The organism is Paraburkholderia sp. J41 (assembly GCF_905220235.1).
Taxonomy (GTDB): Bacteria; Pseudomonadota; Gammaproteobacteria; order Burkholderiales; family Burkholderiaceae; genus Paraburkholderia.
This window is the reverse complement of record NZ_CAJMZE010000015.1, coordinates 1-111675: the sequence shown is the minus strand read 5'-3', so window position 1 is coordinate 111675 and position 111675 is coordinate 1. Positions and strand designations below refer to the sequence as shown.

The 111675-nt window shown below is 65.5% G+C and carries 110 protein-coding genes, 3 tRNA genes, 1 other RNA gene and 1 pseudogene (1 of these 115 only partly in view); 67 read left to right on the top strand and 48 right to left on the bottom strand.

Going from position 1 to position 111675, the window contains the following annotated elements; translation table 11 throughout:
- Positions 1-95, bottom strand: the start of a protein-coding gene (locus U5805_RS17545; RefSeq protein WP_322104757.1) for an inositol monophosphatase family protein. The gene continues 706 nt to the left of window position 1, outside the view; the window shows 95 of its 801 coding nt (coding positions 1-95); it begins with the start codon at positions 93-95; its stop codon lies beyond the left edge, outside the window.
- Positions 96-538: 443 nt separating this feature from the next.
- On the opposite strand from U5805_RS17545, the gene U5805_RS17540 reads away from it, so the two are divergent.
- Both U5805_RS17540 and cysE read left to right on the top strand, forming a co-directional pair.
- Entirely contained in the window at positions 539-1414 is an 876-nt protein-coding gene (locus tag U5805_RS17540; protein WP_322104756.1) for an RNA methyltransferase, read from the top strand.
- Positions 1415-1644: 230 nt separating this feature from the next.
- Positions 1645-2592, top strand: coding sequence for a serine O-acetyltransferase (cysE, locus tag U5805_RS17535; RefSeq protein WP_322104755.1), 948 nt, complete (start codon positions 1645-1647; stop codon positions 2590-2592).
- Between the two features lie 21 nt (positions 2593-2613).
- On the opposite strand, the gene U5805_RS17530 is transcribed toward cysE, so the two are convergent.
- The 4 genes from U5805_RS17530 to U5805_RS17515 form a co-directional block, all read right to left on the bottom strand.
- Positions 2614-3411, bottom strand: a complete 798-nt coding sequence (locus U5805_RS17530) for a UDP-2,3-diacylglucosamine diphosphatase (RefSeq protein ID WP_322104754.1) — start codon at positions 3409-3411, stop codon at positions 2614-2616.
- Positions 3412-3452: 41 nt separating this feature from the next.
- A complete protein-coding gene (locus U5805_RS17525) occupies positions 3453-3947 on the bottom strand; it encodes a peptidylprolyl isomerase (protein ID WP_322104753.1) in 495 nt (164 codons plus the stop codon).
- Positions 3948-4122: 175 nt separating this feature from the next.
- Positions 4123-4704, bottom strand: coding sequence for a peptidylprolyl isomerase (locus U5805_RS17520; RefSeq protein WP_322104752.1), 582 nt, complete (start codon positions 4702-4704; stop codon positions 4123-4125).
- A 61-nt stretch (positions 4705-4765) separates the two neighbouring features.
- Positions 4766-5479, bottom strand: coding sequence for a tetratricopeptide repeat protein (locus U5805_RS17515; RefSeq protein ID WP_322104751.1), 714 nt, complete (start codon positions 5477-5479; stop codon positions 4766-4768).
- Positions 5480-5800: 321 nt separating this feature from the next.
- Between U5805_RS17515 and cysS the strand changes: the two genes are divergently transcribed.
- The 11 genes from cysS to U5805_RS17460 all read left to right on the top strand — a co-directional run bounded on the left by cysS (position 5801) and on the right by U5805_RS17460 (position 15665).
- Complete coding sequence (cysS, locus tag U5805_RS17510; RefSeq protein ID WP_322104750.1) at positions 5801-7198, top strand: cysteine--tRNA ligase; 1398 nt, start codon at positions 5801-5803, stop codon at positions 7196-7198.
- Positions 7199-7245: 47 nt separating this feature from the next.
- Complete coding sequence (locus U5805_RS17505; RefSeq protein ID WP_322104749.1) at positions 7246-8142, top strand: DNA repair protein; 897 nt, start codon at positions 7246-7248, stop codon at positions 8140-8142.
- 156 nt (positions 8143-8298) lie between these two features.
- Positions 8299-9270 (top strand): acetyl-CoA carboxylase carboxyltransferase subunit alpha, encoded by a 972-nt coding sequence (locus U5805_RS17500; protein ID WP_322104748.1) that lies wholly within the window; start codon positions 8299-8301, stop codon positions 9268-9270.
- A gap of 48 nt (positions 9271-9318) precedes the next feature.
- On the top strand, positions 9319-10746 hold the full coding sequence (gene tilS, locus U5805_RS17495) for a tRNA lysidine(34) synthetase TilS (protein ID WP_322104747.1): 1428 nt from the start codon (positions 9319-9321) through the stop codon (positions 10744-10746).
- 518 nt (positions 10747-11264) lie between these two features.
- Positions 11265-12515, top strand: a complete 1251-nt coding sequence (locus U5805_RS17490; RefSeq protein ID WP_322104746.1) for an aspartate kinase — start codon at positions 11265-11267, stop codon at positions 12513-12515.
- Between the two features lie 218 nt (positions 12516-12733).
- A tRNA-Ser gene (locus U5805_RS17485) sits at positions 12734-12827 on the top strand.
- Positions 12828-13143: 316 nt separating this feature from the next.
- Positions 13144-13617 (top strand): hypothetical protein, encoded by a 474-nt coding sequence (locus U5805_RS17480; protein ID WP_322104745.1) that lies wholly within the window; start codon positions 13144-13146, stop codon positions 13615-13617.
- On the top strand, positions 13604-13846 hold the full coding sequence (locus U5805_RS17475; protein ID WP_322104744.1) for a hypothetical protein: 243 nt from the start codon (positions 13604-13606) through the stop codon (positions 13844-13846). The genes U5805_RS17480 and U5805_RS17475 overlap by 14 nt, the downstream gene beginning before the upstream one ends.
- 23 nt (positions 13847-13869) lie before the next feature.
- Entirely contained in the window at positions 13870-14046 is a 177-nt protein-coding gene (locus U5805_RS17470; protein ID WP_322104743.1) for a hypothetical protein, read from the top strand.
- A complete protein-coding gene (locus tag U5805_RS17465) occupies positions 14039-15028 on the top strand; it encodes a PoNi-like cognate immunity protein (RefSeq protein ID WP_322104742.1) in 990 nt (329 codons plus the stop codon). The genes U5805_RS17470 and U5805_RS17465 overlap by 8 nt, the downstream gene beginning before the upstream one ends.
- Positions 15029-15032: 4 nt before the next feature.
- A complete protein-coding gene (locus U5805_RS17460; protein WP_322104741.1) occupies positions 15033-15665 on the top strand; it encodes a hypothetical protein in 633 nt (210 codons plus the stop codon).
- Positions 15666-16028: 363 nt separating this feature from the next.
- Here the strand turns inward: U5805_RS17460 and U5805_RS17455 are convergent.
- Positions 16029-16105 (bottom strand) — tRNA-Met (locus tag U5805_RS17455).
- 280 nt (positions 16106-16385) lie between these two features.
- On the opposite strand from U5805_RS17455, the gene U5805_RS17450 reads away from it, so the two are divergent.
- From U5805_RS17450 to U5805_RS17435, 4 genes are all read left to right on the top strand, one after another.
- A complete protein-coding gene (locus U5805_RS17450) occupies positions 16386-16883 on the top strand; it encodes a heme-degrading domain-containing protein (protein ID WP_322104740.1) in 498 nt (165 codons plus the stop codon).
- Positions 16884-16887: 4 nt separating this feature from the next.
- Positions 16888-17226, top strand: coding sequence for a multidrug efflux SMR transporter (locus tag U5805_RS17445; RefSeq protein ID WP_322104739.1), 339 nt, complete (start codon positions 16888-16890; stop codon positions 17224-17226).
- A 197-nt stretch (positions 17227-17423) separates the two neighbouring features.
- Entirely contained in the window at positions 17424-17708 is a 285-nt protein-coding gene (locus U5805_RS17440; RefSeq protein WP_322104738.1) for a DUF1488 domain-containing protein, read from the top strand.
- Between the two features lie 180 nt (positions 17709-17888).
- On the top strand, positions 17889-19046 hold the full coding sequence (locus U5805_RS17435; RefSeq protein ID WP_322104737.1) for an enoyl-CoA hydratase/isomerase family protein: 1158 nt from the start codon (positions 17889-17891) through the stop codon (positions 19044-19046).
- Between the two features lie 64 nt (positions 19047-19110).
- Here U5805_RS17435 and U5805_RS17430 read toward each other — a convergent pair whose 3' ends face one another.
- Positions 19111-19536 carry a hypothetical protein gene (locus U5805_RS17430; RefSeq protein ID WP_322104736.1) on the bottom strand — a complete coding sequence of 142 codons (426 nt, stop codon included), beginning with the start codon at positions 19534-19536 and terminating at the stop codon, positions 19111-19113.
- A 523-nt stretch (positions 19537-20059) separates the two neighbouring features.
- On the opposite strand from U5805_RS17430, the gene ssuD reads away from it, so the two are divergent.
- The 5 genes from ssuD to U5805_RS17405 all read left to right on the top strand — a co-directional run bounded on the left by ssuD (position 20060) and on the right by U5805_RS17405 (position 23537).
- Positions 20060-21217 carry an FMNH2-dependent alkanesulfonate monooxygenase gene (gene ssuD / locus U5805_RS17425; RefSeq protein ID WP_322104735.1) on the top strand — a complete coding sequence of 386 codons (1158 nt, stop codon included), beginning with the start codon at positions 20060-20062 and terminating at the stop codon, positions 21215-21217.
- A 19-nt stretch (positions 21218-21236) separates the two neighbouring features.
- On the top strand, positions 21237-22103 hold the full coding sequence (ssuC, locus tag U5805_RS17420) for an aliphatic sulfonate ABC transporter permease SsuC (RefSeq protein ID WP_322104734.1): 867 nt from the start codon (positions 21237-21239) through the stop codon (positions 22101-22103).
- Complete coding sequence (locus U5805_RS17415; RefSeq protein WP_322104733.1) at positions 22100-22945, top strand: ATP-binding cassette domain-containing protein; 846 nt, start codon at positions 22100-22102, stop codon at positions 22943-22945. The genes ssuC and U5805_RS17415 overlap by 4 nt, the downstream gene beginning before the upstream one ends.
- A gap of 59 nt (positions 22946-23004) precedes the next feature.
- Complete coding sequence (locus U5805_RS17410) at positions 23005-23220, top strand: TOBE domain-containing protein (protein WP_322104732.1); 216 nt, start codon at positions 23005-23007, stop codon at positions 23218-23220.
- Between the two features lie 74 nt (positions 23221-23294).
- Complete coding sequence (locus U5805_RS17405; protein WP_322104731.1) at positions 23295-23537, top strand: hypothetical protein; 243 nt, start codon at positions 23295-23297, stop codon at positions 23535-23537.
- 107 nt (positions 23538-23644) lie between these two features.
- Here the strand turns inward: U5805_RS17405 and U5805_RS17400 are convergent.
- Both U5805_RS17400 and dusA read right to left on the bottom strand, forming a co-directional pair.
- Positions 23645-23720 (bottom strand) — tRNA-His (locus U5805_RS17400).
- Between the two features lie 89 nt (positions 23721-23809).
- Positions 23810-24811 carry a tRNA dihydrouridine(20/20a) synthase DusA gene (dusA, locus tag U5805_RS17395; RefSeq protein ID WP_322104730.1) on the bottom strand — a complete coding sequence of 334 codons (1002 nt, stop codon included), beginning with the start codon at positions 24809-24811 and terminating at the stop codon, positions 23810-23812.
- A gap of 410 nt (positions 24812-25221) precedes the next feature.
- Between dusA and U5805_RS17390 the strand changes: the two genes are divergently transcribed.
- Complete coding sequence (locus U5805_RS17390) at positions 25222-25488, top strand: hypothetical protein (protein ID WP_322104729.1); 267 nt, start codon at positions 25222-25224, stop codon at positions 25486-25488.
- Between the two features lie 140 nt (positions 25489-25628).
- Here the strand turns inward: U5805_RS17390 and U5805_RS17385 are convergent, their stop codons facing one another.
- Positions 25629-25871: a hypothetical protein gene (locus U5805_RS17385; RefSeq protein ID WP_322104728.1), complete on the bottom strand. Its 243-nt coding sequence runs from the start codon at positions 25869-25871 to the stop codon at positions 25629-25631.
- Positions 25872-26074: 203 nt separating this feature from the next.
- Between U5805_RS17385 and U5805_RS17380 the strand changes: the two genes are divergently transcribed.
- The 4 genes from U5805_RS17380 (at position 26075) to U5805_RS17365 (ending at position 29874) form a co-directional block, all read left to right on the top strand.
- Positions 26075-26404: an RcnB family protein gene (locus U5805_RS17380; protein ID WP_322104727.1), complete on the top strand. Its 330-nt coding sequence runs from the start codon at positions 26075-26077 to the stop codon at positions 26402-26404.
- A 211-nt stretch (positions 26405-26615) separates the two neighbouring features.
- Positions 26616-27668 (top strand): NADP(H)-dependent aldo-keto reductase, encoded by a 1053-nt coding sequence (locus U5805_RS17375; protein WP_322104726.1) that lies wholly within the window; start codon positions 26616-26618, stop codon positions 27666-27668.
- 313 nt (positions 27669-27981) lie between these two features.
- A complete protein-coding gene (locus U5805_RS17370) occupies positions 27982-29043 on the top strand; it encodes a permease (RefSeq protein ID WP_322104725.1) in 1062 nt (353 codons plus the stop codon).
- 408 nt (positions 29044-29451) lie between these two features.
- Entirely contained in the window at positions 29452-29874 is a 423-nt protein-coding gene (locus U5805_RS17365) for a hypothetical protein (protein ID WP_322104724.1), read from the top strand.
- A gap of 63 nt (positions 29875-29937) precedes the next feature.
- Here the strand turns inward: U5805_RS17365 and U5805_RS17360 are convergent, their stop codons facing one another.
- Both U5805_RS17360 and nodI read right to left on the bottom strand, forming a co-directional pair.
- The gene (locus tag U5805_RS17360) at positions 29938-30810 is read right to left on the bottom strand and encodes an ABC transporter permease (RefSeq protein WP_322104723.1); all 873 of its coding nucleotides are present in this window, start codon (positions 30808-30810) and stop codon (positions 29938-29940) included.
- Positions 30811-30826: 16 nt separating this feature from the next.
- Positions 30827-31741, bottom strand: a complete 915-nt coding sequence (nodI, locus tag U5805_RS17355) for a nodulation factor ABC transporter ATP-binding protein NodI (RefSeq protein ID WP_322104722.1) — start codon at positions 31739-31741, stop codon at positions 30827-30829.
- A gap of 286 nt (positions 31742-32027) precedes the next feature.
- Here nodI and U5805_RS17350 point away from each other — a divergent pair, with 286 nt between their 5' ends.
- Complete coding sequence (locus U5805_RS17350) at positions 32028-32498, top strand: universal stress protein (RefSeq protein ID WP_322104721.1); 471 nt, start codon at positions 32028-32030, stop codon at positions 32496-32498.
- Between the two features lie 149 nt (positions 32499-32647).
- Here U5805_RS17350 and U5805_RS17345 read toward each other — a convergent pair whose 3' ends face one another.
- From U5805_RS17345 to lexA, 3 genes are all read right to left on the bottom strand, one after another.
- Positions 32648-33361 (bottom strand): DUF2939 domain-containing protein, encoded by a 714-nt coding sequence (locus U5805_RS17345; RefSeq protein ID WP_322104720.1) that lies wholly within the window; start codon positions 33359-33361, stop codon positions 32648-32650.
- Positions 33362-33471: 110 nt separating this feature from the next.
- Positions 33472-33858, bottom strand: a complete 387-nt coding sequence (locus tag U5805_RS17340) for a hypothetical protein (protein WP_322104719.1) — start codon at positions 33856-33858, stop codon at positions 33472-33474.
- A gap of 30 nt (positions 33859-33888) precedes the next feature.
- On the bottom strand, positions 33889-34539 hold the full coding sequence (gene lexA, locus U5805_RS17335; RefSeq protein WP_322104718.1) for a transcriptional repressor LexA: 651 nt from the start codon (positions 34537-34539) through the stop codon (positions 33889-33891).
- Positions 34540-34856: 317 nt separating this feature from the next.
- Here lexA and U5805_RS17330 point away from each other — a divergent pair, with 317 nt between their 5' ends.
- The 6 genes from U5805_RS17330 (at position 34857) to U5805_RS17305 (ending at position 41368) form a co-directional block, all read left to right on the top strand.
- A complete protein-coding gene (locus tag U5805_RS17330; protein WP_322104717.1) occupies positions 34857-35960 on the top strand; it encodes a sulfate ABC transporter substrate-binding protein in 1104 nt (367 codons plus the stop codon).
- 143 nt (positions 35961-36103) lie between these two features.
- Entirely contained in the window at positions 36104-37015 is a 912-nt protein-coding gene (gene cysT / locus U5805_RS17325; protein WP_322104716.1) for a sulfate ABC transporter permease subunit CysT, read from the top strand.
- A complete protein-coding gene (gene cysW, locus U5805_RS17320; protein ID WP_322104715.1) occupies positions 37012-38049 on the top strand; it encodes a sulfate ABC transporter permease subunit CysW in 1038 nt (345 codons plus the stop codon). Before cysT ends, cysW begins: the two co-directional genes overlap by 4 nt.
- A gap of 68 nt (positions 38050-38117) precedes the next feature.
- On the top strand, positions 38118-39191 hold the full coding sequence (locus U5805_RS17315) for a sulfate ABC transporter ATP-binding protein (RefSeq protein WP_322104714.1): 1074 nt from the start codon (positions 38118-38120) through the stop codon (positions 39189-39191).
- A gap of 92 nt (positions 39192-39283) precedes the next feature.
- The gene (locus U5805_RS17310; RefSeq protein WP_322104713.1) at positions 39284-40210 is read left to right on the top strand and encodes a CysB family HTH-type transcriptional regulator; all 927 of its coding nucleotides are present in this window, start codon (positions 39284-39286) and stop codon (positions 40208-40210) included.
- A gap of 135 nt (positions 40211-40345) precedes the next feature.
- Positions 40346-41368 carry an asparaginase gene (locus U5805_RS17305; RefSeq protein WP_322104712.1) on the top strand — a complete coding sequence of 341 codons (1023 nt, stop codon included), beginning with the start codon at positions 40346-40348 and terminating at the stop codon, positions 41366-41368.
- 249 nt (positions 41369-41617) lie between these two features.
- Here U5805_RS17305 and U5805_RS17300 read toward each other — a convergent pair whose 3' ends face one another.
- From U5805_RS17300 to gcl, 3 genes are all read right to left on the bottom strand, one after another.
- Positions 41618-42538 carry a 2-hydroxy-3-oxopropionate reductase gene (locus U5805_RS17300; protein WP_415914621.1) on the bottom strand — a complete coding sequence of 307 codons (921 nt, stop codon included), beginning with the start codon at positions 42536-42538 and terminating at the stop codon, positions 41618-41620.
- Positions 42539-42574: 36 nt separating this feature from the next.
- Positions 42575-43372: a hydroxypyruvate isomerase gene (gene hyi / locus U5805_RS17295; RefSeq protein WP_322104710.1), complete on the bottom strand. Its 798-nt coding sequence runs from the start codon at positions 43370-43372 to the stop codon at positions 42575-42577.
- 94 nt (positions 43373-43466) lie between these two features.
- Positions 43467-45242 carry a glyoxylate carboligase gene (gcl, locus tag U5805_RS17290; protein WP_322104709.1) on the bottom strand — a complete coding sequence of 592 codons (1776 nt, stop codon included), beginning with the start codon at positions 45240-45242 and terminating at the stop codon, positions 43467-43469.
- A gap of 155 nt (positions 45243-45397) precedes the next feature.
- Between gcl and U5805_RS17285 the strand changes: the two genes are divergently transcribed.
- Positions 45398-46306: a LysR family transcriptional regulator gene (locus U5805_RS17285; protein ID WP_322104708.1), complete on the top strand. Its 909-nt coding sequence runs from the start codon at positions 45398-45400 to the stop codon at positions 46304-46306.
- Positions 46307-46321: 15 nt separating this feature from the next.
- Here U5805_RS17285 and U5805_RS17280 read toward each other — a convergent pair whose 3' ends face one another.
- Positions 46322-46696 (bottom strand): cupredoxin domain-containing protein, encoded by a 375-nt coding sequence (locus U5805_RS17280; RefSeq protein ID WP_322104707.1) that lies wholly within the window; start codon positions 46694-46696, stop codon positions 46322-46324.
- Positions 46697-46709: 13 nt separating this feature from the next.
- Entirely contained in the window at positions 46710-47666 is a 957-nt protein-coding gene (locus U5805_RS17275; protein ID WP_322104706.1) for a metallophosphoesterase, read from the bottom strand.
- A gap of 178 nt (positions 47667-47844) precedes the next feature.
- Here U5805_RS17275 and U5805_RS17270 point away from each other — a divergent pair, with 178 nt between their 5' ends.
- From U5805_RS17270 to U5805_RS17230, 9 genes are all read left to right on the top strand, one after another.
- Complete coding sequence (locus U5805_RS17270; protein WP_322104705.1) at positions 47845-48798, top strand: RNA polymerase sigma factor; 954 nt, start codon at positions 47845-47847, stop codon at positions 48796-48798.
- Entirely contained in the window at positions 48788-49696 is a 909-nt protein-coding gene (locus tag U5805_RS17265; protein ID WP_322104704.1) for a zf-HC2 domain-containing protein, read from the top strand. Before U5805_RS17270 ends, U5805_RS17265 begins: the two co-directional genes overlap by 11 nt.
- 306 nt (positions 49697-50002) lie before the next feature.
- Positions 50003-50374 (top strand): 30S ribosomal protein S6, encoded by a 372-nt coding sequence (rpsF, locus tag U5805_RS17260; RefSeq protein WP_322104703.1) that lies wholly within the window; start codon positions 50003-50005, stop codon positions 50372-50374.
- A gap of 46 nt (positions 50375-50420) precedes the next feature.
- Positions 50421-50720 carry a primosomal replication protein N gene (gene priB, locus U5805_RS17255; protein ID WP_322104702.1) on the top strand — a complete coding sequence of 100 codons (300 nt, stop codon included), beginning with the start codon at positions 50421-50423 and terminating at the stop codon, positions 50718-50720.
- A gap of 2 nt (positions 50721-50722) precedes the next feature.
- Positions 50723-50998: a 30S ribosomal protein S18 gene (rpsR, locus tag U5805_RS17250; protein WP_110384466.1), complete on the top strand. Its 276-nt coding sequence runs from the start codon at positions 50723-50725 to the stop codon at positions 50996-50998.
- Positions 50999-51025: 27 nt separating this feature from the next.
- Entirely contained in the window at positions 51026-51478 is a 453-nt protein-coding gene (rplI, locus tag U5805_RS17245) for a 50S ribosomal protein L9 (protein WP_322104701.1), read from the top strand.
- A 195-nt stretch (positions 51479-51673) separates the two neighbouring features.
- The gene (locus U5805_RS17240; RefSeq protein WP_322104700.1) at positions 51674-53056 is read left to right on the top strand and encodes a replicative DNA helicase; all 1383 of its coding nucleotides are present in this window, start codon (positions 51674-51676) and stop codon (positions 53054-53056) included.
- A 171-nt stretch (positions 53057-53227) separates the two neighbouring features.
- Positions 53228-53854 (top strand): DUF47 domain-containing protein, encoded by a 627-nt coding sequence (locus U5805_RS17235; RefSeq protein WP_322104699.1) that lies wholly within the window; start codon positions 53228-53230, stop codon positions 53852-53854.
- Between the two features lie 9 nt (positions 53855-53863).
- On the top strand, positions 53864-54874 hold the full coding sequence (locus tag U5805_RS17230; RefSeq protein WP_322104698.1) for an inorganic phosphate transporter: 1011 nt from the start codon (positions 53864-53866) through the stop codon (positions 54872-54874).
- A gap of 64 nt (positions 54875-54938) precedes the next feature.
- Here U5805_RS17230 and U5805_RS17225 read toward each other — a convergent pair whose 3' ends face one another.
- From U5805_RS17225 to U5805_RS17170, 12 genes are all read right to left on the bottom strand, one after another.
- Positions 54939-55745 (bottom strand): SDR family oxidoreductase, encoded by an 807-nt coding sequence (locus U5805_RS17225; RefSeq protein WP_322104697.1) that lies wholly within the window; start codon positions 55743-55745, stop codon positions 54939-54941.
- 123 nt (positions 55746-55868) lie between these two features.
- Complete coding sequence (locus U5805_RS17220) at positions 55869-56990, bottom strand: NlpC/P60 family protein (protein ID WP_322104696.1); 1122 nt, start codon at positions 56988-56990, stop codon at positions 55869-55871.
- Positions 56991-57300: 310 nt separating this feature from the next.
- The gene (locus U5805_RS17215; protein WP_322104695.1) at positions 57301-59148 is read right to left on the bottom strand and encodes a PhoH family protein; all 1848 of its coding nucleotides are present in this window, start codon (positions 59146-59148) and stop codon (positions 57301-57303) included.
- A 388-nt stretch (positions 59149-59536) separates the two neighbouring features.
- A complete protein-coding gene (locus U5805_RS17210; RefSeq protein ID WP_322104798.1) occupies positions 59537-59998 on the bottom strand; it encodes a peroxiredoxin in 462 nt (153 codons plus the stop codon).
- Between the two features lie 172 nt (positions 59999-60170).
- Positions 60171-61067, bottom strand: coding sequence for a polysaccharide deacetylase family protein (locus U5805_RS17205; RefSeq protein WP_322104694.1), 897 nt, complete (start codon positions 61065-61067; stop codon positions 60171-60173).
- 18 nt (positions 61068-61085) lie between these two features.
- Positions 61086-62153 (bottom strand): bifunctional UDP-4-keto-pentose/UDP-xylose synthase, encoded by a 1068-nt coding sequence (locus tag U5805_RS17200; RefSeq protein ID WP_322104693.1) that lies wholly within the window; start codon positions 62151-62153, stop codon positions 61086-61088.
- The gene (locus U5805_RS17195; protein WP_322104692.1) at positions 62150-63106 is read right to left on the bottom strand and encodes a formyltransferase; all 957 of its coding nucleotides are present in this window, start codon (positions 63104-63106) and stop codon (positions 62150-62152) included. The genes U5805_RS17200 and U5805_RS17195 overlap by 4 nt, the downstream gene beginning before the upstream one ends.
- Positions 63103-64230, bottom strand: coding sequence for a glycosyltransferase (locus U5805_RS17190; RefSeq protein ID WP_322104691.1), 1128 nt, complete (start codon positions 64228-64230; stop codon positions 63103-63105). Before U5805_RS17190 ends, U5805_RS17195 begins: the two co-directional genes overlap by 4 nt.
- A 138-nt stretch (positions 64231-64368) precedes the next feature.
- Complete coding sequence (locus U5805_RS17185; protein WP_322104690.1) at positions 64369-65520, bottom strand: DegT/DnrJ/EryC1/StrS aminotransferase family protein; 1152 nt, start codon at positions 65518-65520, stop codon at positions 64369-64371.
- Positions 65521-65603: 83 nt separating this feature from the next.
- Positions 65604-65975: an SMR family transporter gene (locus U5805_RS17180; protein WP_322104689.1), complete on the bottom strand. Its 372-nt coding sequence runs from the start codon at positions 65973-65975 to the stop codon at positions 65604-65606.
- A 193-nt stretch (positions 65976-66168) separates the two neighbouring features.
- Positions 66169-67860 carry a glycosyltransferase family 39 protein gene (locus tag U5805_RS17175; RefSeq protein WP_322104688.1) on the bottom strand — a complete coding sequence of 564 codons (1692 nt, stop codon included), beginning with the start codon at positions 67858-67860 and terminating at the stop codon, positions 66169-66171.
- A 193-nt stretch (positions 67861-68053) separates the two neighbouring features.
- The gene (locus tag U5805_RS17170) at positions 68054-68428 is read right to left on the bottom strand and encodes an Mth938-like domain-containing protein (protein ID WP_322104687.1); all 375 of its coding nucleotides are present in this window, start codon (positions 68426-68428) and stop codon (positions 68054-68056) included.
- A 713-nt stretch (positions 68429-69141) separates the two neighbouring features.
- Between U5805_RS17170 and U5805_RS17165 the strand changes: the two genes are divergently transcribed.
- The 6 genes from U5805_RS17165 (at position 69142) to U5805_RS17140 (ending at position 75625) form a co-directional block, all read left to right on the top strand.
- Positions 69142-70380, top strand: a complete 1239-nt coding sequence (locus U5805_RS17165) for a pyridoxal phosphate-dependent aminotransferase (RefSeq protein ID WP_322104686.1) — start codon at positions 69142-69144, stop codon at positions 70378-70380.
- A gap of 68 nt (positions 70381-70448) precedes the next feature.
- The gene (locus tag U5805_RS17160; RefSeq protein WP_322104685.1) at positions 70449-71780 is read left to right on the top strand and encodes a homoserine dehydrogenase; all 1332 of its coding nucleotides are present in this window, start codon (positions 70449-70451) and stop codon (positions 71778-71780) included.
- Positions 71781-71790: 10 nt separating this feature from the next.
- A complete protein-coding gene (thrC, locus tag U5805_RS17155) occupies positions 71791-73242 on the top strand; it encodes a threonine synthase (protein WP_322104684.1) in 1452 nt (483 codons plus the stop codon).
- A 360-nt stretch (positions 73243-73602) separates the two neighbouring features.
- The gene (gene glp / locus U5805_RS17150) at positions 73603-74865 is read left to right on the top strand and encodes a gephyrin-like molybdotransferase Glp (protein WP_322104683.1); all 1263 of its coding nucleotides are present in this window, start codon (positions 73603-73605) and stop codon (positions 74863-74865) included.
- 10 nt (positions 74866-74875) lie between these two features.
- Entirely contained in the window at positions 74876-75133 is a 258-nt protein-coding gene (moaD, locus tag U5805_RS17145) for a molybdopterin converting factor subunit 1 (RefSeq protein WP_322104682.1), read from the top strand.
- Between the two features lie 15 nt (positions 75134-75148).
- Complete coding sequence (locus tag U5805_RS17140; RefSeq protein ID WP_322104681.1) at positions 75149-75625, top strand: molybdenum cofactor biosynthesis protein MoaE; 477 nt, start codon at positions 75149-75151, stop codon at positions 75623-75625.
- A gap of 113 nt (positions 75626-75738) precedes the next feature.
- Here the strand turns inward: U5805_RS17140 and U5805_RS17135 are convergent, their stop codons facing one another.
- Positions 75739-76281 carry a group III truncated hemoglobin gene (locus U5805_RS17135; protein WP_322104680.1) on the bottom strand — a complete coding sequence of 181 codons (543 nt, stop codon included), beginning with the start codon at positions 76279-76281 and terminating at the stop codon, positions 75739-75741.
- Positions 76282-76585: 304 nt separating this feature from the next.
- Here U5805_RS17135 and U5805_RS17130 point away from each other — a divergent pair, with 304 nt between their 5' ends.
- Both U5805_RS17130 and clpB read left to right on the top strand, forming a co-directional pair.
- On the top strand, positions 76586-77083 hold the full coding sequence (locus U5805_RS17130; RefSeq protein ID WP_322104679.1) for an Rrf2 family transcriptional regulator: 498 nt from the start codon (positions 76586-76588) through the stop codon (positions 77081-77083).
- A gap of 217 nt (positions 77084-77300) precedes the next feature.
- Entirely contained in the window at positions 77301-79898 is a 2598-nt protein-coding gene (gene clpB / locus U5805_RS17125; protein WP_322104678.1) for an ATP-dependent chaperone ClpB, read from the top strand.
- Positions 79899-80003: 105 nt separating this feature from the next.
- Here clpB and U5805_RS17120 read toward each other — a convergent pair whose 3' ends face one another.
- The 11 genes and pseudogenes from U5805_RS17120 to trxA all read right to left on the bottom strand — a co-directional run bounded on the left by U5805_RS17120 (position 80004) and on the right by trxA (position 90699).
- Complete coding sequence (locus U5805_RS17120) at positions 80004-80447, bottom strand: YidB family protein (RefSeq protein ID WP_415914625.1); 444 nt, start codon at positions 80445-80447, stop codon at positions 80004-80006.
- A 121-nt stretch (positions 80448-80568) separates the two neighbouring features.
- A complete protein-coding gene (locus tag U5805_RS17115) occupies positions 80569-81159 on the bottom strand; it encodes a ComEA family DNA-binding protein (RefSeq protein ID WP_322104676.1) in 591 nt (196 codons plus the stop codon).
- A gap of 214 nt (positions 81160-81373) precedes the next feature.
- Positions 81374-81804, bottom strand: a pseudogene (locus tag U5805_RS17110) (sigma-54-dependent Fis family transcriptional regulator); the annotation flags it as partial.
- Positions 81805-81883: 79 nt separating this feature from the next.
- Complete coding sequence (locus tag U5805_RS17105; protein ID WP_322104675.1) at positions 81884-83248, bottom strand: MATE family efflux transporter; 1365 nt, start codon at positions 83246-83248, stop codon at positions 81884-81886.
- A gap of 7 nt (positions 83249-83255) precedes the next feature.
- A complete protein-coding gene (locus tag U5805_RS17100) occupies positions 83256-85010 on the bottom strand; it encodes a glycosyltransferase family 39 protein (protein ID WP_322104674.1) in 1755 nt (584 codons plus the stop codon).
- 221 nt (positions 85011-85231) lie between these two features.
- Positions 85232-85495 carry a type B 50S ribosomal protein L31 gene (locus tag U5805_RS17095; RefSeq protein ID WP_028204933.1) on the bottom strand — a complete coding sequence of 88 codons (264 nt, stop codon included), beginning with the start codon at positions 85493-85495 and terminating at the stop codon, positions 85232-85234.
- 177 nt (positions 85496-85672) lie between these two features.
- Positions 85673-86509, bottom strand: a complete 837-nt coding sequence (locus U5805_RS17090; RefSeq protein ID WP_322104673.1) for a M90 family metallopeptidase — start codon at positions 86507-86509, stop codon at positions 85673-85675.
- A gap of 20 nt (positions 86510-86529) precedes the next feature.
- Complete coding sequence (locus U5805_RS17085) at positions 86530-88083, bottom strand: MFS transporter (protein WP_322104672.1); 1554 nt, start codon at positions 88081-88083, stop codon at positions 86530-86532.
- A complete protein-coding gene (locus tag U5805_RS17080) occupies positions 88080-88631 on the bottom strand; it encodes a MerR family transcriptional regulator (protein ID WP_322104671.1) in 552 nt (183 codons plus the stop codon). The genes U5805_RS17085 and U5805_RS17080 overlap by 4 nt, the downstream gene beginning before the upstream one ends.
- Before the next feature lie 161 nt (positions 88632-88792).
- Positions 88793-90055 (bottom strand): transcription termination factor Rho, encoded by a 1263-nt coding sequence (gene rho, locus U5805_RS17075; RefSeq protein ID WP_027818379.1) that lies wholly within the window; start codon positions 90053-90055, stop codon positions 88793-88795.
- A 317-nt stretch (positions 90056-90372) separates the two neighbouring features.
- A complete protein-coding gene (gene trxA, locus U5805_RS17070; RefSeq protein ID WP_027797264.1) occupies positions 90373-90699 on the bottom strand; it encodes a thioredoxin TrxA in 327 nt (108 codons plus the stop codon).
- A 552-nt stretch (positions 90700-91251) separates the two neighbouring features.
- Here trxA and ffs point away from each other — a divergent pair.
- The 8 genes from ffs to U5805_RS17030 all read left to right on the top strand — a co-directional run bounded on the left by ffs (position 91252) and on the right by U5805_RS17030 (position 99866).
- Positions 91252-91350: signal recognition particle sRNA small type (ffs, locus tag U5805_RS17065), an RNA gene on the top strand.
- A gap of 286 nt (positions 91351-91636) precedes the next feature.
- Entirely contained in the window at positions 91637-94174 is a 2538-nt protein-coding gene (locus U5805_RS17060; protein WP_322104670.1) for a DNA polymerase III subunit gamma/tau, read from the top strand.
- 159 nt (positions 94175-94333) lie between these two features.
- Positions 94334-94660: a YbaB/EbfC family nucleoid-associated protein gene (locus U5805_RS17055; RefSeq protein WP_322104797.1), complete on the top strand. Its 327-nt coding sequence runs from the start codon at positions 94334-94336 to the stop codon at positions 94658-94660.
- 361 nt (positions 94661-95021) lie between these two features.
- Positions 95022-95618: a recombination mediator RecR gene (gene recR / locus U5805_RS17050; RefSeq protein ID WP_322104669.1), complete on the top strand. Its 597-nt coding sequence runs from the start codon at positions 95022-95024 to the stop codon at positions 95616-95618.
- Between the two features lie 76 nt (positions 95619-95694).
- On the top strand, positions 95695-96999 hold the full coding sequence (locus U5805_RS17045) for a CaiB/BaiF CoA-transferase family protein (RefSeq protein WP_322104668.1): 1305 nt from the start codon (positions 95695-95697) through the stop codon (positions 96997-96999).
- A gap of 139 nt (positions 97000-97138) precedes the next feature.
- Positions 97139-98176 carry an ABC transporter substrate-binding protein gene (locus tag U5805_RS17040; protein WP_322104667.1) on the top strand — a complete coding sequence of 346 codons (1038 nt, stop codon included), beginning with the start codon at positions 97139-97141 and terminating at the stop codon, positions 98174-98176.
- Between the two features lie 19 nt (positions 98177-98195).
- A complete protein-coding gene (locus tag U5805_RS17035) occupies positions 98196-99008 on the top strand; it encodes an ABC transporter ATP-binding protein (RefSeq protein WP_322104666.1) in 813 nt (270 codons plus the stop codon).
- A 24-nt stretch (positions 99009-99032) separates the two neighbouring features.
- Entirely contained in the window at positions 99033-99866 is an 834-nt protein-coding gene (locus tag U5805_RS17030) for an ABC transporter permease (RefSeq protein ID WP_322104665.1), read from the top strand.
- 78 nt (positions 99867-99944) lie between these two features.
- On the opposite strand, the gene U5805_RS17025 is transcribed toward U5805_RS17030, so the two are convergent.
- A complete protein-coding gene (locus U5805_RS17025; RefSeq protein WP_322104664.1) occupies positions 99945-100916 on the bottom strand; it encodes an NADPH:quinone oxidoreductase family protein in 972 nt (323 codons plus the stop codon).
- A 243-nt stretch (positions 100917-101159) separates the two neighbouring features.
- Here U5805_RS17025 and surE point away from each other — a divergent pair, with 243 nt between their 5' ends.
- The 5 genes from surE to U5805_RS17000 are packed head-to-tail and all read left to right on the top strand — an operon-like array spanning position 101160 to position 105893.
- On the top strand, positions 101160-101921 hold the full coding sequence (gene surE / locus U5805_RS17020; protein ID WP_322104663.1) for a 5'/3'-nucleotidase SurE: 762 nt from the start codon (positions 101160-101162) through the stop codon (positions 101919-101921).
- On the top strand, positions 101918-103042 hold the full coding sequence (locus U5805_RS17015; protein ID WP_322104662.1) for a protein-L-isoaspartate(D-aspartate) O-methyltransferase: 1125 nt from the start codon (positions 101918-101920) through the stop codon (positions 103040-103042). Before surE ends, U5805_RS17015 begins: the two co-directional genes overlap by 4 nt.
- 11 nt (positions 103043-103053) lie before the next feature.
- Positions 103054-103977 carry a peptidoglycan DD-metalloendopeptidase family protein gene (locus U5805_RS17010; protein ID WP_322104796.1) on the top strand — a complete coding sequence of 308 codons (924 nt, stop codon included), beginning with the start codon at positions 103054-103056 and terminating at the stop codon, positions 103975-103977.
- A 14-nt stretch (positions 103978-103991) separates the two neighbouring features.
- Positions 103992-105095, top strand: a complete 1104-nt coding sequence (rpoS, locus tag U5805_RS17005) for an RNA polymerase sigma factor RpoS (RefSeq protein ID WP_322104661.1) — start codon at positions 103992-103994, stop codon at positions 105093-105095.
- An 18-nt stretch (positions 105096-105113) separates the two neighbouring features.
- Positions 105114-105893, top strand: coding sequence for a 3'-5' exonuclease (locus U5805_RS17000; RefSeq protein WP_322104660.1), 780 nt, complete (start codon positions 105114-105116; stop codon positions 105891-105893).
- A 76-nt stretch (positions 105894-105969) separates the two neighbouring features.
- On the opposite strand, the gene U5805_RS16995 is transcribed toward U5805_RS17000, so the two are convergent.
- Positions 105970-106848: an endonuclease/exonuclease/phosphatase family protein gene (locus U5805_RS16995; RefSeq protein WP_322104659.1), complete on the bottom strand. Its 879-nt coding sequence runs from the start codon at positions 106846-106848 to the stop codon at positions 105970-105972.
- A 308-nt stretch (positions 106849-107156) separates the two neighbouring features.
- On the opposite strand from U5805_RS16995, the gene U5805_RS16990 reads away from it, so the two are divergent.
- Positions 107157-109229, top strand: a complete 2073-nt coding sequence (locus tag U5805_RS16990) for a glycoside hydrolase family 28 protein (RefSeq protein ID WP_415914620.1) — start codon at positions 107157-107159, stop codon at positions 109227-109229.
- 68 nt (positions 109230-109297) lie between these two features.
- Here the strand turns inward: U5805_RS16990 and U5805_RS16985 are convergent, their stop codons facing one another.
- Together U5805_RS16985 and U5805_RS16980 are read right to left on the bottom strand one after the other, a co-directional pair.
- A complete protein-coding gene (locus U5805_RS16985; RefSeq protein ID WP_322104657.1) occupies positions 109298-109588 on the bottom strand; it encodes a hypothetical protein in 291 nt (96 codons plus the stop codon).
- A 108-nt stretch (positions 109589-109696) separates the two neighbouring features.
- On the bottom strand, positions 109697-109900 hold the full coding sequence (locus tag U5805_RS16980) for a hypothetical protein (protein WP_322104656.1): 204 nt from the start codon (positions 109898-109900) through the stop codon (positions 109697-109699).
- 323 nt (positions 109901-110223) lie between these two features.
- Here U5805_RS16980 and rlmD point away from each other — a divergent pair, with 323 nt between their 5' ends.
- Complete coding sequence (gene rlmD, locus U5805_RS16975) at positions 110224-111579, top strand: 23S rRNA (uracil(1939)-C(5))-methyltransferase RlmD (protein ID WP_322104795.1); 1356 nt, start codon at positions 110224-110226, stop codon at positions 111577-111579.
- Positions 111580-111675 lie beyond the last annotated feature (96 nt).

Genomic DNA, 111675 nt, shown 5'->3' with positions numbered 1-111675 from the left:
GAGACCTGCACGAGGTCGAGGTCCAGCGAGGCGCGGTTGATGATCTGTCCGGCGCGACGCGCGGCCTTGACAGCGATGTTGAGCATGGGATGCATGAGCCAGATCCTTGTTGTCGGACGCTCGCGTGTAGCACGCGCGCCCGTGATGCGAAAGATAAAAGCGCCTAACGATTGGACAGGTCGCGAAGCTCAAAAGCCCGGCGTTGCCTGTCCCGTCAACGGAGACGAATTGGATAAGAGCGAGGCGCGGCGGCAGCGGCTGCCGGCATGGCGCGAGCCGTTACGTTAAGCCCAACACGGCTGCGGCGGCACGGCGCAACGCAAAAACGCGCGCGAATCCGGCATTTTACCCGAGTCCGGGCGCGTCTGGCGCGCCATGACGCGGCCCGCGCGCACGACGGCCAGGACGTTGACCCGCGCGTTGACCTGCGCGTTGACCCGCGCTGCGGCGGCCGCATGAAGTCAGGGAAGCGCGCGCCGCGATCCCAAGCCGCGCTAACATACGCGTTTTCCTTCCGCTTTCGCCGCAGAGAACCATCTTGGAGCACCCCGATTCACCCGCCTCGGCCGCCGGTTCGGCCCATCCTCCCGCGGCTCGCCCGTCGGCACCGGGCGACGCCCGCGAGCCGCAGCGCCGCGGCTTCACCTCCACGCGCTTCGTGCTCGTCGAGCCGAGCCATCCGGGCAACGTCGGCGCGGCGGCGCGCGCCTTGAAAACGATGGGCTTCTCGCGTCTCGTGCTGGTCGCGCCGCGCGTGCCGCAAGTTCACTGCGATCCCGAGGCGGTGGCGATGGCGAGCGGCGCCGACGACGTGCTCGCGGCTGCGCACATCGTGCCTACGCTCGCCGACGCGCTCGCGGGCGCGCAATGGTCGCTGGCGCTGACGGCGCGCACGCGCGAATACGGTCCGCCGCCCGCCGCGCCGCGTCACGCCGTGCTGGATGCGTGCCGGCAGGTCGGGCATGGCGGCGACATCGCGCTCGTGTTCGGCAACGAGCGCACCGGCCTGTCCAACGACGACGTGGAGCGTTGCACGGCGCTCGCGCACATTCCGGCCAATCCGGCATACAGCTCGCTCAATCTCGCGCAGGCGGTGCAGGTTCTCGCCTACGAACTGCGCCTCGCGTATCTCGACGGCGGCGCGAGCGGCGCGGCGCATCCAGCGGCGCCCGCGCCCGCGGCGAACGCATCCACGCCGCTGGCCACGAGCGACGACATCGAGCGCATGTACGTCCATCTGGAAAACGCGCTCATCGCGCTCGACTTTCTCGATCCCGCCAACCCGAAGAAGCTGATGTCGCGGTTGCGGCGTCTGTTCGCGCGTTCGGGGCTGGAACGCGAAGAGGTCAACATCGTGCGCGGTATCGCAAAACACATCCTCATGCTCAAGGGCAAGAACGGCGCCAACCGCTGACGATTGCCGCCGGCATTGGCATTGCGTCGACCTTGACGCCGGCGGGGACTTCCGGCGGCGTTGCCGCTTTGCGCCTAGAATCGTTCGAATATGCCAAAGCGCGCATAAGCACGCTCGAGCGAACGCACGCCGCCGCGCGGGACGTCGAGGACGCATGCGAATTCCGCGCGTCCAAGGCGTGCCACAGCGCGGCCGTTCCCCATGATTCCCACGTCCACAGCGTGACTGCCATGTTCAAGAGACTTCGCGAAGACATCGCCACGATCCGCGAGCGCGATCCCGCCGCCCGCAGCGCCTGGGAAGTCCTGACCTGTTATCCGGGCTTGCACGCGCTCGTGCTGCATCGCTTCGCGCATGCGTGCTGGCGCGCGCAATATCGCTGGCTCGCACGTTACGTCTCGCAGCTTGCGCGTTTTCTGACCGGCATCGAGATTCATCCGGGCGCGACCGTGGGCCGGCGCGTGTTCATCGATCATGGCATGGGCGTCGTGATCGGCGAGACGGCCGAAGTCGGCGACGACTGCACGATCTATCAGGGCGTGACGCTCGGCGGCACCTCGCTCACGCGCGGCGCGAAGCGTCACCCCACGCTCGGCGCGGGCGTGATCGTCGGCGCGGGCGCGAAAGTGCTCGGCGGTTTCACCGTGGGCGCGGGCGCGAAGATCGGTTCGAACGCCGTGGTCGTGAAGCCGGTGCCGGAAGGGGCGACGGCGGTAGGCAATCCCGCGCGCATCGTGGCGCCCGCGAAGCCGGCAAACGAGGCGGGCAACATGGACGCGATGAGCGAAAACGCCGCGAACGTCAAAAGCGACGGGAGCGACGGCAGAGGCGGCGCGGCGAAGGCGCGGCCCGCGCGCGACGGATTTTGCGCTTACGGCATCACGCCTAACGCCGACGATCCCGTTTCGCTCGCGATTCATGGTTTGATCGATCACGCGGCCACGCAGGCGCAGCGCGTCGATGCGATCGTCGTCGCGCTCGAACGGCTGGGCACGCGCCTCGAAGCGCTGCATGGCGCCGATGCGGCGCTGGCCGAGTTGCGGCGTCTGTCGGCGGGAATCGAGTACAGCGCGGAGTGCAGCGTGGAGTACAGCGCGGAGTGCAGCGCGGCGCGGTCGTCGCCGCAAGCGCCTCATCAAGCCGAAAATCGCGAAGAGAGCGCTTCCGCGAGCGTTTGAGCGAAACGTCCGCCGCGCGCTTCAGTCGATCGGCATCATGCGAAAGCCTTCGGCATCCACACGCAAATAGCCGCCGCGCGGCGCGCCATGATCGAGATCCCAGTCGGGCAGCACCCAGCGCGTGCCGCCCGGCTCCTGATGCCGCGCGGGCCGGTGCGTGTGACCGTGAATCATCGTGTTCGTGCGCGCGCGCTTGAATAGCGCCGCGACGCCGCGCGCGGTCACGTCGTATTTCGGCAGGCGCGGGCCTTCGCGCCGCATTTCGCTCGCGCGCCGCGCGCGCTCGGCGAGCGCCTTGCGCCAGCGAAACGGCCACGCGAGAAAGAACCACTGCGGCATGCGGTTGCGCGCGATCTTGCGAAAGAGCTGATAGCCGCGGTCGTCGGTACACATGGCGTCGCCGTGCGCGAGCGCGACGCGCGTGCCGAACGCGGTGATGGCGATGGGGTCGGGCAGATAGATCGCGCCCGCCGCTTTCATGAAGCGCTTGCCCATCAGGAAGTCGCGGTTGCCATGCATGACGTAGAGCGCGATGCCGCGCTCGGAGAGCGTGTGCATCAGCGCGGCCATGCGCGCGACGAACGGATCGGCGAGCATGTCGTCGCCGATCCAGTATTCGAAGAGGTCGCCGAGAATGAACACCGAGTCGGCCTGATCGGCCGTGACCCGGATGAAGCGCTCGAACGCGGCGACCGTGCGCGGAATCCCCTCATTCAGATGCACGTCGGAAATGAACAGAAACGGACGCGCCGCGTGCGGGCGCTTGCCCTCGCCGGGCACGCCCGCCGCTGCGTATCGTAGAGCCTTTTCCTGCAGCATCGCTGAAGAGTCGCGTAGAAGTTGGAAGCGGTCGAAACCGGTTATTCGACGACGATGGCCTTCTCGATCACGACGTCGTCCACCGGCACGTCCTGATGAAAACCCTTCGAGCCCGTCTTGACCGACTTGATCTTGTCGACCACGTCGAGGCCGTCCACGACCTTGCCGAACACGGCGTAGCCCCAGCCTTGCGGCGTCGGCGACGAGTGGTTCAGGAAGTCGTTGTCGGCGACGTTGATGAAGAACTGGGCGCTCGCCGAATGCGGGTCGTTGGTGCGCGCCATGGCGATCGAGCCGCGCTCGTTCTTCAGGCCGTTGTTCGCTTCGTTTTCGACCGGCGCTTCGGTCGGCTTTTGCTTCATGCCGGCTTCGAAACCGCCGCCCTGGATCATGAAGCCGTCGATGACGCGATGGAACACCGTGCCGTCGTAGTGGCCGTTCTTCACGTAGTTGAGGAAGTTGGCGACCGTTTTCGGGGCCTTCTCGGCGTTCAGTTCGAGCTTGATGACGCCGTGGTTCGTGTGCAGTTCGACCATGATGGAATCCTTTGCCTGTGGCTTGGGGGGAAGGACGGTGCGGCGCCGGCACGAGGCGTGGCTTGAGCCTTCGCGTGTGCCGCCGCCGCGACCGTGCGACGGGAAAGGGCGGCGGTGCCGCCCGGTCAGGCGATTCGCCCGACCTATGACATGCTGCGCTTGCTTGCGGGGCGCGTTACTTGCCGACGACGGTCGCCGACTGGATCACGATTTCCTTCTGCGGCACGTCGGCCATCGGGCCGCGCGAGGTGGTGGGCGACGCTTCGATCTTCTTCACGACGTCCATGCCTTGCGTGACCTTGCCGAACACGGCGTAGCCGTTGCCGTCCGGGTTCGGATAGTCGAGGCCCGCGTTGTCGACGGTGTTGATGAAGAACTGCGCGGTGGCCGAGCCGGGATCGCTCGTGCGCGCCATCGCGATGGTGCCCGCGAGGTTCTTCAGGCCGTTGCGGCTTTCGAGCGGGATGGGCGCGCGCGTGGGCTTCTCGACGAAGCTCGACGTATAGCCGCCGCCCTGGATCATGAAGCCGCGAATCACGCGATGAAAGATCGTGCCGTTGTACTGGCCGGATTTCACGTATTGCAGGAAGTTGTCGACGGTTTTCGGCGCCTTCTCGGGATACAGCTCGACGCGAATGTCGCCATCACTGGTCTTGAAAAGCACTTGCGGATGCGCGGCCGCCGTCGGGGCCTGCGCAAAGGCGGGTGCGTTCGCGATCAGGGCGGCGCTGCCGAGCGCCAACATCAACCATTTCATGAGTATCCTCGGAAGTACGGGAAAACGTGTCGCGGTGCGCATGCGGCATGCGCACCGCGGCTTAGTTCGATGGCGCCACGAAAGGCGGCATCGCGAGCGACCCGGTCGGGCCGCCGAACTGGAACGCCGGATTGTTCAGCGTGGGCGCGATGTATTTCGAAGTCGCGTCGGATGCGGCGTCGGCCGTCGCCGCGGCGCGCTTTTTCTTTGCCGTGGGCGGCGGCGCGACGATCTTTTCGAGATCGGCGAGACGCTGCGCGGTCGGCCCGCTCGTGTGGCCGAGCGACTGCGCGCGCTTATAGGACGAATCGGCCAGACGCAGATACAGGTCGCCGAGATTCTCCCACGCGAGACTGTACGAAGGGTTCGCCTTCGTGGCCGTTTCGAGCGCGACCCGCGCCTCTTCGTAGCGGCCGTGCTTTGCGTAGAGCGTGGCGAGATTGTTGTACGGCTCGGGCAGCTCGGGATACTGCTGCGTGAGTTCGGTGAATGCCTCGATGGCGTCGTCGTCGCGATTCAGGCGTGCGAGAAGGGTGGCGCGCTTGAATTTCGCCTGCACGTCGTGCGGGTTCGACTGGATGCGCGCATCGAGCTGTTTCAGGGCCGAAGCCCAGTCGCGCTGCGCAATCGCGCTGTCGGCGCCGGGCGTGGAATCGGACGTGGCGGGCGCTGCGGCATGGGCGATGCTCGCGCTGCACAGCACGAACGCGACGCTCGCAAGAGCCGACGCGGCAAGGGTCGCAGCGCGACGCGCGCGGCCGCTGGAAGGTTTCATAGGGTGAGGTCGCGGTGTTATACTCCGAGCCATTCTAACAAAAGGTCTGTGCGTTTCGTCGCGCGCTTTGTCCCTCGCGAAGCAAGGGTTCATATCCGGGGGCAAGTTCGGGCGCGCCGCAGGAATCGCCAGGCTTCCTTTTGTCACTCGTTTCGCCACTCGTGGTCGTCTCCGCCGGTTGCCGCTTCGTTCGCATGGCGGTATCGGCAAGGACCGGCAAGCGGCAGCCCGAGCATCGCGGTGCAACGCCACCCGCCGGCTGCTTCCGGCGCCGCCGCGGCTTCCTCGCGGTTTATCTCGACCCACGTATCCATCGTCTTTATGGAATCACTGCGCATCTACAACACGCTCGCGCGTGACAAGCAAACTTTCGTGCCCCTCGTGCCCGGCGTCGTACGCATGTACGTCTGCGGAATGACGGTGTACGACTATTGTCACGTGGGGCATGCGCGGGTGATGGTGGTGTTCGACATCGTGCAGCGCTGGCTGCGCACGCTCGGCTATGACGTGACGTATGTCCGTAACATCACCGACATCGACGACAAGATCATTCGCCGCGCCGTGGAAAACGGCGAGACGATCCGCGAACTCACCGACCGCTTCATCGCGGCGCTGCACGAAGACGCCGACGCGCTCGGCGTGCAACGTCCCGACCACGAGCCGCGCGCGACGCAGTACATCCCGCAGATGCTCGACATGATCGGCAAGCTGGAGCGCAACGGCTACGCGTATCAGGGCACCGACGGCGACGTGAATTACGCGGTGCGCAAATTCGCGAACTACGGCGCGCTCTCGGGCAAGTCGCTCGAAGACCTGCGCGCGGGCGAGCGTGTGGCAACGAACGATGCGAAGCAGGACCCGCTTGACTTCGTGCTGTGGAAGCAGGCAAAACCGGAGGAGCCGGCCGGCACGAGCTGGGATTCGAAATACGGGCGCGGCCGGCCGGGCTGGCATATCGAATGCTCTGCGATGGGCTGCACCTTGCTCGGCGATCATTTCGACATTCATGGCGGCGGTCAGGACTTGCAGTTCCCGCACCATGAGAACGAAATCGCGCAAAGCGAGGGCGCGACCGGCACGACGTTCGTCAACACGTGGATGCATAACGGCTTCGTGCAGATCGACAACGAGAAGATGTCGAAGTCGCTCGGCAACTTCTTCACGATCCGCGAAGTGCTCGCGAAGTACGACGCCGAAGTGGTGCGCTTCTTCATGGCGCGCGCGCATTATCGTTCGCCGCTGAATTACAGCGACGTGCATCTCGACGACGCGAAGAACGCGCTCACGCGCCTCTACACCGCGTTGAAGGACGTGACGCCGGACGCGAACGCGCTCGACTGGAACGAGCCGTATGCGCAGCGTTTCCAGGCGGCGATGAACGACGACTTCAACACGCCGCTCGCGGTCGCCGCGCTGTTCGAACTCGCGACGGAAGTGAACCGCACGCGCGACGCGGCGCTGGCGCGTCAGTTGCAGCAGCTCGCGCGCGTGATCGGCCTGCTCGTGCGCGAGCCGCGCGCGTTCCTTCAGCAGGCGGCGGGCGCGCAGGATGCGGGCGCGCTCGACGTGGGCGCGATCGAAGCGCAAATTGCGGCGCGCACGGCGGCGAAGCAGGCGAAGCAGTATGCGAAGGCGGACCGGATTCGGGCCGAGCTGCTCGAAGCCGGTGTCGCGCTCGAAGACAAACCGGGCGGGTTGACGGAGTGGCGCCGCGTGTGAGCGGGCTGTCCAGTTTCCACTGATCGATTCGCGAGGCAGGAGGCAGGATGGCAACGGCCACGAAGACGCAGGCCAGGCGGCCGGCGTCGCTAACGGGCGCCGCCGAAGCGGGCGCTGTGACCAAACGCGCCGCGCGCGGCACGAAGCCGGCGCCCAATGGCGCGAGCGCGAAAGAGTCGGCAAAGCCGGCGAAAACCGCGCGCGCGAAGGCCAACGGCACGGCGCATTCGCATGAGGCGCTCGAGGGCGAGGCAATCGACGCGACACTTGAGAAGGCTGCCGCGCTCGAAGCGGTGGAGCCGGCTGCGGCCGTGCTCGGCGATCTCGAGTTCGAAGTGCAGCGTCCCGGTTACTGGGACAAGGCGTGCGCCGATCTCGTCAAGCGCGACCGCATTCTCAAGAAGCTGATTCCGAAGTTCGGCCCCGTGCATCTCTTGAGCCGCGACGACCCGTTCGTCACGCTTGCGCGCTCGGTCGTCGGCCAGCAGATTTCGACCACGGCCGCGCAGGCGCTCTGGCAGCGCGTGGAAGCCGCGTGTCCGAAGCTCGTGCCGCAGCAGTTCCTCAAGCTCGGCCACGAGAAACTCGCCGCGTGCGGGCTTTCCCGGCGCAAGACGGAATACATCCTCGATCTCGCGCAGCATTTCGTGTCGGGGGCGTTGCACGTCGGCAAATGGACGTCGATGGACGACGAAGACGTGATCGCGGAGCTGACGGCCATTCGCGGCATCGGCCGCTGGACCGCGGAGATGTTCCTCATCTTCAATCTCGCGCGCCCGAACGTGCTGCCGCTCGACGACCTCGGCCTGATCCGCGCGATCAGCGTCAATTATTTCAGCGGCGAACCCGTCACGCGCAGCGAGGCGCGCGAGGTCGCGGCGAACTGGGAGCCGTGGCGTACTGTCGCAACCTGGTATATGTGGCGCAGCCTCGAACCGTCTTAGGGCGCGTCGGCGTCCCGCATGGGCGTCTCGATCGGCTGCATGCTGCATAAGAAAAATCCTATCAATTAATAGAAATTGATAGTTCTTCGCCGATTTCGGCGGCGGCCGGCGCGGTTAGAATACGCGCTGCCGCAAAGTGAAGGATTCCCACTCATCATGAAGACCACGTTTCTGGATTTCGAACAGCCGATCGCTGAGCTTGAAGCGAAGATCGAAGAACTGCGCTTCGTTCAGGACGATTCGGCCGTCGATATTTCGGAAGAGATCGAGCGGCTGTCGAAGAAGAGTCAGCAGCTCACGAAAGACCTCTACGCGAACCTGAGCCCGTGGCAGGTTTCGCAGATCGCGCGTCATCCGCAGCGTCCGTACACGCTCGATTACGTGCATGAGCTGTTCACCGATTTCCACGAACTCCACGGCGACCGCTCGTTCGCGGACGACCTGTCGATCGTCGGCGGCCTCGCGCGATTCAGCGGCCAGCCCTGCATGGTGATCGGCCAGCAAAAGGGCCGCGACACGAAGGAGCGCGCGCTGCGCAACTTCGGCATGCCGCGCCCGGAAGGCTATCGCAAGGCCGAGCGCCTGATGCGCCTTGCCGAGAAGTTCGGCCTGCCGATCTTCACGTTCGTCGATACGCCGGGCGCGTACCCCGGCATCGGCGCGGAAGAGCGCGGCCAGTCGGAAGCGATCGGCCGCAACCTCTACGTGATGGCCGAGCTGAAAACGCCGATCATCACGACGATCATCGGCGAAGGCGGTTCGGGCGGCGCGCTCGCGATCGCCGTGGCCGACACGGTCATGATGCTGCAATTCTCCACGTATTCGGTCATTTCGCCGGAAGGCTGCGCGTCGATTCTCTGGAAGAGTGCGGCGAAGGCGCCGGAAGCCGCGGAGGCGCTCGGCCTGACCGCGCATCGCCTCAAGGCGCTCGGCCTGATCGACAAGATTGTGAACGAGCCGCTCGGCGGCGCGCACCGCGACCCGAAGGGCATGGCCGCGCTGCTGCGCCGCGCGCTCTCCGACTCGCTGCGCCAGTTCCAGGGCATGAGCATCGCCGAGCTGAAGGAGCGCCGCTACGAGCGCCTGATGGCCTACGGCAAGTACAAGGAAACGACGCCGGGCGCGTAACGCGCCGCGCGCGTTCATGGGGCCGGCGGCGCAGGCCGTCGTCGTTTCATGACTCATCATCCCGATCCCGACGCCGGGCGCATCGTTCTCGATGCGCTCGGCGTCGTGCTTTGCGCGCTGCCGGGCGACGCGCGCATTGCCGTGGCGTACAGCGGCGGTCTCGATTCGTCGGTGCTGCTCGATGCCGCCGTGCGCGCGGCGGGCGCGGCGCGCGTCGTCGCGTTGCATGTGCATCACGGCCTGAGCCCGAACGCCGACGCCTGGCTCGCGCACTGCGAGGCGACCGCGCGCGCGTATGGCGTGACCTTCGACGCGCGCCGGGTGGACGTGGCGCGCAACGACGCGGCGGGCCTGGAGGCGGCCGCTCGCGACGCACGCTATCGCGCGCTCGACGCCATGTGCGCCGTGCATGGCGTAGCCGCGCTCTGGCTCGCGCAACACGCCGACGATCAAGCCGAAACGGTGCTGCTGCAATTGCTGCGCGGCGCGGGCCTGGCGGGTCTCGCGGCGATGGCGCCCGTGCGCGCGCGCGCGAACGGCGTGCCGCGCGTGCGCCCGTTGCTCGGTTTGTTGCGCGCGCAACTGGAGCGCTACGCACACGCCTACGACTTGCGCTGGGTCGACGATGAATCGAACGACGACACGCGTTATGCGCGCAATGCCTTGCGTCACGACGTCACGCCCGCGCTGGCGGCGCATTTTCCCGGCTATCGCGAAGCGCTCGCGCGCACGGCCGCGCATGCGGCGGCGTCGCAACGTTTGCTCGACGATCTCGCGCAGATGGATTTTCGCGACGCGGCTCGCGAAGGAGGGCGCGCGCTCGCGCAGGCGGCGCTCGTCGCGCTCGACGAGGCGCGTGCGCTCAATCTGTTGCGCTACTGGATGCGCGCGCTCGGTTTGCCGGCCGCTTCGGCGGCGCGGTTGAACGATGCGCTGCGCCAGCTCTGCGACATCGCGCGCGATGACGAACGCGGTGCCGGCGACCACGCATTGCGTGTCGATCACGCGGGGCGGCGCTTGCGTTGCTATCGCGGGCTCGTTGCATGGGAAACGCCGCGCGCGGAAGCCGAAGCCGAAGCGCCCGCGCACCCGAGCGTCGAACTCGCATGGCGCGGCGAGGAAATCTGGCGTTTGCCGGCATGGCGCGGCACCTTCGTATTCGCTCCGGCGAATGCCGACGACGCCGACGCGGTGCCCGAAGCCGTGCTGCGGCGCGCGCCGCTCGTCGCGCGCGAGCGCAGCGGCGGCGAGCGCGTGCGCGACGAGGCGGCCAACGTGAGCCGTACGCTCAAGAACCTGTTCCAGACGCGCGGCGTGCCCGCGTGGGAGCGCGACGTGCCGTTGCTTTACGTCGGCGATACGTTGCTGTACGTGCCCCGTATCGGTGTGAATCGTTCCGCGTTCGGCGCTTCCGGGGCGCGAAGCGGCGCCGCGTGGCGGCGTATCGAATGGCGCGAGGATCTGACGATCGCTTGAACCAGGCGCGAGCGCCGGCTTGAACGTCGGCTTGAACGCGTCAGGCGGGATTTGCCGACGATGCGCGACGCCGTGCTCGTGCGTCGCAAGCCACTGGCAAGCGCCATGACCGGATTGTGCGGATTTCCCGCAAATCCTTGTCAGGCCGGCGTTTTTGCCGCTTCGCGCGCCAGTACCGTCTTGTAATTTTGGCGTCGTTCGGGTAGGGTAACTCGTTTGTCCAGCCCGCTTTTTCGCGTTCACGGACGCCGTCAAAAGCGGCGTTGACCGTGAAGGCGCGATTTTTCCTTCGAGCGGTATCCGACGGTTGCAGGGACGTCGTAGCGGCATGCGGGCAGGGCGTTCCAGGGCGCAGGCAATTCACGCGCGCATCGCACGATGCGGCATCCCGGGCGACCCGGCAGGACAATCCCGCGCGTGCTGCACGCGCTGCATGAAACCGTCGCCAGGCCGTGAGCGTCCCGGCGGCGCGGTCTTTCAGTGCGCCAGCGCGGAAACATCTCCAGTTCAGAACGACAATGGCACTCATCGTACACAAATACGGCGGCACTTCGATGGGCTCGGTCGAGCGCATCAAGAACGTCGCCAAGCGCGTCGCGAAATGGCACAAGGCTGGCCACAAGATGGTCGTCGTGCCTTCGGCGATGTCCGGCGAAACCAATCGTCTGCTCGGTCTCGCAAAAGAGATTTCGCCGCAACCGAATCCGCGCGAGCTTGACATGATTGCGTCGACCGGCGAACAGGTGAGCGTCGGCCTGCTGTCGATCGCCCTTCAGGAAGCGGGCGTCGACGCGATCAGCTACACGGGTTGGCAAGTGCCGGTCAAGACCGACAGCGCGTTCACGAAGGCGCGCATCAACAACATCGACGGCGAGCGCGTGCTGGCCGACCTCGAAGCCGGCAAGGTGGTCGTCATCACGGGCTTCCAGGGCATCGACCCCGATGGCCACATCACCACGCTCGGCCGCGGCGGCTCGGACACCTCGGCGGTGGCCGTGGCGGCCGCGCTCGAAGCCGACGAATGCCTTATCTACACCGACGTGGACGGCGTGTACACGACCGACCCGCGCGTGGTCGACGACGCGCGCCGGCTCGATCGCATCACCTTCGAAGAGATGCTGGAAATGGCCAGCCTCGGCTCGAAGGTCTTGCAGATCCGCTCGGTGGAATTCGCGGGCAAGTATCAGGTGAAGACGCGCGTGCTCTCGAGCCTGACCGATCCGATGATGGACCTCGACACCGAAATGAAGTCGGGCACCCTGATCACTTTTGAAGAAGACGAGACCATGGAAAAAGCAGTCATCTCGGGTATCGCGTTCCAGCGCGACGAGGCCCGCATTATCGTGGCCGGCGTGCCCGACAAGCCCGGCATCGCGTACCAGATTCTCGGCCCGGTGGCGGAAGCGAACATTGACGTCGACATGATCATCCAGAACCAGAGCGTGGACGGCAAGACCGACTTCACGTTCACGGTGCCGCGCGGCGATTATCAGCGCGCGGTGGACGTGCTCAAGAATACCGTGCAGGGCCACGTGAGCGCGGAGCAGGTGCTCGGCGACGCGAAGGTGTCGAAGGTTTCGGTGGTGGGCGTGGGCATGCGTTCGCACGTGGGCGTGGCGAGCAAGATGTTCCGCACGCTTTCGGAAGAGGGCATCAACATTCAAATGATCTCGACCTCGGAAATCAAGATTTCGGTGCTGATCGACGAGAAGTACATGGAGCTGGCGGTTCGTGCGCTGCACAAGGCATTCGAACTCGAACAGGCTTGAGGGCCGCAGTCGGGTCGTACGCGACGATAAACGCGGAGTGACGCCGCGCCGGTCATGAGAGTCGTAGCGGAATGCACGGTGTTGCGCCCGCGCAATGCGAGTTGTGCAGTTGCAGAAAAAAATCTGCAAAAAAGCGTCGTATGAATTGACCGTGGCGGCTGAACCCGCTATTATCTTGGCTTCGTTGCGCTGCCTCCCTGGCGCGAACGAAGTTTTCGGGAGACGTGGCCGAGAGGTCGAAGGCACTCCCCTGCTAAGGGAGCATCTGGGCCAAAACCTGGATCGAGGGTTCGAATCCCTCCGTCTCCGCCAGTAATGGCGGTGGAAACCCCGTAAGTTCAAGGACTTACGGGGTTTTTCTTTTTTCCGGCCCATCAAATAGCCCATCAGCGAGCAGTGTTTCACGGCTGGGCGAGCGATTCCGCCCGATGGCTCGCCAGTCGCCTGGCGCTGCATCACGCCGCCAGCCCGCGCGTTGTGTCCATACAAATGACGCGGCGAGCAAGCCGCCAGCCGCGCCGAAGATGAGCGCAGCAACGCGCCGCAAGGCCGGGGCGCTTCTCGCGCGCTTTGAACGTCTCATTGCTGCGGAGTTGGCGCGCTGCGAAGCCTGCATGACGCCGGAGGAATGGCGCGCGCATCGCCAATGGGTCGAGGAACATGCGCGCGGCTCGCTCTGGGAGGCGCTGGAGCGTCGCACGCATACGGGGACGCTATGAGCAATGAACTCTGGAGCGAAGCCGAACTGGCGCACGCTGCGCGACTTGTCGAGCAAAACGAAGCGCGCCGCGAACAGATTCAGCGTGTCCGCCAGCGCGCCGATGAAGGCGCGCGTATGGCGACCCGGCAAACGGCGAAGGCCGCAACGAAGGCGCAGGCGAAGCGGCCCGCCAGCCCGCCAGCGGCGAAGGGCAACCCCGACGCGCTGAAAATTGCGGACCCGCGTTATGTGGACCCGGTGAAGCGCGGCGCGATGATCGCGGCGAATCCGGTCGTGCGCGGCGCGGTCGCAAGCCGCAAGTACAGCGAATGGATTTTCGGCAAGGATGCCAGCATGAGAATTCGACCGATTAAGGAGACGCATCAGAATGGCGGAAATTGATCCGGTTTCAAACCTGCTCACTGGCAGGCAGGCGTACCGCCTCGACGTGCGAGGAACGCCCGCCGCCACCGCGCTCTCGGTGGTGTCGTTCACGGCCACCGAAAAGATGAGCGAGGCAAGCGTAGTGCTGATCGTGGCGACGCATCCGCAGCAACTCGCGCGCGCCGACTTTCTCAATCAGGACGGCACGTTTTCCATCACGCAGGAGGATGGAACCACCGGAAGATAAGCGGCATCATCGAGCGTATCTCGGTGCTTCAAACGTCGCACGACGAGGTGACGCACGAATTCCTGCTCAAGTCGCACGTCGGACGGCTGGCGACGACCACGCGCACGAAAATCTACCAGCACGCGAGCACGCCCGACATTCTGGCGGCGGGCCTACCCGTCAAAGAATTTGCGAATAGTGAAGGAATTACAAATGAGTGAATCGTTTGAAAAGAGGCGACGTGAGCCGCTATTAGAGGAACTGTACTACGAGCAATCGGTGCGCTTTAAAGAGCAAGATTTGGTTGATCCCGAAATTACCGCGATGCTTGAGGACCAATCTATCGATAACGCGCGCCGCAAGCGAAACAGTTGGCGTCGGACATTTAAAACGTTGGAATTGTTGATCCAGCGTTACTCTGGTGGGGACCCTGTGAGTAGTCTCGTACCTTGCGCCACGCGAGCATTTACTCAGTTTCAGCGCCACTATGCTGCATTTCCCGATGCGAAACTTAAGCTATGGGAGCCGGACGCCTATCAATACGTGATGTGGCTGCTGTCGCTGGCGGTGCTGCTCGGTCCGAAGGAATGGGTGCCGACTATTGCGACGTGGATTAGCACCGATCCGGAGGACGGCCAGGACGTGCTGGTGAGCCGCCTGTTCGGTCAATTCGGCGTATCGCTGCCCGGTGACTCGCTGATCCGCGAAAAGCCCTACGGCGACCTGTTACGTGCAACGGAGACGCAGGGCGAGGCGCAGCAAAAGACGATGGCCGATTACCTGAAGCGATGGTACGGCGGCATGAAGAATTGCTACTGGTATGACCGTCACAAGCGTCTCGAAGCGGGCTTTTTCGGCTATTGGGCGTTCGAGGCCGGTCTGGTGACGCTGCTGTGGAGCATTGACGACAGCGGCTACCGCGACAAGCGTTTCTATCCGAAAGACCTGGTGGACTTCGCGCGCGAACAGGCAAAGGCCCCGCAGGGCGAAGTGCCGAAGCCGCATATCTCGCGCAAGACCGGCGAGCGCTGCCCGTACACAGGACGCTGGGGTGTGCTCGAATCTCCGGGCGCCTTCGTCCAGGAGCGCATGTTCAAGGAGGGCGACGTGTTCCCCGAGGGCATTGGCCGCGACCGCCAGGAAGGCCCGGTGACGTGGATCGTGATGAGTCGTGAGGATGGCGGCCCGACCCGCGAAGCGTGAGCGCATGAGTCTAGAGGGCAAATTCCGGCACCCGGACGCGGTGCCGTTTTTCGTTTCGCCGCCAGCTTGGGTGCTGGCCCACGAACCCGCGCCGGGAGCATTGCGCATCGCGACGGAAAGCGCGGATGAAGGCCGTGCAGTCCTCTGCTTTCTGTCGCCGCTCGACGCGCTGATCGAGGCCGCGCGCCTCGCGCAGTTGGGCCAGGCGTATCACGTCATGCCTGCCGCCCAACTGGACGGCAGTCTCTTTCGTGATGCGGATGGGCGGGGGTTGGTGGCGTGCATCCATGCCGGATGGCCGACGTATGCGGGGCGTATTCTGCTGCGCCTAGGCGGCGCGCTGGGCCGGTACGGTCAGACGATTCATATATGGGCCAACGATCCGCCGTGGTTCGAAGTCGATCCGGCGACCGTGGAGATGATCGACCACTTGCACGAACAGGCGGGCCTGTTTGCCTGGCGCGAGACACACCGGGCGATCCACGAATGGAGCGGGGCGCGTATGAGCAAGGCGGTCGGTCAGGCGCTTCGCAGTGCGCCGGTTGCGGTCGTTGCCGACGCATCGAAGTGCGACGGCATAGGACTGTTCGACCCGGAGTTTGGGCAGTGGCACGTTGTTGCCCCGCCCGGGCTTTAGGCTGTGCAGGACTGCACTGAGACGAATGAGCATTCCATGCCATGCTCGACTGACTCACGCTGGCCCGGCGCGATTTTTCTCAGGCTTCCGGGCCGTACACATGCGCCGCCCGCGCTTCCATCATCGGGCGGCGCGCTTCACGCAAATCAATGTGTATTGTCCCGCGCTGTTGCGGCTGCAACATTATCCGCGATGCGCTCGCCCGGTATGGCATGCCGTAAGGGGAAGCTGGCGGGTACTCTGGAGGTCCGGCTCCGCCGCGAAGCTCGCCCCGATTGAGCGCTGGCGGTTACATGGTGGTTACACGCACACCAGAAATACAAAAGGGTTACACGCGAAAGCGTTGTAACCCTTTGATTTTATTGGTTGCGGGGACAGGATTTGAACCTGTGACCTTCGGGTTATGAGCCCGACGAGCTGCCAGACTGCTCCACCCCGCGTCCGTCGAAGAAAAGATTATAGGACACATCACGCGGAAACGCAACAACCAAATGACGTTCGGCTTTCCGAACGATTGCACCCGGGCGCACTCGGGCAGCAGTCGCCTTGATCGCGTCTGCGAGCGAGCGCGAGCAATCACGAGCGGAAGCAAGCCGCGCACGCATCCCAGCCGCAAAAAATCGCCAGGATAGAATCCTCCGTTCAACGCGCCGCCGTCCGCACGCAGGCGCGCTCATCCTGCCATCCGCATCAATCCGCGCCCAGCGCCCCCGTTTATCCATGGATATCACTCTCGATCTGCAATCCATTGCCGCGCAGGAACATGCGCTCGTATTTCCCCGTTTCGATGCCGATCGCGCGTGGCAACTCGGCTCGCACCTGCATGAACTCGCGCGCGCTCGCTCGCTGCCCATTGCCATCGACATTCGCACCTGCGGCCAGCAATTGTTTTTCTGCGCGCTCGACGGCGCCACGCCCGACAATGCCGACTGGGTGCGCCGCAAGTCGCGCGTCGTCGAGCATTTCCGCCGCAGTTCCTATGCGATCGGCCTGCGTCTGCAACATACGGGCAGTTCGCTCGACGAAAAGCACGGTTTGCCGATCAACGATTACGCGCCGCATGGCGGCTCGTTTCCGCTGACGGTGGCGGGGGCGGGCGTGATCGGCTCGGTTACGGTTTCGGGCATGCCGCAGCGCGCGGATCATGAACTCGTCGTGGAGGCGCTCTGCGCGCAGCTCGATGCCGACTACGGCCAGCTCGCGCTTGCGAAGGCCTGACGCCATGCGGCTTTCCCCCTGGACGTGGCTTGCCGTTTCGATCGTCGCCGAAGTGATCGCGACTTCCGCGCTGCGCGCTTCGGACGGTTTCACGCGCCTCGTGCCCTCGGCCATCGTCGTGGCGGGCTACGGCGTCGCGTTCTACGGGCTCGCGCTCACGCTGCGCAGCCTGCCGGTCGGCATCGTCTATGCGGTCTGGTCGGGCGTGGGCATCGTGCTCATCACGCTGGTCGCCATGGTGCTCTACAAACAGGTGCCCGATCTCGCCGCCGTGTGCGGGCTGGGATTGATCGTGGCCGGCGTGCTGGTGCTCAATCTGTTTTCGAAGATGCAGGCGCATTGAAAGCGTTTCGCGCGGCGCGCCGGCAGTCCGGCGGCAAGCTGCGGAGGGCGGCCGCCGCCATCGTCTCGCGCCTGCGCTCGGCACTTCGCGCGCGCACGTTCGTGTCGTCCGGCATGCGGCGCGCGTAACATAGTCAGGCACTCCCGCCGTCCGCCGGTGAGCCTTTCATTCTGCTGAATTTGCCAACGGGGCTGCACATGATTATCCGCTTTCCCGCAGATGCGCCGCTCTATCGCGACACCAACCTGACCGTGGTGTTTCCCGCCCTGGTCGACGGCGCGCGCGTGCCGTGCGCGATTTCCGTCGAGGCGCTCGAAGACCATTTCGGCGCGGCGCCCGCAACGCGCGACGCGTGGATGCAGGCGTTCGATGCCGGCCGCGCGCGCATCGAAGCCGTCGCGCGCGCCCATCTCGAACTGAGCAACGGCTCGCCGGTGCTGCTCAAGAGCGGACATTTCCCGCCCGGCCGTCTCGCTTCGTAGGCACGTGGCGATGCGCTTGCGGCGTCGTTTTTGCCGCGGGCGCGTTTGCGCGGCGCTTCATTGCGGCGCTTGATCCGCCAGTATTTCGCTGCCAGAGGCTGCCCGCATCGGCGACGCCGCGCGCAGCGTCGTGATAGCCTCGTGAGCTTCGGTGACTCATCGCGGCACGTCGCGCACGCCATGTCGAACGAACCTCAACTGCCCGCCGCCGATGCCGATTCCGACACGCATGTGCTCGTGCGGGTCGTCAACGGCATCGGCTATCTCGAACTCGAACGCCCGCAAGCGCTCAACGCGCTCACCACGGCGATGGTGCGCACGATGCGCGCGGCGCTCGAACGTTGGCGCAACGACGCAGCCGTGCTCGCCGTGATCGTGCGCACGCGTCACGCGCGCGCGTTTTGCGCGGGCGGCGACATCCGCTTTCTCTACGAGTCGTCGCGCGCGGGCGATCAGGCCGCGCTCGATACGTTTTTCACCGACGAATATCGGCTCAATCACGCCATCGCCACGTATCCGAAGCCGTATATCGCGTTTCTCAACGGCGTCGTGATGGGCGGCGGCATGGGCATCTCGCAGGGCGCGTATCGCACGGGCGGGCTGCGCATCGTGGGCGCGAGCGCACGCATGGCAATGCCCGAAACGCGCATCGGCCTGTTCCCGGACGTGGGCATGGGCTGGTATCTCGCGCGCACGCAAGGCGCGCTGGGCCGCTATCTCGCGGTGACGGGCGAGACCGTCGATGCGGCGGGCGCGCTTTACGCAGGTCTCGCCGATGTGTCGCTCGACGAGGCCGCGTGGCCCGATCTGTTCGCCGCGCTGGAGCGCGAGCCATTCGCGTCGGGTGAGCAGATCGTGGAGCGCATTCGCGCGGCTGCGCGTCCCGCCGACGAAACGCAGCGCCACGCCGACGCGTCGGCGCTCGCCGGGGCGCGGGCATGGATCGACCGGCATTTTTCGCTCGACGACGTGAGCGCGATCCTCGCGTCGCTCGAAGCGGCGCAGCGCGCGGGGCAGGGCGCCGAAGCCGAATGGGCCGGGCAGGCCGTGGGCGTGTTGCGCGAGCGTTCGCCTTTGTCGATGGCCGTTTCGCTCGAGGTGGTGTCGCGCGCGGAAGGCACGATTTCCGACTGCCTGCGCCGCGATCTCGATCTCACGCGTTCGAGCTTCGCGACCGGTGACGTGATGGAAGGCATCCGCGCGCGCATCATCGACAAGGACAATCGCCCGCATTGGCGCATCGCGCGCATCGAGGACGTGCGCCGCGAGGACGTCGAGGCGATGTTCGCGAGCCCGTGGAGCGCGACGGAGCATCCGCTGCGCGGGCTGATCGGCTGACGGCCCGGTCGAAGGAGGCCGCGCCGCCGACGCGGGCCGCCGGGCGCGGGAGAGCGGCCGCGGCTCAGTCTTCGTCCGTTTCGCTCATGAAGGCGCGCATGAATACGAGCGCGCCCCAGCCCCACAGTGCGTTCGATGCGAAGCCCATGGCGAGGCGCGGCAGCATGTTGCCGCTCGGCCAGATGCCGCGCAACGGGTCGATGACGAACACCGTCGCGGCCGTGAGCACGATGCCGCCGAACACGAACGCCTGCACCCACGGCGCCGGACGCCCCGGCGAGACGCGCAGCAGCCATGCCATCAGCACGGCCCACGGCGCGCTCCAGATGGCGTTCACGAGAAACTCGGGCAACCCGAGCGGCACGAAGGGATCGGTCGAAAACCCAGCCGCGTCGATGACCTGCGCGGCGTGGAGGAGCGCGAGCGTCGCCTCGCGAAAGAACAGCGACGCGAGAAAGCCGGAGACGAACGGCAAAATGATCTTTTGCATGTAGAGCGAGAGTGCGAGACGTTGGCGCTGAACGGCACGGCGCGCCGCAGCCATTGTCGATGTGTGCGCCATTATATCGGCGGCGGCGTCGCCGGCGCGCGGCGCGTCAAGGCGTTTCGTATGCTAAAGCGTCGGGCAAAGCACGAAAGTGGAAAACCTAAGCTCAAAAAAATCGTTCTAAAGGCCGAGTGCCGTCCCTAGACTGATTCCCCATGCAGACGGCGCGAGCGGGTTGCTTCTGCGCCCGTTTTTGTGCCCGCTTCAGGCCGGGTTCGCCGATTTCCGCGTCGATTTCCGCGCGGGTGGCGCGCGGGTGGCGTGCGATCCGCGCGGCGCGAGTTCGACGGGCGACTCGCTCGCCGTCAATTTCCTTTTTACTTGCCACGGACGGCGCGGGGCCTAGGGGCCTCAGGGCCGCCTCGGGCGCGAATACGCCTTGTTTTTGCCGATCCGCGCGGGATTCGCGCTTTCGGTCCGCTTCCGTTTCGTCTCAGTCGTTTCAATTCGCACGCAGGAGCAACGCATGAATGTGTTCTGGTTCATACCGACTCACGGCGACAGCCGTTATCTGGGCACCACCGAGGGCGCGCGCGCCGCTGACCTCGCGTACTTCCAGCAGATCGCCGTCGCCGCCGATACGCTCGGCTACGAGGGCGTCTTGCTGCCCACGGGCCGGTCGTGCGAGGACGCATGGGTCGTGGCGTCGAGCCTGATTGCCGCGACGCGGCGCCTGAAGTTTCTCGTGGCGATTCGCCCCGGCCTTTCGTCGCCGGCCTTGTCCGCGCGCATGGCCGCGACCTTCGACCGGCTCTCGAACGGACGGTTGCTCATCAACGTCGTGACGGGCGGCGACACGACCGAACTCGAAGGCGACGGCGTGTTCGTCGATCACGACACGCGCTACGAGATCACCGACGAATTCCTGCATATCTGGCGCAAGCTGCTCGCGGCTTCGCACGCCAACGAGGCGATCGACTTCGAAGGCAAGCATCTGCGCTCGGTCGGCGGAAAAGCGCTTTATCCGCCGGTGCAGCAGCCGCACCCGCCGCTGTGGTTCGGCGGCTCGTCGCCGGCCGCGCACGCGATGGCGGGCGAGCATATCGACACCTATCTCACCTGGGGCGAGCCGCCCGAAGCCGTGGCGAAGAAGATTGCCGACATTCGCGCGCGCGCCGGCGAGCGCGGCCGTACGATCCGCTTCGGCATTCGCCTGCATGTGATCGTGCGCGAGACCGAGGAGGAAGCGTGGGCCGCCGCCGACCAGCTCATCAGCCGGCTCGACGACGCCACCGTTGCGCGCGCCCAGGCCGCGTTCGGCAAGATGGATTCGGAAGGACAGCGCCGCATGGCTGCGTTGCACGGCGGCAAGCTCGGTACGCGCCAGGATCTGGAGGTGTATCCGCACCTGTGGGCGGGCGTGGGCCTCGTGCGCGGCGGCGCGGGCACGGCGCTCGTCGGCAATCCGCAGCAGGTCGCGGCGCTGATGCAAGAATATGCGTCGCTCGGCATCGAAACGTTCATTCTCTCGGGCTATCCGCATCTTGAGGAATCCTACCGATTCGCCGAACTCGTGTTCCCGCTGCTGCCGGGGCGTCAGGCGAAGAACGCGAGCGGCCCGCTTTCGGGACCATTCGGCGAAGTGGTCGGCAATCATTATTTGCCGAAGGTGAGCCAGAGCTGAGACGCTGGAGGATGCAACGATGACTCAATCCGCACTCCCGACCGCCGGCGCGCGCGGCGCGGCCCGTGACGCCCGCGCGCCAGGCGCCGCGCGAGCGCTCCGTGCGTTCGCGCGCAGGGGCTTCGCGCGTCTCGCGCCCTGGCTCGTGCCGCTTGCGATTCTCGCGCTGTGGGAGATCGGCGCGCGGCTCGGCGTGATATCCACGCGCGTGTTGCCCGAACCGGTTGCCGTGCTGCGCGCCGCGTGGTCGCTGATCGAATCGGGCGAAATGTGGCAGGACGTGCGCGTGAGCACATGGCGCGCGCTCTCCGGCTTCGCGATCGGCGGCTCGATCGGCCTTGCGCTCGGACTCGGCACGGGGCTTTTCAAGCCGGTCGAAACCGCGCTCGATTCGACCGTGCAGATGGTGCGCAACATTCCCGCGCTGGCGATGATTCCGCTCGTGATCCTGTGGTTCGGCATCGGCGAGGAAGCGAAGGTGTTCCTCGTCGCGCTCGGTGTGTTTTTTCCCGTCTACGTGAACACGTTCCACGGCATTCGCTCGGTGGACGCCAATCTCGTGGAAATGGCGCGCAGCTATGGGCTCAAGGGGTTTGCGCTCTATCGCGAAGTGATCCTGCCGGGCGCGTTGCCGTCGATTCTGGTCGGCGTGCGCTTCGCGCTCGGGCTGATGTGGGTGACGTTGATCGTCGCCGAAACGATCTCCGCGCAATCGGGCATCGGCTATATGACGATGAACGCGCGCGAGTTTCTGCAAACCGATGTGGTGGTGGTCGGCATTTTGCTCTATGCCGCGCTCGGCAAGCTCGCCGACTGGCTCGCGAAGCGGCTCGAACGTGCCGCGCTGCGCTGGCATCCCGCGTATCAACAGGAGGGCGACGCATGAGCGCGAGCCAATTGGCGCCGGGTTATGGCGCGGATCTGAACGGATTTGGGCGCGCGGTCGTCCGTGAACGCGGCGACGGCGGCGTGCGCGAAAGCGCCGCGCTGCGCACGCACGAAGGCGCGGGCGACGCGGCGGTGGAGCTGCGCGGCGTGGGCAAGCGTTTCGGCGAGCGGCCGGTGCTGAGCGACTTCGATCTGGCGATCGAGCGCGGCAGTTTCGTGTCGATCGTCGGGCGCAGCGGCTGCGGCAAGTCCACGCTCCTGCGCCTGATCGCGGGTCTGGAAACGCCTGACGCGGGCGCGGTCGTTCGGCGCGGCGTGGGCGGTACGACGCTCGAAACGCGCATCATGTTTCAGGACGCGCGTTTGCTGCCGTGGAAAACCGTGCTGCAAAACGTGATGCTCGGACTCGGGCGCGGCGCGCGTGACGATGCGCGCGCGGTGCTCGACGAAGTGGGCCTGCTCGCGCGCGCCGACGATTGGCCCGCGCAGCTTTCGGGCGGCCAGCGTCAGCGCGTGGCGCTCGCTCGCGCGCTCGTGCACCGGCCGAGCCTGCTGCTGCTCGATGAGCCGCTCGGCGCGCTCGACGCGCTCACGCGCATCGAAATGCATGCGCTCATCGAACGTTTGTGGCGCGAGCATCGCTTCACGGCGCTGCTCGTCACGCACGACGTACACGAAGCGGTGGCGCTGGGCGATCGCATTCTGCTCGTGGAAGCGGGGCGTATCGCGCTCGATCAGGCGGTGCCGCTCGCGCGGCCGCGTGCGCGCGTCGATGCGCGTTTCGCCGAACTCGAGGAGCGCGTGCTGCAACGCGTGCTCGGTCATGGCGTGGCGGCTTGAGCCGCGTCGCGCAGATCGTCTGGATAACTAACTGTTAATCGACTCACGGAGCCGAACTCATGGGCATTACCGCTATCAACGTGCGCAACCAGTTTCGCGGCAAGATCAAGGAGATCATTCGCGGCCCCGTGGTCTCGGAAGTCGACGTCGACACGTCGTTCGGTATCGTCACTTCGGTGATCACGACGCGCTCGATTGACGAACTCGAGCTGAAGGTGGGTTCCGAGGTGGTGGCGCTGGTCAAGTCGACCGAGGTGTCGATCGCGCGTCTTTGACGCAGCCGCGCTGTTGCGCGCGTCGCCCCGAAATGTGCCAGGATGGATCGTCAGGTTAAAGCGCAGGGGCGATCATGGAGCCGAAGGGCATCGACATGGGCGACTACGAGGCACGCTACAAGGACTGCGATATCGAAGTCGCGGTCGAGCAGGTGCTGACCGGCGTGAAGGCGCACTGGCGCGTGCTCAAGGGCGGCGCCGTGCTGATCGACTGGCAGCTCGTGCATATCGAGCGGCTGTGGTCCACGGAGCATGCGGCGGCCGAGGCCGGATTCGAGGCGGCGCGTGCGTGGATCGACGCGGGTGGGGCGGGGTGAGTGCGGTAGTGGGCCGGCGAATATCGCGCGAGGCGAGAGGTATTGAGCGACATCGAGCAACAGCGCAAAGCAAAAAGCCCAGTCCGAGGACTGGGCTTTTTTAATCTTGGGGTGGCTGATGGGACTCGAACCCACGACGACAGGAATCACAATCCTGGACTCTACCAACTGAGCTACAGCCACCGCTGTTTTTCTCGACCGACTTCGCTGCGAGAGCGGCATCAATCAAGAAGCAAGATTATATACATGCCTCATCGGACTTGCCTAGTCCCTTATTCAAAAATATCGGCCGGAACGCGCAGATGCTCGCGTGCCGTGTCGAAAATCGCGAGATCGGCCTTCGCCAGCGCGCGATTGTCCGAAAGCACGCGGCGCCAGCCGCGCGCGCCGGCCACGCCGCGATAGAGCCCCAGCGCGTGACGCATGACGTTGCCCAGATAAGTGCCGCGAGCCAGTTCGCTCGCGCAATAGTCGATCAGCTTTGCTTCCACTTCCTCGCGCGTAGGCGCGGCTTCGGTCGCGCCGTAGAAGCGCGCGTCGACGTCCGCGAGCACATAGGGGTTGTGATAGGCCTCGCGGCCGAGCATCACGCCATCGACGTGCTCGAGGTGTTGCTCGACTTCGTCGAGCGTCTTGATGCCGCCGTTGATGACGATTTCGAGTTGCGGAAAATCGCGTTTGAGCCGGTACGCGTACTCGTACTTGAGCGGCGGAATTTCGCGGTTTTCCTTCGGGCTCAGGCCTTTGAGGATGGCGTTGCGCGCATGCACGATGAACACCTCGCAGCCCGCGTCGGCGATCGTGCCGACGAAATCGCGCACGAATGCGTAGTCCTCTACCGCATCCACGCCGATGCGATGCTTGACCGTCACCGGCACGCAAACCGCGTCGCGCATCGCCTTCACGCAATCGGCCACGAGTTCCGGCTCTTTCATCAGGCACGCGCCGAACGCGCCGCGCTGCACGCGCTCCGAAGGGCAGCCGCAATTGAGATTGATCTCGTCGTAGCCCCATTGCTCGCCGAGCTTCGCCGCGCGCGCCAGATCGGCGGGCTCGCTGCCGCCCAGTTGCAGCGCGACCGGCGCTTCGGCGGGCGAGAAGGCGAGATGACGCGGCACGTCGCCATGGATGAGCGCGCCCGTCGTCACCATCTCCGTATAAAGCCAGGTGTGCTTCGAGATGAAACGATGCAGCGAGCGGCAGTGACGATCAGTCCAGTCCATCATCGGGGCGACGGACACGCGACGGGGACTGGCGGGGCGGTTGGCGGACATGGTTTGACGTGCGTACGGGAAACAACCTTGCATTTTACTGCAATCGCGATATCGCGCCGCGGACGTTTGCGCGCCGCGTCATCGGCCCCTTTTGAGGACGAATGGAGGCTGGAAGCATTTCCAGCCGGGCATTCGGGGCGAAAGACCCTTTCGCCGTTATGTAATCCGGGGTCCGTTTTGCTGCGCCGCGAAAATATTTTCAGGACAGCTTTTAGGGTCCGTTCGTCGCTCAGGCACGCCAGTTCTGGCTCAGCGGATTGTTTCCGATCACGGAATAGTAAATTCGGATTATCGCGATTATTTTCCGATAGTAGGTGATTACACTAGGTTCCATTGACGCAGCACATGGGCAGACCTCCCGGACGCGGCGCCAAACCGAACCGCAGTTGAACCTCACATTGGAGTCCACCATGAAGACCAAACTGATCGCAGCGCTGCTGGTCGCAGCTTCCGCTTCTGTTGCCGCTCCGGCGTTCGCCAGCGGCTATGGCCCGGCACCGTTTTATCGCCCGAGCGTCGGCGCACCCGCTTCGCAGCAAGGCCAAAGCGCCCACACCGTCGCTGTCGAGCGCGCCCAGGAACAATCGAACACGGCTTACGGCGGCGTGAGCACGGGTTCGCAGTCGGGCAGCCACGTCAAGGCAGGCGGCCCGCAGTCGGTGTATTTCGGCCAGTAAGCGGTCGCGGGTTGCTCCCGGGTTGCGCCGCTAACCGGGCGGCGGGAACCGGAAACGCCGGATGTTCACGAGACATCCGGCGTTTTGCATTTCTGCGGCGCGAGGCGGGGCGCTGAGTTCGGCGCGCGAGTGCCGGCTGCTCAAGGCGTGTCGCCCACGCGCTTGTCGATGAATTCGCGGATGCAGTCGAAAGCGGCGTCGAACGCATTGTCCTGCGTCGGAAAGCGGCCGGCCGAGACGCCGCCCACGGGCACGCTGCCGTGGTCGCCGTCGGTGAGGCTCTGCACCTGTTGCGTCGAGACGAAAAAGCCCGCGTTGTGGTCGCCGTCCACGCCGGCGGTCATGTTGAAGCCCATGTATTCGTAGCTGCGTCGGTTTTCCATGCGGATGCCTCCTTACGCGTCGTGCGCCGATTTTGGCATGACTGGGCGAGGGCGCGCGGCCACGGCGTTCGTTTGGCCGCCCATCAGACGCCGCCGCGCGACGTTTCGAGCGCCTGTACTACCATGATTCGTTGGAAGCGCGCCGCTCGCGGCGAACCGCGGCGCGGGCGCGTCCTGCCGTCCAAGGCTAAAGGAGATGAAGGATGAAGAAACGCTTCGTGCTTCTTGCTGCGCTGGCATTGCCGGCGATGCTCGCGCCGCCCGCGTTCGCGCAACAGCCGCCGCGCCCAGGGCCGAACGACTACCGCGGCGGCCCGCCGCCCGATCGTCCGCCGCCGCCCGACATGCCGCCGCCCGCGTGGCGCAAGGGCGACCGCTTGCCCGCCGAATACCGCGACCGCCAATACGTGATCGACGACTGGCGCCAGTATCACCTCAAGCCGCCGCCGCGCGGTTATCACTGGGTGGGCGCGGGCGGTCAGTACTATCTGGTGCGCAATTCGGGCTGGGTGGTCGAGCGCGTCGGGCCGTAGGCACGGCGTGCCGTGGGAGGTTTTGCCGGAGCCGGAGCGGCATGCGCCGTCTCCGGCTTTTTCGTCGGCGCTGCGCCGGGCGCGGCCGGACTCCCGTGCTGCTCTGTCGCCTGCCGCCTCGCCGCAAATTCAGCGTCTCCTGAAAAATTTCCGGCGCCGTGGTAGTTTCGCCGTTCCCCAAACCGCACAGATGGATAAGGACACCGTTTCGATGGAATACCGCACACTCGGCGATACCGATGTCAAGGTGAGCCTGATCGGGCTCGGCACGATGACGTGGGGCGAGCAGAACACGGAGCAGGAAGCGCACGAACAGATCGACTACGCCCTCGACCAGGGCGTGACGCTGATCGACGCCGCCGAAATGTATCCCGTGCCGCCGCGCCCGGAAACGCAGGGCTTGACCGAGCGCTATATCGGCACGTGGCTCGCGCAGCATCGCGCCGCCCGCGAGCGCATCGTGCTCGCGACCAAGATCGCCGGTCCCGCGCGTCAGCCGCACAATCCGCAGCATATTCGCGGCCCGCAGAACCAGTTCGACCGCAAGAACCTGACCGAGGCGATCGACGGCAGCCTCAAGCGCCTGCAAACCGATTACGTCGATCTGTATCAGTTGCACTGGCCCGACCGCAGCACGATGACGTTCGGCCGAAGCGCGTACCCGTATATCGACGATGCCTACACGGTGCCGATCGAGGAAACGCTCAGCGTCCTCGCGGACTTCGTGAAGGCGGGCAAGGTGCGCCATATCGGCGTGTCGAACGAAACGCCGTGGGGCGTCGCGCAATTCCTGCGCGCCGCCGAAAAGCTCGGGCTGCCGCGCATCGTCAGCATCCAGAATCCGTATAGCCTGCTCAACCGTACGTTCGAGGGCGGTTTGTCGGAATTCACGCACCGCGACGGCGTGGGCCTGCTCGCGTATTCGCCGCTCGCGTTCGGCTGGCTTTCGGGCAAGTACGAGGGCGGAGCGCGCCCGGACGGCGCGCGCATCACGCTGTTCGAGCGCTTCAAGCGCTACAGCAAGCCCGAAGCGGTGGCCGCGACCTCGCGCTACGTCGCGCTCGCGAAGGCGCACGGCCTGACGCCGGCGCAGTTCGCGCTCGCGTTCGTCAATAGCCGGCCGTTCGTGACGAGCAATCTGATCGGCGCGACCTCGCTCGCGCAGCTCAAGGAAAACATCGGCAGCTCCGACGTGAAGCTCTCGCCCGAAGCGCTCGCGCAAATCGACGCGCTCCACGAGCAGCAGCCGAATCCCGCACCGTAAGCGCCGTAAGCATCGGCGCGGTATCATGCGGCTTCGAGCGGCGCGGTTGACTGAAACCGCGCCGCTTTTTATATTGGCGCCGCCTGGTTCGCCCGGCGAGCGGTTTGCCGTTCGCAAGGCGCGAGCAGGGCCTACACTACGATCCAGACTGGCGCCGGCCGGTGTTGCGCCGTGCGGCGCGCCCGCCGGTGCCGGCACCGTTGCCTGCGCCTTGGCTTGCGCCGGCCGGCTGCTTTTCAATTTCGCTTAACCGTCGCTTAAATCGCCGCTTAATCGCCACTTAATCGCCGCTTCACCCCGGAGAAACTTCGTCATGACGACTGCCCGTCCCGCGCAATCGCCCCCGTCGTACGGCTGGCCCATCTTCATTCTGCTGGCCGTGGCCGGCCTCTTCTACGTGAAGTGGTTTCCGTACTATCACCGTGCGTTCACGGCCCAGCAAACGCATTCCATCGGCAAGTCGATCCTGATGGGCGGCGCCGCGAGCGCCCCCGCACCGTCGCTCGCCGCCGCGCTCGACTATGCGCTCGCCTACGGCAAGGCGATCTGGCAAGCGATGGTGCTCGGCCTGTTGCTCGGTTCGGCCGTGCAGGCGCTCCTGCCCGTGCAGTGGGTCGCGCGCGTGCTCGGGCGGCGCGGCTTCGGCAGCGTGGCCGCCGGCGGGCTGCTCGCGGTGCCCGGCATGATGTGTACGTGCTGCGCCGCGCCGGTGGTGGTCGGCCTGCGCGCGCGCAACGCTTCGGCGGGCGGCGCGATCGCGTTCTGGCTCGGCAATTCGGTGCTCAATCCCGCGACGCTCGTGTTCATGGGCTTCGTGCTCGGCTGGCAGTGGAGCGCGCTGCGTCTCGTGCTGGGCGTGCTGATGGTGTTCGGCCTCGGCTGGTTCGCGAACCGGCTCGTCACGCCGGAGGAAACGCGCGCCGCCGACAGCCGTCTCGCGCAGCTCGCCCAGCAGCAGGCCGAGGGCGGCAACGTGTTCGTGCGCTGGCTGCGCATTTTCGCGCGCATGGCCGTGCGGCTCGTGCCTGAATACATCGTGCTGGTGCTGCTGCTCGGCGCGGCGCGCGCGTGGCTCTTTCCGCATATCGGCCCGGAAATCACGAGCAGCATCGGCTGGATCGTGGCGTTCGCCTTCGTCGGCATGTTGTTCGTGATCCCGACCGCCGGCGAAGTGCCCATCATTCAGGCGATGCTCGCGCTCGGCATGGGCGTGGGGCCGGCCGGCGCACTGCTGATGACGCTGCCGCCCGTGAGCGTGCCGTCGTTCGCGATGCTGGCCGGATCGTTCCGCCCGCGCGTGCTCGCGCTCGTCGGCACGACCGTGGTGCTGTTCGGCGTCGTCGCGGGGCTGGCGGCGGTCGCGCTCGGTTTTTAGGCCGGTTTCTGGGCGATTTTTAGGCCGTTTCCCGCGCGTTTCATGGTGCGCTTACTGGTGTGTTTCCCCGCTTGCTTTTGACCAGGGCCGTGGCCGGAGCGGGGCTGGGCACAGGTCGCTTTGGTCTTGCCTGGTTGGCGCTTAAGGGGCGCTTAATGCGGCTGAAGGGGCTGAAAGCGGCTGAAACGGCGCTCGGGGTTCGCCTCGGCGCGCATTCCGGCACGGCGTGGCGCGTGCGGCGCGACATCGACGCGACGATGAAACGGCGCTTTGCGCGCGCTGCCGCTAGACTTCACATCGGTGCGGCGCGAATCGCGCGGCCCGAACGCGTTTGCGGACTCACAACGTTTTCATTACCACCGGACGGTTTTCCGTTTGCACAGGAGCGGGCCGCAGCCCGAAACCAGCATGGCACAGCAAAAAACCCATCCGAAACTCGAGCAGGCGCTCACGCGTGGCGATCTCGCGATCCGCCAGGCCAACTCGGCGCGCGCGACGGCGGTGCTGCGCGCGCTCGGCAAGATGATCGTCGAGGCTTCGGCAACGATCGGCGTCGAGGCGCACACGTCCATTCCCGACGGCGACCGCATTTACGATCCCGCCGACGGTGTCTGGCCGCAGTCGCTGTTGATCTCGCTCGACGATCCCGTCGAGGAAGCCGATCCCGAGGAAATTCGCACGGTGCGCCTGCTCGCGCAGACGCAATCGACGATCTTTCGCGTGGAATGGCATCGCGCCGACGGCAAGATGGGACGTCAGGACGGCGGCCCGTTCGCGACGGTCGCATTTATTTCGGACGTCGAGATTCCCTGGGGCGACGACGAAGACTGAGCGCGGCGTTTGGCGGTCAGGCGCGCGAACGCCGCCCGCAGCCGCGCATGCCGCCCGGGCGCATCAACGCATCATGCGGCGGCGGAACAGCACCGAAGCGATCGCGAACGGCACGATCACGTAAAGCACGAGCACGGCCAGATGCACAAGCGGCTGGTCGACGGGGCGCGCGAGCATCGCGGGGCGAATCAGCGCGACCGCGTGCGCGAGCGGCAACATCAGCGTGATGTGCTGCGCGGCGGCGGGCAACTGCGTGATCGGGAAGAACACGCCCGAGAGCAGCAGCATCGGCGTGAGCACGAGCGTTTGATAGAACATGAAGAAGTCGTAGGACGGCGCGAGCGCGGTGACGATCATCGCGCAGCTCGCGAACGCGAGGCCCGCGAGCGCGATGACGGGCAGCGCGAGCAGCATGGACGGGAAACTCGCATAGCCGAGCAGCGCGGCGACGATCATGATCGCCACGCCCGAGAGCATCGACTTGCTGGCGGCCCAGACCACTTCACCGAGCACGACGTCGCCGAGCGAAAGCGGCGTGTGCATGATCGCTTCCCACGTGCGCTGAACGTGCATGCGCGAAAACCCCGAGTACATCGCCTCGAAGCTCGCCGACATCATCACCGACGACGCCACCGTGCCCGCCGCGAGGAACGCGATATACGACACGCCGTCCACATGGCCGACCATCAGCCCGAGCCCGAAGCCGAGGCCGAACAGATAGATCATCGGATCGGCGAGATTGCCGAACATCGAGGCGATCGCGAGCTTGCGCCAGACCAGATAGTTGCGCCGCCAGACGGCGATCCAGTTGGCGGCGTTCGAGGGCAGCGCGGCGCGCGGTTCGCGAGCGGGCGCGAGGCCGGCGTTGGCGTTTGCATCGGCGTTGGCGCCGGTGTTTGCGTTGGCGTTGGCGGATTCGTGGGTGCGGGTTTGCATGGGGAGTCGTGCCGCTTCAGTCTTGCATCTCGCGGCCGGTGAGCCGCAGGAACACATCTTCGAGATTCGCCGGCCGGTGCAGATAGCGCAGGTCCGAGCGAGGGCGCAGCTTCGCATGGATCGGCGCGGGGTCGTCGACGTAGCAGAACAGCGTTTCGCCGCTGATTTCGGTGCGCTTCGCGCTCGATGCCAGTTCGTCGCGCAGCGCGGCCGGGTCCGGGCCGTACACCTCGATCACGTCGCAGCCGATCTCCGTTTCGATCAACGTCCTGGGCGTGCCCTCGGCGATCTTGCGGCCTTCCTCGATCACGCAGACGCGATTGCAGAGCCGCTCCGCCTCCTCCATGAAATGCGTCGTGAGCAGGATGGTCTTGCCGCGCGCGAGCAGCGAGCGCAGGCGTTCCCAGATCAGATGACGCGCCTGCGGATCGAGACCCGTGGTGGGTTCGTCCATCACGAGCACGTCGGGATCGTTGACGAGCGCGCGCGCCAGCGTGAGGCGCCGGCGCATGCCGCCGGACAGCTCGCCCACGCGCGCGTCGGCCTTGCTTTCGAGCCGCGCGAATTCGAGCAGCGGCGCGACGAGATCGCGCGTTTGTTGCGCCGACAAACCGAAGTAGCGGCCGAACACGAGCAGGTTCTCGCGCACGGTGAAGTCGGGATCGAGGTTGTCGAACTGCGGCACGACGCCCACGCGCGCGCGCGCGTGGCGGGCGCGCGCGGGCACCGGTTCGCCGCACAGGCTGATGCGCCCCGCGTCGGGCGCGACGATGCCGAGCAGCATGCGCAGCGTCGTGGTCTTGCCCGCGCCGTTGGGTCCGAGCAGACCGAAACATTCGCCGGGCACGACCTCGAACGACAGTCCGTTGACGACCGCGCGGTCGCCGTAGTGTTTGATGACCTGCTCGAATTCGATGGCGGCTGCGGGCATGGACAAAATGGGAAAAGGTCGACGTGGGCGAAAGGGCGCGAAGCCGAGGCGGTCCATTCTAGTGCATCGCTGCGCCGCGAGCGGGCAGCGGGAGCGTTGCGCGCCGTGTTGCGGCGCGAATCGGTGCGCGGGCGCAAGCGGCGTGCGTCCTGTCAGGAAACCATCGGCAAAAATCTGGCGTTTTTTGATGCCGACCTGGCGTTTTCCAACCCTTGCATCGCCAATTGCGGCGCACGATCATGAGAATCGCACAGCCCGCACTTCATGCGGGTAGGGAGAAATGATCATGGCGAGCTACAAGAAAATCCTGCTCTGTTACGACGGCTCGCGCGAAGGCCGCAAGGCGCTGCGCTGCGGCGCCGACCTTGCGCTCGACTTGCAGGCCGAAACGCATCTGCTCTCGGTCGTCGACATGCGCTCGTCCATCGCTCAAAGCGCGGGGCTGCTGACCGATGTGGCGTGCGGCCGCTTCGAGGAAACAGCGCGCGAGATTCTTCAGGAAGGCGTGGATTGGCTCACCGAGCGCGGTGTGCGCGCGCAGGGGCACTTTGCATTCGGGCATCCGATCGACGAAATCGCAAATCTCGCCATCGAACTGAACGTCGATCTCGTGGTGGTCGGGCATCGCTGCCGCACCGGGCTTGCGCGCTGGTGGATGGGCGCGGGCAATACGCCGCTGCTCGATCGCGTGTCGTGTTCGATTCTTGTGGCGTGTTCGTCGGCGGCCGAGGAAAAACAGCAGCAAGCCGCCGCTTGAGATTGCCCTGACAGGCGCCGCTCTGAGTGACGCATTGAGCGGCGCAATTGAGCGGCCCAATTGAGCGGCCCAATTGAGCGGCTCAATCCAGTGCGAAGCCGGTTCGCCCCGGAACCGGCTTTGCGGCGATGCTTTTACGGCAAACGCCGTTACGGCGAATTTGCCGCGCTTCCCTCATTGAGCTCGACCGCCGCGAGCTTCCAGAAAAAAAGCCCGTGGCGCTGAAGGATGGCGGCGTAGTGCTCGCCCGTCGTGCCGCGGTCCCATGTGAGCGCGAACTCATTGAGGCTGCGATAGCCCGCCGCGGTAACAGGCCGTGATCCCGGTGCAGGCGTGCCCGGGGCGGTTTGCACGGGCGGAGCAGGTTGAGCGGGTGGTGCGGGCGCGGCGGCCGGCGGCGCTGCGGGCGCCGGTTGCGTTGATTGAACAGGCGGCGCCGGCTGCGCGCCCGAGGTTTGCGGCGCGGGCGCCGCGGGTTGTTCGCCCGGCTTGCCCGTGGGCGGCATGCCGTTGAGCAGTGCGGCCACACCATCGGGCGTAGCGTAGGCGTCCACGAGCGGGCCGATCAACGCCGCGCCGATCACCGCGCCGAGCAGCAAAAGCGGATTGCTGCTGTGCTGCGCGTGAATGCGCTGCTGCAACAGCGCGCCAACTTGCTGCTTCAGACTCACGCGCAGCGCCGGGTAATCGACGTATTCGTTGAGCGTGGCGGCGTCGCGCGCGTCGGCAGCGGCTTTCATGCGATTCACGGCGATATACGGCGACGCGTAGCCATAACCGAGTACCGCAACGGTAGCAATCACCGCGACGGTGATCGCAAGGGGCTTTTTCCAGCTTGAGGTATTCGCGAGCGGCTCTGTCATAAGGTGGGCGTGATCGTTCGGTCAAGGATTGACCGCCATAAAGCGAAAACGATCCCGAAGCACAAACAGAACCCGCATCGCGGCGCGTCCTTTTTTGCGACGCGCGTGCCTTATTTCGCGAGCGCGGCCGGCAAGTCGGTCGGTTGCTCGGCAATGCAGCGGTCGATCGCGCGGCACACCGCGTCCACCGTGCCCACCAGAATGAGCCGCGACGGGCCGTGATAGACGCGCACCGGCGCGCGGCGCGCGGGTTGGTCGACGTTGAGCGCGCTGTTGAGCGAAACACGCGCGAACGCCGGCTGTGCCGAGGGCAGCGGCGGCAGGTCGGCCGTGCTGGTGGCGACGAGGTTGGGCGCGTTGTCGATATCGTCGAAGAGCGAGCCGTTGATGGCGGCAGCCGTGGCGCGCATCTCGCGCGCGGCGCACGAGGCGATTCCACGCAGATGACGCAGGCGGCCGAATTGACGGAAGGGCAGCAGACGGGCAAGGCGTTCCATGACTCTCTCCAGACGGATATCAGCGGATTTTTAGAATTCGGTGGGGCGAATCAAGCCGACCGCGATGCCTTCCAGCGCGAATTCCGCGCTGCCGGACTCGACGAAAATATTGTCGTAGTCGGGGTTTTCGGCGATCAGCTCCAGGCCGTTCGGGCGGCGCTTGAGGCGTTTGACCGTGACGTCGTCGCCAAGACGCGCCACGACGATCTGGCCGTCCTTCGCCTCGGCCTTCTTCTGCACGGCGAGCAGGTCGCCGTCGAGAATGCCGGCGTCGCGCATCGAAAGACCGCGCACTTTCAGCAGATAGTCGGGGCGGCTCGAAAAGAGCGCCGGGTCGCACATGTAGTTCTGCGAGATATGTTCCTGCGCGAGGATCGGGCTGCCCGCCGCCACGCGGCCGACGAGCGGCAGCGCGAGCTGCATGATGCTCGCATGCGGCAGCGTGAACTGATGCGGCAGCTCGTCGCCCATGGGCACGAGACGGATGCCGCGCGAGGCGCCCGCAGCCAGCTCGATCACGCCCTTGCGCGCCAGCGCGCGCAAATGTTCCTCGGCCGAATTGGCGGAACTGAAACCCAGCTCCGCCGCGATTTCGGCGCGGGTGGGCGGGAAGCCGGTGCGCTCGATCGCCCGGCGGATCAGATCGAAAACCTGCTGTTGTCGTGCGGTGAGTTTGGTCATGGCGCCACTGTATGTTTAAACAGGTGACTGTATTTTTATACAGTATTTGCCGCTTTTCAAGTGTTACTTGAAGTTCGTCGCCCCGATGCCTTGCCGATGCCGCCGCAGCAGCGTTTCATGGCGCCCTGACGGACGGAAAAATGCCGTTGCAGCGGTTTCCTCTGTCGCTTACCACTTTTGCGTATTAAAAAATGAAGAAACATTATTTTTAATGATGTAAGCGGATCGCTAGACTGGCCTCCATCGTTAGCGGCAACTGAGTCGGCAACTGAGCGGCAACTTGCCGGCAACCACATACGGGCACGGAGAACAGATAGATGGTCACGGAATCGGGGAAATTGGCGGGGAAAGCGGCGGAGAAAGCGCCGCGAGCAGGCTGGCTCAGGACATGGGCGGCGAGGCTGGCGCTCGGAGCGGCGCCGCTGATCGTGCCGGTCGCGGCATTGCTGGGCGGCGCGGCGGCGCTGGCGCCCGTGGCCGCGCATGCCGATACCGCGCTGCTCAACGTCTCCTACGACCCGACGCGCGAGTTGTATCAGGACATCAACGAAGCCTTCATCAAGCAGTGGAAGGCGAAGACGGGCGAAACCATCACCATCAAGCAGTCGCATGGCGGCTCGGGCGCGCAGGCGCGTTCGGTGCTCGACGGCCTGCAAGCCGATGTCGTCACGCTCGCGCTCGCCTGGGACATCGACGCGCTCGCCAACAAGGGCCTCGTCGCGAAAGACTGGCAAAAGCGTCTGCCGGACAACGCCTCGCCGTACACCTCGACCATCGTGTTTCTCGTGCGCAAGGGCAACCCGAAGCACATCAAGGATTGGGACGATCTCGCGAAGCCGGGCGTCTCGATCGTGACGCCGAATCCGAAAACCTCGGGCGGCGCGCGCTGGAACTACCTTGCGGCGTGGGCCTACGCGCTGCATCAGCCGGGCGGCAACGAGCAGAAGGCGAAGGAGTTCGTGACGAAGGTCTACAAGAATGCGGGCGTGCTCGATTCGGGCGCGCGCGGCGCGACCACGAGCTTCGTGCAGCGCGATATCGGCGACGTGCTGATCGCCTGGGAAAACGAGGCGTTTCTCTCGCTCAAGGAATTCGGCCCCGACAGGTTCGAGATCGTCGTGCCTTCGGTGAGCATTCTGGCCGAGCCGCCCGTTGCCGTGGTGGACAAGGTCGTCGACAAGAAGGGCACGCGCAAGGTTTCGGAAGCCTATTTGCAGTTCCTTTATAGCGAGGAAGGTCAGGAGATCGCCGCGAAGAACTTCTATCGTCCGCGTTCGACCGCGGTGCCCGCGGCGCTCACGGCGAAGTTTCCGAAGCTGAAGCTTTACACGGTCGACGACACGTTCGGCGGCTGGGCCAAGGCGCAGAAGACGCATTTCGCGGACGGCGGCGTGTTCGACTCCATCTATCAGCCGCAGTAAGGCGCGAGCGGGACGCTACGACGCAAGGCAGCAACCGAAAGCATCGGCCGCGCACAGGAACGACGCGGCCGCATAACAACGAAGCGCGCCCACGGGCGCGCTTTTCGGCGCAAAAAAGCGCAACCCATGTCTGGACGACGAGCATGACGACGTTTCGATTACGCAAGCCCAGTGCGCTGCCGGGATTCGGCCTGACGCTCGGCATCACGGTGGCTTACCTGAGCCTCGTGGTGCTGATCCCGCTGGCCTCCACCTTCCTCAAGACGGCGACGCTCGACTGGAGCCAGTTCGTGCGCGCGGTGTGGTCGCCGCGCGTGATCGCGTCGTATCGGCTCACGTTTCTTTCGGCGCTCGGCGGCGCGCTCATCAACGCCGTGTTCGGCTTTCTGCTCGCGTGGGTGCTCGTGCGCTACACGTTCCCGTTCAAACGCATCGTGGACGCGCTCGTCGACTTGCCGTTCGCGCTGCCCACCTCCGTGGCCGGCATTTCGCTCGCGGCCGTGTACGCCGGCAACGGCTGGATCGGCCAGTACCTGCAACCGCTCGGGCTGAAGATCGCCTTCACGCCGCTCGGCGTGCTCGTGGCGCTCACGTTTATCGGCTTGCCGTTCGTCGTGCGCACGGTGCAGCCCGTGCTGGAAGAGTTCGAGCGCGAGCAGGAGGAAGCGGCCGCGTGCCTCGGCGCCTCGCGCGCGCTCGTGTTTCGCCGCGTGATCTTGCCGGCCGCGCTGCCCGCGCTGCTCACCGGCTTCGCGCTCGCGTTCGCGCGCGCGTTGGGCGAATACGGCTCGGTGATCTTCATCGCCGGCAACGTGCCGATGAAGTCGGAGATCACCTCGCTGCTCATCATCACCAAGCTCGAACAATACGACTACGCGGGCGCGACGGCGCTGGCGGTGGTCATGCTCTGCGTGTCGTTCGTCATGCTGCTCATCATCAATACGTTGCAGTGGTATCTGCAACGCCGCACGAGCCGGGGCATCACCGGCGCGGGCGCGCCGCAGGCCGTGGGCACGACCGCCAGCGGCGCGGCGCTGGGCGGAGGTGCGCAATGAGCACGTCCGCACGACGCAACGCGGGGCGTCCCGATACTGGGCGTCCCAATACTGGTCGTCCCGATCCCGTCACCGAAGCCGCCTGGGTGCGCTGGTTGTTGACCGGCATCGCGCTCGCGTTTCTCGCGCTGTTTCTCGTGGTGCCGCTCGTCGCCGTGTTCTGGCAGGCGCTCAGCAAGGGCATCGGGTTTTATTTCGACTCGCTCGCCGACCCCGACGCGCTTTCGGCCATCAAGCTCACGCTCATCACCGCTGCCGTCGCGGTGCCGCTCAATCTCGTGTTCGGTCTGGTCGCCTCGTGGACGATCGCCAAGTTCGAGTTTCGCGGCAAGGCGCTGCTGACGACGCTGATCGACCTGCCGTTCTCGGTGTCGCCGGTGATCTCGGGCCTCATCTACGTGCTGATGTTCGGCGCGCAAGGCTGGCTCGGGCCGTGGCTCGAAGACCATAACGTGCAGATCATTTTCGCGGTGCCGGGCATCGTGCTCGCGACGATCTTCGTGACGTTCCCGTTCGTCGCCCGCGAGCTGATTCCGCTGATGCAGGCACAGGGCAGCGACGAGGAGGAAGCCGCGCACGTGCTGGGCGCCTCGGGCTGGCAGATGTTTCGCCGCGTGACGCTGCCGAATATCCGCTGGGGTCTGCTGTACGGCGTGATCCTCTGCAACGCGCGCGCGATGGGCGAATTCGGCGCGGTTTCGGTGGTGTCCGGGCACATTCGCGGTCAAACCGACACGATGCCGCTGCACGTGGAAATCCTCTACAACGAGTACAACTTCGCGGCCGCGTTCGCCGTGGCCTCGCTGCTGGCGCTGCTCGCGCTCGTGACGCTCGGTTTGAAGCTGCTCGCGGAGCGCCATATGTCGTCGGAAACGCGCGATGCCGGCGCGCTGCCCGCGCATCTCGGGCCGCAAGCGGCACAAGAGACACCGGCGGGGACACCGGCGGGGACACCGGCGACACAAGGGACATCGGCGACACAGGCCGCGCCGGGCGGCGCACGTCAAGGCGTTGCGCGTCAATCGCTGCAATGAGCATTCACGGGTCCGGCGCAGCGGCGCTCGAGCGTGCGCGCCGGACCGAAACAGGAGAGCGGTAAATCATGGGCATCACCGTCAGCAATCTGCAAAAGCGTTTCGGCGACTTCACCGCCCTGGACAACGTCTCGCTCGACTTTCCGCCGGGCGAGCTGGTCGCGTTGCTCGGGCCTTCGGGCTGCGGCAAGACCACGCTGCTGCGCGTGATCGCCGGGCTCGAATACGCCGATGCGGGCCAGGTCGTGCTGCAAGGCCAGGACGTGGGCGAGGTGGGCGCGCGCGAGCGCCAGGTCGGTTTCGTGTTTCAGCATTACGCGCTGTTTCGCCATATGACGGTGTTCGAGAACGTCGCGTTCGGCCTGCGCGTGAAGCCGCGCAACGAGCGCCCCTCGGAAGCCGTGATCCGCGAAAAGGTGCATGAACTGCTCAGGCTCGTGCAGCTCGACTGGCTCGCGCAGCGTTACCCGTCCGAACTTTCGGGCGGCCAGCGTCAGCGTATCGCGCTTGCGCGCGCGCTTGCCGTGGAGCCGAAGGTGCTGCTGCTCGACGAGCCGTTCGGCGCGCTCGATGCCAAGGTGCGCAAGGAGCTGCGTTCGTGGCTGCGCCGGTTGCACGACGATCTGCATATTTCGACGATCTTCGTCACGCACGATCAGGAGGAGGCGCTCGAAGTGGCCGATCGCATCGTCGTGATGAATCACGGCCACGTGGAGCAGGTGGGCAGCCCGCAGGACGTCTACGATCATCCGCAGACGGCGTTCGTCTACGAATTCCTCGGCGCGGCGAATCGTCTGCGCGGGCGCGTGGACGCGAACGGTTTCGTCGCCGATGGCGCGGCGCAGCCGATTTCGGTGACGGCGAGCTTTCAGGGCCCGGCGCTCGCGTTCGTGCGGCCGCACGATCTCGTGCTGCATCGTCAGGATTCGACGGGCGCCGCGCATCGCGACGGCATCGTGGTCGACGTGCGGCGCGTGGTGACGCTCGGCGGTTCGGTGCGCGTGGAGCTGGAAAGCCGCACGGGCGGCGCGCTCGAAGCGGAACTCGATCGCGACTCGTGGCGCGCGCTCGGGCTTTCGGTGGGCGAGGGCGTGACGGCGGTGCCGCGCGGTTTGCGCGTGTTTCCGGCTCAAGGCGCATGATGCGCAAAGCGCGAAGCCCGGCGAATGTCGTCGAACGCCGTCGACGTATCGGCACATAACGAAAAACGGTCCGCAGTCCCGGAGAGAAGACCATGAATTTTCAGCAATTGCGTTTCGTGCGCGAAGCCGTGCGCCAGAACATGAACCTGACCGAAGTGGCGAACGTGCTTTACACGTCGCAGTCGGGCGTGTCCAAGCAGATCAAGGATCTGGAGGACGAACTCGGCGTCGATATTTTCATCCGTCGCGGCAAGCGCCTGACGGGGCTCACGGAGCCGGGCAAGGCGGTGCATCAGCTCATCGAGCGCATGCTGCTCGACGCGGAAAACCTGCGCCGCGTGGCGCGCCAGTTCGCCGATCAGGACAGCGGCCATCTGGTGGTGGCCACCACGCACACGCAGGCGCGCTACGCGCTGCCGAAGGTCGTGCATCAGTTCCGCGAGGTGTTTCCGAAAGTGCATCTCGCGCTGCGCCAGGGCAATCCGCAGCAGATCGCGCAGATGATCATCAACGGCGAGGCCGACATCGGCATTTCCACCGAAGCGCTAGACCGTTTCCCCGACATCGTGACGTTCCCGTGCTATTCGTGGCATCACGTCGTGGTCGTGCCGAAAACGCACCCGCTCGTGGGCCGCGAAAACCTCACGCTCGAAGAGATCGCCGAGTATCCGATCATCACCTACGACCAGGACTTCACGGGCCGCTCGCACATCGACCAGGCGTTCGCCAAAGTGGGCGTGGTGCCCGACGTCGTGCTGACCGCCATCGACGCGGACGTCATCAAGACGTACGTCGAACTCGGCATGGGCGTGGGCGTGGTGGCGGCGATGGCCTACGACGCGAAGCGCGACGGCGAACTCGTGGCGCTCGACACGCAGCATCTGTTCGAGGCCAGCACGACGCGCGTGGGCTTGCGCAAGGGCGCGTTCCTGCGCCAGTACGCATACCGGCTGATCGAGATGTTCGCGCCGCAACTCACCGAGGCGCAGATCGCGAGCCAGTTGCGCGAAGCGGCTTGAGGTTTGATGAAGTCGTTTCGCCGCGCGGGCCGTGCGACGGTCCAATGACGTCCCGCCGGCCCCTGTATTCATCGTTCGGTCATTTGGCCGTTCGGCCAGGTGGCGGCGCGCGGCGAATCGCTTAAAATCGCCGCCATGAACACTTCCGCTTCGACTTCCTCCGCGGCAACGCTGCCGCGCATCGCGGTGCTCGCCACGGGCGGCACCATCGCGGGTTCCGCGCCCGACGCGTCGAACACGGCCGGTTATCAGGCCGGCGTGATCGGCGTGGCGCAACTGCTCGCGGCCGTGCCGGGCCTCGACGCCATCGCGCATATTCACGCCGGGCAAGTCGCGAGCATCGACAGCAAGGACATGTCGCTCGCGCTCTGGAGCACGCTCGCGCAGCGCGTGAACGAACTGCTCGCCAGCGACGAGATCGACGGCGTGGTCATCACGCACGGCACCGACACGCTCGAAGAAACCGCGTATTGCCTGCATCTCGCGGTGAAAAGCGCCAAGCCGTGCGTGCTGACGGCGGCCATGCGGCCCGCTTCGGCGTTGTCGGCGGACGGTCCGCTCAATCTGCTCAACGCCGTCACGCTGGCGGCAAGCGGCGCGGCGGCGGGGCAGGGCGTGCTGGTCGCGTTCAACAATCGCATTCATTGCGCGCGCGACGTCGTGAAGGTCAGCACTTACGCGGTGGACGCGTTCCAGTCGCCCGAAGTCGGCGCGCTCGGCTGGGTGCAGGACGGCCGCGTGGAGTTTCAGCGCAAGGCGCTGCGCCCGCATACCGTCGATACGCCGTTCGCGGCGCCGGCGCAGTGGCCGCTCGTGGAAATCGTGGCGAGCTACGCGGGCGTGTCGCGCGTGGCCGTGGACGCGCTGGTTGCGGCGGGCGTGCGCGGGATCGTGGTGGCGGGCACCGGCAACGGCTCGATTCACGGCGCCGTGCAGCAGGCGCTGGCCGACGCGGCGGCGCGGGGCGTGGCCGTCGTGCGCGCGTCGCGCGTGGGTTCGGGGCACGTGATGCACAACGGCGCGGCGAAGGACGACGCGCTCGGCTTCGTTTCGGCGGGCACGCTCAACCCGTACAAGGCGCGCGTGCTGCTGCTGCTCGCGCTGGCCGCGGGCATCGGGGAGAAGGCGGCGTTGCAGCGCCTGTTCGACACGTACTGATCCACGTACCGGATATCGAAGGCGCGCCGTCGCGCAGCCAACGAAGCGCGCTAAGCAAAAGAAAAGGGCATCCGACGTGCGGACACCCGATGACGACGTCTGACCGACCAAGGCTTCCCCGCCGTCACCGGGCGCCGCTTTCGGACCCCACTGGCCGCCCTCAGCCCAGAGCGGCACCGATTTGCTCCGCGACGGTTGCCGCCGCCGCGAAGCGCCCCACTGTCGGCCTGCGCGTGCAGGCCTGTTCGGTTACGCGGCCTTCACCTGCGCGGCCGGTTGCGCGATCTCGAAGTTCGCCATCAATTCGAGCGCGCGAATCATCGCCGAGTGGTCCCACGCCTTGCCGCCGTTCGCCGCGCACACGCTGAACAACTGCTGCGCGCTCGCCGTGTGCGGCAGCGCGAGACCCAGTTTGCGCGCGCCGTCGATGGCGAGATTCAGATCCTTCTGGTGCAGCTCGATGCGAAAGCCCGGGTCGAAGGTGCGCTTCGTCATGCGCTCGCCGTGTACTTCGAGGATGCGCGACGAGGCGAAACCGCCCATCAAGGCCTTGCGCACGCGCTCGGGATCGGCGCCCGAGCGCGCGGCGAACAGCAGCGCTTCGGCCACGGCCTCGATATTGAGCGCGACGATGATCTGGTTCGCGACCTTGCAGGTCTGACCCGCGCCGTTGTCGCCGATCAGCGAGATGTTCTTGCCCATCAGCTCGAACAACGGCTTTGCCTGATCGAACGCCTTTTGCGGGCCGCCCACCATGATCGTGAGCGTCGCTTCGCGCGCGCCCACTTCGCCGCCGGAAACCGGGGCGTCGAGATAATCGCAGCCGAGCGCGTTGATCTGCTTTGCGAACTGCTGCGTTTCGAGCGGCGAGATCGAGCTCATGTCGATCACGAGCTTGCCGGCGCCGAGCCCCTTGGCGACGCCGTCGTCGGCGAACAGCACGTTCGCGACGTCGGGCGTGTCGGGCACCATCACGATGACGATGTCCGCGGCTTGCGCCACGGCCGTCGAGTCGGCCGCCACTTCGGTTTTCGCGCGCAGGTCGTCGGGCACCGGGTACTTGCCGTTCACCGTCAGCGTGTGGCCGCCCTTGAGCAGGTTGCGCGCCATGTGCGCGCCCATGATGCCGAGTCCGATAAAGCCAATCTTTGCCATCTTGTGCGTCTCCATTGATGCGAATTCAGGGTTGTTCAGTGCGCCCGCGCGTCAGGCCAGCTCGGCTGTGCGCTGCTTCGCGCCGCGCAGCCAGCCGAGGCCGTCGACCGTCGTGGTGCGCGGTTTGTATTCGCAGCCCACGTAGCCGTCGTAACCGAGCGTGTCGAGCAGGTCGAACAGGAACGGGTAGTGGATTTCGCCCGTGCCCGGCTCGTTGCGGCCGGGGTTGTCGGCAAGCTGGACGTGCGCGATCTTCGCGAAGTGCTTCCTGATCGTCGCGGCCAGTTCGCCTTCCATGCGCTGCATGTGATAGATGTCGTATTGCAGAAAGAGGTTGTCCGAGCCGGTCTTTTCGATCACGTCGAGCGCTTCGGCCGAACGGTTCAGCGCGAAGCCCGGAATGTCGTACGAGTTGCACGGTTCCACGAGCAGGCGAATGCCTTCGCGCTTGAGTTCGCCGGCCGCGTAGCGCAGGTTGTCGACGATCGTCGCGAGCGCCGTGTCGCGGTCCACATCGGCAACCGGAATGCCGACGAGGCAGTTGAGCTGCGGCACCTTGAGCGCTTTCGCGTACTCGATCGCACGCCCGACGCCTTCCTGGAACTCGCCCTTGCGCGCGGGCAGGCAGGCAATGCCGCGCTCGCCCGCGTCCCAGTTGCCGGCGGGCAGGTTGTGCAGCACGAGTTTCAGGCCGTTCGCTTCGAGCCGCTCGGCGAGTTCGGCGGCCTTGTACGGATACGGGAACAGGAATTCCACGGCATCGAAGCCCGCTTGCGCGGCTGCGGCGAAACGGTCGAGAAACGGCGTTTCGTTGAACAGCATGGTGAGATTCGCGGCGAATTTCGGCATGAGTGTGTGTCTCGGGGCAAGGAGTGGGAAGAAACCGCTTTTCGCGGATCGGGGCTGAGCGCGAAAAGCGGGGCGATGCAACAACGTTCAATCGTCAGGATTGCAGGGCAACGGCCGTGGGCGCGTGCTCGGGCTTCTCGGCGAGTTCCTCGAATTCGTTGATGGCGTCGATCTCGGCGCCCATCGAAATATTGGTCACGCGCTCCAGAATCACTTCGACGACCACGGGCACGCTGAATTCGGCCGCCATCTGCTGGGCCTGCTTGAACGCGGGCGCGATCTCCTCGGGCTTGAACACGCGCAGCGCCTTGCAGCCAAGACCTTCGGCGACGCTCACGTGATCGACGCCGTAACCGTTCACTTCGGGCGCGTTGATGTTCTCGAACGCGAGCTGCACGCAGAAGTCCATGTCGAACTGGCGCTGCGCCTGGCGGATCAGGCCCAGGTACGAGTTGTTCACGACCACATGCACGTAGGGCAGCTTGAATTGCGCGCCCACCGCCAGTTCCTCGATCATGAACTGGAAATCGTAGTCGCCGGAGAGCGCCACGATGGGCCGCGTCGGGTCGGCCGCGCGCACGCCCAGCGCCGCCGGGATCGTCCAGCCGAGCGGGCCCGCCTGGCCGCAGTTGATCCAGTTGCGCGCCTTGTACACGTGCAGGAACTGCGCGCCCGCGATCTGCGACAGGCCGATCGTGCTCACGTAGCAGGTGTCGCGGCCAAACGCCTTGTTCATCTCCTCGTACACGCGTTGCGGCTTGATCGGCTCGTTGTCGAAGTGCGTCTTGCGATGCATCGTGCGCTTGCGCTCCTGGCACTCGGCCACCCACGCGCCACGGTCCTTGAGCTTGCCCGCGGCCTTCCACTCGCGCGCCACTTCGACGAACAGTTCGAGCGCCGCCTTCGCATCCGAAACGATGCCCAGATCGGGGCCGAACACGCGGCCGATCTGCGTCGGTTCGATATCGACGTGTACGAACTTGCGGCCCTTCGTGTAGACCTCGACGCTGCCGGTATGGCGGTTGGCCCAGCGATTGCCGATGCCGAGCACGAAGTCCGACGCGAGCATCGTGGCGTTGCCGTAGCGGTGCGACGTTTGCAGACCGACCATGCCGGCCATGAGCGGGTGATCGTCGGGAATCGCGCCCCACGACATCAGCGTGGGAATCACGGGCACGCCCACGGTTTGCGCGAACTGCACGAGCAGATCCTCGGCGGCCGCGTTGAGCACGCCGCCGCCCGAAACGATCAGCGGCTTCTCGCTCGCCGCCAGCATGTCGAGCGCGGCTTCGATCTGCTTGCGCGTCGCCTTCGGCTTGTAGACGGGCAGCGGCTCGTACAGGTCGATGTCGAATTCGATTTCGGCGAGCTGAACGTCGATCGGCAGATCGACCAGCACCGGTCCCGGACGGCCCGAGCGCATCAGATGGAACGCCTGCTGGAACACGCGCGGCACGAGCGCCGGCTCGCGCACGGTCACGGCCCACTTGGTGACGGGCTTGGCGATCGACTCGATGTCGACGGCCTGGAAATCTTCCTTGTAGAGCCGCGCGCGCGGCGCCTGGCCCGTGATCGCCAGAATGGGAATCGAGTCGGCTTGAGCCGAGTAGAGGCCGGTAATCATGTCGGTGCCCGCGGGGCCCGAGGTGCCGATGCACACGCCGATGTTGCCGGGCGCGGCGCGCGTGTAGCCCTCGGCCATGTGCGAGGCGCCTTCCACGTGGCGCGCGAGTACGTGCGTGATGCCGCCCGCCTTCTTGAGCGCCGAATAGAACGGGTTGATGGCGGCGCCCGGCACGCCGAACGCGGTGTCGATACCTTCTTTTTCGAGCACCAGCACGGCGGCGTCGACGGCTCTCATCCTGGCCATGGAATGTCTCCTCAATGTCGCGTAAAGCGGAAATGTCGATACGGTTGAGGGTCACTGTAGAGGTGCCGGAAAGGTTTGATAAGATCGATCCCGGTCGGGATTTTCGAAACAAAAAGTATGGAATCTCGCGTGCGGCCAACCGTGGAGACAGCAAGATGGACCGCTTCAAGCAGATCGAAACGTTCGTGCGCGTGGCCGACGCGGGCAGTCTCGCGGCCGCCGCGCTGGAGGAAGGCGTCTCGCCGGTGATTCTCGGGCGGCGCATCGACGCGCTCGAAAAGCGCCTTGGCGTGAAGCTCATGTATCGCTCGACGCGGCGGCTCGTGGTGAGCGAGGAGGGCGCGGCGTTTCTGGAGCGCTGCCGTGGTCTGCTCGCCGAATGGGATCAGGCGGAAAACGAGCTTTCGGCGGGGCGGCGCGTGGTGAACGGCCATCTGATCGTCTCGGCGCCGGCGGCGTTCGGGCGCAAGCACGTCGCGCCGCACGCGCCCGCGTTTCTCGCCGACAAGCCCGAGTTGCAGGTGTCGTTCAATCTGACCGATCGCGTCGTCGATCTCGTGCGCGAAGGCTACGATCTCTCGATTCGCATCGGCGGCGCGGTCGATCCGAATTTCGTCGCCGTGAAGCTGGCCTCGAACCGGCGCGTGGTGTGCGGCACGCCCGGGTATTTCCGCAAGCACGGCCGCCCGAAGGCGCTCGAAGACCTGCCCGCGCATAACTGCCTCGCGTTCAATCTGCAAGGCGGCCAGAATCGCGGCTGGTATTTCAACCGCAACGGCAAGCTCGTGACGGTGCGCGTGGGCGGCACGCTCGACTGCAACGACGGCGAGCTGCTGCATCGCTGGGTGAGCGAAGGGCTCGGGCTCGGCTGGCGCTCGACGTGGGAAATCGACGCGCAGCTCGCGCGCGGCGAACTCGAAACGGTGCTCGACGAATACGCGCTGGCCGAATACGACATCCTCGCGGTGTATCCGCAGCAGCGCTACGTGCCGGCGCGCGTGCGCTATTTCATCGACTATCTGAAGGACGCGTACGCGCGGCCCGGCTACTGGACCGGCGCGTAGCGTCGATTCGGCCGTTCAGCCGACCACGATCACGCCGTTCATCGACTCGTGGCCCGAGCCGCAGAAGATGTCGCAGAGGAACGGCACCGTGCCCGCGTCGCCGGCCGTGGCCGCCAGCTTGACGACGGCGCCGGGCGGCACGTCGGCGCGCACGCCGAATTGCGGAATCGAAAAGCCCATGAGCGTGTCGTCGGTGGCGATCTCGAACACGACTTTTTCGTGCGGCTTGACGGCGATAAGGTCGGGCGTGAAGTTGAAACGCCGCGCGCGAATCCTGATGACGCGCGGCGGCGCGGCGCGTGCGTCCAGCCTCAGAAACGCCGCCGCGCCCGCGCAGGCGGCCAGCAGCCAGCGGCGGCGCGTGAGCCGGGCTCGGTCGGAAATCGTCATGGCGGGCTCCGTTTCAGGCGAGGTCGCGAATCGGCTTTTCGCTGAGCACGTAGGCTTGCGGCGCGCCGTCGATCTCGACGCTGCGCCAGCCCAAGCCCCGGTACGGCGCCGACGCGTCCCACGGCACGGGCAGCCGCTGCGGCTGCGACATCGGCGCGGGCAGCGGAAACATCAGCGAGCGCGCGGCGTGATGCGCGATTGCGCCCGTCATCGTGTGATGCTCCTGATGAATGTGGCCGTAGAACACGGTCACGTACGGGCGCGCTTGCAGAAGCGCGATCGCGGCCGCGCCGTCGCGCGTCGCCCAGTCCCACTGCGGCGCGAGATCGAACAGCGGCCGGTGCGTGAAAACGACGATGCGCGCGTCCTTCGGCTGGCGGTTCAAATCGTCGGCGAGCCAGGCGAGTTGGGATTCGCCGATACGGCCCGCCGGGTCCGACACGTTGTCGAGCACGATGAAATGCACGCCGCGCCGGTCGAACGCGTAGTGCGTCTCGCCGAACAGCTCGCGAAACGCCGCGCCGTTGTCGAGGCTCGCGTCGTGTTCGCCGGGCATCAGATAAAGCGGCTTCGCGCGCAGGCCGCCCACGATCTGCCGAAATTCGCGCATGCGCGCGCGGCGCACGGCGGGGTCGTCGGTCGTATGCGTGAGATCGCCCGTGAAAACGACGAAGTCGGGCGCGACCGGCAGCGCGTTGACGGCGGCGATGGCCTTGGGCAGCGTGCCCCGGGCGTCGGGGTTGATGGCCGGGCCTTCGAAACCCCAATGCGCGTCGGAGAGTTGCACGAAGAAGAAGTCGGCGTCGCGCCCGACGGCAAAACCGGGCAGCGCCGAAGCGAACGCCGCGCCGCCGCCCGCCGCCGCGAGGCGCAGGAAGTCGCGGCGGTCGAGTTTCGGCTGCGCTGCCGCGCGTGTCGATGTTTTCGGTGACGGCGAAGGCGGGCGCGGCGAGTTCGGGGCAATCGGCATGATGATCTCCACGGGGTTGGACGTGTCTGTCGTACCGGTTTTGCAAGCCGCGCATTCCCGATTTATTTTCGTAATGGCGTGCGAAAAGTGGGAATAAACTGCGCGAATCGCCGGTAATGCGAGCGTGGCGGCCGCGCGGCATGCGCCGGTTGCCGGAACGAAGCACGCGAGGAAACGAGTGGGAGAAACCGCGCACCCGCCAGGTCCGGCCGACGAGGCCGCGCGCAGCCGCCGTTTTCAGGCGCTGGCGCTGCCGCATCTGGACGCGGCCTACAACCTCGCGCGCTGGCTGTCGCGCAACGCCGGCGACGCGGAGGACATCGTGCAGGAAGCGTTCTTGCGCGCGTTCCGTTTCTTCGACGCTTTTCGCGGCGACGAGGCGCGGCCGTGGCTGCTCGCGATCGTGCGGCGCGTCTGGTACGACGAATGGCGGCGGCGCGCGGGCGCGGAAGAAGTCGCGCCGTTCGACGAATTGCGCGACGACACGCCGCTCGAAGGCTGGGAGACGGGCGGCGTCGATCCCGAAACGCTCGCCATGCGCGCCGAGGACTCGCGCCTCGTGCAGGAGGCGCTGCTGCGCCTGCCGGTCGAATATCGCGAAATGCTGGTGCTGCGCGAACTCGAGGAACTCGAATATCGCGAGATTGCGGCCATCGTCGACGTGCCGGTCGGCACGGTGATGTCGCGGCTCGCGCGCGCAAGGCGGCGGCTCGCGGCACTGCTTGCGCCGCAAGCGGGCGGGCGCGCGCCGGCGCAGGCTGCGGCATGCTCGCGCGCGCCGGTTCACGACGCGGCGCCGTGCGCCGCGATGCGCACGCCGTCCGGTGTGGGCGCCCCCGAACTCGGGGCAAGCAATGAAGCGTGGAGACCCGCCGCGCGGGAAAGTGGACAAGAAGGCGGGCGGGGAAGTGTGCAGGAAAGTGGACAAGAAAGCGGGCGGTTGCGCGAGGAGCCGGGCGTCGACGGCGGCGCGCCGGTCCGGCCGATGCCGCCGACGGCTGCTTTGTCGGCTGCTTCGTCGGTCGGTTTGTCGGTCGGCTCCTCGGCGGCTTCGCCGCTGCGCCGCGCGCACGCCGCGGGCGGCTCGATGCACAATACCGATCAAGGCACGGAGGCGCCGGATGAACTGTGACGAAGCGCGTCCGCTCGTCGATGCGAGCGTCGACCGCGAACTTTCCGCCGCCGATGAATGGCGCGTGCGCGCGCATCTGGCGGGCTGCGCGCCATGCCGTCACGCCGCCGACGAGGCGCGGGCGATCGCGCGCGCGGTGCGTGCGGCACCGTATCTGCGTGCGCCCGACGGGCTGGCCGCGCGCATCGCGGCGGCGTTGCCCGCGACCGGCGAGGCGGCGTTGACGGCGGCAAAGGCACCGCACGAGCGGGCTTCTTGGTGGGACTGGGACCGGCTGCGCCGCGGGTTGCCCGCCGGTGTACCGGCGGCCGGAAAGGGAGGCGCACGCAACCGTGCAAGCGGATCGCGCGCGACGGCGCTCGCGGGGTTCGGCGGCGCGACGCTCGCTCTTTGCGCGCTCGCCGTGGCCGCGACGCTGCACTGGAGTCGGCCGTCCGCGCAGGCGGTTTTCATCGACGATCTCGTGTCGAGCCATGTGCGCGCCGAGATGTCGGGCCGCGACATCGACGTGATTTCATCGGACCGGCACACCGTGAAGCCCTGGTTCAACGGGCGCATCGACTACGCGCCTCCCGTCGTCGATCTCGTGCAGCAGGGCTTTCCGCTCGCGGGCGGCCGCCTCGATTATGTGGGGCGCGAACGCGTCGCCGTGCTGGTTTATCGGTATCGCAAGCATGTGATCGACGTTTATGTGTTCCCGCCGGGCGCAGCGGGAGCTGGCGCGTCGTCGCGCGACTCCGCGCCGGCCGCGACCGAGGGCTACGCGCTGCTGCAATGGCAGGCGGCCGGCATGACGTGGTGGGCCGTGAGCGACGCGGGCGCCGACGCGCTGGACGCCTTGCGCGCCGCACTCGACGCGCGCCTCGCGGCGGGAGCGACCGAAGCCGCAGGCAGTTGAGGCCGGCACGCGCCGCTATTGGCCGCTGGTTGGCCGTTACGCGCCCGCGCTCCCGTTTTGCGCGAATGATTCAGTTCTCTCGCGAGTGGAAGCGCCCCGTTTTGCGCCGATCCCGCGCCCGGTTTGTCGCCCGGCCTAGCCGCTTTCGCCGCGGCCGGTCCGCAAGTCATTGAAAATACGCTCGAATCCTGCCCGCGCGGCGCAATCTGGCTTGCGCGAGCGCCCCATTCACGCTACACTCTTCGGCTTCTCACTTGCCGCACCGGTTCCGACGCCCGGGTGGCTTATATCCACAAGGAGTGATACATGCGTCATTACGAAATCGTCTTCATCGTGCATCCCGATCAAAGCGAGCAAGTGCCCGCCATGATCGAGCGCTACAAGGGCACGATCACGTCGCACGGTGGCCAGGTCCACCGCATCGAGGACTGGGGCCGTCGTCAACTGGCCTACATGATCGAGAAACTCGCGAAGGCTCACTACGTCTGCATGAACATCGAATGCGACCAGACCACGCTCGACGAACTCGAACACGCGTTCAAGTTCAACGACGCCGTTCTGCGTCACCTCATCGTCAAGATGAAGAAGGCCGAAACCGGCCCGTCGCCGATGATGAAAGAAGTGCAGCGCGAAGAAGCCAAGAAGGCGGCCGCTCAGCCGACCGAAGCGCAGGCTTAATACACAAGCCATCAGGAATTCGAGCTCAGTTGCGTAAATCAGCCCCGTGAACAGGCTGCAACTTACGGCCAGCGTCGTCGAACGCGAACCGGTGCGGTACACCCCGGCCGGCGTTCCGATCGCAAGCGTCACGTTGCAGCACCGCACGGAGGTCGTCGAGGCAGGCATTGCCCGCCTCGTCGAACTCACGATGCCCGCGGTGGCGGCCGGCAAGGCCTGCGATCTGGTCGAACGCTGCGAGATGGGCGTGGAAGCGCTCTTCACCGGCTTTCTGGCTAAAAAGCACCGCAACGCGCGAACCCTGGTGTTTCACATCACAGAAATGCAAGGCACAGGAAAGGACTAATCATGCCCCGCCCGACTGGTAAGAAATTCGACAAGCGTCGTCAACAACAAAACCCGCTTTTCAAGCGCAAGAAGTTCTGCCGCTTCACGGCCGCAGGCGTCGAACAGATCGACTACAAGGATCTCGACACGCTGAAGGACTTCATCGGCGAAAACGGCAAGATCACGCCGGCTCGTCTGACGGGTACGAAGGCCCACTATCAGCGTCAGCTGGACACGGCTATCAAGCGTGCGCGTTTCCTCGCGCTGATGCCGTACACCGACCAGCACAAGGCCTAACAAGACGACGCGATAAGGAGCAATAGAATGCAGATCATTCTTCTGGAAAAAGTCGTCAACCTGGGCAACCTCGGCGACATCGTCAAGGTGAAGGACGGTTACGCACGTAACTTCCTGATCCCGAACAAGAAGGCACGCCGCGCCACGAAGGACGCCATCGCCGAATTCGAAGTTCGCCGCGCCGAACTCGAAAAGGCCGCCGCTGAAAAGCTGGCAGCCGCTCAAACCGAAGGCGAAAAGCTGAACGGCCTGACGATTCAGGTCGCGCAGAAGGCAGGCGTCGACGGCCGTCTGTTCGGTTCGGTCACGAACGCCGACATCGCCGCAGCACTGGGCAAGCAAGGCTTCGCAGTGGAAAAGGCGCAAGTGCGTCTGCCGGAAGGCCCGCTGAAGATGGTGGGCGACCACCCGGTGCAGGTCTCGCTGCACACCGACGTCCTCGTCGACGTCACGGTGTCGGTGCTGGGCGAACACGCCTAAGACCCCGCGGTGCGCGCGCGTCGCGGCCGTCATGGCCGCGGCAAGCGCAGCAACGCTGCACCAGATGGTTTTCAAAAAAAGGCAGGAGCCGCAGGGCTTCTGCCTTTTTTGTTGTCCGATTCGCCAGGATCGTCGCCGGGATCGCGCGTTTTTCGTGCTTTCGCGCGCGGCCCGCATGCCCGATAATTGCTCTCCATGAACGCTCCGAAAGATCCCCAACTCGAGTCGCTGAAAGTCCCGCCGCATTCGATCGAGGCCGAGCAGTCGGTGCTCGGCGGCTTGCTGCTGGATAACGCCGCCTGGGACCGGATTGCCGACTTCCTCGCGCAAAGCGACTTCTATCGCTACGATCATCGCGTCATCTTCGAGCATATCGGCCGATTGATCGCAGGCGGCCGTCCCGCCGACGTCGTGACGGTGTACGAAGCCCTCGGCACCTCGGGCAAGGCCGACGACGTGGGTGGACTCGCGTATCTCAATGCGCTCGCGCAGAACACGCCGAGCGCCGCGAACATTCGCCGCTACGCGGAAATCGTGCGCGACCGCGCGGTGCTGCGCCGCCTCGTGTCGGTCGCCGATGAAATTTCCGCCGACGCCTTCAACCCGCAAGGCAAGGAAGTGCGCCAACTGCTGGACGAAGCCGAGGCGAAGGTGTTTTCCATTGCCGAAGACGGCGCGCGCGGCACGCAGGGCTTCCTCGAGATCGGGCCGCTGCTCACGCAGGTGGTGGAGCGTATCGACACGCTCTATCACACGGCCAATCCGAGCGACGTGACCGGCACGCCCACGGGCTTTCTCGACCTCGACCGCATGACTTCGGGCATGCACGGCGGCGAGCTGATCATCGTGGCGGGGCGGCCGTCGATGGGTAAGACGGCGTTTTCGATGAACGTGGGCGAGTACGTGGCCGTGGAGTACGGCCTGCCGGTCGCGGTGTTTTCGATGGAAATGCCGGGCACGCAGCTCATCATGCGTATGCTCGGATCGGTCGGACGGCTCGACCAGCACCGCATGCGAACCGGTCGCCTGACCGACGAGGATTGGCCGAAGCTCACGCACGCCGTGCAGAAAATGAGCGAGGCGCAGATTTTCATCGACGAAACCGGCGGCCTGAACCCGATGGAACTGCGCTCGCGCGCACGGCGCCTCTCGCGCCAGTGCGGCAAGCTCGGCCTCATCATCATCGACTATCTGCAACTCATGAGCGGGTCGTCGACGGGCGAAAACCGCGCGACCGAGATTTCGGAAATTTCACGTTCGCTCAAGAGTCTGGCCAAGGAGCTGGACGTGCCGGTGATCGCGCTTTCGCAGCTCAACCGCGGTCTGGAGCAGCGTCCGAACAAGCGCCCCGTGATGTCGGATTTGCGCGAATCGGGCGCAATCGAACAGGACGCGGACGTGATTCTGTTCATCTACCGCGACGAAGTCTACAACCCCGACAGCCCCGACAAGGGCACGGCCGAGATCATCATCGGCAAACAGCGTAACGGTCCGATCGGGCCGGTTCGGCTCACGTTCCATGGTCAATACACGAAGTTCGATAACTTCGCGGGTTCGCAGCACTTCCAGACCGACTAAACCCAAACCTTTTCAGATGCAAGCGCGGCGTTGCGCCGCAGTGGCGCAAATGCCGCTGCGGCGACCGCACGCGCGTGCGGCCTGTTGCGCGTAACGATACAATATTGCCGTTTTATGACGGCCATGTTGCCGTTTCGTGACGGCAAGCCGAGACCAATTACCGGGATTCCAATGTTCGGTCGATTCATGCCCACCGAGGGCAAGTTCTTCGAAATTTTCAACGCGCACGCCAAGTGCATTGTTTCCGCGAGCCGCGAGCTCGAACTGCTGATCGACAATCTCGCCGACGCGGAAATTCACAAGCAGAATGTGCAAACGGCCGAAAAGGCGGCGGACAAGCTCACGCACGAAGCCATCGATCTGCTGCACAAGACCTTCATCACGCCGCTCGACCGCGACGAGATCCACAAGCTGATTACCACGATGGACGACTGTCTCGACCTCATGGAAGACGTGGCCACGGCGATCTCGCTCTATGACGTGCAGGCGGTTACTTCCGAGGCGAGCCAGCTCGCGCACGTGGTCACGGCCACGGCCGAGCGCGTGCAGTCGGCCGTGGCGCTGCTCTCCGACATGAAGCAGGCGCGCGACATTCTCAAGGCTTGCGAAGACATCGACCGTCTCGAATCCGACGCCGACCGCCTGCTGCGCGCCGCGATCTCGAAGCTGTTCCGCGAGGAAGACAACGTCAAGACGCTCATCAAGCTGAAGGCGATCTACGAACTGCTCGAAGCCATTACGGACAAGTGCGAGGATGTCGCGAACATCATCGAAGGCATCGTGCTAGAGAACGCCTGAGCCCACGCGATGCAATCGATACAACTCGCCCTTTGGGTGGTCGCGACGCTTGTTGCCGTTGCGCTCATTTTCGACTTCATGAACGGCTTTCACGACGCGGCGAACTCCATCGCCACGGTCGTGTCCACGGGCGTTCTCAAGCCGCAGCAAGCGGTGGCGTTCGCGGCCATGTTCAACGTGATCGCCTATTTCGTTTTCCACCTGAAGGTGGCGCAAACGGTGGGCAAGGGCACCATCGACCCCGATATCGTCGATCACTACGTGGTGTTCGGCGCGCTCGTGGGCGCGATCGGCTGGAACGTGCTCACGTGGTACTACGGTATCCCGTCGAGTTCCTCGCATGCGCTGATCGGCGGCCTTGTGGGCGCGGCGCTCGCGAAGTCGGGCTGGCATTCGCTCAACTACGACGGCCTGATGAAGACCGTGGCGTTCATTTTCATTTCGCCGCTGCTCGGTTTCATTCTGGGCTCCTTCTTCATGCTCACGGTGTCGTGGCTCTATTTCCGCACGCCGCCCAGCAAGGTGGACCGGCGTTTCCGGCGTTTGCAGCTCATTTCCGCCAGTCTTTATAGTCTCGGCCACGGCGGCAACGACGCGCAAAAGACCATCGGCATCATCTGGATGCTGCTGATCGCGACCGGCTACTCGGCCATCGGCTCGGACGCGCCGCCCATCTGGGTGATCGGCGGCTGCTATCTGTCGATGGGTATCGGCACGCTGTTCGGCGGCTGGCGCATCGTGCGCACCATGGGGCAGAAGATCACCAAGCTCAAGCCGGTGGGCGGGTTCTGCGCGGAAGCGGGCGGGGCGCTTACGCTTTTCACGGCTTCGTGGCTTGGCATTCCCGTGTCCACCACCCACACGATCACGGGCGCCATTGTGGGCGTGGGCGCAACCCAAAAGCTGAGCGCCGTGCGCTGGGGCGTGGCGGGCAACATCGTCTGGGCCTGGGTACTCACCATTCCGGCTTCGGCCACGCTGGCCGCGGCCGGCTGGTGGATTGGGCATCGTCTCATGTAAGCCATTGCGGCGCCTGCGGGCGCCGCAAGTCGTTTTGGCGCCGGCTTTTTGATACTCGCGTGGGCTAGACGATCGGCGTGCTGGCGCCGTCCATCGGAATCAATGCGCCGGTGACATAGCTCGCGCGGCGGCTCGCCAGGAACAGCGCGACATCGGCGATTTCTTCGGGCTTCGCATAGCGGCCCAGCGGCACCTTTGCTTCACCGCTCGAAAGCGCCTCCGCGGCATCGACGCCCTGGCGCTGCGCCTCCAGTTGCACCGCTTCCTGGAGCCGTTCGGTGAGCGTGGCGCCAGGATTGATCGCGTTGATGCGAATGCCGTAGCGCGCGTGATAGTGCGCAAGGCCAACGGTCGCGAGCATCAGCGCTGCGTTCGCGGCGCCGCCTGCGATATGGATGTCGGTCGCGAACTTTCCGCCCATGCCGATGATGTTGACGATCGTGCCGGGCTCGACCGCCTCGCCGTTCTTGACCCGCTGCACCATGCGTTTGAGCACTTCCTGCTGCGGATAGATGTACGGAAAGTATTTGGCTTCCATTGTCGCCTTGAAGGCGTCGGCGTCGAGCAGTTCGGGGTCGTAGCGGCGCGCGGCGCCCGAGCTGTTGATGAGCACGTCGATGGGGCCGACGGCCGTGGAAACTTCCTCGACCACGTCGGCCGCGCTGTGCGCTTCGTGCAGGTCGGCGCGCGTGAGATGCACATGCAGCCCTTCGCTCGCAAGCTGCTCGCGGGCGCGCGCCAGATTGGCCGGGTCGCGCGAGACGATCGCCACCCGCGCGCCTTCCTTCGCAAAAGCGCGCGCACAGGCGAGACCGATGCCCTTGCTGCCGCCCGTTACCAGAACCACTTTCTTGTTGAGTCCGAGATCCATCGTGCCCTCACTGGCGATCCGTTCCAAAAGCGTATCGAAACGATAGCAGAGGCACGCGGCCCGGAGAATATTACTGGCCGTCCGGCCAGGGGCATGAGCTGCCGTACGGCCGCCGCGAGCGGCTCAGAAGCTGCCGTTTGCGAAGCGCGCGATGGGGTCGTCGTTCGGTTGCGCGGGCGCGGCGGCGCCGGCGGTCGATGCACGCAGGATCTGGGCGCTGCCTGCCGACGGCGACGCGCCTGGCACCGCCGTCGAGCCGGCTTGCTCCGCCTGGCGCTCGGCGGCGCGAGCGACGGGCGGCGGCGGCTCGAAGGCGTCGGCGGCCGCGTCGATGGCGTCGCGCGGCGCGGCGGAATCGGGGCTGGCGGCGTAGGCCGGAGCATTGCTGGCCGGCACCACCGAGGCGGGCGCGGGCGAAACGGCGCCGGCTTCGCGCGACTGCATTTGCGCCGCGTTGAGCGAGGGCGGCGGCGGCTCGAAAGCGTCGGCGGACGCGGGCTGCGCCGTGGATTGCGTCGTGGCTTGTGCCGGCACGTAAGCGGTTTGCGGCGCCGCTACGACGCGCGTCTGCGGCGATACGGCGGCCGTCCGCGCAGGCATTGGCGCAGGCATTGGCGCGGCCGAAGGCGGCGCGCTGGCAACAGCCGCCGCGGTCGCTGGCGCGGATTCGGCGGGCGCGGAGGCTTCGTACGTCGGCGTGTCGAACGGCGTGCGTTTAGGCGGCGCCATCCGGCGGATGCCGTCGAAATGCCTGGCCCAGTAAGGGTTCGTCAGATAGTCGAGCCGCACGGTGCCGCCCGTGGACGGCGCGTTGACGAAGCGCAGCTTGCCCACGTAGATGCCGACGTGCGAATGGGGCCGCCCCGTCGTGTTGAAGAAAACGAGGTCGCCCGGCGCGATTTCGTCGGGTTCGATCGTTTCGCCGCGCGTGCTCATTTCGGCCGTGGTGCGCGGCAGGTCGACCGAAGCCGAGCGCGCCAGCACGTATTTCACGAGTCCGCTGCAATCGAAGCCGCTATCGGGCGTATTGCCGCCCCAGCGATACGGAATGCCGACGAGCCCCATCGCCTGGATCGAGATTTCCTCGCGGCCCACGCTGTGATCGACAAAATTGGGAAAGCCCGGCGGCTTGGTGCGCCACGCGTTCTCGCTGCCTGACGAACCGCTGCGCGAGATCTTTTGCGGCGCGCTCGAACACGCGGCAAGCAGAAGGGCGATCAGAAACGGAAGCCAAAGTCGGCGCATGAAGCAAGCGCGGAGGGCGTGTCGCGACCTCCGCCGAAAAAGCGGGTCATGGGCGGATGGTAGCCCGCCTGGGCCGGCATTCGCAAGAATTCTTCACAACTTACTTGAAGTTCGCGCGCTAAGTGTTGTGCTCGCGGAACGTTGGGTGTGGCTTTTGGGTCGCAATTGGCGCCCTTTTTTCCGCATTAACGCCTAACTACGGATAACCGGAGTAGTCGGTACATCGGAAATCAGCGGATATGCAAATAAAAAGGGAGCGACTCAGTCGCTCCCTTCGTTCCTGCGGGAAAAGCCGTTTTGGACGGCTAGCTCACAGAATGTCCGACGCGTAATCGGCAAGCCGCGAACGCTCGCCGCGCGCAAGCGTCACGTGGCCGCTGTGCGCCCAACCCTTGAAGCGATCGACCACATAGGTGAGTCCCGAGCTGCCTTCGGTCAGATAGGGCGTGTCGATCTGGGCGATGTTGCCGAGACACACGATCTTCGTGCCGGGACCCGCGCGCGTGACGAGCGTTTTCATCTGTTTCGGCGTGAGATTTTGCGCTTCGTCGATGATCAGATACTTGTCGACGAAGGTGCGGCCGCGCATGAAGTTCATGCTCTTGACCTTCAGGCGCGAACGGATCAGCTCCTGGGTCGCCGCGCGGCCCCATTCGCCCGCGGCGTCGTCGGTTTTCTGAAGCACTTCGAGGTTGTCGTCGAAGGCGCCCATCCACGGCTGCATCTTCTCTTCTTCCGTGCCCGGCAAAAAGCCGATGTCCTCGCCGACGGGCACGGTCGCGCGCGTCACGATGATCTCGTTGTAACGCTTCTCGTCGAGCACTTGCGCGAGGCCCGCCGCGAGCGCCACGAGCGTCTTGCCGGTGCCGGCCTGACCGAGCAGCGTGACGAAATCGATTTCCGGATTCATCAGCAGGTTCAGCGCGAAATTCTGCTCGCGGTTGCGCGCCGTGATGCCCCACACGTTGTTCTTGTGGTGGCCGTAGTCGCGCAGCGTTTGCAGCAGCGCCGTCTTGCCGTTGAGTTCGCGCACGATCGCGTGAAACGCCGGTTCGCCGTTCTGCGGCTCGAGATAGACGAACTCGTTGACGAGCATCGACGCGCATTCGGGGCCCGTCACGCGGTAATAGGTCGTGCCGGTCTTGGTGTCCTGCCACGACTCCATGCCCTTGGCGTGCCGGGTCCAGAAGTCCTGCTGGAGCGCGCGCACGCCCGAATAGAGCAGATCCTTGTCTTCGAGAACCTGGTCGTTGAAGTAGTCTTCGGCGGGCAGGCCGAGCGCGTGCGCCTTGATGCGCATGTTGATGTCTTTCGACACCAGCACGACGAGGCGGTCGGGCCGGTCGCGCTGCAATGCGCGCACGACGCCGAGAATCTGGTTGTCCGCCTTGCCCTCGGGCAGGCCGTCGACGGGCTCGATGTGCGTGAGCGTGGTCTGGAAATACAGGCGGCCGAGCGCTTCGCGGCTGCCGAGACGGCCGAGCGAAATGCCTTCCGAGATCGGGCCCGCGTTCGCCACGAGCTGATCGAGCGTGCGACTGACCTGACGCGCGTTGCGCGCGACTTCCGACATGCCCTTCTTGTGGTTGTCGAGTTCCTCCAACGTCATCATCGGCAGATAGACGTCGTGTTCCTCGAAGCGGAACAGGCAGGTCGGGTCGTGCATCAGCACGTTCGTGTCGAGCACGAAGAGTTTCTTGACTTCGATGCCGTCCTCGGAATGCGTGCGCTTTTTCGCGCCGGCGCGCGTGGCGGGCGCGGCTGCGGCGCCCGGCGCCCGGGTCGAAGCGGGCTTGCCGCCGCGTGCGACGGGCGCAGCCGGCGCTTCGACGGTCTCCGTGGTTTCGGTGCGCGCTTCGAGCGGTTGCAGCAGCGCCGGCGTGGCCTGCTTGCGTTTTCGCGCGGGCGCCGGCGCCACCGGCTCGAGCGCGGCCAGTTCGGCGGTGGCGCTCGAAAGCGGCACGGTGCGCAGCGTGGTGGCGGCGTTGGCGGCCTGTGTCATCGGCTCGGCGACGCTGGTCGGGCCGTAGTCGGCCGCGTCCGCCGCGTCGTTCTCGCCGGCGGTCTTGCGCGTGCCGCGCGCCGGGCGCGCACGCGCCTTGTATTCCTCGGGCGGCAGCAGATTGCCGAGCTTGCTGGGGGGAGTAGGCAAAGGCATGGTGTCCCTCGAAAAAATCGGGTCGAGTGGTCGCGGGATAACCCAGTAAGGTGCGCTTTCGGGCGGTGCGGGCGGGTGCCGGGCAAGGCGCCTGTCGCTACCGCGCTGGGTGCGCGCTCGTTTCAGAAAATGCCGGTTCGCCTGGTTTTCGATCGGCTCCTTGACGTGGGCGCGCGCCGGGTCGCAAAGCCGGCACGACGGGGAGGGAAAGGGATACCGCGAACAAAAAAGCCGCTGCCCCGACTGGCGAGGCAAGCGGCTTGATTTCGGTGATCGCCCGTTGCCCCGGATACGCTTGCGCGGTCACCCGGTGACCGGCAGCGATATCGCCGCAACGCGACGTAAAAAAGGTTGGACAGGCACTCATTGCAGCCCAATATAACGCTCCTCAAAGCGCTTGTACAGCCTCCAGAACTTCGTCGACATGGCCCGGAACCTTGAGGCCGCGCCATTCCTGGCGCAACACGCCGTTGGCGTCGATGAGGAATGTGGTGCGTTCGATTCCCCGTACTTCTTTGCCATACATTTTCTTCATTTTGATGACGCCGAATAACGCGCAGAGCGCTTCGTCGCCATCCGATACCAAGGTAAACGGCAATTCGAGCTTGGCCTTGAAGTTCTCGTGCGAGCGCACGCTGTCGCGCGAGACGCCGACAATGGTGGCGCCCGCCTTCTTGAACTTCGGAAACAGGTCGCGGAACTCCATGCCCTCGCGCGTGCAGCCGGGCGTGTTGTCCTTCGGATAGAAGTACAGCACGACCTTGGTGCCCTTGAGGCTCGAAAGCGTGAAGTCGCCGCCGGTGGCGGGCGCGGTGAAATCGGGAACGGGTTGATCGACTGCGATGGTCACGTCAGGCACGTGGCACTCCCTTTGTTATTGGCTGGCGATGCCGGGGCGCGCCTTCGCGATCGCGAGAGGCGGCGCTGCGGTGCCATGTTGCCGGGACGGCGCGCCGCGCGCAATGGCTGGATCGATCGTCGGGAAAAAAGAGCCGGGACGAAACGGTGCGCGGGCGGCGGATTCAGTCGGGCTGAACGATCAACTGGCCGGAACGGCCTTCGATCTCGCCCCAGGTGACAGGGTACGATGGCAGCGAATCCGGGTCCAGCGCCGCATGGTAGTCGCCCATCGTGGCAAACGTATGGCCTTGCGCGCGCCAGCCCGCGAGCAGTTGCTCGAACACGGGCGCAAGCTTCTGGCCTTCGAGTTCCGCGTGCAGCGTGAACACCTGATCGTGCGGATTGTTTTCGGTGCGCTTGAGGAGCCACGCGGCCACGGTGCTGGTGTCGATGCCATCCACGCCCAGCACTTCGTCGAGCGTCGGCAAGGTGGTGGGCATTTGCACATGATCGAGCGTGCGTCCGTTCACGACCGGGCGATACGGCGAATGCCCGCGGCCGTCGGACGCGTAGCGCATGCCCCAGGCGTCGATCTGCCCGAACGCCGCCTCGTTCATCTGCCAGCCCGCCGCGCCGTGCGTGACGGGCGGCGCGCCGAACACCTGCGTGAAGCGCTCGTGGCTCTTTTGCATCTCGCGCACGGTCCAGTCGCGGTCGCGATGGCGCACGTTGTCCTGCCAGTAGACGTGATCCCACGTGTGGATGCCGCACTCGAAACCGGCTTCGTGGATCGCGCGCATTTCGGCGGCCGCGCGCACGCCCACGTCGGGGCCGGGCAGCAGCACGCCATACATGAGCTGCTTCACGCCGTAATGCTCGACCACCGAGGTACGCGACACTTTCTTCAGGAAGCCCGGCCTGAATACGCGGCGCAGCGCCCAACCGGTGTGGTCGGGGCCGAGGCTGAAGAGAAACGTGGCGCGCGCCTTGTAGCGGTCGAAGATGCGCGCGAGGTTCGGCACGCCTTCGCGCGTGCCGCGCAGCGTGTCGACGTCGATTTTCAGGACGATGCGGGCCAAGAGGCGAAGTCCTTCGCGTTACGCGTGCTGTTCGACGAGCGCGCGCGCTTCGCCCACGTGGCCGCGGTACGCTTCGAAGATCTTGCGCAGCGCTTCGTCGAAGGTCGACTTCGGCGCCCAGCCGAGTTCCTGCTTCGTGTTGTCGATCTTCGGCACGCGGTTCTGCACGTCCTGATAACCCGCACCGTAGTACGCACCCGACGAGGTTTCCACGAGCTGCACCTTTCTGGCCGTTTCCGCGTATTCGGGGAATTCGGCGGCGAGCGCGAGCATCTTGTGCGCGAGTTCGCGCACCGAGAAGTTGTTGGTCGGATTGCCGATGTTGTAGATCTTGCCCGTGGCGACGCCGTCCTTGTTCTCGATGATCTTCATCAGCGCTTCGATGCCGTCGTCGATGTCGGTGAACGCGCGCTTTTGCGCGCCGCCGTCGACCAGACTGATGTTCTCGCCGCGCACGATGTGGCCGAGGAACTGCGTGACCACGCGCGAGCTGCCTTCCTTCGGCGTGTAGATGGAGTCGAGGCCCGGGCCGATCCAGTTGAACGGGCGGAACAGCGTGAAGTTCAGGCCTTCCATGCCGTAGCCCCAGATCACGCGGTCCATGAGCTGCTTCGAGCATGCGTAGATCCAGCGCGGCTTGTTGATCGGGCCGTAGGTGAGGGCGGATTCGTCCGGGTCGAACTGCTCGTCCGCGCACATGCCGTAGACTTCCGACGTCGACGGAAACACGAGGTGCTTGCGGTACTTGACCGCCGAACGCACGATCGGCAGGTTCGCCTCGAAGTCGAGTTCGAACACGCGCAGCGGCTGCTGCACGTAGGTCGCCGGCGTGGCGATGGCCACCAGCGGCAGGATCACGTCGCACTTCTTGACGTGATACTCGACCCACTCCTTGTTGATCGTGATGTCGCCTTCGAAGAAGTGCATCCGCTCATGCTTGACGAGGTCGCCGAGGCGATCCGTCTGCATGTCCATGCCGAACACTTCCCAGTTCGTGGTTTCGAGGATCCGCTTGGAGAGATGATGGCCGATAAAGCCGTTCACACCCAGGATCAGAACTTTTTTGGCGTAGCCTTCGGTTTTCATGGACGGGGGACAGATGAAATGAGTTCGGAGAACGCGGCCGGCGTGACGACGGTTTCTTGACCGTCTCGTTGATGCCGCAGCTCGTGGATCGCGATGGCGCGGCCGTCGCCGCAAAGGGCGAAAAGCGCATTATCGCTTACGTGGAGTCCGGGCGGCAATGCGGCGAGGGCGCGAGCCCTTTCGGCATCTTGCGTGCCGGCGCGCACGAGCCGCGCGCGCGCGATCACGAAGCGCTGGCCGTTCACGTCGGCGAACGCGCCGGGATAGGGCGGCGCCACCGCGCGAATGAGGTTGTAGACCTGCTGCGCGCCCTGCGTGAAATCGACGCGGCCGTCTTCGGGCTTGCGCCCGCCGTAGTAGCTGCCTTTCCCGAGATCGTTGGGCAGATGCGGCGCCTCGCCCGCGATGAGCGCGGGCAGCACGCGCCAGAGCGTTTGCTCGGCGGCCACCGTCACCTTGTCGAACACCTGCGCGGCGGTGTCGTCGGGGAGAATGGGCACCGGCGTTTGCGCGACGATCGCGCCCGCGTCGGGCTTCGCGGCCATTTCGTGCAGCGTCGCGCCGGTTTCCGTTTCGCCGTGCAGCACCGCCCAGTTGGTCGGCACGCGGCCGCGATACTTCGGCAGCAGCGAGCCGTGCAGGTTGTACGCGCCGCGCGCGGCGAGCGCGAGCAGGTCGACGGGCAGCATGTGCCGGTAATAGAACGAAAAGATGAAATCGGGCCGCGCCGCGCTCACGGCGGCGCGCAATGCCGCGCTTTTCGGATCGGCGGGCGTGACGACTTCGATGCCGTGCTCCCCGGCCACGCTTTTCACGCTGCCGAACCAGATGTTCTCGGTCGGGCTGTCCTCGTGCGTGACGACGAGCGCCACGTCCACGCCGCGCGCGAGCAGCACCTGAAGGCAGCGCACGCCCACGTTGTGATAGGCGAAGACGACGGCGCGCGGCTTCATGGGCGCGCTCCTTCGTCGGCGGGCGCGGCGCCGGGCGGCGTGCCTTGCGCCGCTCCTTGCAGCGAGGTTTGCGCGCTTTGCACGGCGGCTTGCGTGGCCTGCGCGAACGCGGCGGCCTGCACGACGTCCTGGCGCGGCGTGTCCACCACGGCGCGGCCGTTGCGCTCCTCCAGGATCGTTTGCACGAGGTAGCGCGGCCGCGCGCGCACCTGCTGATAAATGCGGCCGATGTACTCGCCGAGCAGCCCGAGCGCGAAGATGATCACGCCGAGCAGGAAGAACGTGATGGCGAACAGCGTGAACACGCCTTGCACTTCCGCGCCGATGATGAAGCGGCGGATCAGCAGCAGCACGAACAGGCCCGCCGAACCCAGCGAGAGAATCACGCCGATGAACGACAGCCATTGCAGCGGCACGACGGAAAAGCCCGTCACGAGGTCGAAGTTCAGGCGGATCAGGCTGTAGAGCGAGTATTTCGATTCGCCCGCGAAACGCTCCTCGTGCGCGACTTCCACTTCCACCGGGTTCTGCGCGAAGGTGTATGCGAGCGCCGGAATGAACGTGTTGATTTCGCCGCAGCGATTGATCGTATCGACGATATGGCGGCTGTACGCGCGCAGCATGCAGCCCTGGTCCGTCATCTTGATGCGCGTGATGCGCTCGCGCAGCCGGTTCATCGCCTGCGAGGCCTTGCGGCGGAACAGGCTGTCCTGGCGCTGCATGCGAATGGTGCCCACGTAGTCGTAGCCTTCGCGCATCTTCTCGACGAGCTTGCCGATTTCCTCGGGCGGATTCTGCAGGTCGGCGTCGAGCGTGAGGACGATCTCGCCGCGCGCCTGCTCGAAGCCCGCGAGAATCGCCATGTGCTGGCCGTAATTGCCGTTGAGCAGGATGGCGCGCGTGGTGTCGGGGCGCGCGCGGAATTGATCGGCGAGCATCGCGGCCGAGCGGTCGCGGCTGCCGTCGTTGATGAAAATGACTTCGTACGAGGCGCCGAGCTTGTCGAGCGCCGGATACAGGCGATCGAACAAGGCCTTCAGCCCGGCTTCCTCGTTGTAGACCGGAATGATGACCGAGACTTCCGGTGCATCCGGGGTCAAGGTGCGTTGTTCCGTTTGACTCATGTGTGCGTCTTTTCCCTGTTGTCGATCGGCGCCGTCAGGCCGGCGCCGGTCTCGATCCCATGCCCGGCGGGCACGGTATTGAGCGCCTTTTCACGGCGCTTTTTGCTGGCTCGTTGCCTTTTGCTGCTTTTTTGCTGCTTATTTCCCGTACCGCGCGCAAATCTCGTCGACCGCGTCGCACACGCGCTTCACGTCGGCCTCGGTCATCTGCGTGAACAGCGGCAGCGTGAGCGTGGTCTGGCCGAGACGTTCGGCGAGCGGGAACATGCCCGCCTTGAAGCCGCGCTCGCGGTAAAGCGTGAACAAGTGGATGGCCGGATAGTGAACGCCCGAGCCGATGCCGCGTTCCTTGAGCTGCTCCATGAAGCCCGCGCGGTCGAGCGAGAGATGCTCGAGCGGCAGCGTGATCTGGAACATGTGCCAGTTGCAGTTCGTGAAATCGGCGGGCGGCAGGCCCACGCCGAGCTTCACCGCCGCGCCGCCCTCGAATTGCGCGAAGTAGCGGCGCGCGAGCGCCCGGCGCTGCGCCGTGAAACGTTCGATGTGCTTGAGCTGGCCGAGGCCGACGCGCGCCGCCACATCCGTCAGATTGTACTTGCCGCCGAGCACGTCGCAGTCCATGCCGTCGAAGCCGGTGCGCGTGACGCCTTGCAGGCGGTACTTCTGCGCGAGCACGGCTTCGGCTTCGTCGTTGAGGACGAGCGCGCCGCCCTCGATCGACGTGAGGTTCTTGTTGGCGTGGAAGCTGAACGAAACGATGTCGCCGGTCGCGCCGATGCGCTTGCCGTTCCAGCTCGCGCCGAACGCCTGCGCGGCGTCCTCGATCACGCGCAGCCCGTGCTGGCGGGCGATCGCGTAGAGCCGGTCCATGTCGACGGGCAGGCCCGCGAGGAACACCGGAATGATGGCGCGAGTCCGGGGCGTGATGGCGGCTTCGAGCTTGTCGAGGTCGATGTTGCGCGTGACGGGGTCGATGTCGGCGAACACGGGCGTCGCGCCCACTTCGTAGATCACGTTGCTGGTGGAGACCCACGAGACCGGCGTGGTGATGACTTCGTCGCCGGGGCCGACGCCCGCGAGGCGCAGGCCGATTTCGAGCGTGGCCGTGCCCGAGTTGAACGTGCGCACCGGGCGCCCGCCGCAGTATTCGGAAAGCGCCGCCTCGAACGCCTGGTTTTGCGGACCGGTCGTGATCCAGCCCGAACGCAACACGTCGACGACGCCCTGAATGGTTTCTTCGTCGATTTCGGGGCGCACGAACGGCAAAAACGGAAGGGATGACTGGGTCATGGAGGCTCTACTCTGGGCTCGTGAGGAGATGGGGCCGGGCGCAAGGGCGCGCCTTGCCACAGGTTTCGAAACGAAGCGGCAGCCTAGCTGCGCGCGAGCACGGCCACGCCGATCAGGATGATGCCGATGCCGACGAGCCGCTGCACGCTCAGCACCTCGCCGAACAGATACCACGCGGCGATCGCGTTGACCACGTAGCCGAGCGAGAGCATCGGGTAGGCGATCGAGACGTCCACGCGCGACAGGCCGACGATCCACACCACCACGCTCAGCACGTAGCAGCCGAGGCCGCCGATGATCGGCAGTTGCGTTGCGATCTTCCAGCCAATGGGCAGGATGTTCGCACGGCTGAATTCGAAGTGTCCAACGGCATTGACACCGGCTTTCAGCAACAGTTGCGCGCAGGCGTTCAGGCCGACGCCGAGGAGGATGCAAATCAGCGAAATCGGGTTCATCGAAGATCGGAAGCGTTGTTGGCGGTTGGCCGGTTTTGAATTAGGGGTGGATCGACATCGCACAGGCGCCGGCGCAAGCACGAAGGCTTGCCGCATCGGCTATTCCGGCGCCGTGCGACGCCCGAAGCGCCGTGATTATCGCGCATGCGCCGCCGCCGGCCTCCATTTTGGCCGGCGCGGCGCGGCGCGCACGCTACGGCTGAGGTTTTTCGACCACCACGCGCCGCGCGTCGCGCGCGATCACCCGCATCGGCAAGCCCTGGGCGGCAAGCGCTTCGTAGCGCGACACGGGCATCAGCGCGAGCGCATTGCGGTCGGCCTTCCAGCGCGCTTCGAAATCGGCGATGGTCGGCACCCACTTTTGCGGCTCCTCCTGAATGCCGAAGGCGAGTTCATCGGTGACTTCCACCATCGTCATGGTGTGGCGCACATAGAACGGCATCGTGTGGTCGAGCACGCCCACCGAGTAGAACGGCGTGCCGGGCGGCAGTTTGGCGATGGCGGCGCGCACGGCCGGCGCGAGCGGCGCGCCGGAGCTGAGCGTGCCGAACACGTCGTGGCCCGTGCCGGCGATGGTCGCGAGCAAGAGCCACGCGGTGCCGAGCGCGATCGCGGGCGCGCGCGCGCCGGTGTCGGGCGTGCGCTTCGCGCGATTGAGCCGCAAGCCGACCATCGTGCCGACGAACCCGACCGCCGCCGCGGCGAACACCCACACCTGGAATTCGCGGTAGAGCGCGTTCGGATTGCGCGCGTCGCCCTTGTGGAGTAGCACGAACGAACCGGCCATCAGCGCGACGGCGAGCAGCGCGTAACCGGCCAGATGGCGAGTCCACTGCGCGCGCGTCATGAGCGGCAGATACATGCCGATCACGAGCGCGAGCGGCGGCGCGATCGGCAGCGTGTACGAGATCAGCTTCGAATGCGAGGCGCTGAAGAACAGGAAGATGAACGCGGCCCAGACCAGCATCAGCGTGACGGGCGCAAAACCGTTGGGCTGGCGCGGCGTGCGCCACGCGTGACGCAGGCTCTGCACGCTCACCGAAAGCCACGGCAAAAAGCCCACCAGGATCACCGGGACGAAATACCAGAACGCGCCGGGCCGGTTCTGGGCGGGCGTGAGGTAGCGCTCGAACTGCTGGACGATGAAGAAGAAGTTGAAGAATTCGGGATTGCGGTCCTGCACGAGCGCGAACCACGGTGCGACGATCGCGAAAAACACGATCAGGCCGCTCACGAGATAGAGGCGCTTCCAGAGCGCCCAGTCGCGCGCCGCGATGGTATAGAGCACGAGCACGGCGCCGGGCAGGATCAGGCCCACCAGCCCCTTGGAGAGCACGGCGAGCGCCATTGCGCCCCAGCAGACCCACATCCAGAGCCGCGCGTTCTGCCGGGGCAGGTTAGGGCGCTGGGCGAGCAGCAGCGCGCAAAGCGTCAGCTCCATCCAGAACGACAGGCCCATGTCCAGCGTGTTGAAGTGGCCCATCAGGTTCCAGTACGGCGCGCAGGCCAGCACGACGGCGGCGAACAGGCCCGTGGCGGCGTTGAACACGCGCGCGCCGGTGAAACCGATCAGCAGCACGCCGGCGAAGCCGGTGAGCGCCGTATAGAGGCGCGCTTGCCATTCGCCGAGACCGAACGCCGCGAAAGTGAGCGCGTTCATCCAGGTTTGCAGGGGCGGCTTCTCGAAATACTTGTAGCCGTTGTAACGCGGCGTGATCCAGTCGCCGGTCGCGAGCATTTCGCGCGCCATTTCGGCGTAGCGGCCTTCGTCGCTGGGCAGCAGATGGCGCCAGCCGAGCGGCAGGAACCAGATCACGGCGAGCGCGGCGATCAGCAGCAGGATTGCGCTGCGGTTGAGCGGTAGCCTCGATGGCGTATCGTTCATGAGTTTCGGCCTGTGTTCTTCGTGCAGTCGTTGCGGTCGATTCAGGGAGCGGCGCCCGCAGGCGCGTGCGGGCGCACCGCGAGGGTGCGCCTGGCGCGGCGCGCAAGTGTACTACGCCGCCGCGCGCGAACCTGAAGGGGAGCTTAAGAATCGCGCTCGAAGGAGGTTCGATCCGCGCGCGGCCGGCATTGTGTCAGCGCTCGATCAGCAGCGCGGCCGCGACGCGGCGGCCTTCGGCCATGAGAATGTTGTAGGTGCGGCAGGCGGCCTTGAAGTCCATCGACTCCACGCCGATGCGCTTCGCGCCGAGTGCGGCCGTCCAGCGCGGGTGGGCGAAGCGCAGCCGCTCGCCGCTGCCGAACACGACCACTTCGGGGGCGAGCGGCAGCAACAGGTCGAAAAGCTCGGGGGTCAAGGCGTCGAACGACTGCACGGGCCACGCGATGACGGGCGACTCGGGCATCACGATGATGCTGCCGGTATGGCGTTCGAGGTTCACTTCGACGTAATCGGCGCCGTAGCCGGTGACGGTGTTCAGCGCGCCGCTGGAGTCCTGGTGTAGTTTCAAAACGGGGTTCCGGGTGTCGCGGTTCGGGAAAATCGCGGCCGTGTAGTTTGCCGCCGTGCGCCGGTTCATTCGCCGGTTCGTGCGCCAGCGGCATGAAACCGCGCGTGCGCGCGGGCTGGCGAGCCGTGGCGCGGGTCCGGCGCCGCAATGGCCGCCAGGCGCCGGTTTCGGGAGCCCGAGCGGCCCGGCGCGCGCGTTGCGCCCCGAGCCGACGGCGTCTTGCGCATTGCGGAAGTCGGCCAAAATCCGCTAAATTATAGCTTTTTAGCGGCTGCGGCGTCCGAGTGCCGACCGGGGCGTCAACCGTGGTGCGAACCCGAACCCGAACCCGGTAGCAGCGCGCGCTTCGCGCCATCCGCCTGTGCCATCCCTCGAAAGGCGAACGCAGTCACGAGCTGCCGAGCCGGCGCGGCCCGGTCTTTTCGCGCGCCTTGGCGCGTGCGTTCGTCCATTCTGGCCATGCCCGTCGTGCCTGTTCGCGCCCGGTCGTCGTCGATCCCGATTCGACGATGGCGGCGCCGGCGGCCGCACGATCAAATGGACGAAAAGCGTCGAAAAGCGACCCAAAACGGTCGCGGCCCGCACGCCCTAGCGATTTCGCCCGCATCGCCTTCCGTCCGGCCGTTGTTGGTTTCGGCACCGTTTAGGCGCTTTTGGCCCGTAGCTTCGTAGCCCCGATCAGCCCCGTTTTTCCTTTGGACCGACAGCCTGCCGTGAAACCGATTCTCAAATCCAACAAGCTGCAAAACGTCTGTTACGACATCCGCGGGCCGGTTCTCGAACACGCGAAGCGCCTCGAGGAAGAAGGCCACCGCATCATCAAGCTCAATATCGGCAATCTCGCGCCGTTCGGTTTCGACGCGCCCGACGAGGTCATTCAGGACATGATCCTGAACTTGCCGGGCTCCTCGGGGTATTCGGATTCGAAGGGCGTATTCGCCGCGCGCAAGGCAATCATGCATTACGCGCAGCAAAAGGGCGTCAAAGGCGTCGAACTCGACGACATCTACATCGGCAACGGCGCGTCCGAACTGATCGTGATGGCCATGCAGGCGCTGCTGAACGACGGCGACGAAGTGCTGCTGCCCGCGCCCGACTATCCGCTCTGGACCGCGGCCGTGAGCCTTTCCGGCGGCACGCCCGTTCACTATGTGTGCGACGAATCGAACGCCTGGATGCCTGACCTCGACGACATCCGCGCGAAGATCAAGCCGACCACGCGCGCGCTCGTCGTCATCAACCCGAACAATCCCACGGGCGCGCTCTACTCGGACGAACTGCTGCGCGGCCTGATCGACATCGCGCGCGAGCACGGCCTGATCCTGTTCGCCGACGAGGTGTACGACAAGATCGTCTATGACGGCAAGACGCACACGGCGCTCGGCTCGCTCTCCGAGGACGTGCTCACGGTCACGTTCAACAGTCTGTCCAAGAGCTATCGCGCGTGCGGCTACCGCGCGGGCTGGATGTTCCTTTCGGGCATGACCGGCGAAAACCGCCGCCGCGCGAAGGACTACACGGAAGGCCTCGGCATTCTCGCGTCCATGCGCCTGTGCGCGAACGTGCCCGGCCAGTACGCGATCCAGACGGCGCTGGGCGGCTACCAGAGCATCAACGAGCTGATCCAGCCGGGCGGGCGCCTTTATCGCCAGCGCGACCTCGCCTACAACCTGCTCACGGCCATTCCCGGCGTGACCTGCGTGAAGCCCGAGGCGGCGCTCTACATGTTCCCGCGCCTCGACCCGAAACTCTATCCGATCCACGACGACCAGCAGTTCATCCTCGACCTGCTGTTGCAGGAGCGCGTGCTGCTCGTGCAGGGCACGGGTTTCAACTGGAAGCAGCCGGACCACTTCCGCGTGGTGTTCCTGCCGAACGTCGACGACCTGACCGATTCGATCAACCGCATCGCGCGCTTTCTCGACGGTTATCGTCAGCGGCACGGCACCTGAGCCGTACCCCGGCCGCGCCGCACGCAACAACGCATTCCCTTTCACATATCTAGACGAACACACGCTGCATGGAACCGATCAAAGTAGGTCTCTTGGGCTTCGGCACGGTAGGCAGCGGCACCTTCACGGTACTGCGCCGCAACCAGGAAGAAATCAAACGTCGCGCGGGCCGCGGCATCGAGATCGCGCGCGTTGCCGTGCGCAATCCGGCCAAGGCCACGGCGGCGCTCGGCAGCGAGGCCGGCACGATCGAACTGACGACCGACTTCAACGCCGTCGTCGACGATCCGTCGATTTCGATCGTCGCCGAAATGATCGGCGGCACCGCGCTCGCGAAGGAACTCGTGCTGCGCGCCATCGCGAACGGCAAGCACGTGGTCACGGCGAACAAGGCGCTGCTCGCCGTACACGGCACCGAGATATTCCAGGCCGCGCGCGCGAAGGGCGTGATGGTCGCGTTCGAGGCGGCGGTCGCGGGCGGCATTCCCATCATCAAGGCGCTGCGCGAAGGTCTCACGGCCAACCGCATCCAGTACATCGCCGGCATCATCAACGGCACCACGAACTACATCCTTTCGGAAATGCGCGAGCGCGGGCTCGACTTCGCGACCGCGCTGAAGGCGGCGCAGGAGCTGGGCTACGCCGAAGCCGATCCGACCTTCGACATCGAAGGCGTGGACGCCGCGCACAAGGCCACGATCATGAGCGCGATCGCGTTCGGCGTGCCCGTGCAGTTCGACAAGGCTTACGTGGAAGGCATCAGCAAGCTCGCCGCCATCGACATCAAGTACGCCGAGGAACTCGGCTATCGCATCAAGCTGCTCGGCATCGCGCGCCGCACGGAAAAGGGCATCGAACTGCGCACGCATCCCACGCTGATTCCGGCCAAGCGTTTGCTCGCCAACGTGGAAGGCGCGATGAACGCGGTGGTGGTGCACGGCGACGCCGTGGGCACGACGCTCTACTACGGCAAGGGCGCGGGCGCGGAGCCCACGGCTTCGGCCGTGGTGGCCGACCTCGTGGACGTCACGCGCCTGCACACGGCCGACCCCGAGCACCGCGTGCCGCACCTCGCGTTCCAGCCGGACAGCCTCTCGAACACGCCCATCCTGCCGATCGACGAAGTCACGAGCGGCTACTACCTGCGCCTGCGCGTGGCCGACCAGACCGGCGTGATGGCGGCCATCACGCGCATTCTGGCCGACAGCGGCATCTCGATCGACGCCCTGCTGCAAAAGGAGTCGGAGCAGATCGACGCACACGGCAAGGCCGAAACCGACATCATCCTCATCACGCACCGCACCGTCGAAAAAAACGTGAACGCGGCGATCGCGCAGATCGAGCAACTGGCGACGGTCAAGTCGTCGGTGACGAAGCTGCGCATGGAAGGACTGAACTAAGGCAAGGGCTATGAATTACGTATCCACGCGCGGCGCCGGCGCCGGCGAGCATCACTCGTTTTCCGACATCCTGCTGGGCGGTCTCGCTCGCGACGGCGGCCTGTATCTGCCCGCGCAGTATCCGCAAATCGGCAAGGAAGAACTCGCGCGCTGGCGCGGTCTCTCGTACGCGGACCTCGCGTTCGAAATCCTTTCGAAGTTCAGCGACGACATTCCCGCCGGCGACCTGCGCGATCTCACGCGCCGCACCTACACGGCCGCAACCTATTGCAACGTGCGCCACGGCGAGGACGCGAGCAAGATCACGCCGCTGACCACGCTCGGCGAGGAGCGGGGCACGACGCTCTCGCTGCTCGAACTCTCGAACGGCCCGACGCTCGCGTTCAAGGACATGGCCATGCAACTGCTCGGCAATCTGTTCGAGTACGCGCTCGCGAAGGCCGGCCAGCAATTGAACATTCTGGGCGCGACGTCGGGCGACACGGGCAGCGCCGCCGAATACGCGATGCGCGGCAAGCACGGCGTGCGTGTGTTCATGCTCTCGCCGCACAGGAAGATGAGCCCGTTCCAGACGGCGCAGATGTTCAGCCTGCAAGACCCGAACATCTTCAACCTGGCCGTGGAAGGCGTGTTCGACGACGCGCAGGACATCGTCAAGGCAGTCTCGAACGATCACGCGTTCAAGGCGCGGCACAAGATCGGCACGGTCAATTCGATCAACTGGGCGCGCGTGGTGGCGCAGGTCGTGTACTACTTCGCGGGCTACTTTGCCGCGACGCAGAGCAACGACGAGCGCGTGTCGTTCACGGTGCCGTCGGGCAACTTCGGCAACGTCTGCGCGGGCCATATCGCGCGCATGATGGGGCTGCCGATCCGCAAGCTCGTGGTGGCCACCAACGAGAACGACGTGCTCGACGAATTCTTCCGCACCGGCATCTACCGCGTGCGCGGCGCGGCGGAGACGTATCACACCACGAGTCCGAGCATGGACATTTCGAAGGCGTCGAACTTCGAGCGCTTCGTCTACGATCTGCTCGGCCGCGACCCGGCGCGCGTCACGCAACTGTTCCGCGACGTGGAGGAAAAGGGCGGTTTCGATCTGGTCGCGAGCGGCGACTTCGCGCGCGTCGAGCAGTTCGGCTTCGTGTCGGGCCGCAGCGGCCACGACGACCGCATCGCCACGATCCGCGACGTCTACACGCGCTACAAGACGATGATCGACACGCACACGGCCGATGGCGTGAAGGTCGCGCGCGAAAACCTCGAAGCGGGCGTGCCGATGATCGTGCTGGAAACGGCGCAGCCGGTGAAGTTCGGCGAGACGATTCGTGAAGCGCTGGAGCGCGAGCCGGAGCGTCCGGCGGCGTTCGAAGGGCTGGAGGCGCTGCCGCAGCGCTTCGAAGTCGTGCCCGCCGACGTGCAGCGCGTGAAGGACTATATCGCGGCGCATACGGCGCAGTGATCGGCGCCTGAATCGGCCGCCGTCCGCATTGCCGCCGCGGGCGTGTTGGGGCGGCGGGCGAGCGATTCGCCGGCCGGCTTCCGGCGCGTGGTCGGCCCGTAGCTGGCTCGTAGTTGGCTCGTAGTTGGCCCGTAGTTGCCCCATAGTCGGCCGATTTGGCGTGTCGTCGAATTTCACAGCCGTCCGGCAGACGATCGCGGCCTGCCGGCGGCGCGTCGCGCGTTGGCAAGCGCGGCGCGTAGCCGCCCGATCCCTGCCGATGCAGTCCCCACCCCGCGCCCGCAGCCTCACCGGCGCGCCGCTACAATATCCACAGACCAACCGTTGCTGGCGGCTCGCCGCCGTCTCCGAGACGCCTCGATGTCCACACCCACGCCTTCTTCCGCCGCGCGCGCGCCGATGATCTCGACCGCCGACGCGCTCGCCACGCTGCTTGCCGCGGCAAAACCGCTCGCGGGCACTGAAACGCTGTCGACCTTCGACGCGCTGAACCGCGTGCTCGCGGCCGACGTGGTGTCGACGCTCGACGTGCCGCCCATGAACACGAGTTCCATGGACGGCTACGCGGTGCGCGTGGCCGATCTCGCGCAAGGCAGCCGCCATCTGCCCGTGTCGCAGCGCATTCCGGCCGGGCACGCGCCGCAGCCGCTGGCGGCGGGCACGGCGGCGCGCATCTTCACGGGCGCGACGGTGCCGCCGGGCGCCGACGCCGTGGTGATGCAGGAGCAGACCGAAACCGTGGACGGCGCCGTCAACATCCTGCACGCGCCCAAGGCGGGCGAATGGATCACGGCCCAAGGCGCCGACATCCGCAAAGGCTCGGTCGTGCTGCCCGCGGGCACGCGGCTGTCGCCGGCCGCGCTGGGGCTTGCGGCGTCGGTGGGTTGCGCGACGCTCGCGGTCACGCGCCGCGTCAAGGTGGCCGTGTTCTTCACCGGCGACGAATTGACGATGCCGGGCGAGCCGCTCAAGCCGGGCGCCATCTACAACTCGAATCGCTTCACGCTCACGGGCTTGCTGCGCAACCTCGGCTGCGAAGTGACGGACTACGGCATCGTGCCCGACCAGCTCGACGCGACGCGCGCAACGCTGCGCGAAGCGGCGGCCGAACACGATTTCATCCTGACCTCGGGCGGCGTTTCGGTCGGCGAGGAAGATCATGTGAAGCCGGCCGTGGAAGCGGAGGGGCGCATCGCCATGTGGCAGATCGCCATGAAGCCGGGCAAGCCGCTCGCGTTCGGCGCGGTGCGGCGGCCAGGGAAGGAAGGCGCGGCGCCGGATGAGGCGTTTTTTATCGGCTTGCCGGGCAATCCGGTGTCGAGTTTCGTCACGTTCTTGCTGTTCGTTCGGCCGTTCCTGCTGCGTCTCGCGGGCGCGACGCACGTGAGTCCGCGCGCGCTTTCGCTGCGGGCGGATTTCACGCAGAGCAAGAGCGATCGCCGCAACGAGTTCCTGCGCGCGCGCGTGAATCCGGCAGGCGGTCTCGATCTGTTCTCGAACCAGAGTTCGGCGGTGCTGACGTCGACGGTCTGGGGCGACGGCATCATCGACAATCCGCCGAATCACCAGATCAGCGCCGGCGAAACCGTGCGCTTCATTCCGTTCACCGAACTGCTGTACTGACACGCGACTCATGAAAATCCAGCTCAAATTTTTTGCGAGCGTGCGCGAGGCGCTGGGCGTCGCGGACGAAACGGTCACGCTGCCCGAGGGCATCGTCACGGTCGGCGACGTACGCGGCTGGCTGCGCGCGCGCGGCGGCGTCTGGGCGGAAACGCTCGCCGACGGGCGCGCGCTGCGCATGGCCTGCAATCACGTGATGACGGACCCGCGCACGCGCATCACCGAAGGCTGCGAAGTCGCGTTTTTTCCGCCCGTGACGGGCGGCTGAGCAAGGAGCGCTGTCATGCCCGTACGCGTGCAAACCGGGGATTTCGACCTCACGACCGAAGTGGCGCAACTGCGCGCGCGGAATCCGGCGGTGGGCGCGGTGGCGTGCTTCGTCGGCACGGTGCGCGATCTCAACGACGGCAGCACCGTGGCGTCGCTCGAACTCGAGCATTACCCCGGCATGACGGAGAAGGCGCTGGAAGCGATTGCGGGCGCGGCGCAGCAGCGCTGGCCCGGCATCGAAGTGCTGATCGTGCACCGCGTGGGCAAGCTCGCGCCGCTCGACCAGATCGTGCTCGTGGCCACGACGTCGAAGCATCGCGGCGACGCCTTCGCATCGTGCGAATTCGTGATGGACTACCTCAAGACCGAGGCGCCGTTCTGGAAGAAGGAAGAGACGGAAGCGGGCGCGCGCTGGGTGGACGCCCGCGAGAGCGACGACGCGGCGTTGGCGCGCTGGGGCGTCGTTTCGGGCAACGTGCGGAAAAGCTGAACGTTACGGCGTTTTTTAGCGGACGTGCCCGGCGATGCGGGCGAGGTTTGCGTTGCGCGTCACCGTAATGCAACTAACTGCCGAATTCGACCGTTTTGGGGAGATATTGACGGTCAGTTCGCGTGACCGGCTTCGTCCGCCTCCATCGAACGGCCGACGATTCGCGCCGGAAACGGCTCGCCAGTCGGGCGCGTCGGCAGTTCGTGGCCTTGCTTGGCCGAATGACGGCGCGGCGCGACCCGATCGAGAATCGCCTGCTGTTCGGCCGGAATCTGATAATCCCAGCCGAAACGGCTCAGTTGCAGACTTTGGGCGATACGCAGCGCGGGTTCCATGAACTGCACGGCCGCCGCCGGCTCGAATCGGGCCTCTACCGTTCCGAGAAACAGGTAGAGCCAGCGGCTGAAATGCCGCGGCTCGACGCCCGCCACCGGATCATGCGCCTGCTGCACATTGCCGCGATACGTCTTCGCGCCCAGCACGATGCTCGACCAGAAACGGCACATTTTCGGTAAATGGTCGTCCCAGCGGCCGGCCAGCTTGCTGTCGAAAAGCGGGCCAAGTTCAGCGTCGGCGCGAACGCGATCGTAGAAGGCATAGACCAGCTCGCGAATGTTATCTTCGGTCGGATGGGCGTGGCGTTCGGTGGGTGTCATCGGGCAAATCCCGTAAAGCGTGAAATGCGGCCTTTAGATGTGGCCTTCGGATGCAGTCTTTGAATGCGGCTCAAGCGGGCGGGCCAAGCGGCCGGGCCAAGGCGCCTGACATCTGTGTAGGATGATCGGACGCGAAACGCGCCTCGGCGATGCGGCGTAGCGCCGCGCGCGATCGCTTTCCGGCACGCAGTGCCCACAATGGACACGAGCATGATAGCGAGTCCTGGAAAAACCTGCATGCCATCTACATGTTATCGTATGGATTCCGTATTGCGCCAGCGCTGGGCATCGACCTGATTGAGCCATGAGACTGACCGATTACACCGATTATTCGCTGCGCGTGATGCTCTATCTCGCGCTGCGCCGCGACGGCCTTTCGACGATCCAGGAAATCTCGGATGCCTATGGCGTTTCGAAAAACCATCTGATGAAGGTCGTGCAGCGCCTGGGCGAACTTGGCTGGGTCGAAACGATCCGCGGGCGCAACGGCGGCCTGCGGCTTGCCGAGGCGTCGCTCGCGTTGACGGTGGGGGCCGTCGTGCGCGAAACCGAAAGCGATTTCGCGCTGGTCGGCTGCTTCCCGGACGAAAACGGCGAGCGCCGCAACTGCGTCATCGAGCCGCAATGCCGGCTCAAGCATGCGCTCGCGGCCGCGCGCGACGCCTTTATCGCCGAACTCGAGCAGCACACGATCGGCGAAATCGCGCAACCGGCAAACGAGCTTACGGGGCTGCTGGGTCTTGCACCTGTGCGCTTCCTGCCGCGCTTGCAGGCGGCGACCGTGCCGTCGCGCAAACATTGACGGCGCGGCGCAACGCCGCGCGTGCTGCTTCAGCGTTCCTCTATTCGGCGTTCCGCTTCTTCCATTTTTCCGGCAAACCGCGCCTGGCCGCTGCCGGATAGCGCTGCTGCGCGCAGCGATCGCAAAAATCGGAAAAAATGACGCCATGTGCGCTTGAAACTTGCGCGACCCACCTCAAATTTGGTGACAGTCTAGAAAACTGGAGGTCTCGTTTTAAATGAGAATCGACAAACTCACCACCAAGTTCCAGGAAGCCATTGCCGACGCGCAAAGCCTTGCCGTCGGCCACGATAATCAATACATCGAACCGGTACACTTGCTGGCGGCCCTCGTGGCGCAGCAGGACGGCTCGGCGCGCTCGCTGATGTCGCGCGCCGGCGTGCAGGTTCAGGCGCTGCAAAGCGCGCTCAACGACGCCATCAACCGCTTGCCGCAGGTGCAGGGCACCGACGGCAACGTGCAGATCGGCCGCGAGCTGACGGGCCTGCTCAATCAGGCCGACCGTGAAGCGCAGAAGCTCAACGACACCTATATCGCGAGCGAGATGTTCCTGCTCGCGGTGTCGGAGGACAAGGGCGAGGCGGGGCGGCTCGCGCGGCAGCACGGCTTGACGCGCAAGGCGCTCGAAGCGGCGATCGTCGCGGTGCGCGGCGGCGCGCAGGTCCACAGCCAGGACGCCGAAAGCCAGCGCGAGGCGCTCAAGAAGTACACCGTCGACCTGACCGAGCGCGCGCGTTCGGGCAAGCTCGATCCCGTGATCGGCCGCGACGACGAAATCCGCCGTTCGATCCAGATCCTGCAACGCCGCACCAAGAACAATCCGGTGCTGATCGGCGAGCCGGGCGTGGGCAAAACGGCCATCGTCGAAGGTCTCGCGCAGCGCATCGTCAACGGCGAGGTGCCGGAAACGCTCAAGGGCAAGCGCGTGCTCTCGCTCGACATGGCGGCGCTGCTCGCGGGCGCGAAGTATCGCGGCGAGTTCGAGGAGCGCCTGAAGTCCGTGCTCAACGACATCGCCAAGGACGAAGGCCAGACCATCGTGTTCATCGACGAGATTCACACGATGGTGGGCGCCGGCAAGGCCGAAGGCGCGCTCGACGCGGGCAACATGCTCAAGCCGGCGCTCTCGCGCGGCGAACTGCATTGCATCGGCGCGACCACGCTCGACGAATATCGCAAGTACATCGAGAAGGATGCCGCGCTCGAGCGCCGCTTCCAGAAGGTGCTTGTCGAAGAACCGTCGGTGGAGGCGACCATCGCGATCCTGCGCGGGTTGCAGGAGAAGTACGAACTGCATCACGGCGTGGAGATCACCGACCCGGCCATCGTCGCGGCGGCGGAGCTTTCGCATCGCTATATCACCGATCGCTTCTTGCCGGACAAGGCCATCGACCTGATCGACGAGGCCGCTTCGAAGATCAAGATGGAAATCGACTCCAAGCCGGAGGAGATGGACAAGCTCGATCGCCGCCTGATCCAGTTGAAGATCGAGCGCGAGGCCGTCAAGAAGGAAAAGGACGAAGCCTCGCAGAAGCGCCTGCAACTGATCGAGGAAGAGATCGATCGCCTGAGCCTCGAATACAAGGATCTCGAGGAAATCTGGACCGCCGAGAAGGCCGCGGTGCAGGGCAGCGCGCAGATCAAGGAAGAAATCGACCGCGTGCGCGCCGAGATCACGAAGTTCCAGCGCGAGGGCAAGCTCGAAAAGGTCGCGGAATTGCAGTACGGCAAGCTGCCGCAACTCGAGGCGCAACTCAAGCAGGTGGCGCAGGCCGAGGCCACCGAGCAGAGCAGCCCGACGCGTCACCGTCTGCTGCGCACGCAGGTGGGCGCCGAGGAAATCGCGGAAGTCGTTTCGCGTTCGACCGGCATTCCGGTCTCGCGCATGATGCAGGGCGAGCGCGAGAAGCTGTTGCAGATCGAGGCGAAGCTGCACGAGCGCGTGGTCGGCCAGGACGAGGCGATCAACGCGGTGGCCGATGCGATCCGCCGCTCGCGCGCCGGTCTCGCGGACCCGAACAAGCCGTACGGCTCGTTCCTGTTCCTCGGGCCGACGGGCGTGGGCAAGACCGAGCTGTGCAAGGCGCTGGCGGGCTTCCTGTTCGATTCGGAGGAGCATCTGATCCGTATCGACATGAGCGAGTTCATGGAGAAGCACAGCGTTGCGCGCTTGATCGGCGCGCCGCCGGGTTATGTGGGCTACGAGGAGGGCGGTTATCTGACCGAAGCCGTGCGCCGCAAGCCGTATAGCGTGATCCTGCTCGACGAAATCGAGAAGGCGCACCCGGACGTGTTCAACGTGCTGCTGCAAGTGCTCGACGACGGCCGCATGACCGATGGCCAGGGCCGCACTGTCGACTTCAAGAACACGGTGATCGTGATGACGTCGAATCTCGGTTCGCATCTGATCCAGGCGATGGCGGGCGAGCCGCAGGAAGCGGTGAAGGACGCCGTGTGGAACGAGGTGAAGCAGCAGTTCCGCCCCGAGTTCCTGAACCGGATCGACGAAGTCGTGGTGTTCCATGCGCTCGATCGCTCGAACATCGAATCGATCGCGAAGATCCAGTTGCAGCGCGTGCGGGAACGCCTCGCGAAGCTCGACATGGAACTCGTGGTGTCGGACGAAGCGCTGGAGCAGATCGGCAAGGTCGGCTACGACCCGCTGTTCGGCGCGCGGCCGCTCAAGCGCGCGATCCAGCAGCAGATCGAGAATCCGGTCGCCAAGCTGATTCTCGCGGGCAAGTTCGGACCGAAGGACGTGATTCCGGTCGACGTCCACGACGGCAAGTTCGTGTTCGAACGCGTCGTGCATTAAGCGCGCGGTGCGCTGAGTCCGCCGTGTGAGCGGCGCGACAAGCAAAAAGGGCAACGGAGTGATCCGTTGCCCTTTTTTTATTCGGCGCGAACCGTCGCGGCGCGCTTATGCCTGTTTATTGCCGCCCAGCAGCGAAGCGAGGCCGCCGAGCGTGCCGAGCACGCTTTCGGCATTGATCTGGCCGCCTTGCGGCACCTCGCCGTTGGGCGTGCCCGCGTTGACGACATGCGGCAGCACCTGGGCGAGCAGGCCGCCCACCTGGTCGGGCTGCAAGCCGATCTTTTGCGCGAGACCCGAGACGACGTCCGAACCGAGCACGCTGTGAATCTGCTCGGAGGAAACCGCCTGATTCGCGCCGTTGCCGACCCACGACTGCACGACGTCGCCGAGGCCGCCTTGCTGGAACTTCTGGATCAGGCCGTTCAGGCCGCCGGGCTGGTTGTTGACGAACTCGAGCGCGGTGGCGATCAGTGCGGCCTGGCCGCCGCCTTGTTGCTGCGACTGCGAGCCGAGCAGGGAACCGAGGGTATCTAGCAGACTCATGACGATCTCTCTGGATGATGGCCGCGCCGGGCGACGCGGCCGGTAGCTGGATGGCGCGCCCGCCTTGTCGGGCTGCGCCGCGGATTCGAGGCCGGCGCCATGCCCGCGCGCCGGACGGTGCCGATGCTCAGGCGCCGGATGCGGCCGCGTCGGACGCGGCCTTGCTCTTCTTCGACTTTTTGGGCTTCTTCGCTTTCGTGTCGGAGGCCGGCGCGGCTGCTGCGGCGGCCGAGGCGGCGGGCGGCGCGCTGGCGGCCTCGGCGGCCTTGTCTTTCTTGCTCTTGCGCTTCGACTTGCCGGTGGTTGCGTCCGAAGCGGCTTGCGGCGTGGCTGCGGGCGTGGCCGCCGGTTGCGTCTGCGCCATGGTCGGGTTCGGCGTCGTGGCCGCGGGCGCGGCGCTCTTCATCGACTTCGTGGCCGATGCGGCGGGCTTGGCGGCGGGCGGCGCCGACGAACCGTTGATCGTGAGCCCGGCCGCTTCGAGATTCTGCACCGACTTCGGGCCGATGCCCTTCACGCGCGTGGCGAGATCGTCGGCGTCCTTGAACGGGCCGTTTTTCGCGCGTTCGTCGATGATCGCCTTGGCATGCACCGGTCCGATGCCCTTGACGGATTCGAGCGCGGTTTCGTCGGCGGTATTCACTTCGACGGCCTGCGCGAGCGCGGCGGACAGCGAGAAACCCACGGCAAGGAACAGCAACAGCAGCTTCTTGAGCATGGCAATCACTCCATTGAGGGCAATTCGGTTAGCCGGAACGGACGACCCATCCAGTCGAATGGTGCTGCGGTACAAGAATAGGACAGTTGGCGCGTCCGTGAACGGGAAGCGCTCGATTTATACCGGTCGATGCGTGGCAAGACAATCGCATCGCACAATGTTTAATACTTTTGTGCGTTTGAACGGCGTGGGCGGCGCGCGCGGCGCGCGTCGATCAACGCAGAGGCGGGCCGACGATGCCGAACCTCGCGACGCGCCGGTACGGCGTCGCGCGCGGGATGCCGGACGCCTGTGCGGCTTCGTTCGGACGCCGGCGATGCGCGGCGAGCAGCCGTAGGCGCAGGCGCGAGCGCCGTCGGGCAGACGCATGGCCAGATCCGCGCTCAAATGACACGCCTCGAACCGCGCCGTATCGCACATGGCGCAGGCGTAGCGCCGGGCGTTGCGCAACTGGCGCAGGTTGCCGGGCCAACCGAACACGGCGAGGGCGCGGCGAGATGTGCGGCAAGGGCGCGGTCGAGCGCGAGCGGGCGGCCGGCTGCCTGCGCTTGCTCGGCGAATACGGCGTCGATGAGCGTGGCGCTCGCGCAGCGGCGGCAGCGTCAGCACCGCGCCGCTCAGCCGATAGTAGAGATCGCTGCGGAAGCCGATATTTTCCCGAGAGCGCGAATTCCCGGGAAGTCGCCGCGAAATATTCGAATGCCGATCCGAATGCCGCCGCGACTCATGCAGCCCGCAGATATCGCGTGCTCACACGCGACAAATACATCAGCAAGCCCGCGCCCGCGAGCATCAGACTGGTCAGATTCGCGATCCAGAATCCGCGCGCGCCGGTTGCCCACGCGGGCAGCGTGCCGGTCACGTCGAAGCCGAGCGCGTAGCCGCCGCCCAGCCCGACGCCCCACAGCGCGATGGCATAGATCACGGTCGGCACCACGGCGACCTTGTACGCGCGCAGCGCGAATGCCGTCGTGATCTGCAAGGCGTCGAATACGTGATACAGCGTGACGATGGCCACGAGCGGCATGGCCGCCAATGCCACGGCCGGGTCCGGCGTGTAGCCGCCGATGATGACGGGCCGCAGCACGAACACGATCGCGCCATAACAGCATGCAATGGCCACCGCCGTCATCACGCCGTGACGCGCGAGCGTGCGCGCCTCGTCGGGGCGATTGCCGCCCAGCGCCTGCGCGACCAGCGTCGAAGTGGCCACGCCGATCGAAAGCGGCGTCATGTAAAGCACCGCGCCCAGATTGCCGGCGATCTGGTGTCCGGCGAGTGTCGTGGTGCCGAGCCGCGCGATGAAGATCGCCATGAAAGTGTAGGACGTTACTTCGATCAGATACGACAACCCCATCGGAATGCCGAGCTTGAGCAGTTCCGCCTGACGCTTCCATTCGGGCCAGCAGAAGTGCTTGAAGATTTCGAACGGCGCGAACACGTCCACGCGCGTGAGCGCGACGACGGCGCAGAGCGCGAGCACCCAGTTGATCGCCGTGCTCGCAAGCGCGCAGCCGGGGCCGCCCAGCGCGGGCAGGCCCAGTCCGCCGAAAATGAGCCACAGGTTGAGCGGCACCTTCACGACGAGCGCGCCGACTTGCAGCACCATGACAAGCCGCGGCCGCCCCACGGCGTTCGCCAGCGAGCTATAGATACGAAACACGAGGCTCGCGGGCAGCCCGAACGACAGTAAGCGCAAATAGCCGATGGTGCGCTCGCGCAGCGCCTCGGGCGCACGCGCCAGATCGAGCAGCGGGCCGGGAAAGTACAGGATCGCCACGCCGATCGCGGTCAGCACGAGCGCGAGCCAGAACGCCTGGCGCACTTCGAGGCCGATTTCCGCGTCTTTCCGCGCGCCGAAGAGCTGCGCGGCCACCGGTTGCAGCGCCGTGAGAATACCCGTCAGCCCGATATAAACGGAGATGTAAATCGACGAGCCGAGCCCGAGCGCCGCGAGATCGAGCGCGGAGTAGCGGCCCACCATGGCCGTGTCGATCACGCCGAACGCGATGATCGCGAGCTGGCCGATCAGCACGGGCCATGCGAGGCCGGCGATGCGCCGGACGTCGCCGGGGAAAGTGGTCGTCACCGCGGCCTCAGTCGGGGCGCTTGCGCCAGATGCGCTTCTTGAGCGGCGGCTGCGGACGGTCGATGCGCACGTAGAGGCGGAAGCGTTCGTCGCGGTCGGCCGCGCGGCGGCCTTCCCAAACGAGCTTCCAGACGAAGTTCGACATCGAACTCGGCTCGCCGAAGTCTTGCGTGTCCTGGCGCAGGATCACGTCGCAGTCTTCGTCGAACGAGAAATGCATCTTGCCGAAGTAGGCGAAGGTGGCGATCTGCGCGTCGCCGAGGCGCACCGGCGAGATGCATTGGTAATCGGCCGGCAGATGCGCGGCGATCTGCTGCGCGACGTCCTTGTAGGTACGGCTGTAGTTCACGACCGGCAGCCACAGCGTCATGAGCAGCACCCACATCAGCGTGGTGCCGCCGCTCGACAGCACGACGCTGCGCCACAACACCTTCGGGTGGCGCGCCACGCGCCATTGCGCGAGCGCGATCCAGCAGAGCGTCACGGCCACCGCGCACACGAACGAGAGAATCTTGAACTGCGGCACGAAGCCGGGTGCGAGGCGCGCGAGATTGCGCGCGAGCGGCGCCGGAAAACCGGTCATGCCCGCGAGCCACACGAGCCACACGAAAGTGCCGAGAATCGTGAAGCTCAGCACGGCGAACCAGTCGATCGCGTTGATCGCGCCGCGCTTGAGCGTGGGCAGCGCGAAGGTAGCGAGCACGGTGAGCGCGGGCAGCACGAGCATGAAGAGGCGATTGGTTTCGTGGCTTTGCACGATCACGAGGATCAGCAGCGGCACGATTACCGAAAGCGGAATGGCGATATGCGGCTTGCGGCGCAGCCCGGCCCAGCTCACCCACGCCCAGATCGCGAGCGGCCACGCGGGCCAGGTGAACAGCGGCAGGTTTTTCGCGGCATAGCGCAGCACGTTGCCGGGCGGTCCCGCGAATGCGTTGACGTTCGAGCGCGCCCACTGGTTGAGGAACCACACGGCGTCGTCGGGATAGAGGTGCAGCGCGATCAGCGGCCACGACAGCGAGACGACGAGCGCGACCGGCAATCCCGCGACGAGCAGCCAGCGCGACCGTGTTTCGGGGGCGACGGCCAGCATGGCGAGCGTGCCGACGAGCAGCGCGCCCACCAGCACCGGCCCCGCCGCGAGCATCACGATGCCGAGCGCGAGGCCCCACCAGAGCGCGCCCTGGATCGGTTTGTCGATGGCGCGCACGAGGCCGTACACGAGCATCGCGATGCCGACGAACTGCATGAGCTGCGGCGTGGTTTCGTGACCGCGCTCGGCGAGCCCGAAGCAGGCAAGCAGAATGAGCAGGGCGCCGTCGGCGAGCGTGCGGCCGTAATCGCGCGGCTCGGGTTCGCCGCCGAACGCGTATTTGAACGGCTGTACCTCGGCGCGGCGGCCGAGCAGATACGCGCTGTACCAGACGAACGCGCAGGCGAGGCAGAACAGCACGCCCGTGGCGATGCGCGATGCATTGCTCGCGTCGACCCAGGGCGCGAACACGCGAATGCAGATCGCGCCGAGCCAGTAGCCGAGCGGCCCGTTCTCGGTCACGTATTTGCCGACGAGATTCGGCAGCAGCCAGTCGTGCGAGGTGCCGCCCGCCATCGTCCACATGACGCCGAAGCCCGCTGCGTCCTCGTTTTTCCACGGGTCGCGGCCAAACAGGCCGAACGCGGCGAAAACGATGCAGATGGTCAGCAGCAGCCAGCGCGGCAGGGCGCTGGTGGCGGAGGCGGTCAGTCGAATGGCTGGCTTCATGCAATGCGTAGGAAACGGATGAGCGAGGCGGTGCAGCAGGCGTGCGCGGCGCAATCCGGCATTTTAGCCGGGCCGCCTGTCAGGCGTCATATGACGCACGGTCAGGTCATTTCCTTACCTGACGGAAACTTGCCGGCGCGACCGCTGCGCGCAACAAAAAAGGGCAGCGTACGCTGCCCTTTTTCTTGCGGGACCGGCGTTCGAGCCGGCGCGGCGAAAGCTTACTTGCCAGCCTTGCCCGAGGCGCGTGCGCCGAACTTCTTGTTGAACTTCTCGACACGGCCGGCCGTGTCCATGATCTTTTGCGTGCCCGTGTAGAACGGATGCGATTCCGACGACACTTCGATCTTCGCGAGCGGGTAGGTCTTGCCGTTGAATTCGGCGGTTTCGCGCGTCTGGATCGTCGAGCGGGTCACGAAGCGGAAGTCGTTCGACACGTCGATGAACAGGACTTCGCGGTAATTCGGGTGAATGCCTTCTTTCATGGTCTTTCCTTAAATCTGACGGTAGCCAACTCGCGAGCCTCCGCTGCCCAATGCAGCCTGAAGCGCTTTTCCTCGATTTATCCGATTGGCGCGAGCCACTTGCCCAAGGTCGAAAAACGGCGATTATGCCAGAAAATCATCTGGTTGGCGATTTTTTGCAGGCCGCGCGCGGGGGCGTCAGGCCGTGCGGGCGGCCAGCGCGCCCACGCGCGCCGGGTCCTGGCGGTAATAGCGCGCGAGCAGCCGGTAAAGCTCGGGATATTCGGCTTCGAACGCCTTCGGCTTGACGAACAGCGCCTCGCTGCACACGGCGAAGAACTCGGAAGGGTGGTCTGCCGCATAGGGATCGATCAGCGATTCGCGCTCGAAGCGCGCCCAGCGGCGCTCGGGCACGGCGTCGACCTTGGCGCAGAACTGGTCGTAGGCGTTGTCGAACACGTCGGCCCAGCTTTGCGCGTCGAGCGGCGCGTGCCAGCGGCGAAAAAGGGGCGGATTGCCGTCCGCTTCGCCGTTGAGCATGTCGATCTTGTGCGCGAATTCGTGGATCACGACGTTGTAGGCGTCGCCGCCGTCGGTCATCTGGGCGTCTTCCCACGAAAGAACGACCGGGCCGCCTTCCCACGCCTCGCCGCTCGCGTCGTGTTCGACTTCGTGCACCACGCCGTCCTCGTCCTCGACGGTCTTGCGAATCACGAATTCGCCCGGATAGACGATCACGCCCACCCAACCCTTGTAGAGATCGAGCGAAAGATTGAGCACGGGCAAGGAGGCTTGCGCCGCGATCGCCACGGTCATGCGGTCGGTCAACTCGAGTTCGTGCGCCGTCGAAAATTCCTTTTGCGCGATGAAAAGGCTCGTGAGTTCGCGCAGGCGCGCGAGATCGGCGGCGTCGAGATGGGCGAGAAAGGGCAAGCCGTCGAGCGTGGCCTGCCAGAGCGCGTCGTCGATGGCGTAGTCGCGCAGCGCCTTGTCGCGGCGGCGCGAATCGAACCAGTGCGAAAGTTTCGAAAGCATCGAATACGGTGATAAAGCGTTCAGTCGATCTGTTTTTGCCAGGCGGCGAACAAGCCGCCGCATACGGCGACGCCGATCAGAAAATAAAACCCGTCGAGCGAACTCAGGAAGCTGGCCTGCTGCGTGACCATGCGGCTCACCTGCGCGAGCGCGAGACCGTGCGCTTCGCCCGGCGAGCGGCCCAGCGCCTCGAACGCGCGCGAAAGCGTCGCGAACGTATTCTGAAACACCGGGTTGAACGGATTCGTGAATTCGGCGAGACGCGTCTGATGCAAGGCGAGGCGATGCTGCTCGACGATGATAAGCGTTGCCGTCGCGAACGATATCGTCAACTGACGGACGATGTTTTTCAAGCGATAACCGTGCGTGAATTCCTCGATCGCGAAAATCCGGAACGTAAGGTTCGCGACGGGCAGCACGATGAACAGCAGCAACAGGCCGCGCAGCAACAGCGGCGCGATCAGCCACGACTCGCTCGCGTCCGGCGAAAGCCGCGTCATCCAGAACGAGATGAATGCCGCGAGCGCGAAGCCGGGCACGATGATCCACTTCTTGTGCGCGATCCGCGCGGCGTAACGGAAATAGAAGAACAGGGCGCCGGCGGAAATCAGCGAAGTGATGCCCGTGAGGCGCCCCGCGTTTTCGACGGGATAGTTGAAGCCGCCTTCGAGCAGCCGCGATACGAGGTAGCTGAGCGCCGTGCTCAAATAGTAATAGGTCATGTAGAGCAGCAAGCCGACGCGAAACGGCTTCTCGCGCAGCGCGTGCAGCCGCATGAGCGGCTTCGGGTGATGCCATTGGTGCCAGCCGAACCAGCCCAGCGCGGCAATGCCGGCGAGCGTAAGCGCGATGATGAGCGGCGAGGTGCTGAAAAGTTCGAAGCGAACCTGCTGCATGGAGATCTGCAACGCGCCTTGCGCGCACGCGAACAGGATGTACGGCCAGAAGTGCGCTTCGCCGCGCTCCTCGGGCAGCACGCTGCCGGAATTGGGCAACGCCAGCAGGGCGAGCGCGGCGTAAAGCACGCCTGCGGGCGCGGAAAACGCAAACAGCGCGCGCCAGCCGAAGTGCGCGACGAGCCAGCCGCCCACGAGCGGTGCGAGTGCGCTCGACAGCACGATCAGAATGAGAAACGCGCGCGTGGCGACCGGGCGCTCCCGGGGCGTGAAGCAGATCTGGATGAGAATGCGGCACGTGCCCATCATCGGGCCGATGAAATAACCCTGAAAGCCGCGCGCGAACGCGAGTTCGATTGACGATTCGCAAAGCGCCGCCGCGATCGCGCCCACGGAATAAAGCAGCAGCGACGCGCCCACGTAACGCCGGTAGCCGAGGCGTTCCACCCACCATTGCTGCTGAAGAATGCCGAGCACCGCGCACACGGCATAAGCGCTCGACGACCACACGAGTTCGTCCGGCGACGCATTGACGCCGCCTGCGATATAGCTCGTGAAGAACGAAAAGATCGCGTTGTCGTAGTAATCGAGGCCGGTCGCGAGCGCCAGCACCCACGGGAAAAAGTCGCCGCGCAGCCGCGCCGCGCTGAAGACCGGCTCTCGCGCAACGGGATTCATGCGTTTTCGCCGCCGTCGTTCTCGTCTGCGTTGTTCTCGTCGACGATGGCCGGCTTCGCGCCAGTTTTCGCGCGCCGCTTGCGCGTAGCCGTGAGCCGCTGCTCGAGCAACTGGTCCGAAGGCTCGCCCGCGAGGCGCCGCCGCAAATAATCGAGATCCTCGGCCAGCTCGGTGCGCACGCTTTGCACTTCCTTCAACTCGCGACGCACGGCGGCAATGCGCGCATCGAGCGTTTCCACCTGCTGCTCGAGCGCCTCCGCGATCTGCCGAAGCGACTCCAGCGAATAACGCCGTCTCCCGTCTCCGAGTTGTTCTAGCGGCCGCTTGAGCATTTCGGTGATGCCGTGCAGCGAGAAACCGAGCGCGCGCAGCCGCAGGATGCGCGAAAACTGTTCGAGATCCTGCTCGTCGTACAGGCGGTAACGGCCCTCGCTGCGCGACGGCCGCACGAGGCCGCGCTCCTCGTAATACTTGAGCGTGCGCGGCGTGACATTGAGACGCTCGGCGGCGTCGCGCACCGTAAGCAGGGCGGGGGAATCCTTGGGCATCGCGAACTCGTTTTTGCTGTTTCGGCTGAACAACCATGAGGAGGCGTGTCGCGAAGTATAGATCAACGTGAACGTTCACGTACAGGTTTGGAGGCGCAACGGTTTCATGCGAGAAATGAAAAACGCCCGCGATTGCGGGCGTTTGCGAGGGTGCGAGGCGTTTAGCCGCCGCGGCGCATCATGTCGAAGAACTCGGAGTTGTTCTTCGTCTGACGGATCTTGTCGAGCAGGAATTCCATGGCTTCGACTTCGTCCATGTCGTGGATGAACTTGCGCAGCACCCAGATCTTTTGCAGGATGTCGGGCTTGATGAGCAGTTCTTCGCGGCGCGTGCCCGACTTGTTCAGGTTGATCGACGGATAGACGCGCTTTTCGGCGAGACGGCGCTCGAGATGCACTTCCATGTTGCCCGTGCCCTTGAACTCTTCGTAGATCACGTCGTCCATGCGGCTGCCGGTTTCGATCAGCGCCGTGCCGATGATCGTGAGCGAACCGCCTTCCTCGATATTGCGCGCGGCGCCGAAGAAGCGCTTCGGACGTTGCAGCGCGTTGGCGTCCACACCGCCCGTGAGCACCTTGCCCGAAGCGGGCACGACCGTGTTGTAGGCGCGCGCGAGACGCGTGATGGAGTCGAGCAGAATCACGACGTCGTGCTTCATTTCGACAAGGCGTTTGGCCTTTTCGATCACCATTTCGGCGACCTGGACGTGACGCGCGGCCGGTTCGTCGAACGTGGAAGCGATCACTTCGCCCGCGACCGAACGCTGCATTTCCGTCACTTCTTCGGGGCGCTCGTCAATCAGCAAGACGAACAGCACGACATCCGGGTGGTTTTGCTTGATCGCATGCGCGATGTGCTGAAGCATCACGGTCTTGCCGGACTTGGGCGAGGCGACCAGCAGGCCGCGCTGACCCTTGCCGATAGGCGCGATCATGTCGATGATGCGGCCCGTGACGTTTTCTTCGCCGCGCATCTCACGCTCGAGCAGCAGCACCTTGTTCGGGTGCAGCGGCGTGAGATTCTCGAACATGATCTTGTGCTTCGAGGCTTCGGGCGGCTGGCCGTTGACCTTGTCCACCTTCACGAGCGCGAAATAGCGTTCGCCGTCCTTGGGCGTGCGCACTTCGCCTTCGATCGTGTCGCCGGTATGCAGGTTGAAGCGGCGGATCTGCGACGGGCTGATGTAGATGTCGTCCGTGCTGGCGAGATACGACGTTTCCGGCGAGCGCAGGAAGCCGAAGCCGTCCGGCAGCACTTCGAGCGTGCCGTCGCCGAAAATCGTTTCGCCCGTCTTGGCGCGCTTTTTAAGAATGGCGAACATCAATTCCTGCTTGCGCAGGCGGTTCGCATTTTCGATCTCGAGGCCGTTGGCCATCTCGATCAATTCGGACACGTGCAGAGACTTAAGCTCGGAAAGATGCATACGGAGAACCCGTCGGGGAGGAGTGCGACGAAAAGAAGGGGGAAAAGAAGTGAGCGGAACCGCTCAAGGACTTTTGCTTGAAGCTTTGCTTTGAAACGCTGCTGGAAACTTTATATTGCGCCGGGTAGACGCTTTATGAATTCTAGCATAGCACACGCCAGGAACCGTCGGTCTAGCGCGGCAGCAAGTTTAAACGTGTTTTTGTCTATGCGTGTTGTCGTGGGACAACACGCACATTCGATCGCGCCCGAAGCGCTCGCGCCGGTTTGGCGTTGCTCGGGCGGCGCGGTCGGGAAGGCAGACCGCGCGGCGTCGATTTACAGGTGGCTGTCCAGGAACGCGGTGAGCTGCGACTTCGAAAGTGCGCCGACCTTTTGCGCCGCGACGGCGCCGTTCTTGAAGAGGATCAGCGTGGGGATGCCGCGCACGCCGAACTTCACCGGGGTCGACTGGTGTTCGTCGACGTTGATCTTCGCGATTTGCAGGCGATCGCCGTAGTCTTTCGCGACTTCATCGAGAATCGGCGCGATCATTTTGCACGGGCCGCACCACTCGGCCCAGAAGTCCAGCAGCACGGGCTTGTCGGATTTCACGACGTCCTGTTCGAACGATGCGTCGCTGATATGCTTGATTTGTTCGCTCATTGTATGAATACCTCTTCGATTCGAGGCTGACTAAAGTGCTCGCCACGATACACCAAAACTGAAAATCCATCCGGGACCGCCAAAGCCGCCTGACCCCGGCGAGATCGAACCCCGAACCCGACTGACTGCCATCGAATCCGGGTGACGCCGGATGCGCCCACGATGCGCCCACAAAAAGGCAGCGATACGGCAAGCGACACGCGGCTTGCGGCACGCCGTTCAGCGCGCCGTCCACCGGATAGCCGACGCCAGTGTAGCCTAAATCGCTATGTGCTGCCGGTGGCGATAGTAGCCGGACTCCGAGCAGGGTTTCCGTCTGCAAAGCCACACTGACAGGGCATGTCGACGCGTTTCGCAACGAACTTTACGCGCGGATTCCTGCGGGTTTGATCGCTATCTGGAGACGCCGCGCCAGGTTGCAAGAGTGGGCCGAGGGATTCGACGCGCGATGCGATGCGCGAACATTCAAGCGTTCAAGCGTTGCGGCGGCGCTCGTGGGTTTTTGCGCCGCAGCAGTCGCATTGCGGCGCGACCGATGGTAGAATGTTTCGTGACGGGCCTCCTCGCATGGAGGGGCGGTCAACCTGGTCAGGTCGGGAACGAAGCAGCCACAGCCGTTTTCCACCAGTGCCGAGGGTCAGGCTCGTCACCTTCCTTTTTTCCGCGCTTTTCCTTTCTGTTTTTCTCCCCATATTGCTGGTTCGCGCCGTGCGAAAGCGCAGGGCGGAATTCGCGCGCGCCTGTTTCGCGGGCGGCACGGGAAGCGCATCGCGCGCTTCGCGAAGCCCGCGCCGCGCCAAAGCGATTGCGCCGCACGCCGCGTACGCAAAGCGTGCGGTGAAGCGCCGGTGCGGGCCAGGGTGCGAGCGCCGCGCGGCGGGCGTTTGACGCTTTTCGATTCATCGGAACGCGCGGGCGTTGCTGATACAATTTCCAGATGACCTATCAAGTTCTCGCACGCAAATGGCGACCGAAGGATTTCGCTTCGCTCGTCGGACAGGAGCACGTGGTGCGCGCGCTCACGCATGCACTCGACGGTGGCCGCCTGCATCACGCGTATCTCTTCACGGGCACGCGCGGCGTGGGCAAGACGACGCTGTCGCGCATCTTCGCCAAGGCGCTCAATTGCGAGACCGGCGTGACGTCGAAGCCGTGCGGCGTTTGTCGCGCGTGCCGGGAAATCGACGAAGGGCGTTTCGTCGACTATGTGGAAATGGACGCGGCGAGCAATCGCGGCGTGGACGAAATGGCGGCGCTGCTCGAGCGCGCCGTGTACGCGCCGGTGGATGCGCGCTTCAAGGTCTATATGATCGACGAAGTGCATATGCTCACCAACCACGCCTTCAACGCCATGCTGAAGACGCTGGAAGAGCCGCCGCCGCACGTGAAGTTCATTCTCGCGACCACCGACCCGCAAAAGATTCCGGTCACGGTGCTGTCGCGCTGTCTCCAGTTCAATCTGAAGCAGATGCCGGCGGGCAATATCGTCGAGCACCTCACGCATATTCTGGGCGAGGAAAAAGTCGAATTCGAGCCGCAGGCGCTGCGTCTGCTTGCGCGCGCCGCCGACGGCTCGATGCGCGACGCGCTTTCGCTCACCGATCAGGCGATCGCCTATTCGGCCAACCAGGTGACGGAAGAAGCGGTGCGCGGCATGCTGGGCGCGCTCGACCAGAGTTATCTGATTCGCCTGATCGACGCGCTCGTGACCGGCGATGGCGCGGACGTGCTCGCGATCGCCGACGAAATGGCGTTGCGCAGCCTCTCGTTTTCCACGGCGTTGCAGGATCTCGCGAGTCTCTTTCATCGCATCGGCTGGGCGCAGTTCGCGCCTTCGTCCGTGCTCGACGAATGGCCCGAAGCCGACGACATTCGCCGTTTCGCCGAGGCGTTGAGCCCCGAGCAAGTCCAACTCTTCTATCAGATCGCGACGCTCGGGCGCAGCGAACTGGGTCTCGCGCCCGACGAGTACGCCGGCTTCACGATGACGTTGCTGCGCATGCTCGCGTTCGAGCCTGCCGCGAGCGCGGGTGGTGCGGGTAGTGCGCCTGCGTCGAGACCCGCGCCGGCCCCGGCGGGCGCGCGCGCGGCGAGCCCGGCGGCTAGCCATGCGGCGGCGCCCGTTCGCGCCGTGCCGCCGAAAGCCGAAACGGCGGTTCAGCTTGCACCGGTGCGTGTCGAAAGCGCGGTGCCTGCGGTGGCGCCGAAGGCGGTCGAACCGGTCGAAGCCGTTGCCGCGCGCGATATAAGCGTGGAAGTCGCGCCCGAACCGGTCGCGGTCGTCGTCGAAACGAAAACGGAAGCGCGTGCCGTGCCGCCTTGGGAAGACGAGGGCGATGCCGCCGCGGCAGCGAGCGCGCCCGAAGCGAAGGCCGAAGCCGCGCCTGCTGCCGTTACGCCGGAGGCCGAAACTGGCGAGCAGGCCGCTGCGGCTGAACCTGCGCCGGAAACCGTGCAAGAAGCGGTGCAAAACGTGGCGCGAGAAATAGGGCAAGGCGCTGCGGGCGAACCGAAAGAGCAGGGCGCCGCGCAGGCCGCGCCCGAAGCATCGGTCGAAGCTCAAGCCGAAGCTCAACCCGACTCACAACCCGACTCGCGCGAAGAACCGGCTACGGCTTCGTTCACGCGTGGCGGTGCGAGCGCCGCGCTCGACGTGTTGCGCAGCAAGGGCTTGCGCGTGTCGTCCGCACGCGGCGCGGCGCCGGCCGCTTCGGCATCCGATGCGCCCGCGCCCAAGCCCGCCGCGCCGCGCAAGGAAGTGAAAGTGCCCACGCCCGATCCTGCTCGCCGCGCCGCCGCCGCGCAGGAAGCGCAGGCGCGTCAGCCGGCGCGCAACGGCAATGCGCAATCGAATCCGCAGGCCGACGGCGCGCCGCCGTGGGACGACATTCCGCCCGACGACTACGTGCCGCTCAGCGCCGACGACGCGTATTTTTCGTCGCCCGACGAAGGCTTCGTGCCGGCCTACGACAACGAGCCGTCCGCGCCGCGCGCGGCGGCGCCCGCGCCAGTGGTCGTCGACGTCAGCAAGCTGCCGCCTGGCATTGCGCTCGACGCGATCGGCTTCGCGGGCGACTGGCCCGCGCTCGCCGCCACGCTTTCGCTCAAGGGCATTTCGTATCAACTCGCGTTCAACAGCGAATTGACGGCGCTCGACGGCACGCTGCTCAAGCTCAGCGTGCCGGTGCCGCAATACGCGGAAGCCGCGCAGGTCGCGAGGCTCAAGACGGCGCTCGCGGAGCGGCTCGGCAAGACGGTGGAAGTGAGCGTCGAAGTGGGGCCGGCGCGCCGCACCGCCGCCGCACTCGACGCCGCTGAGCGCGCGCAGCGTCAGCGCGAGGCGGAGCGCGAAATCAGCGCCGATCCTTTCGTGCAGCAACTGATTCGCGACTTCGGCGCGAGCATCGTCCAGGGGTCGATCCGGCCGGTCGCGCCCGACGCTGCCGCGGGCGGCGCCGCGCAGGCCGCCCATTGATCAGGCTCATTCATTATTTTGGCCGCTTGCTGTTGGCCGACTGATTTTTACCGATTGATTTTTACCGATTGATTTTGTGTCGCGTGGATCGGGCAGGACAACCGCCCTGGCTCGATCCGCGCCGATTCGAACACCCATGATCCAGAAGGAGCAGTGACTATGTTGAAAGGCCAGATCGCCGGGCTCATGAAGCAAGCCCAGCAGATGCAGGAAAACATGAAGAAGATGCAGGAGCAGCTTGCCCAGATCGAAGTCGAGGGCGAGGCGGGCGCCGGTCTCGTCAAGGTGACGATGACGTGCCGTAACGACGTGCGTCGCGTGTCGATCGACCCGAGCCTGCTCGCCGACGACAAGGACATGCTCGAAGACCTCGTCGCCGCCGCGTTCAACGACGCCGTGCGCAAGGCCGAAGCCACCTCGCAGGAAAAGATGAGCGGCATGACGGCCGGTCTGCCGATCCCGCCGGGCTTCAAGATGCCGTTCTGATGCCGGCTTGCGCCGCGCCGGTCGGGCGCGGCGTTGCCGCCGGGCGGCGCGCGGGTGTTGCCTGGATATTGCGTGGACATTGCGTTTCGCGTGTTTCGCGAAGCGCGCCCGCCGGTTTTGATGCCGCGCCGGCACCGTGTCTCGCCGTGCCGCGCCGTGTCGAACACGCCGCGGCGTTTTCCGGCATGCTGCGGTAATGACCTGATGACCTTTCCGGCGCGACGACGCTGCGCGCCGGCAAGGTCATTCGTCACGTCCCCTGAGTCGCATACGCGATCCAGGCGCTTGACCCGATTCCGGCAACTTCCCTCGCAACCGAGCAGTACAACCGAGTTTCGCAACTTCGCCGCGCTGAATCCGCATGAAACAACCTTCCGCACTCGCCGCGCTCGTCGAGGCGCTGCGCGCGCTGCCCGGCGTCGGGCCCAAGTCGGCGCAGCGCATGGCTTATCACCTCATGCAGCACGACCGCGACGCCGCTGAAAAGCTCGGCAAGGCGCTGCTGTTCGCGACCGAAAACGTGCAGCACTGCGAAAAGTGCAACACGTTCACCGAAGCGCAGGTATGCGAAACCTGTCTGGACGAGGAACGCGACCCGACGCTGCTGTGCGTCGTCGAAACGCCGGCCGACCAGATCATGCTCGAACAGACCATGACGTATCGCGGCCTCTATTTCGTGCTGATGGGGCATCTGAGCCCGCTCGACGGCATCGGTCCGAAGGAGATTCACTTCGACCGACTCGTGAAGCGCGCTTCCGACGGCGTCGTCAAGGAAGTCGTGCTCGCAACCAACTTCACGAACGAAGGCGAAGCGACGGCGCACTATCTCGGCCAGACGCTCAAATCGCGCGGCCTTTCCGTCACGCGCCTCGCGCGCGGCGTGCCGGTGGGCGGCGAGCTCGAATATGTCGATGCGGGAACCATCGCCCGCGCGATGCTCGACCGGCGCTCGATGTAGCGCATCATGTAGCGCGTTACGCCGCGGCTCGCGGCAGGCAGCGCACGGCGCGCCGTACTCAATGAATGGAGACTTCATGAGCGCAACCACGCCTTCCGGATCGCAACACGCGGCGCAAAACGAATCGGCACCGCGAAGCGAATCGGCCGATAAAAAGAACGCAACGAACGAAAAGCGCGGCCCGCTCGCGGGCGTCAAGGTGCTCGAACTCGGCACGCTGATCGCCGGGCCGTTCGCGGCGCGTTTTCTGGGCGAATTCGGCGCCGAAGTCATCAAGATCGAAGATCCGAAGGGCGGCGACCCGCTGCGCAAATGGCGCAAGCTTTATCCCGAAGCGGGCGGCACCTCGCTCTGGTGGGCCGTGCAGGCGCGCAACAAGAAGTCGGTCACGGTCAATCTCAAGGCCGACGAGGGCAAGGAAATCGTGCGGCGGCTGGCCGCGCAAGCCGACATCGTGATCGAGAACTTCCGGCCCGGCCTGCTCGAAAAGCTCGGGCTCGGCTATGACGTGCTCGCGAAGGACAATCCCGGCCTCGTGATGGTGCGGCTTTCCGGCTACGGCCAGACCGGCCCGTATCGCGACCGGCCGGGTTTCGGCGCGATTGCCGAGTCGATGGGCGGGCTGCGCCACATCACCGGTTATCCCGAACTGCCGCCGCCGCGCATCGGCATTTCCATCGGCGATTCCATCGCGGCGCTGCACGGCGTGATCGGCGCGATGATGGCGCTGCATCATCGCAACATGAACGGCGGCAGCGGCCAGATCGTCGACGTCGCGCTTTACGAGGCCGTGTTCAACATGATGGAGAGCGTGGTGCCCGAGTACGGCGTGTACGGCATGGTGCGCGAGCGTACCGGCGCGTCGCTGCCCGGCATCGTGCCGTCCAACACGTATCCGTGCCGCGACGGCAGCATCGTGATCGGCGGCAACAGCGATCCCATTTTCAAGCGTCTGATGACGGCCATCGACCGCGCCGATCTTGCCGACGACCCCGGTCTCGCGCACAACGACGGCCGCGTGCCGCGCACGGCCGAGATCGACGGCGCCATCGCGCAATGGCTTTCCGAGCGCACCATCGAAGAGGCGCTTGGCGTGCTCAATGCCGCCGACGTGCCGGCGGGCCGCATCTACAGCGTCGCCGACATGTTCGCCGATCCGCAGTTCGCCGCGCGCCAGATGATCCAGCATTTCCGCTGGCAGGACGGCGGCGAGGAAGGCATCGACATCGCGCTGCCGGCCGTCACGCCCAAGCTTTCGGCCACGCCTGGCGACACGCGCTGGCTCGGTCCCGCACTGGGTGAACATACCGATGAAGTCCTGGAGACGCTGGGGTATGATGCAGGCCACATCGCACGGTTGCGCGAACAACAAATCGTGTGAGCGCGCGCGAAGCGGCACGAGGTTGTGCTTGCGTTGTGCCTGAAAAAAGCCGGAAACGGCGCGGTTTTTCTTCACGATCGAACCGCGCCGCGCAGTCAGAGCCGTACCCAAAAACACAACAAGTTCTGGAGACTCGCTCATGCAACGGAGAAGCTTTCTCGCCGGCACGGCTGCGCTCGCGCTCGGCACGTTCGGCGCCGCGCCGTTCGCTTTCGCCCAGCAAAACAAGCTCGAAACGAAGAAGGTCGCGATCGCGGTCGGCGGAAAAAATCTGTTCTATTATCTGCCGCTCACCATTGCCGAGCGGCGTGGTTTCTTCAAGGACGAAGGGCTCGACGTCGAGATTGCCGATTTCGCGGGCGGCTCGCAGGCGCTGAAAGCGGCCGTGGGCGGCAGCGCCGACGTGGTTTCCGGCGCATTCGAGCACACCATTCTGTTGCAGGCGCAGCACCAGATGTTTCGCGAGTTCGTGCTGCAAGGCCGCGCGCCGCAGATCGTGCTCGCCATTTCGAAGAAGGCGATGCCGAATTACAAGGGCCTCGCCGATCTCAAGGGCAAGAAGATCGGCGTGACGGCGCCCGGTTCGTCCACGTCGATCATGGCGAGCTTCGTGCTCGCGAAGGCGGGGCTGAAACCGGGCGACGTGGCGTTCATCGGCGTCGGCGCGGGTGCGGGCGCGATCGCGGCGTTGCAGTCGGGCCAGATCGACGCGCTCGCCAATCTCGACCCGGTGATGACGAAGCTCGAACGCGCGGGCGACATCCGAGTGATTTCCGACACGCGCACGCTCGCCGACACGCGCTCGGTGTTCGGCGGCGACATGCCGGCCGGTTGCCTCTATGCGTCGGAAAGCTTCATCGCGAAGAATCCGAACACCACGCAGGCGCTCGCCAATGCGATGGTGCGCGCGCTTAAATGGCTGCAAGGCGCGACCGGCGCGCAACTCATCGACACGGTGCCGGAAAGCTACCTGCTCGGCGACCGCGCGCTTTATCTCGCCGCGTGGGAACACGTCAAGGAAGCCCTGTCGCCGGACGGCCTTATGCCCGCCGACGGTCCCGCCACGGCGCTCAGGACGCTGCAATACGACGCGAACGTGAAGGGCAAGCCGATCGATCTTTCGAAAACGTGGACCAACGACTTCGTGAAGAAGTCGCTCGCGAGCGTCAAGTCCTGATGCGCGGGCGCTCGTGACAATGACCGTTCCCGCTCTGGCGCTCGACGCCATTACCTGCACGTTCGCTTCGCGCGAAAACCGCTCGCAACGCTATACGGCGGTCGCCGGCGCCACATTGCATGTCGCGCCGGGCGAGTTCGTCTCCGTGGTCGGGCCGACGGGCTGCGGCAAGTCCACGCTGCTCAACGTGGGCGCGGGATTGCTGCCGCCCAGCTCGGGCACGGTGAGCGTATTCGGCGAACCGCTGCAAGGGCTCAACCGCCGCGCGGGCTACATGTTCCAGGCCGATGCGCTGATGCCGTGGCGCAGCGCGCTCGACAACGTGTCGGCCGGTCTCGCGTTTCGCGGCGTGGCGGCGGCGCAAGCGCGCAAGCAGGCCGAGGAATGGCTCAAGCGCGTGGGGCTCGGCGGTTTCGGCGACCGCTATCCGCATCAGCTTTCGGGCGGCATGCGCAAGCGCGTCGCGATGGCCCAGACGCTCATCCTCGACCCCGACATCATCCTGATGGACGAGCCGTTTTCGGCGCTGGACATCCAGACGCGTCAGTTGATGGAAAACGAGTTGCTCGCGCTGTGGGCCGCGCGCAAGAAAGCGGTGCTGTTCATCACGCACGACCTCGACGAGGCGATCGCCATGTCGGATCGCGTGGTGGTGCTTTCGGCCGGGCCGGGCACGCATCCCATCGGCGAATTCGCGATCGACCTGCCGCGTCCGCGCGACGTGGCCGAAGTGCGCACGCATCCGCGCTTCGTCGAACTGCACGCGCAAATCTGGGGCGTGCTGCGCGACGAAGTGCTCAAGGGCTATCAGCAGCAGCTTGCGGCGGGTTAATACACGAGGCTAGACGACAACATCATGTGGAAACGGCTGCGCCCCAATCGTGGCAACCGGGTCAATCTCGTCGTGTGGCAATGGCTGCTGCTCGTCGCGTGCTTCGCGCTGTGGTACGTGTTCACGAGTCCGACGCTGTTGCCGCCGATCTATTTCGACGATCCGAACAAGGCCGCGTTCTTCTTCGGCGAGCCGCAGAAAGTGCTCGTGCGCATCTGGGAATGGTTCGCGACCGGCGAAATCTGGCTGCACCTCGGCGTGACGCTCGCCGAAACCGTGCTGGCGTTCGCGATCGGCACGGCGAGCGGGCTGGGCGTCGGGCTGTGGCTCGCGCTCGCGCCCACGGCCAGCGCGCTTTTCGATCCCTACATCAAGGCCGCGAATTCGATGCCGCGCGTGATCCTCGCGCCCATTTTCGGCGTGTGGTTCGGCCTTGGCATCGGCTCGAAGGTGGCGCTCGGCGTCACGCTGGTGTTCTTCATCGTGTTCTTCAACGTCTACCAGGGCGTGAAGGAAGTGAGCCCGGTCGTGCTCGCCAACGCGCGCATGCTCGGCGCGAACCGCAAGCAGTTGCTGCGCCACGTGTATCTGCCGAGCGCGACGAGCTGGGTGTTTTCGAGCCTCCATACGTCGGTCGGGCTCGCGTTCGTCGGCTCGGTGGTGGGAGAGTATCTCGGCTCCGCGAGCGGCGTCGGTTATCTGATCCTCCAGGCCGAAGGCACCTTCGACATCAACACGGTGTTCGCGGGCATTCTCGTGCTGACCGCGTTCGCGCTGATCCTCGACGGCATCGTCGGGCTTGCGGAGCGCCGCTTCATGAAGTGGCAGCCAAAGACGGGCGATACGGAAAAGCGCTGAGCGTTTTCCGATTCCGCACCGAGGAAAGAACGGCTCGCGCGCTGGTGTCGCGAGCCAGCGTCGCGAGCCGTTGCGTTTTCAAGGCTCGATCACGACCTTGCCCGTGACCTTGCGCGCGGCCATGTCCTTGAGCGCCTGCGCCGTGTCTTCGAGCCGATAGCGCTTCGACACGTACGGCCGGAGCTTGCCTTCGCCGATCCAGCCCGTCATTTGCGCGAACGCCGCCGCATTGCGCTGCGGCTCGCGGCGCGCGAAATCGCCCCAGAACACGCCCACGAGACTTGCGCCCTTGAGCAGCGTGAGGTTGAGCGGCAGCTTCGGAATTTCGCCGTTCGCGAAACCCACCACGAGATAGCGCCCGCGCCAGCCGATGCTGCGAAACGCCGGTTCCGCATACGCGCCGCCCACGGGATCGTAGATCACGTCGGGGCCGCGGCCGTCGGTGAGCGCCTTGATGCGCTCGCGCAAATCTTCGGTGCTGTAGTTGATGGTGGCGTCGGCGCCGAAGCGTTTGCAGACTTCGAGCTTCTCGTCGCTCGACGCCGCCGCGATCACGCGCGCGCCCAGCACCTTGCCGATCTCCACGGCCGCGAGGCCCACGCCGCCCGCCGCGCCCAGCACGAGCATCGTTTCGCCGGCGCGCAGCGCCGCGCGATCGACCACGGCGTGATGCGAGGTGCCGTAGGCGAGCGTGAAGGCAGCGGCCGTGGCGAAGTCGGCGGCGTCGGGCAGCGCCACGCACGCGGCGGCATCGGCAACGGCTTGCGACGCGAACGCGCCCGTGCCCACGTAGGCGACCACGCGCGTGCCCGGCGCGAGCGTCACGCCTTCGCCCGCCGCGCGCACCACGCCCGCGAGTTCGGCGCCGGGCGTGAAGGGCAGCGGCGGTTTCATCTGATACTTGTTCTCGATGATGAGCACGTCGGGGAAGTTGACGGCCGAGGCCTTGACGTCGATGACCACCTGGCCCGGACCCGGCACGAGGTCGGGCAGGTCTTCGAGCGTGAGCGTGTCGGGCGGTCCGTACCGATTGCAGCGGATGGCGCGCATCGTGTCTCCTGTGGGGGCGTCGTATCGACGGAAGATGAGCGGAACAGTGTACGGCAACTTGCGCGAATGCGAACGACCGTGCGTATTCATGCGATGCAAATGGCGCCGCGCGATACGGCGCAAGCGGGTCGGTGCGGCATCGCAACTGCGGAAGGAATGTGCTGGGTATCGCGTAGGAAAGGACGTAGTGGCGCGTCCTGCGCTGTCGTCCGCGTGCCTTCCTTCCTCGGTTACAATCGCCCGATGCGAATACTACTCAGCAACGACGATGGTTATCTCGCTCCGGGTCTAGCGGCGCTTTACGAAGCGTTGAAGCCGCTCGGCGAGATCACGGTGATGGCGCCCGAGCAGAATTGCAGCGGCGCGTCGAACTCGCTCACGCTGTGGCGCCCGCTTTCGGTGTTGCGCTCGGCCACCACGGGCTTCTACTACGTGAACGGCACGCCCACCGACTCGGTACACGTCGCGCTCACGGGCATGCTCGATCACAAGCCCGACCTCGTGGTATCCGGCATCAACAACGGCCAGAACATGGGCGAGGACACGCTGTATTCGGGCACGGTCGCCGCCGCCACCGAAGGCATCATGTTCGGCGTGCCGGCCATCGCGTTTTCGCTCGTCGATAAAGACTGGCTGCATCTCGACGCCGCCGCGAAGGTGGCCGCCGAAATCGTCGCGCATTACCTCGCCCATCCGTTGCCCGGCCATCCGCTTCTCAACGTCAACATTCCGAATCTGCCTTACGGCGAACTCGGCGACTGGCGCGTGACGCGCCTCGGCAAGCGTCATCCGTCGCAGCCCGTGATCCGCCAGACCAATCCGCGCGGCGAGCCGATCTACTGGATCGGGCCCTCGGGCGGCGCGCGCGACGCGAGCGAAGGCACGGACTTTCACGCGACCGAACACGGCCACGTTTCCATCACGCCGCTGCAACTCGACCTCACGCATACGCAGATGCTGCCCGCCACGCAGGAATGGGCGCGACGGGACGGCAGCGTTTCATGACGGGCGAGCGCACGAAGCGTTTTCCGCTGGGTCTCGCGGATCTCGTGCGCGAGCCGCGCCGGCGCGATGCGCGTCCCGGCGAGGCGCGCTCGCCGCTCGCGGGCGCGAGCGGCGGCGGTGCGCCTAAAACGGGCATCGGCGCGAGCCCGGCGCTAAAACCGGTGGCGAAGGCGATTGCCAAACCGGCCGTTGCCCAACCCGCGCTCGCCAAACCCCCGATCGCCAAACCGGCGGCGAAGCCGGTCGTGACCAGGGCCGCCGTGGCGAAACCCGCGGTCAAGCCGGTTGTTGCGCCGCTGGCGAAACCGGCGGCGGGCGCGGCGTTCAAGCCCGCGCCGTCGGCACAATCGGCACATTCGACGCATGCGGCACATTCGCTGCAATCGGCGCAGGGTTCGAGCGTTTCGCCGCGCGCGGGCGGCGCGCTGACGGGCGCGCCCGCCGTTGCGCTCAACGGCGCGCATGCGCTGACTTCGGAACGCATTCGCGAGCGCATGGTCGAACGCCTGCGCGCGAACGGCATTACCGACCCGCGCGTGCTCCAGGCGCTTGCGGCCGTGCCGCGCCACATGTTCGTCGACCCCGGTCTCGCGACTCAGGCCTACGAAGATGCGGCGTTGCCGATCGGTCATCACCAGACGATCTCCAAGCCGTCCGTCGTCGCCCGCATGCTCGAACTCGCGGGTGCCGGACGTGAGCTGGATCGCGTGCTCGAAATCGGCACGGGCTGCGGCTATCAGGCCGCGGTGTTGAGCCGGATCGCACGCGACGTGTATTCCATCGAACGCATCAAGCCGTTATACGAGCGCGCGAAAACGAATCTTCGTCCGCTGCGTATTCCGAACATTCGCTTGCATTACGGCGACGGACGGCTCGGCTTGCCGTCGGCGGCACCGTTCGACGCGGTCGTGATCGCGGCGGCGGGCTTCGACGTACCGCAGGCGCTGCTGGAACAGCTCGCGATCGGCGGCAAGCTCGTGGCGCCGGTCGCGGTGCAGGGCGGCGCGTCCGGCGAAGCGACTCAGGTGCTCACGCTCGTCGAGCGCACGGGCCCGGCGCAATGGCGGGAGTCGCGCCTTGATCGCGTTTTCTTTGTCCCCTTAAAATCTGGAGTGATCTGAATCCGATGAGTATGTTGCGCGCGATGCAAAGAAACCGCATGAAAATCGACCTGACCGTAGCCGGGCGCGGCGCCTCGGTCATCGCGCTCTGCCTGCTGACGGCTTGCGCCTCGCGTCTCGATTCGGCGCCGGTCGTCGACCGCACGGCGCCGCTCGGCACCTCCGCCGCGCAGCCGCCGGTGCCGCTCGGGCCGCCGCCTCCGGGATATTACCGGGTGAAGCCTGGCGACACTCTCTATAGGATTGCGCTCGAAAACGGTCAGAATTATCGCGACATCGCAACGTGGAACAATCTCACGAACCCGAACCAGATCGAAGTCGATCAGTTGCTGCGCGTGGTGCCGCCGGGCACGAACCCGTCGGCCGCGTACACGCCGGGCGTCGTGACTTCGCCGGTGCCGGGCATGGCGGCGACGCCGCCGGGCGCCTCGGGTGCGCCGGCGGCGAATTCGCCGACCATGCCGCCCATTTACGGTTCGGGCGCCGCGGCCGGTTCGTCGGCGCCGCCGGCCGCCGTGGCGCCGCAGTCGGGGGCAAGCGGCAGCGACATGGCCGCCGCGCCGAACGGCAGCATCGCGCTGGCGTGGCCCGCGCGCGGTCCGGTGCTCAACGGCTTCGACGACTCGAAGAACAAGGGCATCAATATCGGCGGGGCGCCGGGCGATCCGGTCAAGGCCGCTGGCGACGGTCGCGTGGTTTATGCCGGAAATGGGCTGCGCGGATACGGCAATCTCATTATCATCAAGCATGACGCGACGTTTTTGACCGCGTACGCACACAACCGGGCTTTGATGGTAAAAGAAGGGGATGCGGTCACCAAAGGTCAAAAGATCGCCGAAATGGGCAATACCGATTCAGACCGGGTGATGCTGCATTTCGAAGTACGCCGTCAGGGTAAGCCCGTCGACCCACTGAAGTACTTGCCGCCGCAATAAAAAGCGAGCCGACCATGCCGAAATCGAAGCGCCGTCTGCAGCAATCCGAGTCTGACAGCCAAGCCGCCCAGGTTTCGGTGGACGACGGCGCGCAGTCGGGCGACGAAGAGGCCGATCTCGAAGGCGGCCGCGCCTTCGAGGAGCGGGAAGAGCGCGAGGATCGCGACGAAGGCGAAGCCGCTGCGGAGGAAGGCAGCGGCGAAGGCGCTCGCCGCGAAGCCGCGCCCGACGCCGACGATTTCCGCGCCATGCTTCAGGCCGAGCTCACGGCCGACACCATTCAGCACTATTTGAACCGCATCAGCGTGAAGCCGCTGCTCACCGTCGAGGAGGAGCAGCGCTACTCGCGTCTTGCCAAGGCCGGCGAGTTCGAGGCGCGCCAGGTCATGATCGAGCGCAATCTGCGGCTCGTGGTGAGCATTGCCAAGGGGTACCTGAACCGCGGCGTGCCGCTGCTCGACCTGATCGAGGAAGGCAACCTCGGGCTCATGCACGCGATCGAAAAATTCGATCCCACGCGCGGCTTCCGTTTTTCCACTTATGCAACGTGGTGGATTCGTCAAAGCATCGAGCGCGCGATCATGAATCAGGCGCGCACGGTGCGGTTGCCCGTGCATGTGATCCGCGAGTTGAATCAGGTGCTGCGCGCGAAGCGCCATCTGGAGAAAAATTCGCTGAATGCCGACGCGGGCTCCGAGCGCCGCGACGCCAGCATCGACGACATCGCCTATCTCACGGGCAAGACCACCGAGGAAGTCACCGACATTCTCGCGCTCAACGAGCACACCGCCTCGCTCGACGCGCCGCTCGATCTCGACCCCGCGAGCAGCCTGCTCGATCTGCTTTCCGACGACCAGAGCCAGTCGCCGGATGCGGAAGTGCAGCATCGCGAGCTGGAGACGCTCACGCGCGCCTGGCTCGGCCGGCTTTCCGACAAGCATCGCCATGTCATCGAACGTCGCTTTGGGCTGAACCATATCGAGCCGGCCACGCTCGAAGAGTTGGCCGACGAAATGGGCCTTACCCGCGAGCGCGTGCGGCAGATCCAGCAGGAAGCGCTGGTGCGCCTCAAGCGCTTTTTCGCTTCGAACGGCGTGCGCAAGGACGCCGTTCTCTAACATCCCGCCGTTTCACTGATGACCGTTCCCGTTCTCGTATTCGACATCGAAACGATTCCCGATGTCGACGGTATTCGCCGTCTCGAAGATTTGCCCGCCTCGCTCACCGACGCCGAAGTCGCCGAGCATGCTTTCGCCGCGCGCCGCGAGAAAACCGGCAGCGATTTCCTGCCGCATCATTTGCAGCGCGTGGCCGCGATCTCGTGCGTGTTCCGCGACGGTCAAGGTTTTCGCGTGCGCTCGCTCGGCACCCCCGAGGACGGCGAGGCGAAGCTCGTCGACTCGTTCTATCGCACGATCGAAAAATATTCGCCGCAGCTCGTGTCGTGGAACGGCGGCGGTTTCGATTTGCCCGTGCTTCATTACCGCGCGCTCGTGCACGGCATTCGCGCGGTGCGTTACTGGGAGATGGGCGACGAAGACCGCGAGTTCAAGTGGAACAATTACATCAGCCGCTATCACACGCGTCATACGGACTTGATGGATATGCTCGCGATGTATCAGGCGCGCGCTAACGCGCCGCTCGACGCGCTCGCCAAACTGTGTGGTTTCCCGGGCAAGCTCGGCATGGACGGCAGCCAGGTGTGGTCGGCGGTCCAGCAGGGCCGTATCGAAGAAGTTCGCAACTATTGCGAAACCGACGTGGTCAACACGTACCTGCTGTATTGCCGCTTCCAGATGATGCGCGGCGGATTTAGCGAGCGCGAATACGCGGACGAAGTGGAGTTCGTCAAGCAGTCGCTCGCGATGGAGCCGGCACCGCACTGGAAGCAGTATCTCGAAGCCTTCGGCCAATAAGGCCAACAAGGCCAACAAGGCCAATAAGGCCACTTACAACAATAACGCCGCTCACGCCACGCCGCCCGGCTTCGCGTCAATCCAGCTCCAGCATGATCGGCTGATGGTCCGAGGCGCGCGTCGCGGCGTCGATCTCGCAGCGGCGCAGGCGCGCGCGCAAATCTTCGGTGACGAACACAAAATCGCACGTCATGGGGCCGTTCGACCATTGCACGGTGTCGTAGAGGCCCGCCGTGTGCGGTGGCGTCGCTCCGGCGTGCAGCGTCGTCCACGCGTCGATAAACGCCGGGCTGCCCGCGAGCGGTTCGAGCATGCGCGTGTACGCCTCGCTGTTCCACGCGCTGTTGAAGTCGCCGCAGACGATCGCGCTCACCGGCCGCGCCGTGCGCGCGAACGGCCCGACCTCGTTTTCGGCGGGCGCGGGATGCGCCGCGTGATCGGCGGCTTCCTGCTGCAAACGCCGCAGTTCGTCGACCTGCGCGAGCCGCTGGCGCAGCGAATAAAACTCCAGATGCGTGACCAGCACCCGTAGCGCGCCGTTCGGCGTATCGAGCACGGCTTCGAGCGCGACGCGCTGCATCGAGGGCGCCGTCGAGTCGGCGGGCCATGGCAGCGCGTGGCGAATGATCCGCTGAACGGGCAGGCGCGTGGCCAGCGCATTGCCGAACTGGCGGCGCGAGACCTTGCGCGTGGTCAGGAAGTCGCCTTGCGAGGGCGCGGCGGGAAGATCGGCGCCGATCGCCTCGATCACCGTGTAGCCGGGCAGCAGCGCGGCGAGTTCGGCGTATTGGTCGTCGCCGGGGCCGCCCGGCAGCGCGTGAAAGCCGCGCGTGATCTCCTGGAGGCACAGCACGTCGAAATCGGCGAGACGCTGCGCGTCGCTCACCGTGCGCGCCAGATCGACAACGCCCGAGGCGTCGCGTCCCCATTGCACGTTCCAGCTCAGCAGTTTCATGTTTCGCTCCTTCTGTTTCGCTCTTTCCGTCGGTGCGCGGCTTGTCTTTGTTGTTTTACAAATTATCGACGGCTGCTGCTGTGAATCTCAGTATTTGCCCTGATTTTCACCATTTTGCACAATTTCACCGCAAGTTTCGGATGTGCAAACGCTTGACAAGATTCGTGTTGTTTTACAAAAATGCCCTGTATCGCAAAGTTGCCAAACAGCGCGGGCAAGACGCGGCGTCGCCGGTTTCTCGCTTATCCGCGCAAAAACCGGTCTCGACCGGCAACAACGACTTCAAGAAAAACAGGAGACAGCGTCACATGGCAAAGCATCGAATTCTGAGCCGCGATCGCACGAAACAACCTCAAGGACTGCCAGGCATTGCGGCTGCGCCCGCACCGGCATCGCCTTCCAGGCGCACGTTCATGGCATTCGCAGGCGCAACGGCGGGCGCGACCGTGCTGTCCGCACTGCCGGGCTGCGGCGGCAATAGCGGCAATAGCGACAACAACGGCAGCGGCGGCAATAGCGGCGCGGCGGGCGGCGGTTCCGGCGGCGGCACGGTGGTGGAAGATCCGATCTGGGGCAGTTCGGGCGCCGCCACGCAAATCATCGCGTCGCTGTCGAACATCACGCAGTCGATGTTCCGCCAGGTCGATTTCAATGTCACGAGTTACGGCGCGCAGGCGCTCGCCACGCAGGTGCAGGCCACCGTCAACCCTTACGCGCAAACGCTGAGCCCCGGCGCGGACACGTTCGTGAGCGCATCGGTCACCGGCACCGCGTTCGATTCCTGTACGGCGTTCAATCGCGCGATCCAGGCGGCGAATCAGGCGGGAGGCGGGCGCGTGGTCGTGCCGGCGGGCAACTGGTATTGCGGCGGCCCGATCGTGCTGCTTTCGAACGTGAACTTTCATCTGAGCGCGGGCTGCGTCATCTATTTCAGCCCGAATCCGAACGATTACGCGGCGAGCGGTCCCGTCGACTGCGGCGCGAACGGCAAGCTGTTCTACACGCGTTGGCAAGGCAACGATTGCCTGAACTTCGGCTCGCCCGTTTATGCGTACAAGCAGAGCAACGTCGCGATCACGGGCGAGGGCCCGACGTCGATCCTGAACGGCCAGGCCATGACGCCGTTCGCCGGCAGCGGCAGCACGTCCACATGCTGGTGGACGTGGAAGGGCTCGTCGGGGCAATACGGCTGCGCGGGGGCGAGCACGCCTTCGCAGGCCTACGCGAATCCGAACAACGCCGCGCTCACGAGCAGCGACACGGCAACGCTCGCGCTCATCACCGGTTCGACGAAGGCGCCATGGAACCAGGATCAGAACTATCTGCCCGCGCTTTCGCAACTCGGCGTGCCGGTCGCGCAGCGCATCTTCGGCATCGGGCATTATCTGCGGCCGTGCATGGTGGAATTCGTCGGTTGCACGAACGTGTTGATGGAGAACTATCACACGCAGAACACGCCGTTCTGGCAAAACCATCCGACCGATTGCACGAACGTCGTGATCCGCGGCGTGTTCGCCGACAGCATCGGCCCGAACAACGACGGCTTCGATCCCGAAGCCTGCGCCAACGTGCTGTGCGACACCGTGACCTTCAACACGGGCGACGACTGCATTGCGATCAAGTCGGGCAAGGCGCTCGATACCGAATTCGGTCCCGCGCAAAACCACGTGATCCAGAACTGCACGATGAACAGCGGTCACGGCGGCATCACGCTCGGCAGCGAAATGAGCGCGGGCGTCGAGAAAATCTACGCGCGCAAGCTCAACATGCTCAACGAGAACTGGGCGACGAATCCGCTCAACATCGCCATTCGCATCAAGACGAACATGAGCCGCGGCGGCTTCGTGCGCGACGTCTATATCGATTCCGTCGACCTGCCCAACGGCGTGAATCTCGCGGGCAGCGGCTACGGCAGCGGCAACATGCTGACGGGCAGTCCCATCACGGCTGCGGTGCCGCTTGGCACGACTTCGGCGGCGGGCTCGAATCCGTCGGCGTCGCAAGGCGGCTTGATCACGTTCGACTGCGACTACTCGCCGGCCGGCGACGCCGTGCGCCAGAGCGCGCCGGTCGTGCAGAACGTGAACATTTCCAATGTGAATGCGAGCAACGTCACGCTCAACGGCGTCACGGCGTCGTGCTTCCAGGCGATCGTCGCGCAAGGTCCGGTCGCATCGGACTACAACGGCGCGGCGCCCGCGCCAACCGTCACCCCCATCGCGGGCGTGACGATCACGAACTGCAATCTCGGCACGCCGGTCTGCAACACGGCGGCGACGGCTACGACGCCAGGCCCGATCTACGTGAACAACGTCAATGCGATCGCGCTGAGCAACGTGGTGATCGGCGCGACGACGTACAACACGTCGCTCACCGGCTGAAGCGCGAGGCGCAAGGCGCAGCGAACGGCGCATCGGGCGATGCGCCGTTTTCGTACCGGTTTGCCGCCTTAGCGGCGGCGGCCCTTGCACTCGCCGCGCACGGTGCCGGCCACCTTGTAGCTGTTGTCGAAATAGACGGCGAACGGCACTGTGCCGTAATTGCCGAGATCGTACTGGAAACAGTCGCGGCCATTGGCCACATATTCGCGATCGGGCGGCCCGATGCGCTTGAACACTTCGTTCTGCGTCATGCCGGGCAGCACGGAGGCGATGACCTGGTCGGGCTTCACGGTCGGAGCGCATGCCGCGAGGCTCACGAGCGCGGCGGCCGCGAGCGTGCAAAAGGGTAACTTGCTCACTGAAATTCCGGTGATTTTCGTTGATGAGGGAGGCTGCTATCGTTGCCGTCCACATGGCAACTAATCCATGGGACGATTCCGAAAGCGATTGATCGCAACGACGCGCGGTCAATCGAGCAGGGCGCGTACGGCGAGCAGCAACACGCCGAGCAGCGCGATGGGAATCGCGAGGCTCGTGAAGGCGAGCAGGAGCGGGCGCCGGCGCGGCGTCATGGCCCGCGAGGCGGGCGGCGCGCCGGCGCCGGACATGAACGCGGCGCACAACGCGAGCGCGAGGAACGAAACGAGCGGTAGGGAAAAGAACGCGATCATGGTGGCGGCTCCTGGTGCGCGGCGAAGGGCGCCGCGGCAAGAAGCATCGTATTGAGATGGCGCGCGGGCGACGATCGCACGAATTCGAAAACGCCGCGGCCCGCGCAAGCAAAAGAGCGAGCGCCGACTTCGACTACAATCTCGCCTTCCCCCACCTTTCACCGTCTGTCAGGAATCCGCTGGTGTCCGAAGCTGCCCCCGACCCTCAATCCGAAGCTGGCCGCGCCGAGGCCAACCGCGTTGCGCCCGCTGCGTCCGCCGTGCCCGTTGCGCCCGCCAGGAAAAAGAGCAAGCGCGAAAAGCGCGCCGAGAAACGCGCTTCGATGGAAGCCTCGGTCGCTAATGCCCCCATTCTCGAGATCGAGTCGCTCGACATGGAAGCGCGCGGCGTCGGCCGCACCGTCACCGAAACCGGCGAGCCCGGCAAGGTGATCTTCGTCGAAGGCGCGCTGCCCGGCGAGCGCGTGACGTATCTGAGCTATCGCAGAAAACCGACCTTCGAACAGGCGCAAGTCGTCAGCGTGCTGCGCGAGAGCGCGATTCGCACCAGGCCGCAATGCCAGTTTTTCGGTACGTGCGGCGGCTGCTCGATGCAGCATCTCGACGTGCGCGCGCAGATCGCCGTCAAGCAGCGCGTGCTCGAAGACAATCTCGCGCATCTTTCCAAGGTGCGCTCGGAAACCATGTTCCGGCCGATCCATGGGCCGTCGTGGGGCTATCGCTATCGCGCGCGCCTGACCGTGCGCAACGTGCCGAAGAAGGGCGGCGTGCTGGTCGGTTTTCACGAGCGCAAGAGCAGCTACGTGGCGGACATGACGAGTTGCGAAGTGTTGCCGCCCGAGGTTTCGGCGATGCTCATGCCGTTGCGGCATCTGGTGGCTTCGCTGTCGATTTGCGATCGCATGCCGCAGATCGAGCTGGCCGTCGGCTCGAACGTCACGGCGCTCGTACTGCGCATCCTGGAGCCGCTCACGGCCGCCGACGAAGCGCTGCTGCGCACCTTTGCCGACGCGCACAACGTGCAGTTCTGGCTCCAGCCGAAGGGCCCGGAGACGGTGTTTCCGTTTTATCCGCTCGACAAGTCGCTCGACTACACGCTACCGGAATTCGGTATCCGCATGCCGTTCAAGCCGACCGACTTCACCCAGGTCAATCACCAGATCAACCGCGTGCTCGTGGGCCGCGCGCTGCGCCTGCTCGCGCCGGAAGCGGGCGACCGCGTGCTCGATCTGTTCTGCGGCATCGGCAATTTCACGCTGCCGCTCGCGCGGCTCGCCCGCGAAGTCGTGGGCATCGAGGGCAGCGACACGCTCACGGCGCGCGCGCTCGACAACGCCCGCGCCAACGGCGTGGACGGTCACACGTCGTTTGCGTGCCGCAACCTGTTCGAAGTCACCGCCGACGACATTCGCGCGCTCGGCCACTTCGACAAATATCTGATCGATCCGCCGCGCGAAGGCGCGCTTGCCGTGTCGCAGGCGCTCGCCGAAATCGCGAAAAGCGGCGACGGTCCGCTGCCCAGGCGCATCGTCTACGTGTCTTGCAGTCCCGGAACGCTCGCGCGCGACGCGGGCGTGCTCGTTCACGAAGCCGGTTATCGCCTCAAGGGCGCGGGCGTCGTCAACATGTTCCCGCATACTTCGCACGTCGAGTCCATCGCGTTGTTCGAGCGCGATTGAGCACGATTTAGCACGATTGAGCCGCGTCGGCCGATACTAGCCGCGCGCGACCGGCTCGTATCGGCGGAACGAAAAAAAAGCCACGGCATGCCGTGG

Bases quoted from the DNA above. Each gene is read 5' to 3' on its own strand.
- U5805_RS17370 (WP_322104725.1), top strand. From the start codon at position 27,982: ATGACGACTGCCCGTCCCGCGCAATCGCCCCCGTCGTACGGCTGGCCC.
- U5805_RS17160 (WP_322104685.1), top strand. From the start codon at position 70,449: ATGGAACCGATCAAAGTAGGTCTCTTGGGCTTCGGCACGGTAGGCAGC.
- cysE (WP_322104755.1), top strand. From the start codon at position 1,645: ATGTTCAAGAGACTTCGCGAAGACATCGCCACGATCCGCGAGCGCGAT.
- U5805_RS17360 (WP_322104723.1), bottom strand. From the start codon at position 30,810: ATGCAAACCCGCACCCACGAATCCGCCAACGCCAACGCAAACACCGGC.
- surE (WP_322104663.1), top strand. From the start codon at position 101,160: ATGCGAATACTACTCAGCAACGACGATGGTTATCTCGCTCCGGGTCTA.
- U5805_RS17185 (WP_322104690.1), bottom strand. From the start codon at position 65,520: ATGACCCAGTCATCCCTTCCGTTTTTGCCGTTCGTGCGCCCCGAAATC.
- U5805_RS17380 (WP_322104727.1), top strand. From the start codon at position 26,075: ATGAAGAAACGCTTCGTGCTTCTTGCTGCGCTGGCATTGCCGGCGATG.
- cysS (WP_322104750.1), top strand. From the start codon at position 5,801: ATGGAATCACTGCGCATCTACAACACGCTCGCGCGTGACAAGCAAACT.
- U5805_RS17435 (WP_322104737.1), top strand. From the start codon at position 17,889: ATGTCGAACGAACCTCAACTGCCCGCCGCCGATGCCGATTCCGACACG.
- U5805_RS17045 (WP_322104668.1), top strand. From the start codon at position 95,695: ATGAGCGCAACCACGCCTTCCGGATCGCAACACGCGGCGCAAAACGAA.
- U5805_RS17440 (WP_322104738.1), top strand. From the start codon at position 17,424: ATGATTATCCGCTTTCCCGCAGATGCGCCGCTCTATCGCGACACCAAC.
- U5805_RS17525 (WP_322104753.1), bottom strand. From the start codon at position 3,947: ATGGTCGAACTGCACACGAACCACGGCGTCATCAAGCTCGAACTGAAC.
- U5805_RS17035 (WP_322104666.1), top strand. From the start codon at position 98,196: ATGACCGTTCCCGCTCTGGCGCTCGACGCCATTACCTGCACGTTCGCT.
- U5805_RS17305 (WP_322104712.1), top strand. From the start codon at position 40,346: ATGAACACTTCCGCTTCGACTTCCTCCGCGGCAACGCTGCCGCGCATC.
- U5805_RS17450 (WP_322104740.1), top strand. From the start codon at position 16,386: ATGGATATCACTCTCGATCTGCAATCCATTGCCGCGCAGGAACATGCG.
- rplI (WP_322104701.1), top strand. From the start codon at position 51,026: ATGCAGATCATTCTTCTGGAAAAAGTCGTCAACCTGGGCAACCTCGGC.
- U5805_RS17040 (WP_322104667.1), top strand. From the start codon at position 97,139: ATGCAACGGAGAAGCTTTCTCGCCGGCACGGCTGCGCTCGCGCTCGGC.
- U5805_RS17430 (WP_322104736.1), bottom strand. From the start codon at position 19,536: ATGCAAAAGATCATTTTGCCGTTCGTCTCCGGCTTTCTCGCGTCGCTG.
- dusA (WP_322104730.1), bottom strand. From the start codon at position 24,811: ATGTCCGCCAACCGCCCCGCCAGTCCCCGTCGCGTGTCCGTCGCCCCG.
- U5805_RS17520 (WP_322104752.1), bottom strand. From the start codon at position 4,704: ATGAAATGGTTGATGTTGGCGCTCGGCAGCGCCGCCCTGATCGCGAAC.
- U5805_RS17340 (WP_322104719.1), bottom strand. From the start codon at position 33,858: ATGGAACGCCTTGCCCGTCTGCTGCCCTTCCGTCAATTCGGCCGCCTG.
- U5805_RS17530 (WP_322104754.1), bottom strand. From the start codon at position 3,411: ATGCTGCAGGAAAAGGCTCTACGATACGCAGCGGCGGGCGTGCCCGGC.
- U5805_RS17175 (WP_322104688.1), bottom strand. From the start codon at position 67,860: ATGAACGATACGCCATCGAGGCTACCGCTCAACCGCAGCGCAATCCTG.
- U5805_RS17090 (WP_322104673.1), bottom strand. From the start codon at position 86,509: ATGCTTTCGAAACTTTCGCACTGGTTCGATTCGCGCCGCCGCGACAAG.
- cysT (WP_322104716.1), top strand. From the start codon at position 36,104: ATGACGACGTTTCGATTACGCAAGCCCAGTGCGCTGCCGGGATTCGGC.
- U5805_RS17140 (WP_322104681.1), top strand. From the start codon at position 75,149: ATGCCCGTACGCGTGCAAACCGGGGATTTCGACCTCACGACCGAAGTG.
- moaD (WP_322104682.1), top strand. From the start codon at position 74,876: ATGAAAATCCAGCTCAAATTTTTTGCGAGCGTGCGCGAGGCGCTGGGC.
- U5805_RS17115 (WP_322104676.1), bottom strand. From the start codon at position 81,159: ATGCTCAAGAAGCTGCTGTTGCTGTTCCTTGCCGTGGGTTTCTCGCTG.
- trxA (WP_027797264.1), bottom strand. From the start codon at position 90,699: ATGAGCGAACAAATCAAGCATATCAGCGACGCATCGTTCGAACAGGAC.
- lexA (WP_322104718.1), bottom strand. From the start codon at position 34,539: ATGACCAAACTCACCGCACGACAACAGCAGGTTTTCGATCTGATCCGC.
- U5805_RS17190 (WP_322104691.1), bottom strand. From the start codon at position 64,230: ATGAGTCAAACGGAACAACGCACCTTGACCCCGGATGCACCGGAAGTC.
- U5805_RS17100 (WP_322104674.1), bottom strand. From the start codon at position 85,010: ATGAAGCCAGCCATTCGACTGACCGCCTCCGCCACCAGCGCCCTGCCG.
- U5805_RS17505 (WP_322104749.1), top strand. From the start codon at position 7,246: ATGGCAACGGCCACGAAGACGCAGGCCAGGCGGCCGGCGTCGCTAACG.
- U5805_RS17060 (WP_322104670.1), top strand. From the start codon at position 91,637: ATGACCTATCAAGTTCTCGCACGCAAATGGCGACCGAAGGATTTCGCT.
- U5805_RS16995 (WP_322104659.1), bottom strand. From the start codon at position 106,848: ATGAAACTGCTGAGCTGGAACGTGCAATGGGGACGCGACGCCTCGGGC.
- U5805_RS16980 (WP_322104656.1), bottom strand. From the start codon at position 109,900: ATGATCGCGTTCTTTTCCCTACCGCTCGTTTCGTTCCTCGCGCTCGCG.
- U5805_RS17080 (WP_322104671.1), bottom strand. From the start codon at position 88,631: ATGCCCAAGGATTCCCCCGCCCTGCTTACGGTGCGCGACGCCGCCGAG.
- U5805_RS17405 (WP_322104731.1), top strand. From the start codon at position 23,295: ATGGAGCCGAAGGGCATCGACATGGGCGACTACGAGGCACGCTACAAG.
- U5805_RS17030 (WP_322104665.1), top strand. From the start codon at position 99,033: ATGTGGAAACGGCTGCGCCCCAATCGTGGCAACCGGGTCAATCTCGTC.
- U5805_RS17390 (WP_322104729.1), top strand. From the start codon at position 25,222: ATGAAGACCAAACTGATCGCAGCGCTGCTGGTCGCAGCTTCCGCTTCT.
- U5805_RS17330 (WP_322104717.1), top strand. From the start codon at position 34,857: ATGGTCACGGAATCGGGGAAATTGGCGGGGAAAGCGGCGGAGAAAGCG.
- U5805_RS17375 (WP_322104726.1), top strand. From the start codon at position 26,616: ATGGAATACCGCACACTCGGCGATACCGATGTCAAGGTGAGCCTGATC.
- U5805_RS17195 (WP_322104692.1), bottom strand. From the start codon at position 63,106: ATGAAGCCGCGCGCCGTCGTCTTCGCCTATCACAACGTGGGCGTGCGC.
- U5805_RS17085 (WP_322104672.1), bottom strand. From the start codon at position 88,083: ATGAATCCCGTTGCGCGAGAGCCGGTCTTCAGCGCGGCGCGGCTGCGC.
- U5805_RS17460 (WP_322104741.1), top strand. From the start codon at position 15,033: ATGAGTCTAGAGGGCAAATTCCGGCACCCGGACGCGGTGCCGTTTTTC.
- rho (WP_027818379.1), bottom strand. From the start codon at position 90,055: ATGCATCTTTCCGAGCTTAAGTCTCTGCACGTGTCCGAATTGATCGAG.
- U5805_RS17410 (WP_322104732.1), top strand. From the start codon at position 23,005: ATGGGCATTACCGCTATCAACGTGCGCAACCAGTTTCGCGGCAAGATC.
- U5805_RS17230 (WP_322104698.1), top strand. From the start codon at position 53,864: ATGCAATCGATACAACTCGCCCTTTGGGTGGTCGCGACGCTTGTTGCC.
- U5805_RS17225 (WP_322104697.1), bottom strand. From the start codon at position 55,745: ATGGATCTCGGACTCAACAAGAAAGTGGTTCTGGTAACGGGCGGCAGC.
- rpsR (WP_110384466.1), top strand. From the start codon at position 50,723: ATGCCCCGCCCGACTGGTAAGAAATTCGACAAGCGTCGTCAACAACAA.
- U5805_RS17280 (WP_322104707.1), bottom strand. From the start codon at position 46,696: ATGACGATTTCCGACCGAGCCCGGCTCACGCGCCGCCGCTGGCTGCTG.
- rpsF (WP_322104703.1), top strand. From the start codon at position 50,003: ATGCGTCATTACGAAATCGTCTTCATCGTGCATCCCGATCAAAGCGAG.
- U5805_RS17200 (WP_322104693.1), bottom strand. From the start codon at position 62,153: ATGAAAACCGAAGGCTACGCCAAAAAAGTTCTGATCCTGGGTGTGAAC.
- U5805_RS17385 (WP_322104728.1), bottom strand. From the start codon at position 25,871: ATGGAAAACCGACGCAGCTACGAATACATGGGCTTCAACATGACCGCC.
- U5805_RS17015 (WP_322104662.1), top strand. From the start codon at position 101,918: ATGACGGGCGAGCGCACGAAGCGTTTTCCGCTGGGTCTCGCGGATCTC.
- U5805_RS17490 (WP_322104746.1), top strand. From the start codon at position 11,265: ATGGCACTCATCGTACACAAATACGGCGGCACTTCGATGGGCTCGGTC.
- U5805_RS17285 (WP_322104708.1), top strand. From the start codon at position 45,398: ATGGACCGCTTCAAGCAGATCGAAACGTTCGTGCGCGTGGCCGACGCG.
- cysW (WP_322104715.1), top strand. From the start codon at position 37,012: ATGAGCACGTCCGCACGACGCAACGCGGGGCGTCCCGATACTGGGCGT.
- U5805_RS17010 (WP_322104796.1), top strand. From the start codon at position 103,054: ATGTTGCGCGCGATGCAAAGAAACCGCATGAAAATCGACCTGACCGTA.
- U5805_RS17220 (WP_322104696.1), bottom strand. From the start codon at position 56,990: ATGCGCCGACTTTGGCTTCCGTTTCTGATCGCCCTTCTGCTTGCCGCG.
- ssuC (WP_322104734.1), top strand. From the start codon at position 21,237: ATGACTCAATCCGCACTCCCGACCGCCGGCGCGCGCGGCGCGGCCCGT.
- U5805_RS17365 (WP_322104724.1), top strand. From the start codon at position 29,452: ATGGCACAGCAAAAAACCCATCCGAAACTCGAGCAGGCGCTCACGCGT.
- recR (WP_322104669.1), top strand. From the start codon at position 95,022: ATGAAACAACCTTCCGCACTCGCCGCGCTCGTCGAGGCGCTGCGCGCG.
- U5805_RS17025 (WP_322104664.1), bottom strand. From the start codon at position 100,916: ATGCGCGCCATCCGCTGCAATCGGTACGGACCGCCCGACACGCTCACG.
- U5805_RS17345 (WP_322104720.1), bottom strand. From the start codon at position 33,361: ATGACAGAGCCGCTCGCGAATACCTCAAGCTGGAAAAAGCCCCTTGCG.
- nodI (WP_322104722.1), bottom strand. From the start codon at position 31,741: ATGCCCGCAGCCGCCATCGAATTCGAGCAGGTCATCAAACACTACGGC.
- rpoS (WP_322104661.1), top strand. From the start codon at position 103,992: ATGCCGAAATCGAAGCGCCGTCTGCAGCAATCCGAGTCTGACAGCCAA.
- U5805_RS17480 (WP_322104745.1), top strand. From the start codon at position 13,144: ATGGCGCGCGCATCGCCAATGGGTCGAGGAACATGCGCGCGGCTCGCT.
- thrC (WP_322104684.1), top strand. From the start codon at position 71,791: ATGAATTACGTATCCACGCGCGGCGCCGGCGCCGGCGAGCATCACTCG.
- U5805_RS17215 (WP_322104695.1), bottom strand. From the start codon at position 59,148: ATGCCTTTGCCTACTCCCCCCAGCAAGCTCGGCAATCTGCTGCCGCCC.
- U5805_RS16990 (WP_415914620.1), top strand. From the start codon at position 107,157: ATGGCAAAGCATCGAATTCTGAGCCGCGATCGCACGAAACAACCTCAA.
- U5805_RS17475 (WP_322104744.1), top strand. From the start codon at position 13,604: ATGGCGGAAATTGATCCGGTTTCAAACCTGCTCACTGGCAGGCAGGCG.
- U5805_RS17515 (WP_322104751.1), bottom strand. From the start codon at position 5,479: ATGAAACCTTCCAGCGGCCGCGCGCGTCGCGCTGCGACCCTTGCCGCG.
- U5805_RS17500 (WP_322104748.1), top strand. From the start codon at position 8,299: ATGAAGACCACGTTTCTGGATTTCGAACAGCCGATCGCTGAGCTTGAA.
- U5805_RS17265 (WP_322104704.1), top strand. From the start codon at position 48,788: ATGAACTGTGACGAAGCGCGTCCGCTCGTCGATGCGAGCGTCGACCGC.
- U5805_RS17300 (WP_415914621.1), bottom strand. From the start codon at position 42,538: ATGGAGACGCACAAGATGGCAAAGATTGGCTTTATCGGACTCGGCATC.
- ssuD (WP_322104735.1), top strand. From the start codon at position 20,060: ATGAATGTGTTCTGGTTCATACCGACTCACGGCGACAGCCGTTATCTG.
- gcl (WP_322104709.1), bottom strand. From the start codon at position 45,242: ATGGCCAGGATGAGAGCCGTCGACGCCGCCGTGCTGGTGCTCGAAAAA.
- hyi (WP_322104710.1), bottom strand. From the start codon at position 43,372: ATGCCGAAATTCGCCGCGAATCTCACCATGCTGTTCAACGAAACGCCG.
- U5805_RS17315 (WP_322104714.1), top strand. From the start codon at position 38,118: ATGGGCATCACCGTCAGCAATCTGCAAAAGCGTTTCGGCGACTTCACC.
- U5805_RS17000 (WP_322104660.1), top strand. From the start codon at position 105,114: ATGACCGTTCCCGTTCTCGTATTCGACATCGAAACGATTCCCGATGTC.
- glp (WP_322104683.1), top strand. From the start codon at position 73,603: ATGTCCACACCCACGCCTTCTTCCGCCGCGCGCGCGCCGATGATCTCG.
- U5805_RS17445 (WP_322104739.1), top strand. From the start codon at position 16,888: ATGCGGCTTTCCCCCTGGACGTGGCTTGCCGTTTCGATCGTCGCCGAA.
- U5805_RS17180 (WP_322104689.1), bottom strand. From the start codon at position 65,975: ATGAACCCGATTTCGCTGATTTGCATCCTCCTCGGCGTCGGCCTGAAC.
- U5805_RS17235 (WP_322104699.1), top strand. From the start codon at position 53,228: ATGTTCGGTCGATTCATGCCCACCGAGGGCAAGTTCTTCGAAATTTTC.
- U5805_RS17350 (WP_322104721.1), top strand. From the start codon at position 32,028: ATGGCGAGCTACAAGAAAATCCTGCTCTGTTACGACGGCTCGCGCGAA.
- U5805_RS17055 (WP_322104797.1), top strand. From the start codon at position 94,334: ATGTTGAAAGGCCAGATCGCCGGGCTCATGAAGCAAGCCCAGCAGATG.
- U5805_RS17240 (WP_322104700.1), top strand. From the start codon at position 51,674: ATGAACGCTCCGAAAGATCCCCAACTCGAGTCGCTGAAAGTCCCGCCG.
- U5805_RS17465 (WP_322104742.1), top strand. From the start codon at position 14,039: ATGAGTGAATCGTTTGAAAAGAGGCGACGTGAGCCGCTATTAGAGGAA.
- U5805_RS17130 (WP_322104679.1), top strand. From the start codon at position 76,586: ATGAGACTGACCGATTACACCGATTATTCGCTGCGCGTGATGCTCTAT.
- rlmD (WP_322104795.1), top strand. From the start codon at position 110,224: ATGGAAGCCTCGGTCGCTAATGCCCCCATTCTCGAGATCGAGTCGCTC.
- clpB (WP_322104678.1), top strand. From the start codon at position 77,301: ATGAGAATCGACAAACTCACCACCAAGTTCCAGGAAGCCATTGCCGAC.
- U5805_RS17275 (WP_322104706.1), bottom strand. From the start codon at position 47,666: ATGCCGATTGCCCCGAACTCGCCGCGCCCGCCTTCGCCGTCACCGAAA.
- U5805_RS17135 (WP_322104680.1), bottom strand. From the start codon at position 76,281: ATGACACCCACCGAACGCCACGCCCATCCGACCGAAGATAACATTCGC.
- tilS (WP_322104747.1), top strand. From the start codon at position 9,319: ATGACTCATCATCCCGATCCCGACGCCGGGCGCATCGTTCTCGATGCG.
- U5805_RS17415 (WP_322104733.1), top strand. From the start codon at position 22,100: ATGAGCGCGAGCCAATTGGCGCCGGGTTATGGCGCGGATCTGAACGGA.
- U5805_RS17310 (WP_322104713.1), top strand. From the start codon at position 39,284: ATGAATTTTCAGCAATTGCGTTTCGTGCGCGAAGCCGTGCGCCAGAAC.
- U5805_RS17095 (WP_028204933.1), bottom strand. From the start codon at position 85,495: ATGAAAGAAGGCATTCACCCGAATTACCGCGAAGTCCTGTTCATCGAC.